98 protein-coding genes, 3 pseudogenes and 1 riboswitch (2 of these 102 running past the window's edge) are annotated in these 113,556 nt (G+C 72.2%); of the genes and pseudogenes, 45 read left to right on the plus strand and 56 right to left on the minus strand.

The genetic code is table 11. The features are described from left to right. The 9 genes from MQP27_RS45790 to MQP27_RS45830 all read right to left on the minus strand — a co-directional run. Nucleotides 1–1,003, minus strand: partial view of a right-handed parallel beta-helix repeat-containing protein gene (locus MQP27_RS45790; protein WP_242777011.1) — the 5' portion only. The gene continues 542 nt to the left of window position 1, outside the view; 1,003 of the gene's 1,545 nt are visible here — the first part of the coding sequence; its start codon is at nt 1,001–1,003; the stop codon falls past the left edge of the window. Continuing rightward, complete coding sequence (locus MQP27_RS45795; protein ID WP_242777013.1) at nt 1,000–2,943, minus strand: heparinase II/III family protein; 1,944 nt, start codon at nt 2,941–2,943, stop codon at nt 1,000–1,002. Before MQP27_RS45795 ends, MQP27_RS45790 begins: the two co-directional genes overlap by 4 nt. After that, on the minus strand, nt 2,940–5,114 hold the full coding sequence (locus MQP27_RS45800; protein ID WP_242777015.1) for a bi-domain-containing oxidoreductase: 2,175 nt from the start codon (nt 5,112–5,114) through the stop codon (nt 2,940–2,942). Before MQP27_RS45800 ends, MQP27_RS45795 begins: the two co-directional genes overlap by 4 nt. A 16-nt stretch (nt 5,115–5,130) precedes the next feature. Then, nucleotides 5,131–7,065: an asparagine synthase (glutamine-hydrolyzing) gene (asnB, locus tag MQP27_RS45805; protein ID WP_242777017.1), complete on the minus strand. Its 1,935-nt coding sequence runs from the start codon at nt 7,063–7,065 to the stop codon at nt 5,131–5,133. A gap of 3 nt (nt 7,066–7,068) precedes the next feature. Then, nucleotides 7,069–8,589, minus strand: a complete 1,521-nt coding sequence (locus MQP27_RS45810) for a Wzz/FepE/Etk N-terminal domain-containing protein (RefSeq protein ID WP_242777019.1) — start codon at nt 8,587–8,589, stop codon at nt 7,069–7,071. Continuing rightward, entirely contained in the window at nt 8,586–9,956 is a 1,371-nt protein-coding gene (locus MQP27_RS45815; protein ID WP_242777021.1) for a Wzz/FepE/Etk N-terminal domain-containing protein, read from the minus strand. The genes MQP27_RS45810 and MQP27_RS45815 overlap by 4 nt, the downstream gene beginning before the upstream one ends. Beyond that, on the minus strand, nt 9,953–11,221 hold the full coding sequence (locus tag MQP27_RS45820) for a glycosyltransferase family 4 protein (RefSeq protein WP_242777023.1): 1,269 nt from the start codon (nt 11,219–11,221) through the stop codon (nt 9,953–9,955). The genes MQP27_RS45815 and MQP27_RS45820 overlap by 4 nt, the downstream gene beginning before the upstream one ends. Beyond that, nucleotides 11,211–12,527, minus strand: coding sequence for a nucleotide sugar dehydrogenase (locus MQP27_RS45825; RefSeq protein WP_242777025.1), 1,317 nt, complete (start codon nt 12,525–12,527; stop codon nt 11,211–11,213). The genes MQP27_RS45820 and MQP27_RS45825 overlap by 11 nt, the downstream gene beginning before the upstream one ends. Nucleotides 12,528–12,607: 80 nt before the next feature. Beyond that, a complete protein-coding gene (locus tag MQP27_RS45830; RefSeq protein WP_242777027.1) occupies nt 12,608–14,080 on the minus strand; it encodes a sugar transferase in 1,473 nt (490 codons plus the stop codon). Between the two features lie 727 nt (nt 14,081–14,807). Here MQP27_RS45830 and efeU point away from each other — a divergent pair. Genes efeU through pqqB form a run of 3 tightly spaced genes read left to right on the plus strand, consistent with a single transcriptional unit; the run spans nt 14,808 to nt 19,106 of the window. Further along, nucleotides 14,808–16,841, plus strand: a complete 2,034-nt coding sequence (gene efeU, locus MQP27_RS45835; RefSeq protein WP_242777029.1) for an iron uptake transporter permease EfeU — start codon at nt 14,808–14,810, stop codon at nt 16,839–16,841. Nucleotides 16,842–16,882: 41 nt separating this feature from the next. Beyond that, nucleotides 16,883–18,166 carry an iron uptake transporter deferrochelatase/peroxidase subunit gene (gene efeB / locus MQP27_RS45840; RefSeq protein WP_242777288.1) on the plus strand — a complete coding sequence of 428 codons (1,284 nt, stop codon included), beginning with the start codon at nt 16,883–16,885 and terminating at the stop codon, nt 18,164–18,166. 34 nt (nt 18,167–18,200) lie between these two features. After that, nucleotides 18,201–19,106 (plus strand): pyrroloquinoline quinone biosynthesis protein PqqB, encoded by a 906-nt coding sequence (gene pqqB / locus MQP27_RS45845; protein ID WP_242777031.1) that lies wholly within the window; start codon nt 18,201–18,203, stop codon nt 19,104–19,106. Nucleotides 19,107–19,121: 15 nt separating this feature from the next. Here pqqB and MQP27_RS45850 read toward each other — a convergent pair whose 3' ends face one another. After that, entirely contained in the window at nt 19,122–21,263 is a 2,142-nt protein-coding gene (locus MQP27_RS45850; RefSeq protein WP_242777033.1) for a beta-galactosidase, read from the minus strand. Nucleotides 21,264–21,339: 76 nt separating this feature from the next. Further along, nucleotides 21,340–22,377, minus strand: coding sequence for a LacI family DNA-binding transcriptional regulator (locus MQP27_RS45855; protein WP_242777035.1), 1,038 nt, complete (start codon nt 22,375–22,377; stop codon nt 21,340–21,342). 170 nt (nt 22,378–22,547) lie between these two features. Between MQP27_RS45855 and MQP27_RS45860 the strand changes: the two genes are divergently transcribed. The 4 genes from MQP27_RS45860 to MQP27_RS45875 all read left to right on the plus strand — a co-directional run bounded on the left by MQP27_RS45860 (nt 22,548) and on the right by MQP27_RS45875 (nt 26,268). Further along, the gene (locus MQP27_RS45860; RefSeq protein ID WP_242777037.1) at nt 22,548–23,579 is read left to right on the plus strand and encodes a bifunctional class I SAM-dependent methyltransferase/NUDIX hydrolase; all 1,032 of its coding nucleotides are present in this window, start codon (nt 22,548–22,550) and stop codon (nt 23,577–23,579) included. Nucleotides 23,580–23,703: 124 nt separating this feature from the next. After that, the gene (locus MQP27_RS45865) at nt 23,704–25,080 is read left to right on the plus strand and encodes an MBL fold metallo-hydrolase (RefSeq protein ID WP_242777039.1); all 1,377 of its coding nucleotides are present in this window, start codon (nt 23,704–23,706) and stop codon (nt 25,078–25,080) included. Nucleotides 25,081–25,150: 70 nt separating this feature from the next. Next, the gene (locus MQP27_RS45870) at nt 25,151–25,528 is read left to right on the plus strand and encodes a rhodanese-like domain-containing protein (RefSeq protein WP_242777041.1); all 378 of its coding nucleotides are present in this window, start codon (nt 25,151–25,153) and stop codon (nt 25,526–25,528) included. Next, nucleotides 25,525–26,268: a sulfite exporter TauE/SafE family protein gene (locus tag MQP27_RS45875; protein WP_242777043.1), complete on the plus strand. Its 744-nt coding sequence runs from the start codon at nt 25,525–25,527 to the stop codon at nt 26,266–26,268. Before MQP27_RS45870 ends, MQP27_RS45875 begins: the two co-directional genes overlap by 4 nt. An 18-nt stretch (nt 26,269–26,286) precedes the next feature. Here the strand turns inward: MQP27_RS45875 and MQP27_RS45880 are convergent, their stop codons facing one another. Then, a complete protein-coding gene (locus MQP27_RS45880) occupies nt 26,287–26,565 on the minus strand; it encodes a metal-sensitive transcriptional regulator (RefSeq protein ID WP_242777045.1) in 279 nt (92 codons plus the stop codon). A gap of 72 nt (nt 26,566–26,637) precedes the next feature. Between MQP27_RS45880 and MQP27_RS45885 the strand changes: the two genes are divergently transcribed. Next, nucleotides 26,638–27,219: a rhodanese-like domain-containing protein gene (locus tag MQP27_RS45885; RefSeq protein WP_242777047.1), complete on the plus strand. Its 582-nt coding sequence runs from the start codon at nt 26,638–26,640 to the stop codon at nt 27,217–27,219. Between the two features lie 67 nt (nt 27,220–27,286). On the opposite strand, the gene MQP27_RS45890 is transcribed toward MQP27_RS45885, so the two are convergent. From MQP27_RS45890 to MQP27_RS45900, 3 genes are all read right to left on the minus strand, one after another. Next, entirely contained in the window at nt 27,287–30,661 is a 3,375-nt protein-coding gene (locus MQP27_RS45890; RefSeq protein ID WP_242777049.1) for a pyruvate carboxylase, read from the minus strand. 79 nt (nt 30,662–30,740) lie between these two features. Next, nucleotides 30,741–31,202 carry a (2Fe-2S)-binding protein gene (locus MQP27_RS45895; protein ID WP_242777051.1) on the minus strand — a complete coding sequence of 154 codons (462 nt, stop codon included), beginning with the start codon at nt 31,200–31,202 and terminating at the stop codon, nt 30,741–30,743. A gap of 21 nt (nt 31,203–31,223) precedes the next feature. Further along, the gene (locus MQP27_RS45900) at nt 31,224–33,323 is read right to left on the minus strand and encodes a xanthine dehydrogenase family protein molybdopterin-binding subunit (RefSeq protein ID WP_242777290.1); all 2,100 of its coding nucleotides are present in this window, start codon (nt 33,321–33,323) and stop codon (nt 31,224–31,226) included. 336 nt (nt 33,324–33,659) lie between these two features. Between MQP27_RS45900 and MQP27_RS45905 the strand changes: the two genes are divergently transcribed. Continuing rightward, nucleotides 33,660–34,925: a YhgE/Pip domain-containing protein gene (locus MQP27_RS45905; RefSeq protein ID WP_242777052.1), complete on the plus strand. Its 1,266-nt coding sequence runs from the start codon at nt 33,660–33,662 to the stop codon at nt 34,923–34,925. 3 nt (nt 34,926–34,928) lie between these two features. Here the strand turns inward: MQP27_RS45905 and MQP27_RS45910 are convergent, their stop codons facing one another. Genes MQP27_RS45910 through MQP27_RS45960 form a run of 11 tightly spaced genes read right to left on the minus strand, consistent with a single transcriptional unit; the run spans nt 34,929 to nt 47,312 of the window. Further along, on the minus strand, nt 34,929–35,891 hold the full coding sequence (locus tag MQP27_RS45910; RefSeq protein ID WP_308290090.1) for a sugar kinase: 963 nt from the start codon (nt 35,889–35,891) through the stop codon (nt 34,929–34,931). Then, nucleotides 35,888–36,517 carry a bifunctional 4-hydroxy-2-oxoglutarate aldolase/2-dehydro-3-deoxy-phosphogluconate aldolase gene (locus tag MQP27_RS45915; RefSeq protein ID WP_242777054.1) on the minus strand — a complete coding sequence of 210 codons (630 nt, stop codon included), beginning with the start codon at nt 36,515–36,517 and terminating at the stop codon, nt 35,888–35,890. The genes MQP27_RS45910 and MQP27_RS45915 overlap by 4 nt, the downstream gene beginning before the upstream one ends. Before the next feature lie 28 nt (nt 36,518–36,545). Then, a complete protein-coding gene (locus MQP27_RS45920) occupies nt 36,546–37,313 on the minus strand; it encodes a hypothetical protein (protein WP_372511456.1) in 768 nt (255 codons plus the stop codon). Between the two features lie 11 nt (nt 37,314–37,324). Further along, nucleotides 37,325–38,470, minus strand: coding sequence for a galactonate dehydratase (dgoD, locus tag MQP27_RS45925; protein WP_242777056.1), 1,146 nt, complete (start codon nt 38,468–38,470; stop codon nt 37,325–37,327). Continuing rightward, on the minus strand, nt 38,467–39,213 hold the full coding sequence (locus MQP27_RS45930) for a FadR/GntR family transcriptional regulator (protein WP_242777058.1): 747 nt from the start codon (nt 39,211–39,213) through the stop codon (nt 38,467–38,469). The genes dgoD and MQP27_RS45930 overlap by 4 nt, the downstream gene beginning before the upstream one ends. A 43-nt stretch (nt 39,214–39,256) precedes the next feature. Then, nucleotides 39,257–40,030 carry an SDR family NAD(P)-dependent oxidoreductase gene (locus MQP27_RS45935; RefSeq protein WP_242777060.1) on the minus strand — a complete coding sequence of 258 codons (774 nt, stop codon included), beginning with the start codon at nt 40,028–40,030 and terminating at the stop codon, nt 39,257–39,259. 51 nt (nt 40,031–40,081) lie between these two features. Then, entirely contained in the window at nt 40,082–42,139 is a 2,058-nt protein-coding gene (locus MQP27_RS45940; protein ID WP_242777062.1) for an alpha-galactosidase, read from the minus strand. Then, nucleotides 42,136–42,975: a carbohydrate ABC transporter permease gene (locus MQP27_RS45945; protein WP_242777064.1), complete on the minus strand. Its 840-nt coding sequence runs from the start codon at nt 42,973–42,975 to the stop codon at nt 42,136–42,138. Before MQP27_RS45945 ends, MQP27_RS45940 begins: the two co-directional genes overlap by 4 nt. Beyond that, on the minus strand, nt 42,975–43,910 hold the full coding sequence (locus MQP27_RS45950) for a carbohydrate ABC transporter permease (RefSeq protein WP_242777066.1): 936 nt from the start codon (nt 43,908–43,910) through the stop codon (nt 42,975–42,977). Before MQP27_RS45950 ends, MQP27_RS45945 begins: the two co-directional genes overlap by 1 nt. Nucleotide 43,911: 1 nt before the next feature. Then, nucleotides 43,912–45,201: an ABC transporter substrate-binding protein gene (locus MQP27_RS45955; RefSeq protein WP_372511461.1), complete on the minus strand. Its 1,290-nt coding sequence runs from the start codon at nt 45,199–45,201 to the stop codon at nt 43,912–43,914. A 14-nt stretch (nt 45,202–45,215) separates the two neighbouring features. Next, nucleotides 45,216–47,312, minus strand: a complete 2,097-nt coding sequence (locus MQP27_RS45960) for a DUF8189 domain-containing protein (protein ID WP_504979101.1) — start codon at nt 47,310–47,312, stop codon at nt 45,216–45,218. 161 nt (nt 47,313–47,473) lie between these two features. Here MQP27_RS45960 and MQP27_RS45965 point away from each other — a divergent pair, with 161 nt between their 5' ends. Beyond that, nucleotides 47,474–51,532: a discoidin domain-containing protein gene (locus MQP27_RS45965; protein WP_242777070.1), complete on the plus strand. Its 4,059-nt coding sequence runs from the start codon at nt 47,474–47,476 to the stop codon at nt 51,530–51,532. Here MQP27_RS45965 and MQP27_RS45970 read toward each other — a convergent pair. Beyond that, the gene (locus tag MQP27_RS45970) at nt 51,520–52,800 is read right to left on the minus strand and encodes a phosphodiester glycosidase family protein (protein WP_242777072.1); all 1,281 of its coding nucleotides are present in this window, start codon (nt 52,798–52,800) and stop codon (nt 51,520–51,522) included. The genes MQP27_RS45965 and MQP27_RS45970 overlap by 13 nt on opposite strands. 145 nt (nt 52,801–52,945) lie before the next feature. Between MQP27_RS45970 and MQP27_RS45975 the strand changes: the two genes are divergently transcribed. Together MQP27_RS45975 and MQP27_RS45980 are read left to right on the plus strand one after the other, a co-directional pair. Then, nucleotides 52,946–53,305, plus strand: a complete 360-nt coding sequence (locus MQP27_RS45975; RefSeq protein ID WP_242777074.1) for a DUF779 domain-containing protein — start codon at nt 52,946–52,948, stop codon at nt 53,303–53,305. 180 nt (nt 53,306–53,485) lie between these two features. Continuing rightward, on the plus strand, nt 53,486–54,637 hold the full coding sequence (locus MQP27_RS45980; RefSeq protein ID WP_242777076.1) for a phosphodiester glycosidase family protein: 1,152 nt from the start codon (nt 53,486–53,488) through the stop codon (nt 54,635–54,637). Between the two features lie 12 nt (nt 54,638–54,649). Here the strand turns inward: MQP27_RS45980 and MQP27_RS45985 are convergent, their stop codons facing one another. The 10 genes and pseudogenes from MQP27_RS45985 to MQP27_RS46030 all read right to left on the minus strand — a co-directional run bounded on the left by MQP27_RS45985 (nt 54,650) and on the right by MQP27_RS46030 (nt 62,378). Beyond that, nucleotides 54,650–54,844: a hypothetical protein gene (locus MQP27_RS45985; protein ID WP_242777078.1), complete on the minus strand. Its 195-nt coding sequence runs from the start codon at nt 54,842–54,844 to the stop codon at nt 54,650–54,652. Nucleotides 54,845–54,946: 102 nt separating this feature from the next. Beyond that, on the minus strand, nt 54,947–55,810 hold the full coding sequence (locus MQP27_RS45990) for a phosphatidylinositol-specific phospholipase C/glycerophosphodiester phosphodiesterase family protein (protein WP_242777080.1): 864 nt from the start codon (nt 55,808–55,810) through the stop codon (nt 54,947–54,949). 171 nt (nt 55,811–55,981) lie between these two features. Beyond that, entirely contained in the window at nt 55,982–57,064 is a 1,083-nt protein-coding gene (locus MQP27_RS45995; RefSeq protein WP_242777082.1) for an acyl-CoA dehydrogenase family protein, read from the minus strand. Next, nucleotides 57,061–58,242, minus strand: coding sequence for an acyl-CoA dehydrogenase family protein (locus MQP27_RS46000; RefSeq protein ID WP_242777084.1), 1,182 nt, complete (start codon nt 58,240–58,242; stop codon nt 57,061–57,063). Before MQP27_RS46000 ends, MQP27_RS45995 begins: the two co-directional genes overlap by 4 nt. Then, nucleotides 58,239–59,216 carry an NADPH:quinone oxidoreductase family protein gene (locus MQP27_RS46005; protein WP_242777086.1) on the minus strand — a complete coding sequence of 326 codons (978 nt, stop codon included), beginning with the start codon at nt 59,214–59,216 and terminating at the stop codon, nt 58,239–58,241. Before MQP27_RS46005 ends, MQP27_RS46000 begins: the two co-directional genes overlap by 4 nt. Before the next feature lie 160 nt (nt 59,217–59,376). Further along, nucleotides 59,377–60,375: a type I glyceraldehyde-3-phosphate dehydrogenase gene (gene gap / locus MQP27_RS46010; RefSeq protein ID WP_242777088.1), complete on the minus strand. Its 999-nt coding sequence runs from the start codon at nt 60,373–60,375 to the stop codon at nt 59,377–59,379. Nucleotides 60,376–60,538: 163 nt separating this feature from the next. Continuing rightward, nucleotides 60,539–60,631 (minus strand): annotated as a pseudogene (locus tag MQP27_RS51845) (hypothetical protein); the annotation flags it as partial. A gap of 13 nt (nt 60,632–60,644) precedes the next feature. Continuing rightward, nucleotides 60,645–60,794, minus strand: a pseudogene (locus MQP27_RS46020) (Cmx/CmrA family chloramphenicol efflux MFS transporter); the annotation flags it as partial. A 27-nt stretch (nt 60,795–60,821) separates the two neighbouring features. Continuing rightward, entirely contained in the window at nt 60,822–61,778 is a 957-nt protein-coding gene (locus MQP27_RS46025) for a GlxA family transcriptional regulator (RefSeq protein ID WP_242777090.1), read from the minus strand. Nucleotides 61,779–61,799: 21 nt separating this feature from the next. Further along, nucleotides 61,800–62,378, minus strand: a complete 579-nt coding sequence (locus MQP27_RS46030; protein ID WP_242777092.1) for a helix-turn-helix domain-containing protein — start codon at nt 62,376–62,378, stop codon at nt 61,800–61,802. A 66-nt stretch (nt 62,379–62,444) separates the two neighbouring features. Between MQP27_RS46030 and MQP27_RS46035 the strand changes: the two genes are divergently transcribed. The 5 genes from MQP27_RS46035 (at nt 62,445) to MQP27_RS46055 (ending at nt 67,171) form a co-directional block, all read left to right on the plus strand. Next, nucleotides 62,445–63,362 (plus strand): NAD(P)/FAD-dependent oxidoreductase, encoded by a 918-nt coding sequence (locus MQP27_RS46035; protein ID WP_242777094.1) that lies wholly within the window; start codon nt 62,445–62,447, stop codon nt 63,360–63,362. A 48-nt stretch (nt 63,363–63,410) separates the two neighbouring features. Then, entirely contained in the window at nt 63,411–64,949 is a 1,539-nt protein-coding gene (locus MQP27_RS46040) for an ATP-dependent DNA ligase (RefSeq protein ID WP_242777096.1), read from the plus strand. After that, nucleotides 64,946–65,413 (plus strand): NUDIX hydrolase, encoded by a 468-nt coding sequence (locus tag MQP27_RS46045; protein WP_242777098.1) that lies wholly within the window; start codon nt 64,946–64,948, stop codon nt 65,411–65,413. The genes MQP27_RS46040 and MQP27_RS46045 overlap by 4 nt, the downstream gene beginning before the upstream one ends. 101 nt (nt 65,414–65,514) lie before the next feature. Further along, nucleotides 65,515–66,909: an NADP-dependent succinic semialdehyde dehydrogenase gene (locus MQP27_RS46050; RefSeq protein WP_242777100.1), complete on the plus strand. Its 1,395-nt coding sequence runs from the start codon at nt 65,515–65,517 to the stop codon at nt 66,907–66,909. A gap of 25 nt (nt 66,910–66,934) precedes the next feature. Then, complete coding sequence (locus MQP27_RS46055) at nt 66,935–67,171, plus strand: DUF6213 family protein (RefSeq protein WP_133047630.1); 237 nt, start codon at nt 66,935–66,937, stop codon at nt 67,169–67,171. On the opposite strand, the gene MQP27_RS46060 is transcribed toward MQP27_RS46055, so the two are convergent. Further along, a complete protein-coding gene (locus MQP27_RS46060; RefSeq protein WP_242777102.1) occupies nt 67,168–67,842 on the minus strand; it encodes a thiaminase II/PqqC family protein in 675 nt (224 codons plus the stop codon). The two genes, MQP27_RS46055 and MQP27_RS46060, sit on opposite strands and share 4 nt — an antisense overlap. A gap of 177 nt (nt 67,843–68,019) precedes the next feature. Between MQP27_RS46060 and MQP27_RS46065 the strand changes: the two are divergent. The 3 genes and pseudogenes from MQP27_RS46065 to MQP27_RS46075 all read left to right on the plus strand — a co-directional run. Then, a pseudogene (locus MQP27_RS46065) lies at nt 68,020–69,093 on the plus strand (type III polyketide synthase); the annotation flags it as partial. Between the two features lie 7 nt (nt 69,094–69,100). Then, complete coding sequence (locus MQP27_RS46070; protein WP_242777106.1) at nt 69,101–70,315, plus strand: cytochrome P450; 1,215 nt, start codon at nt 69,101–69,103, stop codon at nt 70,313–70,315. Continuing rightward, nucleotides 70,309–70,827: a cupin domain-containing protein gene (locus MQP27_RS46075; RefSeq protein ID WP_242777108.1), complete on the plus strand. Its 519-nt coding sequence runs from the start codon at nt 70,309–70,311 to the stop codon at nt 70,825–70,827. Before MQP27_RS46070 ends, MQP27_RS46075 begins: the two co-directional genes overlap by 7 nt. Before the next feature lie 55 nt (nt 70,828–70,882). On the opposite strand, the gene MQP27_RS46080 is transcribed toward MQP27_RS46075, so the two are convergent. Further along, on the minus strand, nt 70,883–72,109 hold the full coding sequence (locus tag MQP27_RS46080) for an acyl-CoA dehydrogenase family protein (protein ID WP_242777110.1): 1,227 nt from the start codon (nt 72,107–72,109) through the stop codon (nt 70,883–70,885). A 171-nt stretch (nt 72,110–72,280) separates the two neighbouring features. Here MQP27_RS46080 and MQP27_RS46085 point away from each other — a divergent pair, with 171 nt between their 5' ends. Continuing rightward, entirely contained in the window at nt 72,281–72,925 is a 645-nt protein-coding gene (locus tag MQP27_RS46085; protein WP_242777112.1) for a TetR/AcrR family transcriptional regulator, read from the plus strand. Here the strand turns inward: MQP27_RS46085 and def are convergent. Next, a complete protein-coding gene (def, locus tag MQP27_RS46090) occupies nt 72,922–73,464 on the minus strand; it encodes a peptide deformylase (RefSeq protein ID WP_242777114.1) in 543 nt (180 codons plus the stop codon). The two genes, MQP27_RS46085 and def, sit on opposite strands and share 4 nt — an antisense overlap. 113 nt (nt 73,465–73,577) lie before the next feature. On the opposite strand from def, the gene MQP27_RS46095 reads away from it, so the two are divergent. From MQP27_RS46095 to MQP27_RS46125, 7 genes are all read left to right on the plus strand, one after another. After that, on the plus strand, nt 73,578–74,816 hold the full coding sequence (locus MQP27_RS46095; RefSeq protein ID WP_242777116.1) for a MurT ligase domain-containing protein: 1,239 nt from the start codon (nt 73,578–73,580) through the stop codon (nt 74,814–74,816). A gap of 14 nt (nt 74,817–74,830) precedes the next feature. After that, entirely contained in the window at nt 74,831–75,559 is a 729-nt protein-coding gene (locus MQP27_RS46100) for a type 1 glutamine amidotransferase (RefSeq protein WP_242777118.1), read from the plus strand. A gap of 205 nt (nt 75,560–75,764) precedes the next feature. Continuing rightward, on the plus strand, nt 75,765–76,790 hold the full coding sequence (locus MQP27_RS46105; protein ID WP_242777120.1) for a 6-phosphofructokinase: 1,026 nt from the start codon (nt 75,765–75,767) through the stop codon (nt 76,788–76,790). 105 nt (nt 76,791–76,895) lie between these two features. After that, nucleotides 76,896–77,846, plus strand: coding sequence for a cytochrome c oxidase assembly protein (locus MQP27_RS46110; RefSeq protein WP_242777122.1), 951 nt, complete (start codon nt 76,896–76,898; stop codon nt 77,844–77,846). Between the two features lie 184 nt (nt 77,847–78,030). Further along, nucleotides 78,031–79,371 (plus strand): DUF6777 domain-containing protein, encoded by a 1,341-nt coding sequence (locus MQP27_RS46115; RefSeq protein ID WP_308290091.1) that lies wholly within the window; start codon nt 78,031–78,033, stop codon nt 79,369–79,371. Between the two features lie 28 nt (nt 79,372–79,399). Then, the gene (locus tag MQP27_RS46120; protein WP_242777126.1) at nt 79,400–81,301 is read left to right on the plus strand and encodes a serine/threonine-protein kinase; all 1,902 of its coding nucleotides are present in this window, start codon (nt 79,400–79,402) and stop codon (nt 81,299–81,301) included. Between the two features lie 13 nt (nt 81,302–81,314). Continuing rightward, nucleotides 81,315–81,488 carry a hypothetical protein gene (locus MQP27_RS46125; RefSeq protein WP_242777128.1) on the plus strand — a complete coding sequence of 58 codons (174 nt, stop codon included), beginning with the start codon at nt 81,315–81,317 and terminating at the stop codon, nt 81,486–81,488. Nucleotides 81,489–81,516: 28 nt separating this feature from the next. On the opposite strand, the gene MQP27_RS46130 is transcribed toward MQP27_RS46125, so the two are convergent. The 4 genes from MQP27_RS46130 to MQP27_RS46145 are packed head-to-tail and all read right to left on the minus strand — an operon-like array spanning nt 81,517 to nt 85,554. Then, nucleotides 81,517–82,734 carry a sensor histidine kinase gene (locus MQP27_RS46130; protein ID WP_242777130.1) on the minus strand — a complete coding sequence of 406 codons (1,218 nt, stop codon included), beginning with the start codon at nt 82,732–82,734 and terminating at the stop codon, nt 81,517–81,519. Then, on the minus strand, nt 82,731–84,443 hold the full coding sequence (locus MQP27_RS46135; protein ID WP_242777132.1) for a sodium/solute symporter: 1,713 nt from the start codon (nt 84,441–84,443) through the stop codon (nt 82,731–82,733). The genes MQP27_RS46130 and MQP27_RS46135 overlap by 4 nt, the downstream gene beginning before the upstream one ends. Beyond that, nucleotides 84,440–84,802, minus strand: coding sequence for a hypothetical protein (locus MQP27_RS46140; RefSeq protein ID WP_242777134.1), 363 nt, complete (start codon nt 84,800–84,802; stop codon nt 84,440–84,442). Before MQP27_RS46140 ends, MQP27_RS46135 begins: the two co-directional genes overlap by 4 nt. A 2-nt stretch (nt 84,803–84,804) precedes the next feature. Next, nucleotides 84,805–85,554: a LytR/AlgR family response regulator transcription factor gene (locus MQP27_RS46145; protein ID WP_242777136.1), complete on the minus strand. Its 750-nt coding sequence runs from the start codon at nt 85,552–85,554 to the stop codon at nt 84,805–84,807. Between the two features lie 77 nt (nt 85,555–85,631). Here MQP27_RS46145 and MQP27_RS46150 point away from each other — a divergent pair, with 77 nt between their 5' ends. The 6 genes from MQP27_RS46150 (at nt 85,632) to MQP27_RS46175 (ending at nt 93,194) form a co-directional block, all read left to right on the plus strand. Continuing rightward, entirely contained in the window at nt 85,632–86,117 is a 486-nt protein-coding gene (locus MQP27_RS46150; RefSeq protein ID WP_242777138.1) for an Lrp/AsnC family transcriptional regulator, read from the plus strand. Between the two features lie 153 nt (nt 86,118–86,270). Next, nucleotides 86,271–87,095, plus strand: a complete 825-nt coding sequence (gene ddaH / locus MQP27_RS46155) for a dimethylargininase (protein ID WP_242777140.1) — start codon at nt 86,271–86,273, stop codon at nt 87,093–87,095. Then, complete coding sequence (gene rocD, locus MQP27_RS46160) at nt 87,092–88,324, plus strand: ornithine--oxo-acid transaminase (protein WP_242777142.1); 1,233 nt, start codon at nt 87,092–87,094, stop codon at nt 88,322–88,324. The genes ddaH and rocD overlap by 4 nt, the downstream gene beginning before the upstream one ends. 123 nt (nt 88,325–88,447) lie before the next feature. Next, nucleotides 88,448–90,901, plus strand: a complete 2,454-nt coding sequence (locus MQP27_RS46165; RefSeq protein WP_242777144.1) for a SpoIIE family protein phosphatase — start codon at nt 88,448–88,450, stop codon at nt 90,899–90,901. Between the two features lie 68 nt (nt 90,902–90,969). Further along, entirely contained in the window at nt 90,970–92,199 is a 1,230-nt protein-coding gene (locus tag MQP27_RS46170; RefSeq protein ID WP_242777146.1) for a PP2C family protein-serine/threonine phosphatase, read from the plus strand. A 263-nt stretch (nt 92,200–92,462) separates the two neighbouring features. Further along, the gene (locus MQP27_RS46175; RefSeq protein WP_242777147.1) at nt 92,463–93,194 is read left to right on the plus strand and encodes a lysophospholipid acyltransferase family protein; all 732 of its coding nucleotides are present in this window, start codon (nt 92,463–92,465) and stop codon (nt 93,192–93,194) included. A gap of 67 nt (nt 93,195–93,261) precedes the next feature. Here MQP27_RS46175 and MQP27_RS46180 read toward each other — a convergent pair whose 3' ends face one another. From MQP27_RS46180 to MQP27_RS46215, 8 genes are all read right to left on the minus strand, one after another. After that, nucleotides 93,262–94,872 carry an alpha/beta hydrolase gene (locus tag MQP27_RS46180; protein ID WP_242777149.1) on the minus strand — a complete coding sequence of 537 codons (1,611 nt, stop codon included), beginning with the start codon at nt 94,870–94,872 and terminating at the stop codon, nt 93,262–93,264. A 131-nt stretch (nt 94,873–95,003) separates the two neighbouring features. Next, nucleotides 95,004–95,771, minus strand: a complete 768-nt coding sequence (locus tag MQP27_RS46185; RefSeq protein WP_242777298.1) for an urease accessory protein UreD — start codon at nt 95,769–95,771, stop codon at nt 95,004–95,006. Next, nucleotides 95,759–96,436, minus strand: a complete 678-nt coding sequence (ureG, locus tag MQP27_RS46190; protein ID WP_242777151.1) for an urease accessory protein UreG — start codon at nt 96,434–96,436, stop codon at nt 95,759–95,761. The genes MQP27_RS46185 and ureG overlap by 13 nt, the downstream gene beginning before the upstream one ends. A 51-nt stretch (nt 96,437–96,487) precedes the next feature. Then, nucleotides 96,488–97,162, minus strand: coding sequence for an urease accessory protein UreF (locus tag MQP27_RS46195; protein ID WP_242777153.1), 675 nt, complete (start codon nt 97,160–97,162; stop codon nt 96,488–96,490). 31 nt (nt 97,163–97,193) lie between these two features. Further along, nucleotides 97,194–98,915, minus strand: a complete 1,722-nt coding sequence (locus MQP27_RS46200) for an urease subunit alpha (protein ID WP_242777155.1) — start codon at nt 98,913–98,915, stop codon at nt 97,194–97,196. After that, a complete protein-coding gene (locus MQP27_RS46205) occupies nt 98,908–99,219 on the minus strand; it encodes an urease subunit beta (RefSeq protein WP_242777157.1) in 312 nt (103 codons plus the stop codon). Before MQP27_RS46205 ends, MQP27_RS46200 begins: the two co-directional genes overlap by 8 nt. A 10-nt stretch (nt 99,220–99,229) precedes the next feature. Then, nucleotides 99,230–99,532: an urease subunit gamma gene (locus MQP27_RS46210; protein WP_010355509.1), complete on the minus strand. Its 303-nt coding sequence runs from the start codon at nt 99,530–99,532 to the stop codon at nt 99,230–99,232. 88 nt (nt 99,533–99,620) lie between these two features. Next, nucleotides 99,621–100,271 carry a TetR/AcrR family transcriptional regulator gene (locus tag MQP27_RS46215; protein WP_242777159.1) on the minus strand — a complete coding sequence of 217 codons (651 nt, stop codon included), beginning with the start codon at nt 100,269–100,271 and terminating at the stop codon, nt 99,621–99,623. A 116-nt stretch (nt 100,272–100,387) separates the two neighbouring features. Here MQP27_RS46215 and MQP27_RS46220 point away from each other — a divergent pair, with 116 nt between their 5' ends. Further along, nucleotides 100,388–101,401 carry an ABC transporter permease gene (locus tag MQP27_RS46220; protein ID WP_242777161.1) on the plus strand — a complete coding sequence of 338 codons (1,014 nt, stop codon included), beginning with the start codon at nt 100,388–100,390 and terminating at the stop codon, nt 101,399–101,401. Nucleotides 101,402–101,489: 88 nt separating this feature from the next. On the opposite strand, the gene MQP27_RS46225 is transcribed toward MQP27_RS46220, so the two are convergent. Further along, nucleotides 101,490–101,768 (minus strand): type II toxin-antitoxin system Phd/YefM family antitoxin, encoded by a 279-nt coding sequence (locus MQP27_RS46225; protein ID WP_242777163.1) that lies wholly within the window; start codon nt 101,766–101,768, stop codon nt 101,490–101,492. A gap of 63 nt (nt 101,769–101,831) precedes the next feature. Between MQP27_RS46225 and MQP27_RS46230 the strand changes: the two genes are divergently transcribed. The 3 genes from MQP27_RS46230 to MQP27_RS46240 all read left to right on the plus strand — a co-directional run bounded on the left by MQP27_RS46230 (nt 101,832) and on the right by MQP27_RS46240 (nt 103,811). Next, nucleotides 101,832–102,467 (plus strand): ATP-dependent Clp protease proteolytic subunit, encoded by a 636-nt coding sequence (locus MQP27_RS46230; protein ID WP_242777165.1) that lies wholly within the window; start codon nt 101,832–101,834, stop codon nt 102,465–102,467. Nucleotides 102,468–102,474: 7 nt separating this feature from the next. Then, on the plus strand, nt 102,475–102,783 hold the full coding sequence (locus MQP27_RS46235) for a hypothetical protein (protein WP_242777167.1): 309 nt from the start codon (nt 102,475–102,477) through the stop codon (nt 102,781–102,783). A gap of 363 nt (nt 102,784–103,146) precedes the next feature. Next, nucleotides 103,147–103,334: riboswitch (cyclic di-AMP (ydaO/yuaA leader) on the plus strand. A 3-nt stretch (nt 103,335–103,337) separates the two neighbouring features. Then, complete coding sequence (locus MQP27_RS46240) at nt 103,338–103,811, plus strand: C40 family peptidase (RefSeq protein WP_242777169.1); 474 nt, start codon at nt 103,338–103,340, stop codon at nt 103,809–103,811. 51 nt (nt 103,812–103,862) lie between these two features. On the opposite strand, the gene MQP27_RS46245 is transcribed toward MQP27_RS46240, so the two are convergent. Beyond that, nucleotides 103,863–104,321, minus strand: coding sequence for an ATP-binding protein (locus MQP27_RS46245; protein WP_242777171.1), 459 nt, complete (start codon nt 104,319–104,321; stop codon nt 103,863–103,865). Between the two features lie 212 nt (nt 104,322–104,533). Between MQP27_RS46245 and MQP27_RS46250 the strand changes: the two genes are divergently transcribed. Together MQP27_RS46250 and MQP27_RS46255 are read left to right on the plus strand one after the other, a co-directional pair. Then, complete coding sequence (locus MQP27_RS46250) at nt 104,534–105,394, plus strand: helix-turn-helix domain-containing protein (RefSeq protein WP_242777173.1); 861 nt, start codon at nt 104,534–104,536, stop codon at nt 105,392–105,394. Between the two features lie 9 nt (nt 105,395–105,403). After that, nucleotides 105,404–105,631, plus strand: coding sequence for a DUF397 domain-containing protein (locus MQP27_RS46255; protein ID WP_242777175.1), 228 nt, complete (start codon nt 105,404–105,406; stop codon nt 105,629–105,631). Between the two features lie 41 nt (nt 105,632–105,672). Here the strand turns inward: MQP27_RS46255 and MQP27_RS46260 are convergent, their stop codons facing one another. After that, on the minus strand, nt 105,673–106,800 hold the full coding sequence (locus MQP27_RS46260) for an 8-amino-7-oxononanoate synthase (protein ID WP_242777177.1): 1,128 nt from the start codon (nt 106,798–106,800) through the stop codon (nt 105,673–105,675). 147 nt (nt 106,801–106,947) lie between these two features. Between MQP27_RS46260 and bioB the strand changes: the two genes are divergently transcribed. The 3 genes from bioB to bioD are packed head-to-tail and all read left to right on the plus strand — an operon-like array spanning nt 106,948 to nt 110,138. Continuing rightward, nucleotides 106,948–108,147 carry a biotin synthase BioB gene (gene bioB / locus MQP27_RS46265; protein WP_242777179.1) on the plus strand — a complete coding sequence of 400 codons (1,200 nt, stop codon included), beginning with the start codon at nt 106,948–106,950 and terminating at the stop codon, nt 108,145–108,147. Next, a complete protein-coding gene (locus MQP27_RS46270; protein ID WP_242777181.1) occupies nt 108,140–109,420 on the plus strand; it encodes an adenosylmethionine--8-amino-7-oxononanoate transaminase in 1,281 nt (426 codons plus the stop codon). The genes bioB and MQP27_RS46270 overlap by 8 nt, the downstream gene beginning before the upstream one ends. Nucleotide 109,421: 1 nt before the next feature. Next, entirely contained in the window at nt 109,422–110,138 is a 717-nt protein-coding gene (gene bioD, locus MQP27_RS46275; protein WP_242777184.1) for a dethiobiotin synthase, read from the plus strand. A 10-nt stretch (nt 110,139–110,148) separates the two neighbouring features. Here bioD and MQP27_RS46280 read toward each other — a convergent pair whose 3' ends face one another. Then, nucleotides 110,149–112,452: a helix-turn-helix transcriptional regulator gene (locus MQP27_RS46280; protein ID WP_242777300.1), complete on the minus strand. Its 2,304-nt coding sequence runs from the start codon at nt 112,450–112,452 to the stop codon at nt 110,149–110,151. A gap of 118 nt (nt 112,453–112,570) precedes the next feature. Here MQP27_RS46280 and MQP27_RS46285 point away from each other — a divergent pair, with 118 nt between their 5' ends. Both MQP27_RS46285 and MQP27_RS46290 read left to right on the plus strand, forming a co-directional pair. Continuing rightward, the gene (locus tag MQP27_RS46285) at nt 112,571–113,257 is read left to right on the plus strand and encodes an esterase/lipase family protein (RefSeq protein ID WP_242777186.1); all 687 of its coding nucleotides are present in this window, start codon (nt 112,571–112,573) and stop codon (nt 113,255–113,257) included. Nucleotides 113,258–113,338: 81 nt separating this feature from the next. Beyond that, nucleotides 113,339–113,556: the 5' portion of a class I SAM-dependent methyltransferase gene (locus MQP27_RS46290; RefSeq protein ID WP_242777188.1), read on the plus strand. It continues 487 nt past the right edge of the window; the window shows 218 of its 705 coding nt (coding positions 1–218); the start codon lies at nt 113,339–113,341; its stop codon lies off the right edge, out of view.

Here is a 113,556-nt window from a genome sequence, read left to right on the forward strand (position 1 = left end):
CGGACAGGTAGACGGTCGCGAACGGGAAGCTGTCGCCGCTGTCGGCCGCCTTGCGGCCCTCGACCCAGTTGTTCCGCCGGAACGTGTTGTTCCGGATGATCGCGTTGTAGCTGATCTCGTAGATCAGCGCGGCGCCGTCGTTGGCCTCCAGGACGTTGTTCTCGATGAGGAAGTCGTTGTTGTTGGTGTCCGCCCACAACCCCGTTCCGCGGTTGTCGTGCACCCAGTTGCCGCGCACGTCGGCGCCGTCGACGGCCCAGAACTTGACGCCTCCGGTGCAGCCGCAGCCCGGCTTGCGCCGCTCCCAGTCACCGGTGTTGTTGCCGACGATCTCGTTGCCCTCGACCACCAGGCCGGTGATACGGCCCTTGCCCTTGTACGCGTTCATGCCGTACTGGCCGTTGTCGCGCAGGCAGTTGGCGCGGACCTGCTGGCGGGCGCCGGCCATCAGCGCGGCACCGGAGTTGTCCTGGATCGTCGAGTCCTCGATCACCCAGCCGTCGGCCGAGTCGTGGTTGACGACGCCCTCGTCCATCGGGGCCACGAAGTGCTGCACGGTCAGATTGCGGATGGTGACGTCGCGGGCGCCGCCGCTGAACGCGTACTGGTTCTTCTTCGCGCCGTCGAGCACCGCGCCCGGCGCACCGATGTAGCGGTCGCCCTTCTTGGGCACGACCTGGGCGTAGCGGTCCGGGTCGAGCCGGTGCTTGCCCGGCTTGAGCCAGAACGTGGTGTTCGCGGGGCTGTTCCTGGTCTTCGCCGCCAGGTCGCCGACCTTCGCGGGGTCGACCGTGACCGCGCCCGCCGGCGCCTTCGTCGGCCCGGCCACGGGGTTGGCGCACACCCGGGCGACGGACGTGGTCCGCGCCCCGGACGTGGTGGGCGCGGCACTGGCGGTCGGGTTCGTGCGGGCGTCCGACGTGCTCTCGCAGCCGGTCGCCGTCACCAGGGCCAGCGCCAGCGGTGCCGCCACCAGCGTCCAGTGCCACCTCTCGATCCTCACGTGCCCTCCTGGCCGCGGAACCTGAGCACGGTGGTGAAGCCCTCCGCGCCGTCGGTGGAGCCGGTGCCGACCAGGGTGGTGGCGGGTTCCTTGCGCCCGAAGCCCGCGGAGTACCAGCCCAGCGGCGGCTCGCTCTCGCCGCGATGCGCCTGCCAGGACAGCTGTCCGGGCAGGTCGAGCACGGCGGAGCGGTCCTCGCCGTCCCGGGTCCAGGTGAGCCGGGCCTGATTCCCGGCCAGTTCCGCGCTGATCGCCGGGCCGAGGTGGAACGCCAGGCGTGCCTCCCGGCGTGGGCCGCCCCGCACCTCGTCCACGATCGTCAGCTCCCGGCTCTCCGCCGTCAGTTCCACCCGGCGGCGGTGCACGGAGCCCTGGTAGCCGTCGTGCTCGGCGCTCCAGCTGGCCGCGTCCGCGGTCAGCACGCGGCTCCGCGCGTGCCGGGTCCACAGGAACGGGCCGCCGGAGACGGACTGGTCGCCGCCGTCCAGCTGCAGGGTGTTGTGGCCGAGGGTCGACCGGAAGTACTGCCGCCACTCGGGCTGGCCGTGGTAGCAGTACGTCCCCGGGTCGGCGAGCACGTCGACCCCGTCGTGCCGCACCTCCACGGACAGCGCGTCCGCGTGCGCGTGCGCGGCGATGGACAGGAAGCCGTGCGGGCCGCCGTCGCAGCGGCACCAGATCTCCTCCGGGCCGCGCAGGATCGTCATGCCCGCGTCCGCGAAGTGGCCGGGCCGGGCCGCCGGGCGGGTCACGGACGGTTCGCCGGGTTTGACGAGCGCGGCCAGCAGCGGGGTGCGCACATCGGTGCCGGTGACCTCCGGCCACCAGTCGAGCCGGCCGAACACCGCGTCGCCGGTGGCCAGCAGTGAGGCCCAGCGGTCGGTGCCCGCGCCGTCCAGGACCAGACCGTGTCCGTCGTCCGCGTCCCCCTGACGCGGCGGCCGGAGCCGGTTGTCCACGACGGCCGCGAGCGCGTCGGTCATGCGCAGCAGCACCAGCCGGAGGGTCGCGGGCACCGGCACTCCGGCGGCGTCCGCCTCGGCCAGCGCGGCCAGGCCGAGTTCCAGGACCAGGCCGTGGTACTCGGTGGCCAGCTCGCGGTTGAGGCCGGAGCCGTAGGTGTTGCCGCGCAGCTGCCGGTCCAGCGACCGCAGCGCGTCGGCACGCCAGCGCGCCGAGGCGGGGAACCAGTCGAACGCGCAGGCCGCGGCGAACTGACCGGCGGTCTCCGCGATGACGTGGTTGTTCGCCGAGGAGCCCCGGCTGGGGAAGGCGGCCAGCCAGCGCTGGTGGTGCCAGATCTGGTTCAGCGCCACCGGGTTGTCCTCGAACAGCTCGGCCGCGCCCGGCCAGCCGTCGAGGAGCCGGCGGACCCACACCCAGGACAGCAGCCGGATGCCCAGCTCGATGCCGCTGATCCAATGGACGCCCTGGAGCGGCGGGTTGGCCGCCCACCACGACCGCAGGTGCTCGGCGACGCGCTCGGCGTACCGCTCGTTCCCGGTGATCGCGTAGGCGGCGGCGAGCTGCGTGAGGTACTGGTGCCGGGACGGCTCCCAGATCTGCTTGATGTCCCCGACCGCGTCCTCGCTGCGGTACGGGACGTCGAAGGCGTAGCCCGAGGGGGCCCGGCGCCCGGTCTTCGGGTCGAACCACCAGTCCGGGGCGGCCAGGTCGTCGCGGACCACGCCGAAGAACTCGGCGTGCCCGTCCATGAGCCGGTCCGCCTCGGCGACGAGGCGCTTCGCGGCGTCCGGGGGTACGGCGGCCACGGTCCCGGCCGGCAGCACCGCGGTGAACCGGGCACCGGTCACACCCGGGCAGTCGGGCGGCGTCGACCGCCACCGCCGTGTGCGCAGCATGTCGCCCACCCGGCCCGCGACCTCCTGCGGCCCCATCCGGGACAGCCGCCGGAGGTACCAGCCCGCGCTCATGGTCATCGGGGCCTCGCCAACGTCACCGGCGCGCCGCCGGCCAGCCCGGCCTGCACGGCGAGGGTGGCCGCCGTGGTGGCGACCAGCGACTGGAGCGGCACCGGCATCGGCTCGCCGGTGCGGACCGCCTTGACGAACGCGGCCAGTTCGGCGTTCTGCCCCTTGTCCCGGGCCTTGGGCAGCCGCGAACTGACCCACTTCTTAGGGCCGTACACCGAGGCGCGCACGAAGTCGTCGAGCCGCAGCGCGCGGCCGTCCGCGACCAGGTCCAGCGTCTCCTTCGGGAAGCCAGAGGGGCCGCTGGTGACGTAGCTGATGGTGGCGGTGGAGCCGTCCGGGTAGCGCAGGACGACCTGGAGGTCCTCGTTGCCGGACGTGGCGGTCGCGTACACCGAGACCGGGTCGGCGTCGAGCAGCCAGCTCGCCGTGTCGATGAAGTGTCCGCCCTCGCCCACGAACCGCGAGCCCTCGGAGCCCTGCTGGAGGTACCAGCTGCCGTGGTCGAGGCGTCCGGCGTTGACCAGGTAGCGGAGGTGCGCCGGGCCGCTCCGGGCGCCGAACCGCGTCCTGGCCTCCTGCAGCAGCGGCGCGAAGCGGCGGTTGAAGCCCACCTGGAGCCGGTCGTTGCCGGACTCCTCCACCGCCGCGAGCACTCCGGCCAGCTCGTCTTCGGTGAGCGCGAGGGGCTTCTCGACGAACACGGTCTTGCCGGCGAGGAGGGCCTGGCGGGTCAGTTCGGCGTGCGAGCTGTGCCGGGTGACGACGAACACGGCGTCGACGGACTTGTCGCCGAGGACGGCGTCGAGGTCGGTGGTCGCCTCCTTGAAGCCGAACTTGCGCTGCGCGTTGGCCCCGGACAGTGCCGTCGTGGTGACGACGGTCGACAGCTCGACCCCCTCGCGCTGGGCGAGGTGCGGCAGCAGCATCGAGGTGGCGTAGTTGCCGGCGCCGACGAACGCGAGCCGCACCGGCGTCTTCGCGGCCCGGACCGGACTCGGCTTCGCCTTCACCTCGGGCACGGCCACCGACGGGGCTTGTGTCGCTTCTTCCGTCTGTTCGGGGTAGCGGAACAGCACCGCCACGGCCTTCAGGTCGCCGTCCTTCAGCCGCTGGTAGGTCTCGACGGCGTCGTCGAAGTCGGCGACGTGGGAGACCAGGGGCTCGACGTCGACCTTTCCGCGGGCCATGAGGTCGAGGAAGCAGGCCAGGTTGCGGCGCTCGGTCCAGCGGACGTAGCCGATCGGGTAGTCGCGGCCCTGGAGTTCGTACTCAGGGTCGTAGCGCCCGGGGCCGTAGCTGCGGGAGAAGCGGACGTCGAGTTCCTTCTCGTAGTACGCGTTCCACGGCAGGTCCAGACGGCACTTGCCGATGTCGACGACCCGGCCGCGGTCCCGGCACAGGCGGGCGGCGAGCACGACGGGCTGGTTGCTGCCGCCGCCGGCCGCCAGGTACACCTGGTCGACGCCGTGGCCGTCGGTGAGTTCGGCGACGGCGGTCTCCACGGCCGTGGACCCGGGGTCGCCGACGGCCGCGGCGCCCAGTCGCTCGGCGAGTTCGCAGCGCGCCGGGTCGGGGTCGGCGCCGACGACGCGGACCCCGGCGGCGGCCAGGAGCTGCACCACCAGCTGGCCGATCAGCCCGAGGCCGATGACCAGCGCGACCTCGCCGAGCTGCGGCTCGCCCTGGCGGACGCCCTGCATCGCGATCGACCCGACCGTGCCGAAGGCGGCGTGGCGCGGCGCGAGGCCGTCGGGCACCGGGGCGTAGAGGTTCTTCGGCACCCAGTTCAGCTCGGCGTGCAGGGCGTGCTCGTTGCCCGCGCAGGCCACGAGGTCGCCGACCTTCACGTCGTCGATCCCGGCGCCGACCTGCTCGACGATCCCGCACAGCGAGTAGCCGAGCGGGGTGTAGGAGTCGAGCTTGCCCATCACCTTGCGGTAGGTGGCGGGCACCCCGTTGGTGGCCACGCTCTGCATGACCTTGGCCACCTGGTCGGGGCGGGAACGGGCCTTGCCCAGCATCGACATGCCGGCCTCGGACACCTTCATCATCTCGGTGCCGGTGGAGATCAGCGAGAAGGCGCTGCGCACCAGCACCCCGCCCGGCTTGCACCCCGGCACCGGCACGTCGAGCACCGCCAGCTCGCCGCTCTTGTAGTTCTGTACGACCTGTTTCACCGAAGTCCCCTGATTTCTAAGCCGTTTGCCGAGTGCTCTGGCCGGACCCGGAGGTCGCGTCGCGATACCAGTACTCGAGGGTCAGCACATGCCACAGATGCTTGGAGAAGTCCTGCTGCCCGGCGGCGTCCGCGGCGACCATCCGCGCCAGCGCGTCGCGCCGCAGGAACCCGGAGCGGACGAGCTCGCCGTCGTTGACGACCTCGCGCACCAGTGGTGCCAGGTCCCGGCTCATCCAGGCCCGCAGCGGGGCGCTGAACAGGCCCTTGGGCCGGTACACGATCTCCCGGGGCAGGATCGAGGTGGCCGCCTCCTTGAGGACCGCCTTGCCCTGCCGTCCGGCTATCTTGAGGTCGCCGGGCACCGCGAACGCGGCCTTGACCACCTCGACGTCCACGTACGGCACCCGTACCTCGGTCGACGCGGCCATGCTGGAGCGGTCCGTGTAGGTGAGGTTGAGGCCCGGCAGGAACATCCGGGCGTCGGCCAGGCACATGCGGTTGACGAAGTCGTCGAGCTCGTTGTCCTGGTAGACGTCCGCGTGCTCGGTCAGCACGTCGTCGACCGTCCCGGCCAGGTCGGGATCGACCAGGGCGAGCAGTTCGTCCTGGTCGTACATGGTGTAGCTGCGCCGGAACGCGGTCTCCTCCGGCAGGTCGGCGAAGGAGAGGAACCGCTTGGCGAACCGCACCGACCTCAGGCCCCGGCGGGAGGTGGCCACCGGCAGCCGGTCCACCACCGCGGACGCCCCGCGCCGCAGGGGCCGCGGGACGCGCTGGTAGCGCAGGGCGAGCAGGTTGGCCAGGTGCTTGCGGTAGCCGGCGAACAGCTCGTCGGCGCCCATCCCGGAGAGCATCACCTTGACCCCGGCCTCCCGGGCGGCCGTGCAGATCAGGAAGGTGTTGATGGCGGCGGGGTCACCGATCGGCTCGTCCAGGGAGTACGTCATCTGCGGCAGCAGGTCGAGCACGTTCGGGGCGATCTCGATCTCGTGCAGGTCGACGCCGAACCGCTCGGCGACCTGCCGGGCGTAGCGCAGGTCGTCCGGCATCGCCTCGAACTTGGCGTCCTCGGCACGGAAACCGATCGTGTAGGCGGAGATCCCCGGCTGCTCGCGGGCCGCCAGCGCGGTCAGGTAGCTGGAGTCCAGGCCGCCGGAGAGGAAGGTCGCCACGGGTACGTCGGCGAGCAGGTGGCTGCGGGTCGACTCCTCGACGACGGCGGCGATGTCCGGCAGTTCGCCGCCGCGGGCCCGCTCCCGGCCCTCGGCGGCGACGTCCTTCAGGTTCCAGAACCGGCCGCGCTCCACCCGGCCGTCGGGCCGGCAGCGCAGCCAGCTGCCCGGCGGCAGCTTCTCCGCCTCGCGCAGCGCGCACCGCGAGTCCGGCACCCAGTAGTAGAGGAGCGAGGCCACCAGCGCCGCGTGGTCCACCTCCAGCCTGCCGCCGGTCGCGAGGGCGAGGGCCTTCAGCTCGGAGGCGAACACCAGGCCCTCGCCACGCCGCAGCAGGAACAGCGGCTTGATGCCCAACTGGTCGCGGACCAGCACCAGTTCACCGGTGCACTCGTCGAAGACGCCGAACGCGAACATGCCGCGCAGCCGGGGCAGGCAGTCCGTGCCCCAGCGCCGCCAGGCCTCCAGCAGCACCTCCGTGTCGGAGGTGCCGCGGAAGCGCACCCCGGCGGCCTCCAACTCGGCCCGCAGCTCGGGCGCGTTGTACAGCTCGCCGTTGTACGTCAGGGCGAGTCCGTCCTTGACCATCGGCTGGGCGCCGGTCTCGGACAGGTCGATGATGGACAGCCGGCGGTGCCCGAGCTGTACTTCACCGTCACCGACGGGGTGGCCGTAGCGGCCCGCCCCGTCGGGGCCGCGGTGGGCGAGGGATTCGGTGAGCCGGTCGGTGACGAGCTTGCCGTCCGGCCATCGGTACGTTCCCGCGATGCCACACATGTCCTACCGCACCTCCTGGTCGCTGTCCGGGATTCGTGCGGCCCACATCGGCATTCGCTCCGACTTCGCCTGGCCCGTCCCGTTCTGCCGGGCCGTCCGCTCGCTGTGTCCCCGCAGCGCGATGTGCAGCCCGTCCCACAGGGTGCCGTCGGTGCGGTCCCGCGGATCGGGGTCGATCAGTACCACGCCGACCACCGTGATGTGCTGGTCCGCGAGCTGCCGCGCCACGGTGTGCAGCCAGGCGGCGCTGCCGTGCCCGGCTCGCACGACGAGCACGGTCTGGGTGCCCAGGTACCGGAGGTCCGTCCACGCGGTGCCGGGGGCGACCGAGCCGACGCCGATCAGGCGCCCCTGGTCCGGCACGTTCGCGGCCTGTTCACCGCTGACGACGGTGGGGTCCCCGGGCTTCTGGCCGCGGCCGGAGAGCTGCCCGCCGGGCAGGCCGTCGACGACGGTCACCGGCCCGTCGGCCGCCAGTGCCCTGGCGACGTTCAGGGCGATCGCGCCGGTGCTGCGCGCACAGCCCAGTTCCAGCAGCGACAGCGGTTCCGCGGAGCCGCGGGCGGTGCGGGCCAGGGACGTGGTGAGCCGTTCGCGTGCCAGCCGGGTCCGGCGGCGCTGCCAGGACCGGCCCGAGCGGCGGGGCAGTTCCGCGATGACCGAGGCGCCGAGGTTCGCCGCGATGTCCCGGCGCAGTACGGGGCGGTCCGCGACGACCACGCCGACGGCGGCCAGCGCGAGCCCGAGGAAGAGGCCGAGGACCATCCCGATCGCGGCGTCGGTGGCGGCGGCCTTGGGCAGGGAGTGCCGTACCGCGCTCGGGGCGTCCACGATCTGCGTGCCGGCGATGACCTGGGGAGTGCCGGTGCGGGCGTCGGCGGCGCGCTGGTCGAAGTCGGAGATGCGCGAGTTGAGTTCGGCCCGGCGGGCGTAGAGCGACTCGAGGCTCGCCGCCCCCGTGGTGTCGCCGGCCGTGGACCGGTCGCTGATCTGCTTGTTGACCGCGGCGAGTTCGTCCCGGGTGCGGTTGCGCTGGTCGATCAGGGCCTTGGACTCGGCCTGCGCGATCGCCTTCATCCGCTGCACGTGGTCAGCGACGAACGCGTCGGCCAGCGCCTTGGCCCGGGCCACCGCCTGGGCGTCGGTGTCGCCGGTCACGTCGATCTGCAGCAGGTTGTTGGTCAGGCCGGTGCCGCGGTAGTCCTTCATGAAGTCCCCAGGCTTTTCCGGGGACTTGAGGGCCTTCAGGGCCGCGTCGGCGATCCGCGTGGTCTGCAGCAGCGCGACGTCGGTGCGGATCAGTGTTCCGGTGTCGTTCGGCTGGTCCTCCGCGTGGGTGACCAGCACCTTGGTCATCGCGCTCGGCGGCGGTGGCATCAGGACCGCCACGGCCGCGCCGGCCAGGAAGCCCAGCAGCGCCATGGTGCACCACAGGCGGCGGCGTCTGCGCACCGCCACGACCAGCGCCTGCAGGTCCAGGAGCGGAGTGGCCGTCGATTCCGGTGAAGTCGTGTTCGTGCTCACGCCGAGCCTCCCGTCGCGCGGCCGGGAACGGCGAACGTCAGAGTGGCGTCGTCCGGCAGCTCGGCGGCGGGACGCGTGGGACGGGCCTGGACGGTCCCGGCGACGACGACGCCGAGGACCTCGTGCCTGCCGTCCGCGCACGCCTCGGCGATGCCGGCGAGTTCCTCCGCGGTCCAGCTGCCCGCGCTGAGCACCACCAGGGCACCGGCCTCGGTCTCGCGGTCCGGCACCGTCGGCCGCTCCACCGACACCTCCACCACCCGCAGCAGCGGATCGGCCTTGGCCTCGGTGACGAGCAGCCCCGCGGCCCGGCGGGCGATCTCGTCGCCGTCCGGTACGACGACCAGCAGCCGCCGGGGAGCCGGCAGCTGTTCCCTCAGGCGGGCGCACACCCGCCGGTAGCGCAGCCGTCGGCCGGCCTCGTCGCCGGACTTCAGCGGGGCCGGTACGTCCCAGCGGACGTCCATGCCGAGCAGCCGGCGGACCCGGGCCGCCCGGCCCGCGCCCTGCGGCCGGAGCGCGGGCCATTCACCGGCCACGTCGACGGTGCCCAGCGACGCCGCGCCCAGGGCGGCCGCGATCTCGGGTTCGGTGCGCAGCCGGCGGTTCATCCGCGCGGCGACGAGATGCCCGATGACCGTGAGCAGGAAGAACAGCACCGCCCCGCCGGCGACGAGCTGAGTCCTCGTCGGCGGCGCCTCGCCGGTCGGCCGGGGAGCCGCGCCCATGACGACCATGCCCGCCTTGCTGGTCGACGGGTCGGCCTCTTCCAGCTTCTTCATGGCCGCCTCCAGCGAGGTGCGCAGGTTCTCGAGCGCCGTGCGGGACTGCACGCTCTCCACGGTCTGTCCCGGGTCGGCCGCCTTGGCCAGGTCGGAGATGCGGCGGTTGGTCTCCGCGACCTGCTTGCGCAGCGCCTCGGTCTGCGCGGCCACGCCGGCGTCGGCACTGCTGCCCGCGACCTCCCCGGCGAACTGCACGAACTCCTGCGCCACCCCGTCGGCGAGCCGCTGCGCGCGCTCCGGGGTGTCGGCCGTACCCGAGATCGTGATGATGTTCCCGTCGGCGGCCGAGGCGCTGACGTGGCTCCGCAGTTCGGTGCGGCTGACGTCGGTCCAGTGGATGGCGTCGGCCGCGCGGTCGACGACGGTCAGACTGGTGGCGATGTCGACCTGGGTGAGCAGCTCCCGCTCCTCCCACACCCCGGGCAGCAGTACCGGTGCCTGCGCGGTGTACCGCGGCGGGAACACCAGCACCGAGGCGCCGTATCCGACGAGTGCGCCCAAGACGGCGAGGGCGGCGAGGAGCCGCCACCGCCGACGGAGTATCCGCCCGATCGTGACCAGGCGGATGGTGTCTTCGTTCAACTGCGCTGCCTCTTCTTCCTTGTGCGCACCGCGCCGCCCGCGCGGACCGCGTCGCGGTCCCGGCAGGCGGCGGCGTAGGCGGCGAGCAGCGATGCCTGGGAGTTGCTCCAGGAAAGCTGCCCGCCGATTCGCTCCTGGCCGATCTTGCCCATGCGGGCCCGCTTGTCGGGGTCGTCCAGCAACGCCGTGATGAGCTCGGCGAAGTGGGCCTCGTCGTTGGCGGGAGCGTAGACGGCGGCGTCACCGGCGGAGACGCGCGCCTCCTTCAGGTCGAAGGAGACGATGGGCCGGCCCATCGCCATGTACTCCAGGACCTTGTTCATGGTCGACACGTCGTTGAGCGGGTTGCGCGGGTCCGGGGAGAGGCACACGTCCGCGGTGGACAGGTACCGCACCAGGTCGGCGTCCGGAATGCGCCCGGTGAACTGCACCTGGTCGTCGAGGCCGAGCTCGCGGGACAGCTCCACCATCGCGTCGAAGGCGTCGCCGGAGCCCACGAACACCGCGTGCCAGTCGGTCCGCCCGAACTCGTCGCGCAGCTTCGCCAGGGCGCGCAGGGCGTAGTCGACGCCGTCCTGCGGGCCCATGACGCCGAGGTAGCACAGCAGATGGGGCTTGCCGCGCTTCAACTCCGGCTCGGCCGGCACCGGTTGGAACCGCTCGACCTGGGGTGCGCTGCGCACCACGTAGACGTCCTCGGGCCGCTTGCCGCCGCGGCTCACCGCGACGTCCCGGTAGCTCTCGTTCGTGGCGAGCACGATGTCCGCGGCCCGGTAGGTGCGCCGTTCCAGCGCGCACACGGCGCGGTAGAGCAGGTCCTTGCCGCGGCCGAAGCGGGAGAGGTACAGCTCGGGCACCAGGTCGTGCTGGTCGAAGACGAACCGTGCGCCGCGCCGCCTGAGCCGACGGGCCGCCAGGAACAGCAGGTCGGGCGGGTTGCAGGCGTGGACCACGTGAACCGGGCCGACCTTGCGGGCCAGCCGGGCGGTGTGCCACAGGGCCGAGCCGTACTCCTGCAGGTAGCCGGCCGGTCCTCCGGTGGCCGCGCGCAGCGGATAGCGGTGGATGCGCACCCCGTCGATCAGCGCCTCCGGCTCGGTGTCCCGCTTCTCTCCGCGGGGGCAGATGACGTGCACCTCCCAGCCCGCGTCGCGCAGTGTCGTGCACTCCTGCCACACCCGCCGGTCGAACGGCACCGACAGGTTCTCCACCAGGATCAGCGCGCGCCGGCCCGAGCCGTCGCCGCTGACTTCGTTACCAAGCAAGGCCCATGTATCCCGGTTCGGTCCGGCGCGTCTCGGCGTCGGGAAGGCGGATGAGGTCGACGATCACCTGGCCGCCGCCGTGGGGCAGCGCCGAGAGGACGGCCGGATCTTTGGTCCCGACGAGGCACACCTCGGCGTGCTGGAGCACTTCGTCGACGGAGTCCGCGAGCAGCTGCGCGAGGTGCGGCAGCCGGGTCTCGATGTACTCGCGGTTCGCGCCGATCAGCCGGGACAGGCTCACGTTGGCGTCGTGGATCTTCAGGTCGTACCCCTTGCCGAACAGCCGCTCGGCCAGCTCGACGAGCGGGCTCTCGCGGAGGTCGTCGGTGCCGGGCTTGAAGGACAGCCCGAACATGCCCACCCGGCGCTTGCCGGTCCGCTCGACCAGCTCCACTGCGCGCTGCAGATGGTCGGCGTTGGAGGGCAGCACGTGGGAGAGGATGGGCACCGACACGTCGGCCCGCTGCGCCGCGTGGACCAGGCTGCGCAGGTCCTTGGGCAGGCAGGAGCCGCCGAAGGCGAAGCCGGGGCGCAGATAGGCGGGGCTGATGTTCAGCTTGCGGTCGGCCAGGAAGACGTCCATCACCTGGTGCGAGTCGACTCCCAACGCCTGGCACACCGCGCCCAGTTCGTTCGCGAAGCCGATCTTGAGGCCGTGGAACGCGTTGTCCGCGTACTTGATGGCCTCGGCCGTCGGGACCGGCACCCGGAACACCTCGCCGGGCAGGCCCTCGTACAGCGCCGCCACCGCGTCGCCGCTCGCCTGGTCGAGTTCGCCGATGACGGTCTTCGGCGGGTCGAAGAAGTCCCGGACGCTGGTGCCCTCGCGCAGGAACTCCGGGTTGACGGCGACTCCGACGTCCACGCCGACCGTGCCGCCGAGGGACTTCTCCAGGATCGGCACGAGCAGGTTCAGGCAGGTGCCGGGGAGCATGGTGCTGCGGAAGACGACGGTGTGCCGTCCGCCCCGTTCGGCGAGCGCGGCGCCGATCTCCTCGGTGACGCGCTCCAAGTACGTCGTGCACAGGCTGCCGTTGGGCTCGGACGGCGTGCCGACGCAGACCAGCGACACCTCGCTGTCCATGATCGCCTCACGGACGTCGGTGGTGGCGCGGAGCGCTCCGGTCCGTACCACGTCGGCCGTGAGCTCGCCGATCCGCTCCTCGACCACCGGGGCCTTGCCGTCGTTGACCAGGTCGACCTTCACCTGGTTGACGTCCACCCCGATGACCTCGTGGCCCATGCTGGCCAGGCACGCGGCCGACACGCAGCCCACGTAGCCGAGCCCGAAAACGCTGATCCTCATGACCCGTCCCTCCCCCCACGCAGGCCCCTGCGGCCTGTGGTCCCCCCTTGCAGGCCCTGCCGGCCTGCGGTCCGCGCGCATCAGTAGGCCCCCTGGCCGTAGAGCACCGCACGCAGCGTCTTCCACAAGATCACCGTGTCCAGGGCGAGCGACCAGTCCTCCACGTACCGCAGGTCGAGGCGGACGGCCTCCTCCCACGGCAGGTCGCTGCGTCCGCTGATCTGCCACAGGCCGGTGAGGCCGGGCTTGACCAGCAGCCGCCGCCGGATGTCCGGGCCGTACTCGGCGGACTCCTCCGGCAGCGGGGGCCGCGGACCGACGAGCGACATCGATCCGGTGAGTACGTTGAAGAGCTGCGGGAGTTCGTCGATCGAGTACCGGCGCAGCACTGTCCCCACCCGGGTCACCCGCGGGTCCCGGCGCATCTTGAACAGCAGCCCCGCGCCCTCGTTGCGGTCGGCCAGTTCGGCTCGTGCCCGGTCGGCGCCGGCGACCATGGTGCGGAACTTGAGGATGGTGAACTCGCGGCCGTCCTTGCCGACTCGGCGCTGGCGGTAGAACGCGCCGCCCCGGCTGTCCAGCACCACGAGGAGCCCGACGCACACCATCAGCGGTGCGAACAGCAGCAGGAGGATGGCGGAGCCCAGCCGGTCGACGACCGCCTTGATGGCCCGGCGGCCGCCGGTGAAGGTCGGCATGCTGACCCGCAGCAGCGGTATCCCGAGGACGGCGTCGACGTGCAGTCGCGGGCCGGCCACTTCCATCAGCACGGGGGCGACGACCATCTCGGCGTCGCTGCCTTCGAGGTTCCAGGCCAGCCGCTGCAATCGCTCCGGTGTCCAGTGCGGGTCCGGGGTGACCGCGACGACGCGGTATCCGTCGTGCTCGACGTACTTGGCGACATCCTCCAGCCGGCCGACGACCGGTACTCCGTCGAGTTCGTCGCCCTCGATCCCGTCGGTCGTGCACACCCCGTCCACCCGCCAGCCGAGGTGGGGGAATTTGCGGGTGCGGCTTATCAAGTCCCGTACGGTGTCCGGGCTTCCGGCGGCGAGCACCGGTCTCAGGCACCGCCCTTCGTTCCGCCGCTTGTGCAGCGAGAGGCGGAGCACGTACCGGGCGGTCATGGTGACGAGCGCGATCGCGGGGATCGCGACGAATATCCAGAGCTTGATGTTGCGCGAGGTGAGGGCGATCCCGCCGAGCGCGAGCACGACGGTCGCCGTGAACAGTGAGCGTCCGAGCCTGCGGAACTCCTCCGCGCCCTGACCGAGCACGGCGGGAGCCCACGACCGGCTCACCGCGAGCGACCCCAGCACCAGCAGCTCGGTGCCGAAGGCCAGAATGCCCCACTTCTCATGCCAGTTGGCCGCGTCCCGGGCCCCGAAGAACTCACCTATCGCCGCCACCACGATGGCGGTGACCACGGTGTCGGTGGTCATGACGGTACGTCTGTACCGCTGCTCCCAACCGCTCGCGGGCCGGCTGATCGCCTCGTCCGCCAGACGTCTGTGCGCCGACGAAAACGGGTCGACTAGTCCCCCCTGCGCCACAGAACCCCCCCGGTTCCCAGTGGTACGACGTGCTCGCCCAACACTGTCCCTCCCCCCGGGAGGCCCCCGCCTCCCGCATGCTTCCGCCCCTCGGGAGACCCCCCGCCCCCCGCGCCGCGCCGTTCCTCCCGGTGGGACACCCCCGCCCCACCCCGTGCACGACTTCCCGGCTGCTTCAGGGCAGCCTCAACACCCGCCCTGGCGCAGCGAGTTCACATGTCCTGACGGACTCTCGAGGTACTCGAGAATCCCTTGGAACCCCCCATGCTCCGCGCAACGCCGGAGCAATAGATCACCATTTGTCGCCTCGTGTCCCACCATGCGAAGCAAGGTCAATCTAGACCATCGAGCCCCTCCTGAAGAGGGGGATGTGTGGAATTTGTGCTCAACATTTGAAGCCGGATCCGCAACCCGACAATCGGCGACGGAAGCACCCCTGGCGGCGACATGCCTGGTGACCTGTGATAACGGAAGTTACTCGTCCGGTCAACACCGGCAAATCGCAAGCGCTCCGGCACCGGCAACCGGGCGGCGTCCGGGGAGAGTTCGGCGGAATCTTGTCGGTGGGCGCGGTGCGGCAATCACTCCGCCGATCGGGCTTTGCCCTGGAATTTGCTTCCGCATGACCTTTTGACTACAGATCCGTAGTCATGATGATCCGCGTCTTGTTAGGTATGCCTACGCTTACGAGCATGGTCGGCGGCGGAGGCGGGCCAGGGAGAACCACATGTGGGACGACGCGTTTCCGAGCTTTCTGATCGGGCTGCGGGAGGGCCTGGAAGCCGGGCTCGTCGTCTCCGTCCTCGTCGCCACCCTCGTGCGGGCCGGCGCCCGTTCGCGCCTGCCGCAGGTGTGGACGGGAGTCCTCGCGGCGATCGCGCTCGCCATGAGCTTCGGCGCGGTCCTGACCTTCACCGCCGCGTCCCTGAGCGCGACCGCGCAGGAGAGCTTCGGGGGCACGCTGAGCGTGATCGCGGTCGCGTTCGTCACCGGCATGGTGTTCTGGATGCGCCGCTCGGCCCGCAGCCTGTCCGGCGAGATCAAGGAGCGGGTGACGGGCGCGCTCGGCATGGGCGCCGGCGTGCTGATCCTCACCTCCTTCCTGGCCGTGGGCCGGGAGGGCCTGGAGACCGCCCTGTTCCTGTGGACCACCGCCCAGGCGGCCGGCGAGACCGCGGGCCCGCTCACCGGAGCCGCCATCGGCCTGGTGCTGGCCACGGGCCTGTGCTGGGCCCTGTACCGCCGGGTCCTGAGGATCAACCTGTCGAGGTTCTTCACCGCCACCGGTGCCGTCCTCATCGTCATCGCGGCGGGCGTCCTCGGCTACGGCCTGCGCGACCTCCAGGAGGGCGGCCTGCTCCCCGGCAGAGCCGCCTACGCCTTCGACCTGAGCGGCAGCGTCGACGCCGGTTCCTGGTACAGCGCCCTGGTCCAGGGCGTGTTCAACCTGACGCCGGCCATGACCTGGCTGCAGGTCGTCGGGTACGGCGGCTATCTCGCCGTGGTCATGGCCCTGTTCGTCCGCGGCGCGCGCGTCACGGAGCCCGAGCCCGCCGCCGAGAAGCCCGCCCCCGCGCAGAACGCCCCCGCGGCCCCGCCCCGCCGCCGCCCGGTGTGGGTGATCCCCGTCGCCGTCGTCACCGTCCCGGCCGTGATCGCGGGCCTCGCCGTCGCCTTCGGCCGCCCCAAGCCGGCCTCCGCGCAGACGATCGCCGTCTCGGAGAAGGAGTGCGGCAAGGGATTCACCGCGCCCAGCACGGGCCGGCAGACCTTCCAGATGCACAACACCGGGAGCAAGACCTCCGAGGTGTACCTGATCGACCCGTCGACCAGTGCCGTCTACGGCGAGGTCGAGGGACTCGCCCCGGGCACCACCCGCGCCCTGGTCGCCACCGTCGTCGGCGGCACCTACGCCTGGCGCTGCGTACCCACCGGCGGCACCGCCGTCACCTCCAAGGCCGTCCGCGTCACGGGCGGCGGCAGCGCCAGGGCCGTCGTCCCGGTCTCCGAGCGGGACCTCGCCGCCCCGCTGAAGCGGTACAAGGCGTACGTCGACCACGGGTTGGCCACCCTCGTCGCTCAAGTCCGCGCCCTCGACGACGACATCAAGGGCGACCACCTCGCCAAGGCCCGGGCCGACTGGCTCACCGCGCACCTCACCTACTCCTCCCTCGGCGCCGCCTACGGCACGTTCGAGGACTTCGACAAGAAGATCAACGGCAGGGCGGACGGCCTTCCGGGCGGCGTGCACGACAAGGACTTCACGGGCTTCCACCGCCTCGAGTACGGCCTGTGGCACGGCGAGTCGGCCGCGGGTCTCAAGGCACCTGCCGCACAGCTCGTCGCCGCGGCCGCCGGACTCCAAAAGGCGTTCCCCACCCAGGACTTCGACCCCTCCGACCTTCCGCTGCGCGCCCACGAGATCCTGGAGAACACTCTCCAGTTCGAGCTCACCGGCGACACCGACGAGGGCAGCGGCACCAATCTCGCCACCGCGAACGCCAACCTGGCCGGCACCCGCGAGCTGCTCACCGTGCTCCGGCCGCTGCTGACCAGCCGCGCGCCGAAGCTGCTGCCGGCCGTCGACGCGGACATCGCCCGTCTGCGGAAGCTTCTCGACGCCGCACACCACGGCGGCTCCTGGACACCCGTGGACCGGCTCGACGCCACCGCGCGGGCCCGGGTCGACGGAGCCACGGGGCAGTTGCTGGAGGACCTCTCCCCCGTCCCGGACCTGCTGGAGATCCGGAAGTCCGCCTGATGACCGCCGAGCACCCCGTACCGACCGAAGGGAACCACCCCATGCCGTCCGCCGACACGCCCGCCCCGCAGGGCGGTTGCCCCGCCGGTCACGGCCGCCGCTCCTTCGTGCGGACGGCCCTCGGCGCCGGGGCGGCCGGAGCGGCCCTGGCCGGCGGTGGTCTCGCCCTCGCCGAGAGCGGCGGGGGTACGGCGCGGGCGGCCACGGGGACGGTGAACGCCGCCGCGGTCCCCTTCCACGGCGCCCACCAGGCCGGCATCGTCACGCCTGCGCCCGCCGCCGCCACCTTCGTGTCCTTCGACGTCGTCGCGGACGACCGCGCGGGCCTTTCCGAACTGCTCCGGACCATCACCTCCCGGGCCCGCTTCCTCACCTCCGGCGGCACCCCGGCCGACCTCGGCGTCGGCGCCCCGCCCTCCGACAACGGCATCCTCGGCCCGACCGTCCCCGCCGACGGCCTGACCGTCACGGTCGGCGTCGGCGCCTCCCTCTTCGACGACCGCTACGGCCTCGCCAGGGCGAAGCCGGTCCGGCTGACGCCGATGCGGACCTTCCCCAACGACAACCTCAAGGCCGCCGAGTGCCACGGCGACCTCTCGCTGCAGATCTGCGCGAACCGCCAGGACACCGTGCTGCACGCGCTGCGCGACATCGCCAAGCACACCCGCGGCGCCATGCAGATCAAGTGGCGCGTCGACGGCTTCCAGAACACCCCGCGCCCCACCGGCGCCCAGCGCAACCTGCTCGGCTTCAAGGACGGCATCGCCAACCCGGACGTCACCTCGGCCCGCGAGACGAACCGGCTCATCTGGGTCGGCGACGGCGACGGCGAACCCGCCTGGGCCGAGGGCGGCAGCTACCAGGTCATCCGCATCATCCGCATGCTGGTGGAGTTCTGGGACCGCGTCTCGCTGAGCGAGCAGGAGCTGATGTTCGGCCGCCGCAAGGACACCGGCGCCCCGCTGGACGGCGCCAAGGAAACCGACACGCCCAACTACGCCAAGGACCCGAAGGGCAACGCGATCCCGCTGGACGCGCACATCCGGCTGGCCAACCCGCGCACCGCGAAGACCGGCAACTCCCGCATCCTGCGCCGCGGTTACAACTACGACCGCGGCATCGACGACGTCGGCAACCTCGACATGGGCCTGGTCTTCTGCTGCTACCAGCAGGACGTCAGGCGCCAGTTCGAGGCCACCCAGACCCGCCTGATCGACGAACCCCTCGTCGACTACATCTCCCCCACCGGCGGCGGCTACTTCTACGCGCTGCCGGGCGTACGCGACGAGAAGGACTGGCTGGGCCGCGCGCTGCTGGCAGGCTGATCCCACCACGCGTCACAGGGAACGGAGTTCGACCGTGCAGCTGCGGATCCTCGGTACGGCCGCCGGTGGTGGCCTTCCCCAGTGGAACTGTGCGTGTCCCGGATGCGCGGGAGCACGGCGCGACCCGGCCCGGCGCAGGCTGCACGACGGGCTGGCCTTTCACGGGCCGGATCCGGCCTCTTCCTGGTTCCTCGCCAACGCCACGCCGGACATCGCCGAGCAGCTGGAAAGCCACCCGGGTCTGCGCCCCGAGGCCGGCCAGGACCGTACGCCCGTGGTGCGTGTCGTCCTCACCGACGCCGAACTCGACCACGTCCTCGGCCTGTTCCGGCTGCGGGAGGCGTCCCGCATCGAGGTCTGGGCGACGGAACCGGTACGCCGGGCGCTGCTCACCCGGCTGCACCTCGCGGACGTACTGGATCCCTACACCCGACTGGCCTGGCACGACCTGCCGTCGACCGGTCAGGCCCCGCCCGCCGACATCGCCGGCCTCCGGGTCGAAGCGGTACCCCTGTCGGCCAAGCGCCCTCGCTATGCCGCCGACGAACCGGCCCACCCCGCGTGGAGCGTGGCGCTGCGCGTGCACGATCCGAGCACCGGAGGCACCGCGCTGTACGCGCCCGCCCTCGCCACCTGGAGCGACGCCTTCGACAAGGAGACAGCCCGCGCCGACTGCCTGCTCCTCGACGGGACCTTCCTCGACGAGGACGAACCGCGCCGCACCGGCATCTCCGAGCGCACGGCCTCCGGCATGGGCCATCTGCCCGTCGAGGGCCCGCAGGGCACCGCCCGCCGCCTGCACCGGGCGGCGGCGGAGCACCGCTACTACACCCACCTCAACAACACCAACCCGCTGACCGACCCCGCCGATCCGGCGCACGAGCGGCTCGCTGGGCTGGGGTTGCGTGTGGCCGCCGAACGGATGCTGATCACCCTGTGACGGCCGCCCCCGTGTTCAGGAGGCGACGAGCACCCGCACGTCCCAGGCGCCGAGCTCCAGTTCCGCGCCCGCGCGGACCGCGCTGTCGTCCAGGACGTCGGTCAGTTCCACGGGCGCGGTGACGCCGGCCGGTGCCCAGCTCCAGTTGTGGACGACGTGGACGCGGCGCCCGTCGGGCGAGGTGCCGGTGGTGGCGGTGACCGTGTCCGGGAGGTCGTGCCAGCCGTGCCGCGGCGAGGGCACGAGCCATTCCGTCAGTCCGCGGGCGAGGGCCCGGTCCGGGACCGTGCCGACACAGGTGACGCGGCCCTCCCCGTGGCGGCGGGTGGTGACGGCCGGCCAGCGGCCGAAGTGCGGGTGCCGGTAGGCGGCGAGCACCTCGGCGTCGGCGACGGTCAGGCCGTCGGCCCACTGGGTCGCCGTGGCTTCCCGCGGGAGGCGCAGGGTGCTGCCGGGCACGGCGTGGACCGGGATGCCGCCGGCGAGATTGCTGAATTCGTCGTACGACACTCCGGCGGCCTCGGTGAGGCGGCCGGGCGCCGGTTCGAGACGGGCCCGGGCCTCGGGGTCGGCGTAGCCGGTGCGCGGTCCGATGACCAGGTGGCCGCCGGCGTGGGCGTAGGCGGCGAGCCAGTCGAGGGTGGAGTCGGCGGCGATGTAGAGCGCGGGGACGACGAGGACGGGGTGGCGGCGGGCGGCCTCGGCCGGTGTCGTGCCCGGGCGTTCGCCGAGCGGGTCGTGCAGTTGGCGGGCGTGCACGATCCGCACCTGGCGGCCGGACTCGAAGGCGCCTCGGTAGAAGGGGTCGAAGATGCGGTCGTAGGCGGCGGGATCGGGTTCGCCGTCGGCGGTCGCGAGCGGCGGGTGCTTCTCCATCAGCCACTTGCTGGGCGTCGAGTGGACCATCGTGATGTCGGCGTCGGGTTCGAGCCCGGCGACGAGGGAGCCCGCCTTGTCGAACTCGGCGCCCAGACGGGAGAGTTCGGCGTGGACGCGGCCCGGGCGGCCGCTGTGCGGGAGGACTCCGCCCCAGTAGGTCTCGGCGCCGAAGCGCAGGGTCTGCCACTGCCAGTACTCGATCATCCGCGCACCGCGCGCCACGTGGGCCCAGGCCGCCTGGCGCCACTGGCCGTCGTAGGCGGGCCTGTTGTCCCAGGCGAAGCCGATGGCGCCCGCGTTGGTCTCCGTGACCAGGAACGGCTCCTGGCGTGAGGAGAACATCCAGTCGGCGGTCCGGAACATCGACCACAGGCCGGTGGTCTTCCAGGTCTGCCGGTGGTCGTCGGGCGTGGGGTCCGGGAGCAGGAGACTGTCCTGCATGTCGTAGTACGGGTTGCCGGCGGCGATGTCGAGGCGGGCGGAGAGTTCGTCGTCCTGAACTCCTTGGCGGGTGTAGGAGATACAGGTGGTGACGAACTGCTCGGGGCGGGCGTACTCGCGGACGAGGTCGGCCTGCCAGCCGATGAAGTCGGTGACCTGGCGGGCCTGGAACTCCCGCCAGGCGGCGTCGTACTGGGGCTGGGCGTTGCCGTCCGGGGTCCACAGGTCGGACCAGTCGGAGAGCCGGTGGGACCAGTAGACCAGGCCCCATTCGCGGTTGAGGGTGTCGACGTCGCCGTACTTGGCGCGCAGGTGCTCGACGAAGCGCTGGAAGACGCCGTGGTTGTGGAGGAGGTGCAGGCCGGGTTCGTTGTCGACCTGCCAGCCGATGACCGCGGGGTGGCCGGCGTACCGGGCGGCGATCTTGCGGATGATGCGTTCGGCGTGGAAGCGGAAGGCGGGGTGGGTGAAGTCCACCTCCTGGCGGGCGCCCCAGCCTAGGCGCCGGCCGGTGGCGTGCTCGGCGGTGATCTCCGGGTACTGGCGGGCCAGCCACGGCGGTACGGCGTACGTCGGTGTGCCGAGGACGACGGAGATGCCGCGCTCGTGGGCGCCGTCGAGGACGGGCCGGAGCCAGTCCAGGTCGAAGCGGCCGTTGCCGGGTTCCCAGGTCGACCAGACCGACTCGCCCACCCGGATCACGGTGAAGTTCGCCTCGGCCATCAGGTCGAGGTCGGTCTTCAGCCGTTCGTCGGGCCGCAGCCGGGGGTCGTACTCGGGGGTGTACTCGTAGTAGTACGCGGCGCCGAACAGGACGCGGTCGGGCAGGACGGCCATGAACCAACCTCCGGTGGCATAAGGGGAGTTGCTCGGCCTCGGCGAACAGCGGGTCAGGTGTCGGAGAGGGGCGTGGCTAGCGGGCCGGCGGCGGGGCCGTGGAGGCGCGTACGACGAGGTCGACCGGTGGGTCGCCGGCCGGCACCGGTTCCGCGTCCGGCTTCTCGATGGCCTGCACGAGCAGCCGCAGGCCCTCCCGCGCCATCGCGTCGAACTGCTGGCGCACCGTGGTCAGCGGGGGCGTGACATAGGCGGCGACGGGGATGTCGTCGAAGCCGACGACACTCACGTCCTCCGGCACCCGCAGCCCGGCGTCCGTCAGCGCGCGGATCAGGCCGATGGCCATGTCGTCGTTGGCGGCGAACACCGCGGTGGCCTCGCCGTCGGCGGCGAGTTCCCGGCCCGCCGCGTAACCGGACGCCGCGGACCAGTCGCCCTCGATGACGGGCGGCTGCCTCCGGTCGCGGTCCGCCAGTGCCGCACGCCAGCCGGTCAGCCGGTCCCGGGCCGCGAACCACCGTTGCGGACCGGCGAGATGATGGACCGTCACATGCCCCAGCTCCAGCAGGTGTTCGGTGGCGGCCCGGGCCTGCGCCTCGGCGGCGACACCGGCGGCCACCACCCGGGAGGCACCGAACTCCGCGGGCGCGCCGAGGACCAGGACCGGCACGTCCACGCCGAGCGCGACCGGGCCCTCGTCGATCGGTTCGGAGACCACGATGCCGTCGACGCCCTGGTCGAGGAGCGACTCGACGGCCCCCGCGATGCCTGCGGGTTCGCCCTCCAGGGTGTTGACCACGCGCAGCGCGTAGCCCGCGTCCCGGGTGGCCCGCTCGATGCCGACGAGCAGCGAGGCGGGTCCGTACAGGGCGGTGCCGAGGGTGACGACGCCGATGGCGCGGGTGCGTCCGGAGGCGAGGGCGCGGGCCGCGCTGTTCAGGCGGTAGCCGAGTTCCTCGGCGGCCCCGAGCACGCGCCGGCGGACGTCCTCCGACACGTACCGCTCGCCATTGAAGACCCGGGAGACGGTCTTCTGCGAGACGCCGGCCAGCCGGGCCACGTCCACGGCGCGCGGCGCGACCGCGCCACCACCCTGCACTCCGGCTCGCGTCATCTCCGGCCTCCCGGGGTGCCCGGCTCACTTGTGACTGCGCTGTCATGTCTGCGCAGTCACATGTCTACGCAGTCACACGAGGGGTGTCAAGGATTCGCGCCACGTTCCCGTGGCGCCTCGGCCCGCTGATCCGGCGAGGGTCCGACCACGTGACGGGGTATGCCCTTCGAATGGGATACACCGGGCGGGACGAGTGGGACGCGCACTACGCGAGCGACAGGAGCTTCAGCGGGCTCCGGGACAGCGAGCGGGGGCTGCTCGCCGCGCACCTCCCGGCGCCCGACGGCGGAGTCGCCCTTGACGTCGGCTGTGGGCTGGGCGAGCTCGCTCGCCATCTCGCAGCGAGCGGCTACCGCGTGGACGCCGTCGACTTCGCGCCGGCAGCCCTCGCGCACGCGGAGCCGGACCCGTCCGTGACGTACACGCTGTTCGACATCGAGCGGGACGATCTCGCCGAACTGCCCCATCCTGCCTACGACTTGGTCACGGTCCGGCTGGCCTGGGCCTTCGTCCGCGACCGTACCCGGGTGCTGAACCGGCTGCGCGAGCGGCTGCGGCCCGGCGGCGCCCTGTGTGTCATCACCCCCGTCGCCGAGGGCGTGCCGGAGGGCAAGCGGGACATCGCCCTCGACGAGACCGAGCTGGCTGTGCTGTGCGCGGGATGGGCGGAGGTCGAGCGGTACGACGCCGACGGGCTCGCCTTCGTCATCCTGCGCGAGCCCGTCCCGGCCGGGGTCGAGTGCGCCGGCAAGGGCCGGCCCTCGCCGCACGCGCTGACCGGTGCGGGCGTCGTCGTCTCCGATCCGGCCGGGCGGATCCTGCTGGGCTGGTCGGCGCACGGGGTCTGGGAGCTGCCGGGCGGCAAGAACGACGCGGGCGAGGACTTCGTCGACGCGGCCGTGCGCGAACTGGAGGAGGAGACGGGGCTGAAAGCCGGCCGCGGCGAGGCGCGGCTGCTGGCTCTGCTCCTGGATTCCGTGCGGGGCATGCCGCGGCTCACCGCCGCCGTCCACGTCACCTCGTACAGCGGGGAGCCGGTTGTCGCCGAGCCGCATCTGGTTCGCCGCTGGGAGTGGCACGAGGTCGCCGACCTGCCGCTTCTCGCCCAGCCGCTCTTCACTCCGAGCGCCCATGTCGTCGATGTCGTGCACCCCGGCGTGCTGAGCGGCCTGCCGCCGGTCCACCGGTATCCGATCGCCTGACCACCAAGCCGGGCCTCCCTGAGCCCTGAACGGTTGAATCACACTCCCGAAAATACCCCCCTGGGTATCTGTTACCGTGAAGGAGCAGACACCCCCGGGGGTAATTTTCCGAAGGAGATCAGCCGTGTTCTTTGTCGAGGTGCTGGAGACCCAGGGGCTGGGCAATCGCAGCTACCTGGCGGGCGGTGACCGGAGTGCCGTGGTGGTGGATCCGCCGCGGGACGTCGACCGGGTGCTCGCCGCGGCGGCCCGGCGCGGGGTGCGGATCGTGGCCGTCGCCGAGACGCATGTGCACAACGACTACGTCACCGGCGGCCTGGAGCTGGCCCGGCTGACCGGGGCGCGCTACCTGGTGCCGGCCGGCGCCGAGGTGGCGTACGCGCGGGTCGCGGTGGCCGACGGGGACGTGGAGCCGGTCGAGGAAGAACTGGCGCTGCGGGCGGTGGCAACGCCAGGGCACACCCCGCACCACACCTCGTACGTGCTGGAGGAGGCGGGGCGGGCGGTGGCCGCGTTCACGGGTGGTTCCCTGCTGATCGGCGGCGTGGGGCGGCCCGACCTCGTCGAGCCGCGGCTGACCGAGCGGCTGGCCCGCGCCCAGCACGCCTCCGCGCACCGGCTCGCGGCGGAGCTGGACGACGAGGTGACCGTGCTGCCGACGCACGGCTTCGGCAGCTTCTGCTCCTCGGCCCGGGCGGGCGGCGCGCAGAGCACGATGGGCGACGAGAAGACCTCGAACCCGGTGCTGTTGCAGGACGTCGACACGTTCGTCAAGGAGCTGCTGGCCGGGCTCGACGACGTGCCCGCCTACTACGCGCACATGGGGCCGGCCAACTCGGCCGGTCCGGCGCCGGTGGACCTGACCCCGCCGCGGCGCGCGGACGCCGGCGAACTCGCGCGGCGGCTCGCGGCCGGTGAGTGGGTGGTGGACCTGCGCGGCCGGGTGGCCTTCGCGGACGGGCATCTGGCCGGTGCGTTCAACTTCGAGCTCGACGGGCAGCTCGCGACCTACCTCGCCTGGATGATCCCGTGGGGCAGGCCGGTGACGCTGCTCGCGGAGAGCGCCGGGCAAGTCGCGCGGGCTCAGCGGGAGTTGGCGCGGGTGGGCATCGACCGGCCGGCCGCGGCGGCCGTGGGGTCGCCGGAGGAGTGGGTCGCCGGTGACGCTCGTCCCGTGGCTCTGCGGCGTGCCGTCTTCGCCGATCTGGCCGAGGCCCGGCGCCGGGGGCAGGGCCCGGTCGTGGTCGATGTGCGCCGGGACAGTGAGCGTGCGGACGGCTGTATCGAGGGCAGTGTGCACATTCCGGTGCACCAGATCCACCGGCGGCTGGACGAGGTGCCGCCGGGCCCGGTGTGGGTGCACTGCGCGGGCGGGATGCGGGCGGCCATCGCCGCGTCGGTGCTCGATGCCGCCGGGCGCGAGGTGGTCGCCGTCGACGACGGCTACGCCGCCGCGGCCGAGGCCGGCCTCGCCCTCGTCTCCCCCGCCCACGCCCACTGACCGCGCCACAGCGCCGGTTCGGACCCTACGACGGTCAGGGCGGCCGGCGCGGACCCGAGGAAGACCCCCCATGCACTTCTCCCGACGCGGCCCCGACCGCATCACCGTGACCCGGGCCCACCGCCTGCTCCGGGACGGCACGGCCGTACTGATCGACGTCCGAGAGGCGGACGAGTTCCGGGCGGGTCACGCGCCCGGCGCACTGCACGTGCCGCTGTCCCGGCTGGCGGACAGTACGGCGGCCGTCCCCGGCCTCCCCCGGGATCATGGTCCGGCCGCTCCCCGTCTCGTCCTCATCTGCCGTTCCGGCAACCGCTCGCGGCAGGCGGCCGAGTTGCCGGCGACGCGGGGGATCGCCGCCGTGGACGTGGTCGGCGGGATGCGGGGCTGGGTTGCCGAAGGACTTCCCGTCCAGGACGCGGACGGGGCCGACGGGGCCGTCATATGACCGTGTTCGTCCTGGCCCTCCTCGCGGGCGCCCTGGTCGGGGTGGCGCTGGGGGCCCTCGGGGCCGGTGGCAGCATCCTGACCGTCCCGGCGCTCGTGTACCTGCTGGGCTTCAGCGCGGCCGAGGCCACCACCGCGAGCCTGGTCATAGTGATCGTCACTTCGCTCACCGCACTGGTGGCGCATGCCCGGACGGGTGCGGTGCGCTGGCGGGCCGGGCTGCTGTTCGCGGCGGCCGGGCTGGTACCGGCGGCCGTGGCCGGTGCGCTCTCCGCGCACATCCCCGGGACGGTGCTGACCCTGGCCTTCGCGGCGCTCGCGGTGACGGCCGCCGGGAACATGCTGCGCCGCCGTGCGCCGTACCGCGGCGGGCGGGTGTCGGGGGTCCGGGCCGTCGGTGCGGGCGCCGGGCTGGGCGCGGTCACCGGGTTCCTCGGGGTCGGCGGTGGCTTTCTCGCCGTACCGGCGCTGGTGACGGTGCTGGCCGTGCCGATGGGCGCGGCGGTGGGCACGAGCCTGCTGGTCATCGTGGCCAACGCGCTCGTCGCGCTCGCGGCCCGCGCCCACACCGCCGTACAGCTGGACTGGGCGCCGGTCATGCCGTTCCTCGCCACCGCCGTCCTGGGGGCGTGGGACGGACGGCGGCTGGCCGCGAAGGTCTCGGCGGCCGTGTTGCAGCGCGTGTTCGGCTGCGTGCTGCTGGCCGTCGCGCTGGCGATGGCCGTGTCGGTAGCGCTGTGAACCGGGCGCCCTCGGTGCTCAGGCCAGCGACAGGAAGAGCTTCTCCAGGCGGGCCCGCATCTGCGCGGAGTCCCGCACCTCCGGGTCCTCGCTGGTCATGCACTGCTCCAGGCCGGTCGCGATGATCGAGAACCCGGCCCGGTCCAGGGCCCGGGACACTGCCGCGAGCTGAGTGATCACGTCCTCGCAGTCACGGCCCTCCTCGATCATCCGGATGACACCCGCGAGCTGGCCCTGGGCCCGCCGCAGCCGGTTGAGCGCCGACTTGAGCTCCTCGGCCGACATGTCGAGTTGCACGCTTCCTCCTCGTATATACCCCCACGGGTATCCTACCCGCTCGGGGAACACCCCAGAGAAAGGTTCTCTTCCGTGCCCACCCCCCTCTCCCCCGCCTCCCTCTCCCCCGGGCAGGCCGCCGCCCGGTACGACGAGTTCACCGTGGTCGACGTGCGCACTCCCGGCGAGTACGCCGGCGGCCATCTCCCCGGCGCCCACAACATCCCGCTGGACCGTCTCGCCGAGGCCGCGGACGCCCTCGCGGCGGTCGCCGCGCGCGGCAGTCTGCTGATCGTCTGCGCCTCCGGGGCACGCTCCGCCAAGGGCTGCGACCAGCTCGCGGCGCTCGGCACAGCGGCGACGACCCTGGAGGGCGGCACCGGCGCCTGGACGGCGGCCGGGCACCCGGTCGAGCGGTCCACCGGCGGGCGTACCCCCTGGCCCATGGACCGCCAAGTCCGGCTCGCCGCCGGGGCGTTGGTCGTCGCCGGCTTCGTGGCGGGCCTGGCCTGGGCGCCGGCCCACTGGCTGTCGGGGCTGGTCGGCGCGGGCCTGGTCTTCTCCGGCGTCACCAACACCTGTGGCATGGCCGCCCTGTTGGCCAGGCTGCCGTACAACCGGCCGCCCGAGGACGCGATTCCGTTCGAGGAGACGCTACTGCGACTGACGGCCTGACCGCCGAGCCGGTCCGTCAACCCCCGTACTCCTCGCTGCCCCGTTCCCCATGACCTGCTACGACCGCTCAGCCGATCTCGACGAGCAGGTCGCCGCCCTCCACCTGCTGGATGCGGTTGATGGCCAGCCGGCCGACGCGGCCCGCCTTGGGCGCGGTGATCGCGGCCTCCATCTTCATCGCCTCGATGGTCGCCACGGTCGCCCCGGTGTCCACCTCGTCGCCCTCGGCGACCGCGAGCGTCACCACTCCGGCGAACGGCGCCGCGACATGGCCCGGGTTGGACCGGTCGGCCTTCTCCGTCGCCGGGATGTCCGAGGCGGCGGCCGTGTCGCGGACCTGGATCGGCCGGAGCTGGCCGTTCAGGGTGGACATCACCGTGCGCATACCGCGCTCGTCGGCCTCGCCGACGGCCTCCAGGCCGATCAGCAGCCGGACGCCGGGCTCCAGGTCGATCGCGTACTCCTTCCCCGGGCGCAGCCCGTAGAAGAAGTCCTTGCTGTCGAGGACGCTGGTGTCGCCGTAGGCCTGGCGGTGCGTCTCGAACTCGCGTGTCGGGCCGGGGAACAGCAGGCGGTTGAGGGTCGCGCGGGGCTCCTTCGCCAGGCCCGCGCGGTCCTCCGGGGTCAGCTCCTGCACGGGGCGGGGTTCGGCGCGGCCCTCCAGTGCCTTGCTGCGGAAGGGCTCCGGCCAGCCGCCGGGCGGGGTGCCCAGCTCGCCGCGGAGGAAGCCGATGACGGAGTCGGGGATGTCGTACCGGTTCGGGGCCGCCTCGAAGTCCTCCGGTGCCACGCCCGCGCCCACCAGGTGCAGGGCGAGGTCGCCGACCACCTTGGAGGACGGGGTGACCTTGACCAGCCGGCCCAGCATCCGGTCGGCGGCGGCGTACAGGTCCTCGATCTCCTCGAAGCGGTCGCCGAGGCCGAGCGCGACGGCCTGGCTGCGCAGGTTGGAGAGCTGGCCGCCGGGGATCTCGTGGTGGTAGACGCGCCCGGTCGGGGAGGCGAGGCCCGCCTCGAAGGGGGCGTAGATGCGGCGGACGCTCTCCCAGTACGGCTCCAGGTCGCCGACCGCCTGAAGGTCGAGGCCGGTCGGCCGCTCCGAGTGGTCGGTCGCCGCGACGATGGCGGACAGGGACGGCTGGGACGTCGTACCGGCCATGGAGGCCACCGCGCCGTCCACCGCGTCCGCGCCCGCCTGGATCGCGGCGAGGTAGGTGGCGAGCTGGCCGCCCGCCGTGTCGTGCGTGTGCAGGTGCACCGGCAGGTCGAACTCGCGGCGCAGCGCGGACACGAGCTTGGCGGCGGCGGGCGCCCGCAGCAGGCCCGCCATGTCCTTGACGGCCAGGACGTGCGCGCCCGCCTCGACGATCTGCTCGGCCAGCCGCAGGTAGTAGTCGAGGGTGTACAGGCGCTCGTTCGGGTCGGACAGGTCCGAGGTGTAGCAGAGGGCGACCTCGGCGATCGCGGTGCCCGTCTCGCGTACGGCGTCGATGGCGGGGCGCATCTGGCCGACGTCGTTGAGGGCGTCGAAGATGCGGAAGATGTCGATGCCGGTGGCGGCGGCCTCCTGCACGAAGGCGTCGGTCACCTCGGTCGGGTACGGGGTGTAGCCGACGGTGTTGCGGCCGCGCAGCAGCATCTGGAGACAGATGTTGGGGACGGCCTCGCGCAGGGCGGCCAGCCGCTCCCAGGGGTCCTCGGCGAGGAAGCGGAGCGCCACGTCGTACGTCGCGCCGCCCCAGCACTCCAGGGAGAGCAGCTCGGGCAGGGTGCGGGCGACGACGGGCGCGACCGCGAGGAGGTCCTTCGTACGGACCCGGGTGGCGAGCAGGGACTGGTGGGCGTCGCGGAAGGTGGTGTCCGTGATGCCGAGGGTGGGCGACTCGCGCAGCGCGCGGGCGAAGCCCTCGGGGCCGAGCTCGACGAGCCGCTGGCGGGAACCGGCGGGCGGCTCGCCGGCCGGCAGCGGGGGCAGCTTGGTGGTCGACTCGATCAGGTGCGGGCGCTCGCCGTGCGGCTTGTTCACCGTCACGTCGGCGAGGTAGGTGAGCAGCTTGGTGCCGCGGTCGGCCGAGGAGCGGGCCGTCAGCAGGTGCGGGCGCTCCTCGATGAACGAGGTGGTGACACGGCCCGCCTGGAAGTCCGGGTCGTCCAACACCGCTTGCAGGAAGGGGATGTTGGTGGCCACACCGCGGATCCGGAACTCGGCGACGGCACGCCGGGCCCGCTTGACCGCGGTCGCGAAGTCCCGGCCCCGGCAGGTGAGTTTGACCAGCATCGAGTCGAAGTGCGCGCTGATCTCCGTACCGGCGTGGGTGGTTCCGCCGTCGAGCCGGATGCCGGAGCCGCCGGGCGAGCGATAGGCGCTGATGCGGCCGGTGTCGGGGCGGAAGCCGTTGGCGGGGTCCTCGGTGGTGATACGGCACTGGAGGGCCGCGCCGTGCAGCTGCACCGTCTCCTGCGAGAGCCCGAGGTCGGCGAGGGTCTCGCCGGAGGCGATGCGCAGCTGGGCCTGGACGAGGTCGACGTCGGTTACTTCCTCGGTGACGGTGTGCTCGACCTGGATGCGCGGGTTCATCTCGATGAAGACGTGGTTGCCGTCCCGGTCGAGGAGGAACTCGACGGTGCCGGCGTTGCGGTAGCCGATCTCGCGGGCGAAGCGGACGGCGTCGGCGCAGATGCGGTCCCGCAGCTCCGGGGCGAGATTGGGCGCGGGGGCCAGCTCGATGACCTTCTGGTGGCGGCGCTGGAGGGAACAGTCGCGCTCGAAGAGGTGGATGACGTTGCCGTCGCCGTCGGCGAGGATCTGCACCTCGATGTGGCGCGGGTCGACGACGGCCTTCTCCAGGAAAACGGTCGGGTCGCCGAACGCGGAGGCCGCCTCGCGGGACGCGGCCTCGATCGACTCGCGGAGCTGCGCCCGGTCCTCGACGCGGCGCATACCGCGCCCGCCGCCGCCCGCGACCGCCTTCACGAACACCGGGAAGCCGATCTCCTCGGCGGCGGCGACGAGTTCGTCGACGTCGTTGGAGGGCGCGGAGGAGCCCAGCACCGGCACGCCGGCCGCGCGGGCGGCGGCCACGGCGCGGGCCTTGTTGCCGGTCAGCTCCAGGGTGTGGGCGCTCGGCCCGACGAAGGTGATGCCGGCTTCCTCGCAGGCCTTGGCCAGCTCGGGGTTCTCCGACAGGAAGCCGTAGCCCGGGTAGACGGCGTCGGCGCCGGCCTGGCGGGCGGCACGGACGATCTCCTCGACGGAGAGGTAGGCCCGCACCGGATGGCCGGGCTGGCCGATCTCGTACGCCTCGTCCGCTTTGAGCCGGTGCAGCGAGTTGCGGTCCTCGTGCGGGAAGACGGCGACTGTCCTCGCGCCCAGCTCATAGCCGGCGCGAAACGCCCTGATCGCGATCTCACCACGGTTGGCGACCAGCACCTTGCGGAACATCGCCGCTCCCTTCAGCCTGCCGACGGACGTCCACCATGGTGTCGGTGACGTGCCGGTCTGGCCATGTGAGCCGGGCCACTCAAGGGGTGATTTCCTTGGCCGCTCTGTTGATCGCCTCCCTGATCCGGGCGTACGTGCCGCAGCGGCAGACGTTCTCGATGGCGTCGATGTCGTCGTCGGTGGGGTGCGGGGTCTTCTTGAGCAGGGCAGCGGCGGCCATGATCTGCCCCGGCTGGCAGAAGCCGCACTGGGAGACGTCGCAGTCGATCCAGGCCTGCTGGACGGGGTGCAGTCCGTCGCCGTCGGCGAGCCCCTCGATGGTGGTGACCTCGCGGTCCGCGCAGTCCTTGACCTTCACGACGCAGGGCTGGATCTCCGCCCCGTCGAGATGGCTGGTGCAGGCACGGCAGACGCCGACCCCGCAGCCGTACTTGGGGCCGGTGACGTGCAGCAGATCGCGCAGCACCCACAGCAGCGGCATGTCGGCCGGGGCCTCGACGGTGACGCTCTTGCCGTTGAGGGTGAAGGAGTAGCTGGGCATGGAGTCCTTCTGGGAGGTCGGTCAGAAGTTCAGCGGGAAGCGGCGCGGCTTGAGGCCGGTGGCGCGGGCGTAGGCGTTGGCGACCGCTCCGGACGCGGCGGGGACACCGAGTTCGCCGGCCCCGCCGGGGTCACCCTTGGACGGCATGATGTGCGCCTCGAAGTGCAGCGGTGCGTTGCGCTGCCGGGCCCACTGGAAGTCCTTGTAGCTGCCCTCGCGCACGGCACCCCGGTCGATGTGCAGCCCGGCCGTCAGCACCGTGGAGATCCCGTCGGTCGCCGCGCCCATCAGCTGGGCCTCCAGGCCGCGCGGGTTGACGACCGTGCCGACGTCGGCCGCCATCACCACCTTGGTCACCCGCGGCTTCTTCGGATCGGACCCGTCGATCTCGACCAGACAGGCCACGCAGGACCCGTACTCCTCGTGCACGGCGACACCCTGCCCGTGTCCCGCGGGCAGCGGCGCGCCCCAGCTCCCGGCCGCGGCGACCTTGTCGAGCACGGCCCTGACCGCCTTGCTCCGCAGGGTCGTACGGCGGAAGGCGACCGGATCGACGCCCAGGGCCCCGGCGATCTCGTCGACCATGATCTCCTCGGCGGTCCGCACGGTCCCGGAGTCCACCGACCGCCAGGCGCCGAGCGGCATCGCCAGGTCGACGCCGCCCGAATCGCCGGACAGCCGGCCGAAGTTGTAGAGGCCTGAGTCGCTCGGCAGCGGCGCGGCGAGGGGCCGGGCGGAGGCCGCGCGGGCCGGTCGTACATAGACCGCCTGGTTCGCGGCGCCCTGCTTCCCGTACGACTCGTTCACCGAGGCCGTCGCATGCGTGAAGGCAACCACGCGGCCGTCCGCGTGACTGGCGCGGATGCGGTGATGGCTGGCGGGGCGCATCCTGCCGTGCCGCATGTCGTCGTTGCGGCTCCACATCAGCTTGACCGGCTGTTTCGCCGCCTTGGAGATGAGGGCCGCCTCGATCGCCGCGTCGAAGTTGAGCCGGCGCCCGAACGAGCCGCCGCCGCGCATCACATGGACCTTGACCTGGGACGCCCGCAGTCCCACCGCCGAGGCGATGCCGTCCCGGGCGTCCATCGGGGTCTGCGAGGAGAACCAGAGCTCGGCCCGGTCGGCACGCACGTCCGCGACCGCGGTGAGCACCTCCATCGGGGCATGGCTGACGAAGGCGAACTCGAACTCGCCCTCCACCTGCTTCGATCCGTGCGGAGCGGGGCCCGGGCGCGGGACCGCGGCCCGCAGCCGGGAGCGGATGGCGGCGTCGGAGAGGGCGGCCAGCGGCCCTGGCGCCCACTTGACCTTCAGCGCGTCCCGGGCCTGGAAGGCGTGGTGGAAGGTGTCGGCGACCACGGCGACCCCGCCGGGCACCTTCACGACGGCGCGCACCCCGTCCATCGCGCGGGCCGCCCGGTCGTCGACCGAGACGAGCTTCCCGCCGAGCGTCGGCGGCCGTGCCACCACGGTCGGCCCGGCGCCGGCCACGTCGAGGTCCCCGGCGTACCGGGCCTTTCCGGTGACGATGTCGCGGGCGTCGATCCGCCCGGTCGGCCTGCCGATCACCTTGTGCCTGGCGGCCGGTTTCGGCTTGGCGGACACGGAGGTACGGCGGATCCCGGCGGCGCTCCTGGTGAGCGAGCCGTAGGTGGCCGTGCGGCCGTCGGGCGCGATCACCGTCGTCTCGCTGGTGCGTAGGCTCCATGCGGGCACGTGCCAGCGCCGGGCGGCCGCGGTCACCAGCCGGGCCCGGGCGGTGGCGGCGAGCTGCCGGGCCGGGCCGTACAGGGAGCTGACCGAGTTGGAGCCGCCGGTGGACTGGTTGCCCTTGGTACGGGCGTCCGCGAGGGGGATGTCGACGTCGGCGAGGCGGGCGTCCAGTTCCTCGGCGATCATCATGGCGACGGCGGTCGTGATGCCCTGGCCCAGTTCGACCCGCGGCAGCCGGACGACGATCCGGTTGGCCTCGGTGACCTCCAGGACGAGCATCTCGTCGTCGGTGCCGGTCACCAGTACGTCGGCGGCGGCACGGGCGGGCTCGGTGCCCTCGGCCGTGTCGCTGTCGCAGCCGAGCGGCGCGGCGACCGTGAGGGTGGCGGCGGCCAGGGAGTAGACCATGAAACGGCGCCGCGACACCCCGGACCCCAGGGCTCCGGATCCCGACACCCCGGACCCCGGCGCTCCGGTTTCCGCGGCCGGTCCCGCGCCGCCGGTGGTGTCGATGCCGACTGACTCGTTGCCGTCCAACAAACACTCCTCGGGTGGGTCGCCCAGTGCGTCAACCGATATGAGTGCGTGCGCGTCCTGTGGGTTCCCTGAGGACCGACGGAACCCGGACCGGTTCAGGCCGGTCCCGGACGGGTTGCACTCATCTGCCCCTTGTCGTCCGTAGGCTCTGGGTGCGCAGTGGAGCCGTGCGGTAGAACTCCCGTCCCCCCCAACCTACGGAGAACCATGGCCGACGCCAGCCCCGAGGCCCGTGCCGTCACCCTGTTGGGCCGCCCCAAGCTGTGGCTGATGCCCACCGTCCTGACCGGACTCCTCGCCCTGTTGCTGGCCCTGCTCTACATGGGCGGCATCGTCAACCCGCAGGGCGCCCTGCACCATCTGCCCATCGCCCTGGTCAACGCCGACACCGGCAAGCCGCCCGCGGGGCAGCAGCAGAACGCGGGCACGCAGATCGCCGCGGCCATCACCTCGGACAAGTCGAACGACAAGGCCCGGTGGCGCACCCTCACCCGGGCCGAGGCCCAGGACCAGCTCGACTCCGGCAAGGTCTACGGCGCCTTGGTCATCCCGCCCGACTTCACCGCGTCCCTCACCGCGCTCACCACGGCCGACGCCACCGCCCGGCCGACGATGACCGTGCTCACCAACCCCGGCAAGGGCAGCCTCGGTTCCTCCCTCGCCGGCCAGATCACCACGGCAGCGGCGCACCAGGCCTCGCAGACCATCGGCAAGCAGCTGACCGCCGCCGCGGGAGCAAAGGCCAACTCCACCACCAAGCTGCTGCTCGCCGATCCGGTGAACGTCGTCACCCAGGTGGGCCACCCGCTCGGCAGCCACAGCGGCCTCGGCCTGAGCGCCTTCTACTACACACTGCTGCTCGTGCTGGCCGGCTTCATGGGCGGGAACGTCATCAGCAACGGCGTCGACACCGCACTCGGTTACGCCGACAACGAGATCGGCCCCTGGCACACCCGCCGGCCCACCGTGCCGATCACCCGCACCCAGACCCTGCTGCTGAAGATGGCCATGACCGCGGGCATCACGCTCGTCAGCGTCTCCCTGATCATGCTGGCCACCATCACCTTCCTGGGCATGGACGCCACTCACATCCCGCTGCTGTGGATCTACTCCTACTGCGCGGCCCTCGCCGTCGGTCTGGGCGTGCAGGCCATCAACGCGGCCTTCGGCGGGATCGGCCAGCTGGTCTCCATGTTCGTGTTCATCGTCCTGGGCCTGCCGTCCTCCGGCGCCACGGTCCCCCTCCAGGCGGTCCCCGGCTTCTACCGCTTCCTCTCCCACTTCGAGCCCATGCGCCAGCTCAGCGACGGCGTGCGCGCCATCCTCTACTTCGACGCACGCGGCGACGCGGGCCTGTACCGCTCCTGGCTGATGATCGCGATCGGCGCGGCCCTGGGCCTCCTCTTCGGCTTCGCGATGACGCGCTACTACGACCGCAAGGGCCACAAGCGCCTGACCCCGCAGCCCGCCTGAGCGTCACGCCCTGCCGTCCGGCCCCAGCAGCCGCTCGATCTCTGCGGGGTCCGGCAGCGGGCCGTGATCGCCCGTCACCCGGAGCGCCGAGGCGGCGGTGACATGTCCGAGCCGCAGGGCGCGCGGCATGCTCTCGCCGCGCAGCAGCCCGGCCAGGAACCCGGCGGCGAAGGCGTCGCCCGCCCCGACGGGCTCCACGACCTCGACGGGCAGGGCGGGCACGGTGCGGACACTCCGGCCGACGAAGGCGTGCGCGGCCCGCCCGCCGTCCTTGACGACCAGCACCCGCGGACCCGCCAACAGCCGCCGCACATCGGCGGGTTGGAGCCCGGCACCCCAGAGCCCCTGCGCCTCGTCGAGCCCGACGAGAACGAGGTCGGCCCGGTCGGCCAGGTCGCGCAGCACGGTGGCGGCCGTGCCGTCCGGCCACAGCGCGGGACGGTGGTTGACGTCGAAGGCGATGGCGTACGGCCGCTCGTCCGCCGGCGTGGCGAGCGCCCGCTCCACCAGTTCCCGGCAGGTCGGGGAGAGCGCCGGGGTGATCCCGCTGAGGTGCACGAGCGCGGCCGACCGCACCCGCTTGTCGTCCAGCAGCTCGGGGCCCAGCGCCGAGGCGGCGGAACCGGAGCGGTAGTAGTGCACCCGGGTGCGCTCGCGGCCCGGGTCCTTCACCAGCAGCCCGGTGGGCCGTACGGGATCGGTCCGTACGCCGCCGACGTCGACGCCGGCCGCCGCCACGGCCGCGAGCACGTGTCGGCCGAGGGCGTCGTCGCCGAGGGCCGAGAGCCAGGAGACGGGGCGGCCGAGGTCGGCGAGGTACATGGCCACGTTCGACTCGGCGCCGGCCACGGCGAGGCGCAGGTCGGTGGCGGTTTCGAGGGGGCCGGGCGGGGTGGGGGCCAGGGCGGCCATGGTCTCCCCGATGCAGACGACGGGGCCGTCGGCGGGACGCCAGTCGTCGTTCACGCCGTCTCCCGGACGACGGCGAGAAACGCCCGAGCGCGCTCGCGCAGCGCGGCGACGCTCCCACCGTCCGCCGCGTCGCCGATCAGCGGCGAGCCCACACCGACCGCGACGGCCCCTGCCGCCAGGTACGCACGGGCCGCGGCCTCGTCCACGCCTCCCACCGGCACGAACGGCTCTCTCGGGAAGGGACCGCGCAGCGCCTTGAGATAGCCGGGCCCTCCCGCCTGCGCCGCCGGGAAGATCTTCAGCGCGTCGGCCCCCAGGGACCGAGCGGCGACGATCTCCGTGGGGGTCATCACCCCGGCCAGCACCGGCATCCCCAACTCCCGTGCCGCGCCCACGCCTTCGCCGAGGGCGGGCGTCACCGCGAAGTCCGCCCCGGCCCGGTGCGCCGCCCGCGCGTCCTGCGCGGTGAGGACCGTGCCGGCGCCGAGGGGCCGTTCGGGGCCGAGGGCCTGCCGGGCGCGTTCGATGACGGTGAGCGCGTCCTTGCCGGTGAGCGAGACCTCGATCAGCTCGACGCCCTCCGCCGCCAGGGTCAGCACGGTGCTCAGCGCGGCTTCGGGGTCGTCGCCGCGGACGATGGCGACGAGACGGTGGGCGGTCAGGGCCGCTCGCAGATCCATGAGAACAGGGGCTCCACTTCCGGGTGTTTCAGGGGCAGTTGCAGTCCTGGGTGACGATGAGCCGCCAGCGGACCTCGCCGGACCGCGGTACGCGGGCCGCGTCGCCGGGGCCCGCCTCGGCGAGGCCGAAGACGCGGCCGAGCATGGGCTCGACGCCCGTACTGCGGTAGGGATGTGTGTCGGGGAAGCCGCCGAGGTTGCGCCACAGCGCGATCGACAGCGGCTGTCCGTCTGCTTGCAGGGCGAACGCCAGCCGGTGGGAGCCGTCGTGCACACAGCAGCGGTCCGCGTCGACGACGGCTCCGACCGCGGTGCCGTCGTCCGGTCCGAAGCGGTCGAGGCGTGACCCGCGGGGTGCGGGCCAACTCCCCTCCACCCAGGGGCCGTTGTCCGGGTACAGGCGGGTGGCCGCCCCCTCGGGCAGATGGACGGTCGCCCGCTGCGAGAGGTCGAGCAGGGCATGCGCGGCCCAGACGAAGCGGAAACCCGGGTCGGCCGTCAGGACGTAGTCGACCTCGGCGCCGTAGCGAATGGTGCGGGTCAGCGAGAAGCGCTCGCACCGGACGCTCTCCCGCCCGTCGCCCTCCCGCACCCAGGGCCGGGACCACGCGTCCCCGTGGTCGGGCGTGCCGCGGACCGTCGGCACGCACTCCTCAAGGCCGCCCGCGTCGACGAAGGCGTCCCCCGGCGACACGCTCTCCCGCCCGACCCCGTCCCGCCGCCACAGCCACTCGCGCCCGCCGGTCCGCAGCGAGGTCCAACGCCCGCCGTGGGCAGGGTCGGTGACGATCTCCACCGAGCCCACCGTCACCACTCCGCGAAGGACCCGTCGGCGTGCCGCCACACCGGGTTGCGCCACGCGTGCCCGGTGCGGTCCGCCGCGCGGACGGCCGCCTCGTCCACCTCGACGCCGAGGCCGGGAGCCTCGCCGCGCGGCGCGTGGCCGTCCACGAAGCGGAAGGGCTCGGGGTCGACGACGTAGGAGAGCAGGTCGGCGTCCTTGTTGTAGTGGATGCCCCGGCTCTGTTCCTGGATGAGGAAGTTCGGGGTGGCGAAGGCGATCTGGAGGCTGGCGGCGAGGGCGATCGGGCCGAGCGGGCAGTGCGGGGCGAGCTGGGCGCCGTAGGTCTCGGCGAGCGAGGCGATGCGGTGGACCTCGGAGATGCCGCCGGCGTGGGAGAGGTCGGGCTGGGCGACGGCGATGCCCGCGGCGAGGACGGGGAGGAACTCGGCGCGTGAGTAGAGGCGTTCGCCGGTGGCGAGGGGGACGGAGGTCGAGGTGACCAGGCCCGGCAGCAGGTGGCCCTGCTCGGGGACGACCGGTTCCTCCACGAACAGCGGGTGCAGCGGGGCGAGTTCGGCCAGGACCCGGCGGGCGGCGGCCGCGGTGAGGCGGCCGTGGAAGTCGACGGCGACGTCGCGGTCCGGGCCGAGGATCTCGCGGGCCGCGGCGACACGGGCGAGGACCGCGGCGGTCTCGGCGGCGGTGGCGACCGGCGAGGTGGCTCCCGCCGCGTTCATCTTCACGGCGGTGAAGCCGGCCTCGACCTGCTCGGCGATCTGCTCGCCGAGCTGGGCGGGTTCGTCGCCGCCGACCCAGGCGTAGACCCGGACGCGGTCGCGCACGGGCCCGCCGAGCAGGGCGTGCACGGGGGCGCCGTACGTCTTGCCGGCGATGTCCCACAGGGCCTGGTCGAGGCCCGCGACGGCGCTGGAGAGGACCGGGCCGCCGCGGTAGAAGCCGCCCTTGGTGAGGACCTGCCAGTGGTCCTGGATGCGCAGCGGGTCCTGGCCGACGAGGTACTCGGCGAGGACGTCGACGGCGGCCCGGACGACCTCGGCGCGGCCCTCGACGACGGGTTCGCCCCAGCCGACCACGCCGTCGTCGGTCTCGACGCGGCAGAACAGCCAGCGCGGCGGGACCAGGAAGGTTTCGATACGGGTGATCTTCACTGGGCGCGGGCGCCTTCCGTGTCGTCGGTGGTGCGGATCCGGTCCATCCGGTCCAGGTCGCGGCCGGCCTGGTCGAGCAGGGCCCGCATGGCGGCCTCGGCGGCGAGCGGATCCCGGTCGCGGACGGCGTCCAGGACGGCGCGGTGGGCCGGGACCGGGTCCTCGCTGTGCGGGGAGGAGTGGACGATGCGGTCGCGGTGGGCGAGCCCGGACTCGATCACCATCTCCATGCGTTCGAGGAGTTCGTTGTGGGTGGCGGCGAGCAGGGCGCGGTGGAAGGCGAGGTCGGCCTCCACGGCGTGGGCGGGGCCCGCGTCCTCCTCGCCCATGGCCACCAGGGCGCCTTCGAGGGCGGCCAGGTCGTCGTCGGTGCGGCGTTCGGCGGCGAGGCGGACGGCGGCCGGTTCGATGATGGCGCGCACCTCGGCGAGGTTGTGCAGCAGCGCCCGGTCGGCGTCCGTCGTACGGCCGCCCTCGAACTGCCAGCGCAGCACGTCGGCGTCGAGCAGGTTCCAGTCGGCGCGGGCCCGCACGAACGTGCCGCGCTTCTGCCGGGCGTCGACCATCCCCTTGGCGGCGAGCACCTTCAGGGACTCGCGCAGGGCGGTCAGGCTCACGTCCAGCTCGCTCTGGAGCGCGACCAGGTCGAGGGTCGCCCCTTCCGGGATGTCACCGCCCAGGATGCGGCGCGCGAGGGCCTCCACGGTCTGACCGTGCACGCCGCGGCGGGCGTAGGGGCTCATGTCGTACAGCCTTTCTGCTTCGTGTGCTGCGGGGCGCGGCCGGTCATGCGGAGGCCTTGAGGACGCTCCAGCCGCCGTCCACGACCAGGCTCGTGCCGGTGATGTAGGAGGCCTCGTCGGCGGCGAGGAAGGCGATGGCCGCGGCCACCTCCTCGGGGGTGCCGAAGCGCCGGGCCGCGGTCCCGGCGACGCTGCGTTCACGGTCCTCCGCCGGCACCCGGTCCCAGGCGGCGGTCAGGATCGGCCCCGGCACGACGGCGTTGACCCGCACGTCGGGCCCGTACTCCACCGCGAGCTGTCCGCACAGCGACAGCAGGGCGCCCTTGGAGGCGGCGTAGGCGGGGTGTCCGGGGATGCCGATGCGGGCGTGCACGGACGAGGTCAGCACGACCGCGCCCCGCCGCTCGCGCAGATCGGGCAGCGCCGCCCGGACGCCGAGGAAGGTGCCGGTGAGGTTGACGTCGAGCTGCCGCTGCCAGGACGGGAGCGGCAGTTCGTGCGCGGGGGTGACGTCGACGGTGAAGGCGTTGCCGACCAGGACGTCCACGGGCCCGAAGGCGTGCGCTGCGGCGACCACGAGTTCCCAGTCCTGCTCGGAGGCGACGTCCGCGGCCACGAACCGGGCCCGCCCGCCGTCCTTGCCGATCCGCTCCGCCACGGCCTCGCCCCGCTCCTCGGCGACGTCCGCGAGGACGACGGCCGCTCCCTCCTCGGCGAGACGTACGGCCGTGGCGGCTCCGATGCCGGAGGCCGCTCCGGTGACCACGGCGGTGCGGCCGGCGAAGCGGTCGCCGTGCCGTCGTACGCGCTGTTGCATCGTGGGCTTCGACTCCTTGACGAGAAAGGGCTTGCTCGAAACATAAGGGGCTCACTCGCGGATCAGCACGACCAGGTCGGCATCGTGCCCGGCGCTCCACGGGAAGGGCAGCCCGTGGTGGAGCAGATGGGCTCCGCTGTACGACGTCCCGGTGGCGGTGTCGCGGTAGCGTGCGGCCGGGTCCAGTCCCCGCAGCCGCAGCCGGTCGGGCCGTCCCGGCAGGAGCGGGGCGCCGTCGAGGCGGCCGGTGCTCAGCGCGGCGACGACCGTGCGCCCGCCGAGGTCGTACTGGACGCCGCAGCTGGGGTCCTGCGGCGTGCCGAGGAGCCGGGCCTCGCCGTGGTGGATCACCTCCCGCACCTCCTTGTAGCGGGCGATCCATCCGGCGGCCTCGGCCCGCTGCTGCGCCGTCCAGGCGCGCAGGTCGGCGCCGACGCCGAGCACTCCGCACATGGCGTTGACGAACCGGAAGGCGAGGCTGCGCGGGCGCGGGTCGAAGACGCCGGGCGCGTCGGTGACCCAGGAGCTCATGATGTGCGGGGCGTGCGCGTGCAGGAAGCCGTGCTGGACGGACAGCCGGTCCAGCGGGGCGGTGTTGTCGCTGGGCCAGACGACGTCGGTGCGGGCGATGGTGGCGTGGTCGACACGTCCGCCGCCGCCCGCGCAGCCCTCGACGGTGACATGGGGGTGGGCGGCGCGCAGGTGGTCGAGGACGCGGAGGTATCCGGCGACGTGCTCGGCGTCCAGGTCGACCGGGCCGGCGCCGGGTCGGCCGCGCTCGGTGGGCGGCCGGTTCATGTCCCACTTCAGGTAGTCGATGTCGTACGCGCCGAGCAGCCGGTCGAGGGTGCCGATGACGAAGTCCTGGACGTCGGTGCGGCCGAGGTCGAGGAGGAGCTGGTTGCGGACCAGGCGGGAGGGGCGGCCGTCGACGCGGTAGACCCACTCGGGGTGTTCGGCGTACAGCCGGCTGCCGGGGCTGACCGCCTCGGGCTCGACCCACAGCCCGAAGTCGAGGCCCAACGCCTTTACCGCGTCGATGAATTGGCCGAAGCCGTCCGGGAACGCGGCCGGGTCCGGGTACCAGTCCCCCAGCCCGCCGGTGTCGTCGGCCCGCCCGGTGAACCAGCCGTCGTCCACGACGAACAGCTCTGCCCCGATGTCGGCGGCCGCCTTGGCCAGTTCCAGTTGCCCGGCCGCGTCGACGTCGAAGCCGGTGGCCTCCCAGGAGTTGTAGAGGACCTTGCGCGGGCGGTGCAGGCGCTCGCCGGAGAGCACGCGCTCGTAGCCGTGCCAGACGCGGGACAGTCCGTCGAGGCCGTCCGGGCTGAAGGCGCAGGCCAGGCGCGGGGTGGTGAGGGTTTCGCCGGGGGCGAGGCGGACGGCTCCCTCGTGCGGGACCCGTCCGGCCCGGACGCGCAGGCTGCCGCCGGGCTCGGCCTCCGCGGTGATGTGCCAGTTGCCGGGCCATTCGAGGGCGAGGCCGTACGCCGCTTCCCCGTCCTGCACCGCGAGCCAGGGCGCGTACGCGTGTCCGGGCGCGCCTTGCAGGCTGCCGATGGTGAACGTCCCTCTGGCCAGGTCGAGTTGGGTGCGCCCGAACTCCTGCGACCACTGGCCGGAGAGATACGTCAGCCGGGCCGCACCGGTGACGGGGATGTTCACGGCGGCCGAGTCGAGGCGTTCCAGGCGGAGTTCGCCGGTGGCGGTGAGCTCGGTCCAGCGGTGGATCACGTCGGTGCCGGGCACGGTCGCGTAGCAGAGCACGGTGCGCAGGCCGAGCAGCTCGTCGGTGAAGGCCAGCCGCAGGGCGCCCGGTTGTTCCTCCGCCCCGGTGAACTCCCACCACACGCCCCGGTCCTCGCCGCCGGGCCGGGAGGCCACGAGCTCCGCTCCGGTGAACGGCCGCAGCCCGTAAGGCAGGTACTCGGCGGGAGCCGCGTCCGCGGGCGTGATGAAGTGCGTGCGCCGGGACCGGTGCAGGGCGGACGGGCCGTGCTCGACGCCGAGCGGGCCCCAGGCGTCGAGTTCGGCCCAGGGTCCGTCCGGGCAGAGGCGGACCGTGTAGCTCGTGTGCTCGGTCCGCAGGGTCCAGCGCTGGTCGGTCACTTGACGGCTCCCAGGTTGAGGCCCGCCACGAAGTGCCGCTGGAAGCGGAGGAAGACGGCGACCGTGGGTGCGGCGGCGATGACCGAACCGGCCGCGATCACGTTCCACATCGACACGTACTGGCCCTGGAGTCCGATGAGGGCGGCGGTGATCGGCATCTTGGTGTCGCTGCGCAGGACGGTGATCGCCCAGAGCAGGTCGTTGAAGATCCAGGTGAAGGACAGGGCGCTGAGGGCGGCCAGGGCGGGGCGGGTCAGCGGGAGGATGATCCGCCAGAAGATCTGCCAGGGGCCGGCGCCGTCGACGACCGCCGCCTGCTGGATCTCCACCGGGATCGACCGCATGAAGCCGTGCAGCACGAAGACGTAGAAGCCGACGCCGAAGCCGATCTGCACGCCGATGAGCGCGGGCAGCGTGTCGTAGACGCCCATCAGCTCGCTGAGCTTGGAGACCGGGATGAGCAGGATCTGCGGCGGGAGCAGGTTGCCGCCGAGCATGAGCAGCAACAGGGAGCGCCGGAAGGGGAGTTCGTAGCGGCTGAGGGCGAAGGCGGCCATCGCGGCGAGCGCGAGGGTGATCAGGACGCAGGGCACGGTGACCAGCAGGCTGTTGATCAGGGCGCGTTGCTGGCCGCCGTCGGTCCAGGCCTGGCCGAAGTTGCCGAGGGTGAAGGAGTGCGGCCAGCTGCCCAGGCCGTTGGCGGCGATGTCGTCGAAGGAGCGCAGGCTGGTCACCACGACCAGGACGATGGGCAGCAGCCACAGCGCGGCCAGCGCCCCCGCGCCCAGGTGGAATCCGGCGGTGGCTGCCTGCTTGCGGCGAAGCGCGGTGGACATCAGTCGGCCTCCCGGAACGCGCGGACGAGGTAGGAGGCGATGACGCCGAAGGCCAGCACGAAGATGACGACGGCCAGTGCGGAGCCGTAACCGAGGCGCAGGGACTGGAAGGCGGTCGAGTACATGTATGTGCTCAGCAGTTCGGACGAGTGGTAGGGGCCGCCGCGGGTCAGGGACCACACGACGTCGAAGGAGCGCAGCGAGTCGATGACGATGACCGACAGGACGACCGCGTTGACGCTGCGGAGCTGGGGCAGGGTGACGTGCCGGAAGCGCTGCCAGGCCGTCGCGCCGTCGACCTTGGCGGCTTCGTACAGGGCCGGGTCGATGCCTTTGAGGCCGGCCAGGTAGAGGACCATGACGTACCCGATCTGCCGCCACAGCGCGGGCACGATCACCGCGTACAGGGCGGTGTCCTGGTCGGCGAGCCAGGCGTGCCGGAGGCTGTCGAGGCCGACTGCGCCGAGGAGCCGGTTGAGGACGCCGTCGGGCTGGTAGATCGCCTGCCAGACCAGGGCGGTGGCGACCAGGGAGAAGACGACGGGCAGGAACAGGGCGGCCCGGTAGAAGCCGACGCCGCGGCGCTCCTGCTGGAGCAGCAGCGCCGCGGCGAGACCGAGCACGGCGGACAGGCCGCCGAAGAGGACGAGCCACAGGACGGTGTGGCCGGCGGCGCTGCGGAAGACCTCGTCGTGGGCCATCTCCCGGAAGTTGCCGAGGCCGACGAACCGCGGCGCGGAGACGCCGTCCCACTTGGTGAGGGCCAGGTAGAAGCCCTGGAGGGCGGGCCAGAACACCCACAGGGCCTCGGCGAGCAGCGGGACCAGGACGAAGGCCAGGACCAGGGGCGGGGTGCGCCGAGGGCCCCGGGCCCGCCTGCCGTTCGTGGGCAGGCGGGCCGGGGACTTGCGTTCGGGTGCGGTCAGGACGGCCATGTCAGGCGTTCCAGATCTTCTCGGCGTCGCGCTGCCAGTCGGTGAGGATGCTCCCGATGGACTTGGGCTTGGCCAGGAACTTGGTGAGCGCGGTGTCGGCGGTGGGCTGGAGGGCGTCGCTGGAGTCCCGGTTGAAGAACTGGGTTATCTCGGCGGCCTGTTGGATGTGCTCACGGCCCTTCTTCACCAGGGCCGTGCCGGCGTCCTTGGCGTCGGGGTTGCACGGCAGGACGGTCCCGGACGAGCCCTTGATGTAGAGCTCCTGGGCCTGTGCGGTGGCCAGGTACTTCATCAGGTCGTAGACCTGGTCGCGGCGGCCGGTGCGGGCGCTGGCGAAGTAGCCGTCGGTGGGGGCCTCTTCCGCGAGGGGGACCTTGGGGTCGATGACGGGGAAGCGGAAGAAGTCGATGTCGTCGAGGGCGCTCTTGGGTGCGGCGTCGGCGAAGAAGGTGCCGATGAGCATCATGCCGGTGTGGCCGTTGAGCAGGGCGGTCGTGGCGTCCTGGAAGGGGATGGCGACGCCGTTCGGGTCGAAGTAGGGCAGCGCCTCCTGCCAGCGGTCGAAGACCTTGCGCACCTCGGGGTCGGTGAACCGGTGCTTCCCGGCGAGGAGTTGGCGGTGGTAGTCGGCGCCGTTGATGCGGATGTCGAGGTAGTCGAACCAGGCCGAGGCGACCCAGGGGGTGTTGCCGCCGGCGCCGAGCCCGATCGGGGCGACGCCCTTGGACTTGAGCTTGTCGCACAGGTCGAGGAAGTCGTCCCAGCTCTTGGGCTCGCTGACGCCCCACTTGGCGAAGTTGGACTTCCGGTAGAACATGCCCCACCAGTAGTAGGTGGTGGGCACGAAGACCTTCTTGCCGGCGCTGGAGGTGCACAGCGAGTTCAGGGCCTTGGAGTACTTCTTGAGGTCCGGCGAGGTGCTCCACACCTCGTCGAGATCGAGCAGCAGGTTCTTCTTGGCGTAGGCGTCGGCGACCGAGCCGGGGTACCAGGTGTAGACGTCCGGCGGGTTGGCCGAGGTGAGGTAGGTCGGCAGCTGGGTGCGGAAGGTCTCCGCGGCGACCGTGTTGAGGCTCGCGTGCCCGGAGCCCTTCTTGCCGTACGCCGCGACGATGTCCTCCATCGCGGCCTTGGCCTGCGGGGCGGAGAGGTTGGACTGGAGGGTCACATCGCCCTTGGAGGAGCTCTTGCCGGTGGAGGCCGAGGTGACGCAGCCGCCGAGCAGTGCGGCGGTCCCGGCGGCTCCGAGCCCGGCGAGGAACCGGCGTCGGCCGGTGTGGAGGTTGCCCATGATGGATTCCTGACTCATTCGAATTCGGTCCGGTGCAGGTGGCCGTCGACTCCGCGGAACACCGCGTCCACGGCTCCGTCCGGGCCGGCGACCGCGCCGAGGGCCCCGTCGAACGCGGCGCTCGGGAACTCCTGCCGCTTGCTCCACCCCTGCCAGGCGCCGTCGGCGTACCGCTGCTGCCAGAGCGTGTAGTCCGCGGCCCGGGCGTACAGCACGACCGCGTCGCCGACGGCGACCAGCGTCGGACTCCCGCTGACGGTCCCGCCGAGCGAGGACCACGCCGACCACTGCCCCGAGGTGTCCCGCGACCGCGTCCAGATGTCGTCGGCCGCGGTGCGCACGGCGACATGGACCCGCCCCTGGCTGTCGACGACGGCGGACGGCCTGCCGTACGTCTGCCGGTCGCCCGGCAGCCCGAGCGAGGACCAGCCGGTGCCCGGCCCGCGCTGGACGACCGTGCCGTCGGCGCCGCGCGCGAAGAGCGTCCAGCGCCCGGGGTCGGTGAAGGCGACGGCGGGCGCGTCGGTCAACTCCCCGCCGAGGGACTGCCATTGACCCCAGCGTCCGTCGCTGAAGACCCGCCGGTGGGCACGGTTGTCGGTGCCGCGTACGAAGACGTCGATACGGCCGCCGGTGGAGGCGTAGGCGGCGGGCTGGCCGAGGATCCTCCCCCGCACGGGGCCGCCGAGGTCCTTCGCCTTCCCGGCGGCGTCCTTCTCGACGAGTGAACCGTGCGGCCCACGGAAGAAGACGGAGCCGTCGCTCACCACGGCCGGGCTCGCCGTCGGCCTCTCGCCCAGGCTCGTACCGGGCAGGGCGTCGGCACCGGTCAGCTTCAGGAACGCCGTGCCGTGGGCGGGGACCTCGACGGTGTACGACCCCGTGTGCGTGCCCCGGTCGGCACGAGCGCGCAGGTCGCGCACCCGCACCGGCCCGCCGAGCCCCGCGTCGGCGAACCGCACGGTCCGCAGGGCGGGTCGGTCCGACCGGTTGAGCAGCACGACCGCGCGCCGCCCCTGTCCCTGGAGGACCTTGCTGTAGACGTCGCCCACGGAGTCCGTGGCCACCCGTACGCCCTGGACCGCGAGGGGGTCCTGGTCGACGGCGATGATCTCGGGGTTGCGGAGGGTCGCGAGCATCGAGTCGGTGAGCGTGCGCGGGTCGGAGCCGAGCACCAGCGGCGAGCCCATCTCGGCCCACATCACGAACTGGCTGGTGGACTCCTCCTGGGTCAGTTCGTACGACCCGTCGGTCATCTTCCGCATGGGGATGAGGTAGTCGGGGTCGTTGTAGTGGCCGGGCCCCTGGGCCTCGGGGTGCCAGGCGTTGGCGTCCATGTTGCGCAGGACGTTGGGCCACTGGCCGGGGCTGGGGGTGCCCCAGGCGATGTCGGTGCCGGTGCGCCACGAGTCGGCGATCGTGGGGGCGTAGACGTAGGTGTTGTGGGCGTCCTGCTCGGGGGTGTGCGGCAGGCCCCAGTCGTCGGTGAGCGGGTTGCAGAGGTTGAGCAGCATTCTGCGGCCGGACTTGGCGACCGCGTCGCTGAACTCCTTGAAGGCCGGGCCCGGATCGAGCTTGGCGCCGATCCCGCACAGGAAGTCGACCTTGACGGCGTCGAACTTCCAGTTCGCGAACTGCCGCGCGTCCTGCTCGTAGTGGCCGCGGCTGCCGAGGCCACAGGTCTTCCCACCGTCGTAGGTGCCGGCGTCGGTGTAGATGCCGGCCCGCAGTCCACGCTTGTGCAGGTAGGAGACGAGGGCCGGGATCCCGGACGGGAAGCGGTCCGGGTTGGCCACCAGGTCGCCTTGTGCGTCACGGGGGTTGTCGGCCTGCCAGCCGCCGTCGAGCCAGACGATGTCGTAGCCGCTGTCGCGCAGACCGCTGTCGACGAGACGGTCGGCGACGGCGCGCACCTCCTTCTCGGTGGGGGCGCCGAGTCCGTAGTAGGTGTTCCAGCCCATGTAGGGCGTGGGTGCGAGGCCGCTGTCGTAGTACGCGGGCGCGCCCTGGTCGTCAGCGCCCTGTGCTGCGACGGCGGGGGTGGCGGTGACGGCGAGAACGGTCGCGATCGCGACGGTCATGGCCAGTCCATGCGGGTGTGAAGTCGTCACGGCGACGACTGTGGACCGTGGCCGAAACCCTGTCAACATTAATTCCTAATTTATTTAAACAGGGAGGCAGGATCCGTCGGGACCCTTGACACGGCCGGGACCCGCATGCAGTGTTTGGCAACGTTGTCAGAGGTGAACGTCCGTGATCGGAGCCGCAGTTCATGTCAGACGAGCCCTACAGACCGTCCCGCCGCGCCGTACTCTCCACCGGGGCCACGCTCCTGGCGAGCTTCGGCCTCGAAGCGGCCCTTCCCACCGAGGCCCTGGCGTCGGATTCCGGCCACCCCGCCGATCTCGCCGCATACCGTCCCGTCACCGTCTCCTCCACGGACTACGCGCCGACGCCCGCCGAGTTCGCGGTGGACGGGGTCGACTCCGTCGGAGTGCGCGGCACGGGCTGGCGGGCCGCCCCCGGCGACCCGCAGTGGATCTCCGTCGACCTCCAGGCGCTGTGCGAGATCGAGTCGCTTCGCCTCACCTTCGAGGCCACGGCCGACGACCCGCCCTACGTCGACGCCCCCGGCGGCAATCCCCGCAACGACACGACGGGCCAGGAGATCCTCTCCAGCTGCGCCGTCGACTTCGTCGTCGAGACCTCACGGGACCAGCGGACATGGACGGCCGTGTACCGCACCGACTCCGGCAAGGGCGGGATCGTCGAGATCAGCCTCCCCAAGCCGGTCACGGCCCGCTGGGTCCGGATGACGGTCCACAAGCGCTCGAACGCCAACCCCCTCGGCCTCAACGGCCTACAGGTGTACGGCACGTGTCGCACCGCCCGCCCGCACGTCACCGGCTGGACCGACTGGGGCACCCACCACCGCACGCCTCCGGCGCTGAAGCTCGCCGCGGACGGCACGGTCCCGCTGGAGTCGGGCTGGGACCTCACCATGGACGACTGGGCGGACGGGGACGGCGCGGCGCTGTCCAAGTCCGCGGTGGACACGAGCCGTTGGCTGCCCGCCACGGTGCCGGGAACCGTGCTGACCTCACTGGTGGACCAGGGGAAGCTGCCCGACCCGGTGTCCGGCTTCAACAACCTCCATGTCCCGGAGGCGCTGTCCCGGCACTCCTGGTGGTACCGGCGGGCCTTCACGCTTCCCAAGGGGATGCGCACCGGTTCCGGTCGCCGGGTCTGGCTGGAGTTCGACGGGGTCAACCACAAGGCGGAGGTGTGGTTCAACGGCTCCCGGGTCGGCGATGTCACCTTCCCCTTCGCGCGTGCCGCCTTCGACGTGACGGATCTGCTCGGCGCCGACGCGCAGGCACTGGCCGTCCGGATCACGCCCATGCCGTTCCCGGGCAGCCCGGGCGACAAGGGCCCGGCGGGCCTGGCCTTCGTGGACGCCGGCGCGAACATGATGAACCGCAACTCCCCGACGTATCTGGCCTCTTCCGGCTGGGACTGGATGCCCGCCGTGCGCGACCGGGCGGCTGGCATCTGGAACCACGTCCGGCTGCGCTCGACGGGCGCCGCGGTCCTCGGCGACCCGCGCGTCGACACCCGCCTGCCCGACCTGCCCGACACCGGTACGGCCGAGCTGACGATCGTCGTCCCGGTACGCAACGCGGACTCTGCCACCAGGAGCGTCACGGTCACGGCGGCCTTCGACGGCGTGCGCCTGAGCCGGACCGTGTCCGTCCCCGGCGGCGGGACGGCGGACGTCACCTTCACCCCGGCCGACCACCCCGAACTCCGCCTCCGTGACCCGGAGTTGTGGTGGCCCAACGGCTACGGCTCCCCCGCCCTGCACGACCTCACCCTCACCGCGTCGGTCGGCGGCGAGCCCAGCGACCGGCGCACGACCCGGTTCGGGATACGCCAGTTCGGCTACGAGTACGAGGTCCCGCTGGTCTTCCAGTCGGGCGGCGACGCCTACGCCCAGACGGTGACCTTCGCCCGCAGCAGGGCACGGTACGTCCGGGTCATGTGCCGTACCCGGGCGACGAGTTGGGGCTCGTCGATGTGGGCGCTGACGGTCGCCGACGATTCGGCGCCCGACAACGACCTCGCCCTCCACAAGAAGGCCACGGCCTCCTCGGTCGACGACCCGGCGAACCAGCCGGGCAACGCGACCGACGGCGACCCGGGCACCCGCTGGTCGTCGGCCTTCGAGGACGACCAGTGGATCGAGGTCGACCTGGAGTCGTCGGTGTCCTTCGACCGGGTGGTGATCACCTGGGAGCGGGCGTACGCGAGGACCTTCACGGTCCAGGTCTCCGAGGACGGGGACAGCTGGACGGACGCGGCCCAGGTCGACAACACGGCGGTCCCGCTGCCGTTCCGGACGAGTGGTTCCGCGAGCCTGCAGAACGTGGACTTCCCGGCGCGCACGGCCCGGCACCTCCGGGTCTTCTGCCGTACGAGGGCGACCAGTTGGGGCTCCTCCCTGTGGAGCCTGTCGGTGCTGGACAGCGCCTCGCCGGACACCGACCTCGCCCTGCACAAGCAGGCCTCGGCGTCCTCGGTCGACGACCCGGGCAACCCGGCCTCGAACGCGACCGACGGCGATCCCGGCACCCGCTGGTCCTCCGCCTTCGAGGACGACCAGTGGATCCGGGTCGACCTCGGCTCCCCGGTGACCTTCGACCGGGTGGCGCTGCTCTGGGAGACGGCGTACCCGAAGACGTACACGATCCAGGTCTCGGACGACGGCGAGAGCTGGACGGACGTGAAGTCCGTCGACAACTCGACCGTGCCGCTGAAGATCAGCGTCAACGGTGTGCGGGTGTTCTGCCGGGGCGGCAACTGGGGCTGGGACGAACTGCTGCGCCGTATGCCGGCCGCACGGATCGACGCGGCGGTGCGGATGCACCGGGACATGAACTTCACGATGATCCGCAACTGGGTGGGCAGCAGCAACCGCGAGGAGTTCTACGCCAGTTGCGACGAACACGGCCTGCTCGTGTGGAACGACTTCCCGAACGCCTGGGCGATGGACCCGCCGGACCACAAGGCCTTCCTCGACCTCGCGCAGGACACCGTGCGCAGGTACCGGATCCATCCCAGCGTGGTCGTGTGGTGCGGTGCCAACGAGGGGAATCCGCCCGGGCCGGTCGACGACGGGATGCGGGCGGCCGTGCGCGCCGAGGCGCCGGACCTGCTGTACCAGAACAACTCGGCGGGCGGGATCGTCTCCGGTGGCGGGCCCTACGGCTGGGTCGAGCCGGAGCGCTACTCCTCCCCCACCACCTACGGCAGCGGCAGCTTCGGCTTCCACACCGAGATCGGGATGCCGGTCGTGCCGACGGCCGAGACGATGCGCGCGCTGGTCGGCGACGAACCGGAATGGCCGGTCGGCGGTGCCTGGTACTACCACGACTGGAGCACGAGGGGGAACCAGGCGCCGCAGAACTACCGCGCGGCCATAGAGTCTCGGCTCGGCCCTGCCACGGACCTCGCGGACTTCTGCCGCAAGGCCCAGTTCGTCAACTACGAGAACCACCGCGCCATGTTCGAGGCCTGGAACGCCAACCTGTGGGAGGACGCGAGCGGGCTGATGCTGTGGATGTCCCACCCCGCCTGGTACAGCACGGTGTGGCAGACGTACGACTACGACTTCGACGTCAACGGCGCGTACTACGGCGCCCGCAAGGCGAGTGAGCCGGTGCATGTCCAGGCCGGGGCGACGGACGGGCGGGTGATCGCCGTCAACCACACCCCGAGGGCGATCGAGGGCGCCACGGTCTCGGCGCGCTGCTACGACCTGACCGGCCGTCAACTCGCTCCCGAGGAGCGCAAGAAGGTCGACATCGCGCCGTCGGCGACCACGAGTGCCTTCACCGTGGACCGGGCGGGGCTGCCGGACTTCCATCTGCTGCGGGTCGGTCTGACCGACGCGGGCGGCGAGCCGCTGTCGGAGAACACGTACTGGCGCTACCAAGAGCCGGACGACATGCGGGCGTTGAACGACATGGCACGGACCCGGGTGTCCGTGGAGGTGACCGGGACGAACCGCTCGGGCCCGCGGCACGGTCTCACCGCCCGTCTCCGCAACCGCGGTTCCTCGGTCGCGGCGATGGTGCGTGTCTCGCTGCGGGACGCGAGGACCGGCCGCCGGGTGCTGCCCGCGCTGTACAGCGACAACTATCTGTGGCTGCTGCCCGGCGAGTCCGGTCCGCTCAGCGTCTCCTGGCCCGCCGACGTCCCCGGTGCCGCACGGCCGAGGCTCCAGGTGGAGGGCTACAACGTGCCCGTGGCCGGCGCTCAGCCGCGATAGGGGCGGTCGATGTAGACGAGAGCGTCGCCGACGGCCCGTTCGGTCGTCCCGCTCGGCCGGTTGACCAGGTCGCCCCGTACCGACATGGTCGTGGATCCGCCGCCGTCGAGGTTCACCGCGTCGCGCAGGCCCAGCGCGGCGGCGACGGCGGCGGTCTCGTCCATCGTGGTGCCGACGCTGGTGGTCATCCGGCCGTCGATCGTCGCGAGGACGATCCTGCCGGTCGCGGTGGTGCCGGCGATGGTGCGCGGGTTGCGGTCGAAGAAGCTGCCGGTGCCGGCCGGTACGACGATCCGGCCGTCCCTGGTGAGCCGGTAGCGGCCGTTGACCCCGAACAGGCCCGTGCGCGCCGGGAGTTGCCTGCCGTGCTCGTCGGTAAGGACGGACCGGGTGCTGACACACCCCTGGCCGGCCACCTTCAGCAGGGTCGCCGCCTGCTGTCCGGTGGCCTGGAGCGAGGTCTGCCCGGCCGTGAGCGCGGTCCCGCGTTCCGTCGCCGTGCGCACCACGCAGCCGCGCCGGTCGAGGACGACCTCGACGCCGGCGCCCGAGGGCGTGGCGGCGGCGAACTCGGGCGTGAACTCGACGACATCGCCGGGCACGGTGCACTGCGTCGGGTCGGACAGCGCGGCGCAGGCGTCCGGGACGACGGGCGGATGGTCGACGTACTGCAGCGGGAGCGTGGCACCGGTGTGCCGGTTGCGGATGCTGCCGGTCCAGCTCAGGGGGCCCATCAGGGTCCTGCCGCTGCGGGCGTCCACGACGAGGTCGGTCTCGGCCGGGTCCTGGGTGGGCTCGCTGAGGAGCCGGCCGCCGTACAGGCCGAGGCCCACCGGGTCGCCGGGGTACTGGGCGCTGGCCGTGAAGGTGAAGAAGGAGGCGTTGACTCCGGCGAGGGCTCCGGAGGAGCGCACGAGGTCGGTGGTCTTCTCGACCCCGGCCAGGTCCGGGCCGTACGTCGCCTCCAGGTGGCCGTGGGCCTTCCTCGGGTCGACCGTGAGGACGTTGACCACCCAGGGGCCGCGGGTGGTGGTGTTGATCTGGTCGGCGGGGGCCGGTTCGGTTCCGCGGACGATCCGGGTCAATGTGACGCCGTCGGTGAGGACTTGGCTGCTGCGGGTCTCCGTGAGGTCCGGGTCGCCCAGCGGCAGGGCCGGGCCGGAGGCGGCCGACGCGTGGCCGGTCGGGGCGAGTACGAGGGTGAGCGCGGCGACCGTCGTGGCGGCTGCGCGTACGATCCGGGTTCTGTGGCGGGTCTTGGACGTCATGCCCGAGAGCCTCTCGGCCGCCCAAGAACCGCCGCCACCGTGGCAGTTGAGCCACCGGCGACGGCCGCATTAACAGTCCGGCCGCGCCGACGTCCGGGTGAGCCGTGCAACCTCCTCGCAACCCTGGTCGTGCTGCCCTGGAGGCATGTATGAGGAGACTCCGCGCGTCGAACTCACCCCCGCCGCCGCCGACCTGCTGCGCGCCCTCCGGGCGACGCACGGCCCGCTGATGTTCCACCAGTCCGGCGGCTGCTGCGACGGCAGCGCGCCCATGTGCTATCCGGAGGGCGAGTTCCGTACCGGCGGCTCGGACGTGCTGCTCGCGGAGCTGCAGGTCGAGGGGGTGCCGGAGCCGGTGACCTTCTGGATGTCGCGCAGCCAGTACGAGGTGTGGAGCCACACGCGGCTGATCGTGGACGTCGTACCAGGTCGTGGGAGCGGCTTCTCCCTGGAGGCACCCGAGGGGGTGCGTTTTCTCACTCGTTCTCGCGTAGTCGACGTGTAGGCACTGCGGCGGTCATCGCCGTCTGGTGCACTTCCCCTGAGATTTGGGACAGTTGACGAGACCTCAGGGGGGACTGTGACGCGGCGTCAGAAGCGTTTCGCACCCGGCAGATCCGGTAGATCCGGCAGAACCGTACTCTCGTTCGTCACGGCATTCGGCGCGCTGGCCGGTGCGGCCCTGGTGGGGGCGGCACCGGCCGGCGGCGTACCCATGGCCACCACGGTCGCGGCGGGCGTGACCTACCAGCAGTTCGACATACAGGGCGCGAAGGGTCCGACCCACGCCCATCTGCTCACCGTCGACCTGCGCAATACGCACGTACGCCTCGACCTGCTGTATCCGGGCGCGGTGGCCGCCCGGGCCGCGGTCTCCAAGCTGGCGACCGCGCAGGGCGCCGTCGCGGGCATCAACGGTGACTTCTTCAACATCACCGAGACCCAGCACCCGGGCGTCGAGGCCACCGGCTCCACGGACGGGCCGGCGATCGCGAGCGGGCGCGCGCTGAAGGGGGCCGTGCCCGACGGGCAGCGCTTCGGTCCGTCGCTGCCGCCCGGCACGACCACCAAGGACGTGCTCGGCGTCGGCACCGACCGCAGGGCCCGGCTCGACAGCCTGGCCCTGACCGGCTCGGTGCGCACGCCGGTCGGGCGGCTGCCGCTGGGCGGGTTCAACCAGTACGCGCTGCCGGTGGGCTCGGTCGGCGCGTTCACCTCGGACTGGGGCAGCGTCTCCCGGGTCCGCGCCACCTGCGGCACGGACACCGACCGGGCCGCGCCGTGCAGTACGGACACGTACGAGGTGACGGTCCGCGGCGGCCGGGTGGTGTCGACGTCCGCCACTCCGGGCAAGGGCGCGATCGCGGCCGGGACCACCGTCCTCGTCGGCCGGGAGGCGGGCGCACAGAAGCTGCGGAAGTTCGTCAAGGGCGAGCCGGTGAAGGTGTCGCAGCGGCTCGTGGCGGCCAGGTCCGGGATCCCGTACCGCTTCGCGCTCGGCGGCTACCCGGTATTGAGGGGCGGTCAGCCGCTGGCCGGGCTGGACAACAACACCGCGGCCGTGCGGACGGCCGTCGGCATCGCGGACGGCGGGAAGCGGCTGCTGCTGTTCGCGCTGGACGGTGCGCCCGCCTACCGCACCGGGCTGACGATCGCCGAAGTCGCCGCCGAGATGAAGGCGTTGGGCTCGACGGACGCCTTCAGCCTGGACGGCGGCGGCTCCACCACGCTGGTCGCCCGAGCGCCCGGCACGAGCACCGTGACCGTGCGCAACCACCCGTCGGGCGACGCGGAACGCCCCGTGCCGAACGGCATCGGGGTGTTCGTCACGTCCTGACCGCGGCCGGCCTCATGGATGCAGACTGCTGACGATGTCGGCGGTCGCCGTGAGGCCGCTGTGGATGGTGGGCGCCATGCTCGTGCCGGCCATGAAGAAGCCGAGCAGGGCGCACACCAGGGCGTGCGAGACCTTGAGCCCGCCGTTGCGCATGAAGATCACCGCCAGGATCAGGAGCAGCAGCACCACAGAGATGGAAATCGCCATCGTCAACCTCCTCCGCCACGCCCGTTTCGCGGCGTTCGGCCGCAAGTGTGGCGTAGCGGAGGGGTGCTTCGGGTCGCTGACCTGTCCCCCGAACGTGTGGTTCTACGCCGCCTTGTGGGCGTCCAGGAACGCCTCCAGGCCTGCCAGGTCGTCGGTGTTGAAGTAGTCCACGTCCGCGGCGAGCAGCTCGGTCCACAGCGCGTCGCGGGCCGGTCCTGCCAGGTCGGGGGTGTTCCAGAAGCGCACCTGCTGCCCCCGCTTGTGCGCCTCGCCGATGATGGCGCGCAGCTTCTGCCGCTCGGCGTCGGGGAAGGCGCCCTCGCCCAGCCAGGTGAAGTTCAGCTGCCAGTTGTCGCTGATCAGCGGGATGAAGGAGGCGGGCGCCGAGGAGCCGAGGTCGGTGAGCCGGCCGTCGTAGAAGGCGCGCCGCACGGTCTGCGCCTCCATCGGGACACGGGCGGCACGGTCGCCGGAGATCACGTTGGTGACGGCGCCCGGGTGCACCCGGCCGTGGACGTAGGTCGTGAACAGGTGCTTGTAGCGCTGGAGATGGCGGTCCAGCTCCAGGTAGGTGGACGAGCCCTCGGTCTTGATGTCGATCAGCAGCTGCAACGGACGCCGGTAACCCCGGTACACGGAGCCGTGGTTGGCCTTGACAATCCGGGACAGCGGGTCGAGGTAGAGGGACTCCAGGGTGCGGGTCGGGTCGAGGTCGTCGACCGTGTGGCCGATGAGGAGCTGGTCGCCGACGAGGAAGATGTCGGCCTCGACGCTGCCGAAGCGGTGGTCGAGGGCGTCGAAGAGCGGGCGGGGATGCTCGTAGTCGTTGTGGGCGTGGGCGCGCCACAACGGGCGGGGCCGGTGCTTCTGTTCGCTCGCGAAGGCGCTGCCCGCGGGCGGGGCGAGCACGACCGCGGCGGCTGCGCCGAGGGTGGTGAGGGCTCTGCGGCGGGTGACGATCGACATGCGCTGCCTCCCTGTGGGGCGGGTCGGAACCACAGGGAGTATGAGGCCGGACAAGCACCGATGAACCTGTACATGCCAGGAGTTGGCCGGACTGCCGTCGCTCGTTCACTCCTTCGGCGCGGGCGCACGAAAAAGCCCGCCCCAGGTGGGGCGGGCTTCATCGGGTGAACGTCAGGGGGCTTGCAGGTCGACGAGTTCGGCCACCGCGGCGCGGTGGGCGCCCGCGGTGCCGTAGGCGATCGAGTCGGCCTTGGCCCGCTTGAGGTAGAGGTGGATCGGGTGCTCCCAGGTCATGCCGATACCGGCGTGCAACTGGAGGGCTTCTTCGGCCGCGTGGACGGCGACGGGCGCCGCGTAGGCCTGCGCGACGGCCACCGACAGCTCCACATCCTCACCGGTGGCGAGCGCGTCGGCCGCGTTGCGGGCGGCGGCCCGGAGGTTGACGACCTCCAGCCACAGCTGGGCCAGCCGGTGCTTGAGCGCCTGGAAGCCGCCGACGGGCCGGTTGAACTGCTTGCGCTCCTTGAGGTAGCGCACGGTCTCGGTCAACGCCCAGTCGGCGAGCCCGAGTTGCTCCGAGGCGAGCAGCCCGGCCGCGGACCGCAGAGCCCGTCGTACGGCGGGTTCGGCGTCGCCGAGCAGCCGGCCGGGGGCGCCGTCCAGCCGTACGGTCGCCAGCGGCCGGGTCAGGTCCAGGGACACCTGCGGGACGAGAGTCGCGTCGGCCGCGTCCACGGCGTAGAGCCCGCCGTCGTCCGCGGGGACGAGCAGCACATCGGCGACGGCCGCGTCCGCGACGGCGGTCAACTCCCCGTGCAGGGCGCCGTCTTCATGGCGTACGACCTTGTAGGCGCCGCCCGGGGCGATGTTCAGGGCGACGGCGAGGGCGCCGATCCTCCGCCCGGAGGCCAGCTCGGCGAGCAGGTCGTCGGCGTCGGTGGCGAGCAGTGCCTCGGTGGCGACGACGGCGCTCGTGAGGTAGGGCACGGGGGCGACCGCACGGCCCAACTCCTCCAGGACCACGGCGACTTCGCGGTGGGTGGCACCCTGGCCGCCCTTGTCCTCGGGCACCAGCAGACCGGCCAGGCCCATGCCGTCGGCGAGGGCCTTCCAGGCCGCGAGGTCGTGCGGGGCGTCGGACTCGGTGCGGGCGATGACGCCGGGCGCGTCGCAGTGGTCGGCGAGGAGGTCCCGTACGGCGGACCGCAGCGCCTCTTCCTCCTCCGAGTACAGCAGGTCGGGCTGTGTGCTCATCGGGCGAGGTCCTTCCATGCGACGTCCTTGTCGGTGCGCGGCTCTGCGGGCAGGCCCAGGACGCGCTCGGCGACGATGTTCAGCAGGATCTCCGTGGTCCCGCCCTCGATGCTGTTGCCCTTGGAGCGGAGGTAGCGGTAGCCGGCGTCGCGGCCGGTGAAGTCCACCAGTTCCGGGCGGCGCATGGTCCAGTCGTCGTACAACAGGCCCTCCTCGCCGCGGAGTTCCACCTCCAGGCCGCTGATCTCCTGGTTGAGGCGGGCGAAGGCGAGCTTCATGCCGGCGCCCTCGGGGCCGGGCTGGCCGGCGACCAGCTGCTGGCGCAGGCGCTCGGCGGTGAGGCGGGAGACCTCGGAGTCGACCCACAGCTTGAGCAGCCGCTGGTGCAGGTCGTGGGTGCGCAGTTCGGGGCGTTCGCGCCAGGTCTTCGCGGCCGGGGCGATCATGCCGCCCTCGCGGGGCAGCCGCATGCCGCCGATGGCGACGCGCTCGTTGTTGAGCGTGGTCTGGGCGACCCGCCAGCCGTCGCCGATCTCGCCGAGGCGGCGGGAGTCGGGGATGCGGACGTCGGTGATGAAGACCTCGTTGAACTCGGCCTCGCCGGTGATCTGCCGCAGCGGGCGGACCTCGATACCGGGGTCGGTCATGTCGCACAGGAAGTAGGTGATGCCCGCGTGCTTGGGCACGTCCGGGTCGGTGCGGGCGATGAGGATGGCCCAGCGGGCGAGATGGGCGCTGGAGGTCCACACCTTCTGCCCGTTGACCACCCAGTCCTCGCCCTCACGGACCGCCCGGGTGCCGAGCGCGGCCAGGTCGGAGCCGGCGCCGGGCTCGCTGAAGAGCTGGCACCAGACCTCCTCGCCGGTCCACAGCGGCCGCAGGAAGCGCTGCTTCTGCTCGTCCGTGCCGTACTTGAGGATCGTCGGCGCGGCCATGCCGAGGCCGATGCCGATGCGCCGCGGGTCGTTGTCGGGCGCGCCCGCCGCCTCCAGCTCGGCGTCCACGACGGCCTGGAGGGAGCGGGGCGCACCCAGTCCGCCGAGGCCCTCGGGGTAGTGCACCCAGGCGAGCCCCGCGTCGAAGCGGGCCCGCAGGAAGTCGAGCCGGTCGGTGGTGGCGGGCGGATACGCGGCCAGCAACTCGGCGGTGCGGCGCTTGAGTTCGGCTGCGTCGGTCATGCGGCGGCTCCGTTCGCGAGGGACGGCAGGACGACGACCCGGCCGGTGGTGACGCCGTCGGCCACCCGTTGCACGGCGGCAGCGGCACCGTCCAGCGGGACGCGCTCGCTGACCAGCGGCCTGATGGCGCCGCGCGCGGCCAGCTCGGTGAGCTGCTCGTGGCAGTGCGCGATCAGCTTGGGGTTCTTGGTGGCGTACAGGCCCCAGTGCAGGCCCTGGATCGAGTAGTTCTTGACCAGGGCGTGGTTGAGGCCCGGGCTGGGGATGACGCCGCTAGCGAAGCCGACGACCACGATCCGGCCCTCGAAGGCGACGACCTTGGTGGACTGGGTGTAGGCCTCGCCGCCCACCGGGTCGTAGATCACGTCGGCGCCCCGGCCGCCGGTGGCCTCCTTGACCGCGCCGACGACGTCCTCGCTCTTGCGGTCGACGACGACGTCGCAGCCCAGCTCCCGGGCCACGGCGGCCTTGTCGGCGCCGCCGACGACACCGATGACCCTGGCCCCGGCCGCCTTGCCGAGCTGCACGGCCGCGCTGCCGACCCCTCCCGCGGCAGCGTGGACGAGCAGCGTCTCCCCGGCCTCCAGGCGGGCCCGGCGGTGCAGGCCGAACCAGCCCGTCTGGTAGCCGATGTGGAGGGCGGCGGTCTCGGCGTCGTCCAGCGAGTCCGGCGCGGGCAGCAGAGCGGCGGCGTCCGCGACGGCGTACTCCGCGAAGCCGCCGTACGGCAGCGCGGGGTTCGCGATGACCCGGCGCCCGTCCTCGGTCTCGCCGCAGATCTCCACGCCGGGCGTGAACGGCAGCGGCGGGCGCACCTGGTACTGGCCCCGGGCCATCAGCACGTCCGGGAAGTTGATGTTCGCGGCACGCACCTTCAGCAGCACCTGGCCCTCGCCGGGCGTGGGCGTCTCCACCTCCTGGAGCCGCATCACCTCGCTCGGCTCGCCGTTCTCGTGCACTTGCCATGCCTGCATGCGGTGCCTCCACGGGACTGCGTTGTCGTACCGGAGTCATGACCGGGGTCGTACCAGGGGTCGTACCGGGGTCCAACGCATACTAAGCGGTCGCTTGCCCATCGGGAAACACCTGGGCGGGCGCCGGACCGGATCCGACGCCCGCCCTTCGCCACCTGGATCAGCCGGCGGCGAGAAGCTCCAGCGTGTCGATCACACGGTTGGAGAAGCCCCACTCGTTGTCGTACCAGGCGACCACCTTGACGTGGCGGCCGTCGACGCGGGTGAGGGCCGAGTCGAAGATCGACGAGGCGGGGTTGCCGGTGATGTCGGACGACACCAGCGGGTCCTCGGAGTACTCCAGGACGCCGGCCAGCTTCCCCTCGGCGGCGGTGCGGTAGGCGGCCAGCACGTCCTCGCGGGTCACGTCACGGGCGACCGTGGTGTTCAGCTCGACGATCGAGCCGACCGGGACCGGCACCCGGATCGAGTCGCCGGACAACTTGCCGTCCAGGCCCGGCAGTACGAGCCCGATGGCCTTCGCGGCACCCGTCGTCGTCGGCACGATGTTGACGCCGGCGGCACGGGCGCGGCGGGCGTCGCGGTGCGGGCCGTCCTGGAGGTTCTGCTCCTGCGTGTAGGCGTGCACGGTGGTCATGAACCCGTGCTCGATGCCCGCGAGTTCGTCGAGTACGGCGGCGAGCGGGGCGAGCGCGTTGGTCGTGCAGGACGCGTTCGAGACGATCGTGTGCAGCTCGGGGTCGAACGCCTCGGTGTTGACGCCGTACGCGAGGGTGACGTCGGCGCCGTCCGAGGGCGCGCTGACGAGCACCTTGCGCGCGCCCGCGTCGAGGTGGGCGCGGGCCGCCTTGGCGGAGGTGAAGCGGCCGGTCGACTCCAGCACGATGTCGACGCCCAGCTCGGCCCACGGCAGCTGCGCCGGCTCACGCTCGGCGAGCACCTTGATGCGCCGCCCGTCGACGACCAGGGTGTCGCCGTCGACGGTCACCGGGCGGCCCAGCCGGCCGGCCGTGGAGTCGAAGGCGAGGAGGCGGGCGAGGGTGGCGGGCTCGGTGAGGTCGTTCACGGCGACGACCTCGATCTCGCTGTCGCGTTCGAGCAGGGCGCGCAGCACGTTGCGGCCGATGCGGCCGAATCCGTTGACGGCGATGCGAGTCATGAATGGTGTCCCTTCGGTTCGTCACCACCAGGCTCGCGTGTGGAGGGCGGGGGTGGCCGTGGCGTGGGCGCCATGGTTCGCAAGGATCGCGCCAGATACCGGACCGCCCGACGACATCGGGTGGGGTCTGGGTCGGTGAGGATCGCCGGACGCTCGGGCGGTCCTGCAGTCCGGCTTCGCCGTGCGTGTCGTACCGGTTCTTCCGCTCGGACAGGCAGGCGCGGGAGACGCCGGCCTCGGCGGCGACGTGCGCGATCGGACGGGTGCGGCAGCGCGACCGCGACGAGGAGTCCGCTTGCCCAGAGCGGCCCGAGGTCCCCGGCGTCGGTGCTGAGGGTGGCCGCAGCGATGACGGGGCCGACGGCGGCGCCCACGTTGAGCGCCGCCGTCGCATACGAGCCGGCCATGGTGGGAGCTCCCTTGCACAGGGCAGGCCTCGCCGGGGCTCACTCACCCCGAGTGAAGGTCCGCCGATACTCGCTCGGCGTCGTCCCGAGAATCCGCTGGAAGTGCGCGCGCAGATTCGACCCCGTGCCCAGCCCCACGTCGACCGCGATCTGCTCGATGCTCAGCTCCGAACGCTCCAGCAGTTCACGCGCCCGGTCGATGCGGGCCCGCATGACCCACTGCATCGGCGTGTACCCGGTGTCCTCGACGAACCGCCGCGAGAACGTCCGCGGGGACACCGCCGCGTGCCGGGCGAGGACGTCGAGGCCCAGGGGCTCGCCGAGCCGGCGCAGGGCCCACTCGCGGGTCGCGGCGAACCGTTCCCCGAGCGGCTCGGGCACGCTGCGCGGCACGTACTGCGCCTGGCCCCCGCTGCGATAGGGCGCCGCGACCAGCCGCCGGGCCGCGTGGTTGGAGGCGGCGACCCCGAGGTCTCCGCGCAGGATGTGCAGGCACAGGTCGATGCCGGACGCGGCGCCGGCCGAGGTCAGCACGCTGCCCGCGTCGACAAACAGGACGTTCTCGTCGACCTGGACGAGCGGATGCTTCTCCGCGAGCGCCCGTGTGTAGTGCCAGTGTGTCGTGGCCCGCCGGCCGTCCAGCAGCCCCGTGGCGGCGAGAGCGAAGGCCCCGGTCGAGATCGCGGCGAGCCGCGCGCCCCGCGCGTGGGCGGCGATCAGCGCGTCCACGACGGCCCGCGGCGGATCCTCCCGGTCCGGAAAGCGGTAGCCGGGCACGAACACCACGTCCGCCCATTCCAGCGCGTCGAGCCCGTGGGCGACGTGGTACGCCAGCCCGTCACCGCCGGTCACCAGCCCGGCCGCGGCGCCGCACACCCGTACCTCGTACGGCATGCTCGCGCGGGTCGTGAACACCTGGGCCGGGATGCCGACATCGAGCGGCTTGGCGCCTTCGAGGACGAGGACGGCGACACGGCGCAGACGGGCGGGCGACACGAGGACCAGCGTACGAGGGGCTCAGGCCTTCTTCGGCCGGGCCCGTACGTGCATCCGCTCCCCCTGCGGCCCGAACAGGCTCAGGAACTCCGCCGGACCCTCCCCCGTCGACCCGAACCAGTGCGGCACCCGCGTGTCGAACTCGGCCGCCTCCCCCGCGGTCATCACCACGTCGTGCTCCGCGAGCACCACCCGCAGCCGCCCCGAGAGCACGTACAGCCACTCGTACCCCTCGTGCGTGCGCAGTTCGGGCTCCTCGGCGCGCTGCGGCACCAGCACCTTGAACGCCTGCAACCCACCGGGCTGCCGGGTCAGCGGCCAGAAGGTCCGCCCGTGCCGGACCAGCGGCTCGGCCCGCACCCGGGGGTCGGTCACCGGCGGCGCCCCGACCAGTTCGTCCAGCGGCACCTGGTGCGCCCGCGCGATCGGCAGCAGCAGCTCCAGGCTCGGTCTGCGCAGGCCCGACTCCAGCCGGGACAGCGTGCTGACCGAGATACCGGTCGCCGCCGACAGCCCTGCGAGGGTTGCACCGCGTTCCTTGCGGATGCGGCGCAGCCGCGGGCCGACCTCGGCCAGCACCTCGTCCGTGTCGTCAGTCATGGAGCCCATTGCAGTTTCGGCAAACGGGTTTGTCAATGCGGCCAAGGGTGCGCCACCGTCTCACCCATGACCGAGAACTACGAAGTGATCGTCATCGGCGGCGGAGCGGCGGGCCTCTCCGCGGCCCTGGTCCTGGGCCGGGCCCGGCGTCGCACCCTGGTCGTCGACGCCGGCGAGCCCCGCAACGCGCCCGCCGCCCACATGCAGGGCTATCTCTCCCGCGACGGCATGCCACCGGCCGAGTTCCTGGCGATCGGCCGCGAGGAGATCGCACGGTACGGCGTCGACCTGGTCGAGGACCGGGTGGTGGACGTGACGGAGGGCTTTGCCGTCACCCTTGCCAGCGGCCGGACCGTACACGCGCGCCGCCTGGTGATCGCCACCGGCCTGCGCGACGAACTGCCGGCGGTCCCCGGCGTCGCCGAGCGCTTCGGCAGGGATGTGCTGCACTGCCCGTACTGCCACGGCTGGGAGGTTCGCGACCGGGCCTTCGGCGTCCTCGCGACGACTCCGATGAGCGTGCACCAGGCGCTGATGGTCTCCCAGTGGTCGAAGGACGTGACGCTCTTCCTGCACACGGTCGGCGAGGAGCAGCTGTCGGCCGATGACACGCGCAGGCTCGCGGCGGCGGGAGTGAAGGTGGTCCCCGGCGAGGTCGCGGAGCTGGTGGTGGAGGAGGACCGGCTCAGCGCCGTACGCCTGCTGGACGGTTCGATGCACGCACGCGAGGTCGTGTTCACCGCACCCCGGGCGATCCCGCAGACGGACCTCCTGGAGCGCCTGGGCGCGGAAATGCAGGAGACACCGTTCGGCTCGTATCCCGTGGTCGACCCGACCGGCCTGACGACGGTCCCCGGCGTCTGGGCCGTGGGCAACGTCATGGGCTTCGCCGAACAGGTCGTCAACGCGGCGGCAGGCGGCTACCGAGCAGGAGCCTTCATCAACGGAGAGCTCCTGATGACCGACCTGGACGCAACGCCCTGAAAGCATCGTCCGGGTGAAACCCGGCGAACCGCGTCGCACTATGGCTACATGCTGCTTGCCCGGCTAACCCACGTGTCCCAAGAGGTCGCCGCCACCTCCGCACGCTCCCGGAAGATCGCCCTGCTCGCGGAACTGTTCCGCGACGCCGAGCCGGACGACGTCCCGATCGTGATCCCCTATCTCGCGGGACGCCTCCCGCAGGGCCGGCTCGGCGTCGGCTGGAAGGTGCTCAGCCGACGGGTCGCCCCCGCCGCCGAGCCGGCCCTCACCGTGCGCGAGGTGGACGCCCTGTTCACCGACCTGGCCAAGGTCTCCGGCGCCGGCTCGCAGGCCGAACGGGCGCGGCTCGTCGGTGAGTTGATGGGCGCGGCCACGGAGGACGAGCAGCGCTTCCTGTTCGGGCTGATCACCGGCGAGGTGCGGCAGGGCGCCCTGGACGCCGTGGCGGTCGAGGGGCTGGCGCAGGCCACCGAGGCGCCGCCCGCGGACGTACGGCGGGCGGTGATGCTCGCCGGCTCGCTCCAGACCGTCGCGCAGGCCCTGCTGGCGGACGGACCGGCCGCCCTCGACCGGTTCCGGCTCACCGTCGGCCGCCCGGTGCTGCCGATGCTCGCACACACCGCCTCCTCGGTCTCCGAGGCGGTCGGGAAGCTCGGCGCGTGCGCGGTCGAGGAGAAGCTGGACGGCATCCGCGTCCAGGTGCACCGGGACGGCGACACGGTACGGCTCTACACCCGCACCCTCGACGACATCACCGACCGCCTGCCCGAACTGACCGGCGCCGCGCTGCGGTTGAGGGGCGAGCGGTTCATCCTGGACGGCGAGGTCATCGCGTTCGACGCGGACGGCCGCCCTCGCTCGTTCCAGGAGATCGCGGGCCGTGTCGGCTCCCGCACGGACGTGGCGACGGCCGCCAAGGAGGTGCCCGTCTCCCCGGTGTTCTTCGACGCCCTGGCCGTCGACGGCCGCGACCTGCTGGACCTGCCGTTCACGGAACGGCACGCCGAGCTGTCCCGGCTGGTCCCCGAGCCGATGCGGGTGCGGCGCGCCCTCGTGTCGGGGCCCGAGGACATCGCCGCGGCCGAGGAGTTCCTCGCCGCGACCCTCGCCCGCGGCCACGAGGGCGTCGTGGTCAAGGGCCTCGACGCCGCCTACAGCGCGGGCCGGCGCGGCGCGTCCTGGCTGAAGGTCAAGCCGGTCCACACGCTCGACCTCGTCGTGCTGGCCGCCGAGTGGGGTCACGGCCGCCGCACCGGCAGGCTCTCCAACCTCCACCTGGGCGCCCGTACCGCCGACGGCGGTTTCGCGATGCTCGGCAAGACCTTCAAGGGCATGACCGACGCGATGCTGGCCTGGCAGACCGAGCGTTTGCAGGAGCTGGCCGTGGACACCGACGGCTATGTGGTGACCGTACGTCCCGAGCTCGTCGTCGAGATCGCCTACGACGGCCTCCAGCGCTCCACCCGCTACCCGGCCGGCGTCACCCTGCGCTTCGCGCGCGTGGTCCGCTACCGCGAGGACAAGCGCCCCGAGGAGGCGGACACCGTGGAGACCCTGCTCGCCGCCCATCCGGAGGTGCGGCCGTGACCGCGAAGCGCAGCGCGGGCCTGCTGTTGTACCGGCACACCGACGGCGGCCTGGAGGTGTTGCTCGGCCATATGGGCGGCCCGTTCTTCGCGAAGAAGGACGCCGGGGCGTGGGGCGTGCCCAAGGGCGAGTACGAGCCGGAGGAGGAGACCGCCTGGGACGCGGCCCGGCGCGAGTTCCAGGAGGAGCTCGGGCTGCCGGCGCCGGACGGCGAGGCGGTGGAGCTGGGCGAGGTCCGGCAGACCAACGGCAAGGTGGTCACGGCGTGGGCGATCGAGGCCGACCTCGACCCCGCGACGATCGACCCGGGCACCTTCCGGATGGAGTGGCCGCCGAAGTCGGGGAACGTCCAGGAGTTCCCCGAGCTGGACCGGGTGGAGTGGTTCGGTCTCGACCGTGCCAGGGCCGTGATCGTGAAGGCGCAGGCCGCGTTTCTCGACCGGCTCGCGGAGCACTCGGGCTGACGGGCTCCGCGGAGCTCCCGGCAGACAGACGTACATGCGTTGCGGTCGCCCGCGGTGCGCGGGAAGGTCGTAACACGACAGCCGCCCCCAGGAGGTCAGCCATGCCCATCGCGACGGTGAACCCGGCGAACGGCGAGACGCTCAAGACGTACGAGGCCATGGGCGAGGAGGAGCTGGAGCGCCGGCTCCAGCTCGCGGAGGCGACGTTCCGCACGTACCGGACGACGTCGTTCGCCGAGCGCGCCCGTCTGATGCACCGGGCCGCCGAGCTCCTCGACGGGATGCAGCAGGACATCGGCCGCGTGATGACGACCGAGATGGGCAAGCCGGTCAAGCAGGCCCGCGCGGAGGTCGCCAAGTGCGCCAAGGCGATGCGCTGGTACGCCGACCACGCCGAGGAGCTCCTCGCCGACGAGGAGCCCTCCGACTTCGACGTCAAGGACTCCGGCGGGTCCCGGGTGCGGGTGCGCTACCGGCCGCTGGGCCCGGTGCTCGCCGTGATGCCGTGGAACTTCCCGCTGTGGCAGGTGATCCGCTTCGCCGCGCCGGCGCTGATGGCCGGGAACGTGGGCCTGCTCAAGCACGCGTCGAACGTCCCGCAGACCGCCCTGTTCCTGGAGGACCTCTTCCACCAGGCGGGCTACCCGGAGGGCTGCTTCCAGACCCTGCTCATCGGGTCCGGCGCGGTCGACGACATCCTGCGCGACGAGCGGGTAAAGGCGGCCACGCTCACCGGCAGCGAGCCCGCCGGGCGGGCCGTGGCCTCCACGTCCGGGGAGATGATCAAGAAGACGGTGCTGGAGCTCGGCGGCAGCGACCCGTACGTGGTGATGCCCTCCGCCGACATCGACCGGGCGGCGCAGGTCGCGGTCACCGCGCGCGTGCAGAACAACGGGCAGTCCTGCATCGCCGCGAAGCGGTTCATCGTGCACAAGGACGTGTACGACCGCTTCGCCGAGCGGTTCGTCGAGGGCATGAAGGCGCTGAAGGTCGGCGACCCGATGGAGGAGGACACGGAGGTCGGGCCGCTCGCCAGCGAGCAGGGGCGGGACGACCTGGAGGAGCTGGTGGAGGACGCGAAGCGCGGCGGGGCGACCGTGCTGTGCGGCGGCCACCGGCTGCGGCGGCCGGAGCTGCCGGGCTGGTACTACCCGCCGACGGTCCTCGCCGGGATCACCCGCGAGATGCGCATCCACCGCGAGGAGGCCTTCGGGCCCGTGGCCACCCTCTACCGGGCCTCCGGGCTCGACGAGGCGGTGCTCATCGCCAACGACTCGCCGTTCGGACTGAGTTCGAACGTGTGGACGCGGGACGAGGCGGAGGTGGACCGGTTCGTACGGGACCTGGAGGCCGGCGGGGTGTTCTTCAACGGCATGACCGCCTCGCATCCGGCGTTCCCGTTCGGCGGGGTCAAGCGGTCCGGGTACGGGCGTGAGCTGTCCGGGCACGGAATCCGGGAGTTCTGCAACATCACGACGGTTTGGCACGGGGCGTGAGTGTTGCGCGGCTAACATCCCGGTTGTGAACCGCGAAGTGACTCTGCCTCTGATCGTCGACGACCGCGGGACCTTGCAGGTGGCTGCCGCCGATGTGAGCAAGCTTTTGCGGACCGTGGGCGGGCGGTGGCTGCATCTTGTCGAGGCCGGGGAGGGCGGGCTCGACGAGGACACGGTGGCCGCGCTGACGATCGAGCTCGCGAAGCTCGCCGACCGTATCGACGTGGCGTGCATCGCGCACAGCAGTGGGGGTGCGCCCTAGGGACGTCCGGTTCCCGTCAGGAAGATCGACTCCCAGAACAGGGCCTCGTAGCTCTGGAGCAGTCGGCCGTACCCGTGTGCCGCTTCCTCGTCGAGAGTGCCCGTGTCCAGTCCCGCCTGTACCGCCGCCGTCGCCCGTTCGTCCAGTTCGGGGGCGGGCTGTGCGAAGAAGTCGAAGAACGCGCAGGACTCGTCCTTGAAGCCGTAGTCCGTGCGCAGGGCCCGGGCGATGGTCTCGCAGTAGCCGCCCCACGCCGAGAAGTTGGCCGTGATCGCCAGGACCGTGTCCGTCGGGGACGCGTTGAGGGCGAGCCAGGCGACGTACGCGGGGTAGGCCTGGCAGCCGGGGAGGGGTTCGTAGGCGTGGAAGCGGGCCTCGTCGACGCCGCACGCCGCCGCGAACGGCTCCAGCCGCTCCCCCGCCAGCGTCTCGCCCTCGGCGAGCATCGTGAAGAAGGCCGCAGCCTCCGGCTCCCCTGCCGCGCGTTGCGCCAGATGCAGGAACGCGGTGCGGTCCGCCGGGATCACCCGGCGCTGCTCCAGCGCCAGCGTGGCGAGGGTGTCGAGCGGTGCCTCGCCCCGGGCGATCAGCGGGACCAGGGGGTTGGCGTGGGGGTCCGGGGCCAGCTGTGAGGTGGTCGTTCGCAGCAGTTCCGTAGCCGTGCGCGCCATCGCGTCCTCCGTCGGTTCGGATGCGGTGCTCCTGATCCGACCTTTACACGGGGGTCCCCGATACGGAGTAGTCCGGCGCGAGATCGTCGCCCCGTCGGGTGATCGTGGGTGAACCACCCCCAGAGGTGAACCACCTTCTGACCGGGGGGCCGAAAGCCTTCCGGACGGCGAAAGCAGGCACGGTTCATGGCGACTTTGTGCAGACCCTCGGTGTCCGTCCCAGAGCACGTGATCACGATGGAGGAGACGCTGGAGCTGGCGCGCTCCCGCCACGCCGACCATCCCCAACTGCCCCTCGCTCTCCGGCTGATCGAGAACACCGGTGTGCGCACCCGGCACATCGTGCAGCCGATCGAGGAGACCCTGAAGCACCCCGGCTTCGAAGAGCGCAACAAGGTCTACGTGGCCGAGGCGAAGGCCCGGGTGCCCGCGGTGATCCAGCGGGCGCTGGACGACGCCGAGCTGCTCACCAGGGACATCGACGTGATCGTCTACGTGTCGTGCACGGGCTTCATGATGCCCTCGCTCACGGCCTGGCTGATCAACGAGATGGACTTCGACTCCACCACCCGGCAGATCCCCATCGCCCAGCTGGGCTGCGCGGCCGGCGGCGCGGCCATCAACCGGGCGCACGACTTCTGTTCGGCCTACCCCGAGGCCAACGCCCTCATCGTGGCCTGCGAGTTCTGCTCGCTGTGCTACCAGCCCACCGACCTCGGCGTCGGCTCCCTGCTGTGCAACGGCCTGTTCGGCGACGGCATCGCGGCCGCCGTGGTGCGCGGGCGCGGCGGCGAGGGCATCGAGCTGGAGCGCAACGGCTCGTACCTGATCCCCAAGACGGAAGACTGGATCATGTACGACGTCCGGGCCACCGGATTCCACTTCCTGCTGGACAAGCGGGTGCCGGCCACCATGGAGCCCCTCGCCCCGGCGCTGCAGGACCTCGCGGGACTGCACGGCTGGGACGCGGCCGACCTGGACTTCTACATAGTCCACGCGGGCGGGCCCCGAATACTCGACGACCTCAGCAAGTTCCTGCAGGTCGACCCGCACGCCTTCCGGTTCAGCCGGGCCACGCTCACCGAGTACGGCAACATCGCCAGCGCCGTCGTCCTGGACGCGCTGCGCCGGCTGTTCGACGAGGGCGGCGCCCAGCACCGGGCGCGCGGGCTGCTCGCCGGGTTCGGTCCCGGCATCACGGCGGAGATGTCCCTGGGCCGCTGGCGCCGGGACGACGTAGAGGCGGCATGAGTACGGCATGAGCGAAGAGACCCTGACCGAGACCCTTCCCCCGGTCCGGCACTGGCCGGCCCTCGACCTCACCGGCGTCGACTTCGACCCGGTGCTGACCGAGCTGATGCGCGAGGGTCCCGTGACCCGCATCCGGCTGCCCAACGGCGAGGGCTGGGCCTGGCTGGTCACCCGCTACGAGGACGTGCGGACGGTGACCAACGACCCCCGCTTCAGCCGCGAGGCGGTCATGGACCAGCCGGTCACCCGGCTCGCCCCGCACTTCATCCCGCAGCGCGGCGCGGTCGGCTTCCTCGACCCGCCGGACCACACCCGGCTGCGCCGCTCGGTCGCCGCCGCCTTCACGGCCAGGGGCGTGGAGCGGGTGCGTGAGCGGTCGCGCCGGATGCTGGACGAACTCGTCGACGAGATGCTCCAGGAGGGCCCGCCGGCCGACCTGAGCGCGGCTGTCCTGAGCCCGTTCCCCATCGCCGTGATCTGCGAGCTGATGGGCGTCCCGGCGGCCGACCGGCACGGCATGCACACCTGGACCCAGCTGATCCTGTCCTCCTCGCACGGCGCCAGGGTCAGCGAGAAGGCCAAGAACGAGATGGGCGCGTACTTCTCCGACCTGATCGCCCTGCGCGAGGGCAGCTCCGGCGAGGACGTGACGTCCCTGCTCGGCGCCGCCGTGGGCCGCGGGGAGATCACGCTGGAGGAGGCGGTCGGGCTCGCCGTGCTCCTCCAGATCGGCGGCGAGGCGGTCACCAACAACAGCGGGCAGATGTTCTACCTGCTGCTGACCCGCCCCGACCTGGCCGAACGCCTGCGCGCTGAGCCGGAGATCCGGCCCCGCGCCATCGACGAGCTCCTGCGCTACATCCCGCACCGCAACGCGGTCGGCCTCTCGCGGATCGCGACGGAGGACGTGGAGATCAGCGGCGTGCTGATCCGCAGGAACGATCCGGTGTACGTCTCCTACCTGGCCGCCAACCGCGACCCGGAGGTCTTCCCGGACCCGGAGACCATCGACGTCACCCGCTCCCCCAACCCGCACGTCTCCTTCGGCTTCGGCCCGCACTACTGCCCGGGCGGCATGCTGGCGAGACTGGAGTCCGAGCTCCTGGTGGACGCGCTGCTGGACGGCGTACCGACCCTGAGACTCGCGGTCCCACCGGACCAGGTCCCCTTCAAGAAGGGCGCGTTGATCCGCGGCCCCGAAGCCCTGCCGGTCGCATGGTGAGCGACGGGCTGCTGGTCCCGCCGGGTCACGGCCGGGTCGTGCAGACCCCCGCCCAGCGGGTGACCTTCAAGGTGACCGGCACCCACTCCCGCATGGCCTCCACCTTCGAGGTGGAGGTCCCGCCGGGCTTCGACGTGGGCGCCCATGTCCACACCCGCAGCGAGGAGCTGTTCTACGTCCTGGAAGGCGAGCTGGACGTCCTGGCCTTCGAGCCGAGGGTGCGGACGCCGGACAACTGGCAGCGCTGGGAGTCGAGTTCGGGCAACAGGGTGGTACGGGCGACACCGGGCACGGTGATCGTCGTACCGCCGGGCTGCCCGCACGCGTTCGCGAACCCGACGGACACCCCGGCGAGGATGTTCTTCCAGGCGTCCCCGCCCCCGGACCACGAGCGCTACTTCGAGGAGCTGCTCGCGATCCTGGGGAACGGGGGCCCACCGGACCACGCGGCGATCGAGGAGCTGCGGGCGAGATACGACATCGAGCAATTGACGCCGCTCAAGCACAGTTGACCTCAGGGGCGCGGGGAACTGCGCGACCAGCCCCCACGCACCCGCAGCCGCCGAACTACCGAATCGGCATCCCCGAAAGCGTCCGAGCGATCACCAGGCGCTGGATCTCGCTCGTCCCCTCGAAGATCGTGTAGATGGCCGCGTCACGGTGCATCCGCTCCACCGGGTACTCCCGGGTGTAGCCGTTGCCGCCCAGTATCTGGACCGCCTGCGCCGTGACCTTCTTCGCCGTCTCGCTCGCGAACAGCTTGGACATGGAGCCCTCGGCGGCGGTGAACTGCTTGCCGTTGATCGCCATCCAGGAGGCGCGCCACACCAGCAGCCGGGCCGCGTCGATGGACGTACGCATGTCCGCGAGCTGGAAGGCCACGCCCTGGTTGTCGATGATCGGGCGGCCGAACTGCGAGCGGGTCTTGGCGTAGTCGAGGGCGACCTCGTACGCGGCCCGCGCGGTGCCCACCGCCATCGCGCCGACGGCCGGGCGGGACGCCTCGAACGTGGCCATCGCGGCGTTCTTGACGCGCTCGCCGCCCTGCTTGGCCCGCTCGCGGGCGCGCGCGAGCCGCTCGTCCAGCTTCTCCTTGCCGCCGAGCAGGCAGGAGCCGGGGATCCGGACGTCCTCCAGGACCACCTCGGCGGTGTGCGAGGCGCGGATGCCGTGCTTCTTGAACTTCTGCCCCTGCGACAGACCCGGCGTGTTCGGCGGGACGATGAAGGACGCGTGGCCCTTGGAGCCGAGCTCCGGGTCGACCACGGCCACGACCACGTGGACGTTGGCGATGCCGCCGTTGGTCGCCCAGGTCTTGGTGCCGTTGAGCACCCACTCGTCCTTGGCCTCGTCGTACACGGCCTTCGTGCGCATGGAGGCCACGTCGGAGCCGGCGTCGGGCTCGGAGGAGCAGAACGCGGCGACCTTCACGTCGTTCGCGTCGCCGTACATCTGCGGGATCCAGGTGCCGATCTGTTCCTCGGTTCCGTTGGCGAGAACGCCCACGGCGGCCAGACCCGTGCCTACGATCGACAGGGCGATGCCCGCGTCGCCCCAGAACAGCTCCTCCATGGCCATCGGGATGCCGAGCCCGGTGGGGTCGAAGTACTGCTGGGCGTAGAAGTCGAGGGAGTAGATGCCTACCTTCGCGGCCTCCTGGATGACCGGCCAGGGAGTCTCCTCACGCTCGTCCCATTCGGCGGCCGCGGGGCGGATGACGTCGGCGGCGAAGCCGTGCAACCAGTCGCGGACCTCCTTCTGTTCGTCGTTGAGCTCCATGGTGAACTCGGCCATGTCCCCTCCAGCGGCGGCGCACTTGCATGTTACTAGCGGTAACCTCAGTCTGTTACTGACCGGTAGGAAAGTCAACTCCCGATGACGCCTCGGCAGCCAGTTCGATGGTGAGGGCATGTTGAGTGTTAGTTTGCGCAGGCGTCACCGAATTAGCACGGGTGGGGAGAGCTCATGGACACCACACAGCGGACCGAACAGCAACGGTCCGCCGACCGACGTCGGCGCGAGTTGCTGGAGGCCGCGGACAGAGTGGTGCTGCGCGACGGCCCGCAGGCCTCGATGAACGCGATCGCGGCGGAGGCCGGCATCACCAAGCCGATCCTGTACCGGCACTTCGGGGACAAGAGCGGACTCTACGCCGCCCTGGCCAAGCGGCACACCGACGCGCTGCTGAACTCGCTGCGGGCGGCCCTCGACGCGCCCGCGGACCGGCGGGAGCGGGTCGAGGCGACGCTGGACACCTACCTCGCGGCGATCGAGGCCCGGCCCCAGGTGTACCGCTTCCTGATGCACCCGGCGGACGGCGGACCCTCCGCCGACCAGGGCTTCGACGTCGGCAAGCACTCGGCTCCCCTGCTGCGCAGGATGGGCGAGGAACTCGCCCAGGTCATCGAGGACCGCCTGGACCTCGGCCCGGAGAGCCAGCAGCTGGCCCGCGTCTGGGGCCACGGCATCGTCGGCATGATGCACGCGGCGGGCGACTGGTGGCTCGGCGAACGCCCCTGCTCCCGGGCGGAGTTGGTGCGCAGCCTGGCCGACCTGCTGTGGGGGCGGCTGGCGGCGGCGGGCGACAAGATCGGCGGCCCCGGGTTCTAACCCCGGTGCCAGGAGGATCGCGCCACCTGTCTCATCAGGCGTCGGTGGCGCAGTCCTTTCAGGTGGTCGGCGTAGACCCTGCCCTCCAGGTGGTCGCACTCGTGCTGCAAACACCTCGCAAAGAAACCCGTCCCGTGCACCGTCACCGGCTCCCCGGCCGCCGTGAAGCCCTCGACCACCGCATGGTCGTAACGCTCCGTCCCCGCCTCCAGACCCGGCAGGGACAGACAGCCCTCCGGGCCCCGGAGAACCACTCCGTCGGCCTCCACGAGTCGCGGGTTCACCATGTGACCCAGGTGGCGGACGTCCTCGTCGTCGGGGCAGTCGTAGACGAACACCCGCAGCGACTCGCCGATCTGGTTCGCCGCCAGCCCCACGCCCTGCGCCGCGTACATGGTCGCGAACAAGTCCTCCACGAGCGACACCAGTTCGGGTCCGAAGTCGGCGACCTCCGCGCAGGGCGCGTGCAGTGCCGGGTCGCCGAGCAGGGTGAGGGGCCGGACGCGCCCGCGGGTGCCCGGAATGGAGCCGTTTCGCATGGCCGCAAGGGTACGGCGGTTCGGGAGCGTGAACAGATCTCGATAGGCTGAGGTCCACACCACGTTGCCGTCAGGCAGAGGCGCGGCGCGTACGCAAGGAGGATCGAGAACTGATGTCAGGCAACTCGGACCCGCTCACGCCGCGGGCCAAGCTGGCCGTGACCGCGGGCAAGGCGGTCGCAGCGGCGTCGCGAGCCGCGGGGCGCGGCAGCGGTTCGGTGATCGGCGGCCGGGTGGCGCTCAAGCTGGACCCCGACCTCCTGGCGCGGCTCGCCCAGCACCTGGACGTCGTCCTGGTCTCGGCGACCAACGGCAAGACCACGACCACCCGCCTGATCGCGGAGGCCCTGCGCGCCGCGGGCCCGGTCGTCTCCAACGCGCTCGGCGCCAACATGCCGGCCGGCATCACCTCGGCCCTCGCGGGCGGTTCGGACGCCAGGTACGGCGTCATCGAGGTCGACGAGAAGTACCTCGCGGGCGTGGCCCGGGACACCGACCCGAAGTGCATCGCGCTGCTCAACCTCTCCCGCGACCAGCTCGACCGCGCCGCCGAGACCCGCATGCTCGCGGAGAACTGGCGCGAGGGGCTCGCCGGTTCCAAGGCCGTGATCATCGCCAACGCCGACGACCCGCTGGTCGTGTGGGCCGCCTCCTCCTCGCCGAACGTGATCTGGGTCGCCGCCGGCCAGATGTGGAAGGACGACGCCTGGTCCTGCCCGTCCTGCGGCGGTGTGATGCAGCGGCCCGGCGACGACTGGTTCTGCGGCGAGTGCGGCTTCCGCCGTCCGACGCCCAGCTGGGCCCTGTCCGGCGACCACGTCCTCGACCCGCACGGCTCGGCCTGGCCGATCCACCTCCAGCTGCCCGGCCGCGCCAACAAGGCCAACGCCGCCTCCTCGGCCGCCGTCGCCGCCGTCTTCGGCGTGCCGCCGCAGGTCGCCCTCGAACGTATGTGGCAGGTGCAGGCCGTGGCCGGCCGGTACGACGTGGTGCGCTTCCAGGAGCGCGACCTGCGCCTGCTGCTCGCGAAGAACCCGGCGGGCTGGCTCGAAACGTTCAGCCTGATCGATCCGCCGCCCACCCCGGTGATCCTCTCGGTGAACGCGCGCGGCGCCGACGGCACCGACACCTCCTGGCTGTGGGACGTCGACTACACCCGCCTGTCCGGTCACCCGATCTGCGTCATCGGCGACCGCAGACTGGACCTCGCGGTGCGCCTCGAGGTCGCCAACCAGAACTTCCAGGTGTGCGAGACCCTCGACCAGGCGGTGCAGCTGAGCCCGCCCGGCCGGATCGAGGTCATCGCCAACTACACCGCGTTCCAGGACCTGCGCCGCCGCGTCGGCAACTGACACAGGGGACATTCGTGAGCGACAACCAACTGCGGGTCGTCTGGGTCTACCCCGACCTGCTCAGCACCTACGGCGACCAGGGCAACGTCCTGGTCGTGGAGCGCCGGGCACGGCAGCGCCGCCTCGACGTGGCCCGCCTCGACGTGCGCAGCGACCAGCCGATCCCCACCTCCGGGGACATCTACCTGATCGGCGGCGGCGAGGACCGGCCGCAGCGGCTCGCGGCCGAGCGGCTGCGCCGGGACGGGGGGCTGCACCGGGCCGTGGAGAACGGCGCGATCGTCTTCTCCGTCTGCGCCGGCTACCAGATCCTCGGCCACGAGTTCATCAACGACCTCGGCCAGCGCGAGCCGGGTCTGGGCCTGCTGGACGTGGTCTCCGTGCGCGGCGAGGGCGAGCGGTGCGTCGGTGACGTGCTCGCCGACATCGACCCGCGCCTGGGCCTGCCTCCGCTGACCGGCTTCGAGAACCACCAGGGCGTCACCCACCTCGGCCCGACCGCCCGCCCCTTCGCCCAGGTCAAGCTCGGCAACGGCAACGGCACGGGGGACGGCACGGAGGGCGCGTACAACGACACGGTCTTCGGTACGTACATGCACGGCCCGGTGCTGGCGCGCAACCCGCTCATCGCCGACCTGCTGCTGAAGCTCGCGCTCGACGTGAACGCGCTGCCGCCGACCGACGACCGCTGGTACGAGGCACTCCGCAACGAGCGCATCGCGGCTGCGCAGCAGCCTGCGTGAACACAGCTGCGCAGCAGCCCGCCTGACACCTGGAGTCCAGCACTCCGCAACCAGCCCGTCTGACGGGGCGTCCGCACAGGTGAGCGGGGTCGTCCAGCAGTCGGACGGACGGTGCGGCCCCGCCCCCCGCTGCCGCTAGGGTGGCGGGGTTCGAGCCGGACAGCGTGGTCCGGTGCCGACCACGCGAAGAAGGTTTTCTCGGGCTATGCGCATTGGTGTCCTCACGTCCGGCGGCGACTGCCCCGGCCTGAACGCCGTCATCCGGTCCGTCGTGCACCGCGCCGTCGCCGACCACGGCGACGAGGTCATCGGCTTCCGGGACGGCTGGAAGGGCCTCCTGGAGTGCGACTACCTCAAGCTCGACCTCGACGCGGTGGGCGGCATCCTGGCCCGCGGCGGCACCATCCTCGGCTCCTCCCGGGTCCAGCCCTCCCATCTGCGTGACGGCGTGGAGCGGGCCAGGGGCCATGTCGAGGAGCTCGGTCTCGACGCGATCATCCCGATCGGCGGCGAGGGCACGCTGAAGGCGGCCCGGCTGATGTACGACGCCGGCCTGCCGATCGTCGGCGTGCCGAAGACCATCGACAACGACATCGCCGTCACGGACGTCACCTTCGGCTTCGACACCGCGGTGGGCGTCGCGACGGAGGCGCTCGACCGCCTCAAGACCACCGCCGAGTCCCACCAGCGCGTCCTGGTCGTGGAGGTCATGGGCCGGCACACCGGCTGGATCGCGCTGCACTCCGGCATGGCGGCCGGCGCGCACGCCATCGTCGTACCGGAACGGCCCTTCGACATCGAGGAGTTGGCCAAGCGGGTCGGCGAGCGCTTCGAGGCCGGCAAGCGGTTCGCGATCGTCGTCGCGGCGGAGGGCGCCAAGCCGGCGGTGGGCACCATGGAGTTCGACGAGGGCGGCAAGGACGTCTACGGCCACGAGCGCTTCGCCGGCATCGCCCGCCAGCTGTCGATCGAGCTGGAGGAGCGGCTCGGCAAGGAGGCGCGGCCGGTGATCCTGGGCCACGTCCAGCGGGGCGGCACGCCGACCGCGTACGACCGGGTCCTGGCGACGCGTTTCGGCTGGCACGCGGTGGAGGCGGTGCACCGGGGCGAGTTCGGCAAGATGACGGCTCTGCGGGGCACGGACATCGTGATGGTGTCGCTGGCGGAGGCCGTGGAGACCCTGAAGACGGTTCCGGCCGAGCGCTACGACGAGGCGGAGTGCGTGCTGTAGGGCGTGCGTGAGCGAAACCGCCCCCGGTCATCACCGTGACCGGGGGCGGTTCTAGTCTGGGTCCGGACAGACAGCTCACAACCCCCACGAATCAGGAGCCGTTGGATGGATCACAGCGGGCACGGCATGACCATGGATCTGCCGCCGTTCACGCTGGGGCGGGGGCTTCAGTGGTCGGCGGACCCGTTCTTCCTCACGGCGTGTCTGCTGGGGCTCGCGCTGTACGCGTACGGCGTGGTGCGGCTGCGGCGGCGCGGGGACGCGTGGCCGGTGGGGCGGACGATCTCCTTCGTCGTCGGGGTGCTGACCATCGGCCTCGTCATGTGCACCAGGCTGAACGACTACGGCATGGTCATGTTCAGCGTGCACATGGTGCAGCACATGATCATCAGCATGCTGTCGCCGATCCTGATCCTGCTCGGCGCCCCCGTCACCCTCGCCCTGCGCGCGCTGCCCGCCGCGGGCAAGGGCCGCAAGGGCCCGCGCGAACTGCTGCTGATGCTGCTGCACAGCCGGTACATGCGGATCATCACGCACCCCGCCTTCACCATCCCGCTGTTCATCGCGAGCCTGTACGCGCTGTACTTCACGCCCCTCTTCGACTTCCTGATGGGTTCGAAGACCGGGCACATCGCGATGATGGTGCACTTCCTCGCCGTGGGTGTCGTGTTCTTCTGGCCGATCATCGGCGTGGACCCGGGCCCGCACCGGCCGGGCTATCTGATGCGGATGCTGGAGCTGTTCGCCGGCATGCCCTTCCACGCGTTCTTCGGCATCGCGCTGATGATGGCGTCGACGCCGATGGTCGAGACGTTCAAGAACCCGCCCGCCTCCCTCGGCATCGACGCGCTGTCCGACCAGACGGCGGCCGGCGGCATCGCCTGGGCGTTCAGCGAGGTCCCGTCCGTACTGGTGCTGCTCGCGCTGCTGTTCCAGTGGTACGGCTCCGAGCAGCGGCAGGCCAAACGCAAGGACCGGGCCGCCGACCGCGACGGCGACAAGGAACTCGAGGCGTACAACGCCTATTTGGCCTCATTGAACGCACGGGGGCGTTAAGGGCTTCGCCATTCCGCGGCATTCAGTAGCATGAAGCGCATCGGGGGTACCGCCGGGGGGAGCGGTGATGACACTTCGCGCTTTTGTGCCAAGGGCCGGAATATCGGTGATTCGACGGATCGCCGTCCTGCTCGTATTCGTACTGATGCTCAGTGGCTGCGATCGAAGTACGCCATTGACGCTGGTGAAGGCAGTCGCGGCGGGAGTTCCGTCGCTCGCACCATTCTTCGACGAGGGCAGCGGGCTGGGCCACGACTCGCCGGTCCGTTCGCAGGTCGTGCAGGGCAGCCTCCAGCAAGGGGACACACCCGGGCTGTACGGCGGCACGCGCAAGCCGAACATCTGTGACGTCAAGAAACTCAAGGCGTTTCTCACGGATCCCAGGAATCACCAGAAGGCGCAGGCGTGGGCGGACGCCCTGAGTATTACCACCGCCGAGATTCCCGGATATCTGGACCGGCTCACTCCTGTTCTCCTGCGTCACGACACGCTCGTGCAGAACCACGACTACAAGAAGGGAAAGGCCGTCCCCTTCAACTCCCTGCTCCAGGCGGGAATCGCGATTCTCGTCGATGAACAGGGACTTCCGGCTGTGAAGTGCTCGTGCGGAAATCCGCTGCGTCCCTTCACCGGTGACACGAACCGGATTTCGGTCAAGTTCGACGACGGCAACAAGAAGTGGCAGGGATACCGGAGTTCCTCGGTGGTGGCCGTTCGGCCGGCCGTCCGGCCGATGCGGCAGCTCGCCCTCGTCGACGTGGACGATTCCGCGCGCGGTATCGACCGTCCGGTCGGCACCACGGGCTCGGCCGACAAGCCCTTCAACGCGGCCAAGCCGCGGCCCGTGCCCGTCCTCGCCGGGACGACGTTCGGGGACGCGAGCCGGCAGCTGGCCGCCAAGGGGCTGGCGGTCGGATACACCGGGAGGTCCCTGCCGCCCGACGACGCCACGGTCACCGCCTCGGACCCGCCGGCCGGGACCCCGCTGCGATTCGGGCAGTACGTGACGCTGAGCGTGACCGGCGGGACCTCGCCGGGGAGCGGCTCGGGAGGGACGTCGGAGGGTTCGTCCGGGGCCACGTCCACTCCTCCGGGGACCTCGTCCTCCGGGCCGTCCACGAAGCCGCCGTCATCGGGCTCGTCAGGACCGTCGTCGCCGTCCTCGGGATCCTCGGGACCGTCGTCCGGGTCGTCCGGACCGTCCTCGCCCTCGTCGCCGTCCAGCGGCGGCCCGAGTACGTCCTCGGCCCCGCCGTCCTCGTCGAGCGCGCCGCCGCCGAGCTCGCAGAAGCCGCCGTCGAGCGACCCGCCGACGACCGTCAGCGCGCCCCCGCCGCCCAGCGACCCGGTCACCAGCAGCGCACCGCCCCCGCCGAGCGACCCGGTGACCTCCAGCGCCCCGGTCACCACCGGCGCGCCGCCGCCCGAGACCAGCAGCGCCCCGGCCACCAGCGAGCCGGCGAGCAGCGCACCCGCCGCGAGTGAGCCCGGGAGTTCCGGGGCCGCCGTCGGCGCGATCATGTAGCGCCCCCGCAGAACCCGGGAGTCACCGGATGCATTCAGGATCACCGACGTCGGGAGTGGGCCGGGTCATCGCCGGCCGTTATCTGCTGCTGAACCGGCTCGGCAGCGGCGGCATGGGCCATGTCTGGCTCGCCCACGACCAGAGACTCGCCTGCGAGGTGGCGCTCAAGGAGATCGTCTTCCGGGATCCCGAACCCACCGGTGACGAACGCGAGGCGCGGGTCGCCCGGGCCCGCGCCGAGGCCCGGCACGCGGCCGGGCTGCGCGGCCATCCGCACGTGGTGACCGTGCACGACGTGCTGGAGCACGAGGGCCTGCCGTGGATCGTCATGGAGTACGTGAGCGGTGCGGTCGACCTGCGCGACCTGGTCGAGCGGCGCGGCCCGCTGGCGCCCGCGGAATGCGCCCGCATCGGCCTCGCCGTCCTCGACGCGCTGACCGCGGGGCACGAGCGGGGCGTGATGCACCGGGACGTAAAACCGGCGAACATCCTGCTGGCGCCGGACCGCTCGGGGGCCCCGTACGGGCGGATCCTGCTCACCGACTACGGCATCTCGGTGCAGCCGGACGGCGGCGAGACCCGGTACACGCTGGCGTCCGTGCTGGTGGGCACGTCGGGCTATCTGGCGCCCGAGCGGGCCACGGGCGGGCCGCCGACGCCCGCCGCCGACCTGTTCTCGCTGGGCTGCACGCTCTACTACGGCGTGGAGGGCCGGGGCCCCTTCGAGCGCGAGTCGCACCTGGCCGAGGTCACCGCCGTGGTGATGGAGGAGCCGCGTCCGGCCCAGCGTGCCGGCGCGCTGGGCCCCGTACTGCAGAAGCTGCTGGAGAAGGATCCGGTACGGCGGCCGTCCGCGCCGGAGGCGGAGGCGGCGCTGTCGCGGATCGTGACGCCGGAGCCGGATTCCTTCGCCCGCACCCAGACCGACCTCGGCTCACAGCCGCCGTGGGCGGGGGTGTCCCCTCCCCCGCCGCCTCCACCGCCGGGTCCAGGACCCGCGGCCGAGGGCCTCCGCTCGGACAGCCTCGGCGCGGGCAGCTTCGGATCCAGTGGATTCGGGCCCGTCGTGGTGCCCGGGCCGCCCCCGGCCACCCATCGCCGCAGTGGGCTGCCGCGCGTGCTGCGGGCCGTCGCCGCCGCCTCGCTGGGGCTCGTGCTGGCGCTGGGCGGGGTCTGGTACGCCGTGGCCCACCGGGCTTCCGGCGACGGCGACGGCGGGTCGAAGTCGCCCTACGGCTCGGCCGTCGGGCTCACCGTGCCGCTCAAGGACGGTGACTGCGTGCTGGCCGACTGGCCCGGCGCGCGGCTCCAGGGCACGCCCCGGCTGAAGCTGGACCCGACCTGCACGAGCGGGCCGCCGGACGGGCAGGTCATGGCCTTCGCGCCGGCCGCCTCGGCGGACGAGGCACGCAAGCTGGGGGCGGCGCGGTGCGAGGAGCGCACGCAGGAGATCCGGGAGCGGCTGGCCGACGTCCACAGTGTCGCCGTCGTGCCGACCGACGCCGGTTTCGAGGCGGCGAACCGGCGCACCGCCTGTCTGGTGGTGGGCGCGCACGGGCCGGTCTACGGGCCGCTCGGCGACAACCGCAAGCTCGGCACGTCCTTCACCCACACGGAGAACATGCAGCGCCGGGACTGTCTGCGGACCCAGTCCGTGCGCAGCGCCTCCCTGGTCGCCTGCTCCGGCCCGCACGACGAGCAGGTGCTCGGTTTCACCCGGCTGGGCAAGGACGTCACCTTCGCCGAGGCCCGTACGGAGTCGGACGCGGCCTGCGCCAGGGACGTGCCGCCGCGCGACTACGGCTTCGACCCGTCGGCCTACGCGTCCGGCTCCTGGACCAGCCAGGGACCCTGGAAATCGGGCACCCATTTCGTCGTGTGCACCGTCCGGAAGCAGAACGGGGGCACCATGGAGGGGGACGAATCCTGAGGAGGGTGCCTCGATGCCCGGTTCTACGGACGGTTCTACGAAGGCGATGGGCGTGCTGACCGTCGGCGGTCTCGTCGTGGTCACGGCCTACACGGTGGCGCTCGGCAGCAACGGCTGGCTGTGGTTCGGCTGGGTCGTGCTGGGGCTGCTCACCCTCGGCATGATCGCCACCCGCAGCAGCGCCTGACGCGCCCCGCGCACGGCGGCGGCACGGCTCACTCCTCGCCGATCCGCCCGGCGGAGTGGACGCCCGGCTGGTACTTGGGCAGCCGGGCGGTGACCTTCATGCCCGCGCCGACGGCGGTCTCGATGACGAGCCCGTAGTCGTCGCCGTAGACCTGCCGGAGCCGGTCGTCGACGTTGGACAGCCCGATCCCGCCGGACGGGCTGACCTCGCCGGCGAGGATACGGCGCAGCAGCACCGGGTCCATGCCGACGCCGTCGTCCTCGATGACGACCAGGGCCTCGGCGCCCGCGTCCTGCGCGGTGATGCTGATGTGGCACTTGCCCCCGACGGTCGCCGCCTTGCCTTCGAGGCCGTGCTTGACGGCGTTCTCGACGAGCGGCTGGAGGCAGAGGAAGGGCAGGGCGACCGGCAGCACCTCGGGCGCGATCTGCAGGGTGACCGACAGGCGCTCGCCGAAGCGTGCCCGCACGAGCGCCAAGTAGTGGTCGATGGCGTGGAGTTCGTCGGCCAGGGTGGTGAAGTCGCCGTGCCTGCGGAACGAGTAGCGGGTGAAATCGGCGAATTCCAGGAGGAGTTCGCGGGCGCGCTCGGGGTCGGTGCGGACGAAGCTGGCGATCACCGCGAGCGAGTTGAAGATGAAGTGCGGGGAGATCTGGGCCCGAAGTGCCTTGATCTCGGCCTCGATCAGACGGGTGCGGGACTGGTCGAGATCGGCCAGCTCCAGCTGGACGCTCACCCAGCGGGCGACCTCCCCGGCGGCCCGGACCAGGACGGCGGACTCGCGGGGCGCGCAGGCGACGAGGGCGCCGTGGACGCGGTCGTCGACGGTGAGGGGGGCGACGACGGCCCAGCGGACCGGACAGTCCGGGGTCTCGCACTTGAGGCGGAAGGCCTCGCCGCGGCCGGTGTCCAGGGCTCCGGCGAGGCGTTCCATGATCTCGGTGCGGTGGTGGGCGCCGACGCCGTCCCAGACCAGGACCTCCTTCTGGTCCGTGAGGCACAGCGCGTCCGTGCCGAGCAGGGTGCGCAGTCTGCGGGCCGACTTGCGGGCGGTCTCCTCGGTCAACCCGGCCCGCAGCGGGGGCGCGGCGAGCGAGGCGGTGTGCAGGGTCTGGAAGGTGGCGTGCTCGACGGGCGTGCCGAGCCCGGCCAGGTTCTCGGGCCGGGCGGTGCGCCGCCCCAGCCAGAAACCGGCGGCGAGCAGCGGGAGGACGGCGACGCACAGGCCGGCGAGGAAGCCGCTCACGCCTTCACCTCCGCCCTCAGCGCCTCCGGCAGGTGGAACCGCGCCAGGATGCCCTCCGTGCCGGCCGGCACCCGGCCCGGTGTGGCCAGGGACACCAGCACCATGGTGAGGAAGCCCAGCGGCACCGACCAGAGTGCGGGCCAGGCCAGTAAGGCGTGCAGGGGGCCCGAGCCGGGGAATCCCGCCATGGTCGCGGCCACCGCCGCGAACGCCGAGCCGCCGCCGATCAGCATCCCGGCCGCCGCACCCGGCGGGGTCAGCCGCCGCCACCAGATGCCGAGGACCAGCAGCGGGCAGAACGAGGACGCCGACACCGCGAAGGCCAGCCCCACCGCGTCGGCCACCGGCAGCCCGCCCACCAGCACGCTCGCGGCCAGCGGCACGGCCATCGCCAGCACCGTGCCGAGCCTGAAGTGCCGTACCCCGCGCGACGGGAGGACGTCCTGGGTGAGCACGCCGGCGACGGCCATGGTCAGCCCGGACGCCGTGGACAGGAACGCGGCGAAGGCCCCGCCCGCCACCAGCGCCCCGAGCAGGTCGCCGCCGACTCCGCCGATCACGCGGTCCGGCAGCAGCAGTACGGCGGCGTCCGCGTCGCCGCTGAGGGCGAGTTCGGGGGTGTAGAGGCGGCCGAGGGCGCCGTACAGCGGCGGCAGCAGGTAGAAGGCGCCGATCAGGCCGAGGACGGCGACCGTGGTGCGGCGGGCGGCGACGCCGTGCGGGCTGGTGTAGAAGCGGACGACGACGTGCGGCAGGCCCATGGTGCCCAGGAAGGTCGCGAGGATCAGCCCGTACGTGGCGTACAGCGGGCGTTCCTGGCGCCCGGAGGCGAGCGAGGTGGACATGCCGCCGTTGGTGCCGCGGTCGGCGGCCGGGACGGCGGCGCCCTTGGCGAAGGTCAGCCGGGCGCCCTGCTGGATGCGGTGGGTGCCGGCGCGGAGCCGTACCCGCTGGTCTTCGTGGGTGCGGCCGTCGACGGTGCCCGTGACCGTGACCGTCAGCGGCCGCTCCAGCTTCAGGTCGAGGGTGTCGTCGACCTGCACGACGCGCTGTTCGCGGAAGGTGGCCGGCTCCTCGAAGGCGTGGTCGGGGGAGCCGTCGCCCTGCCAGGCGAGCACGAGGAAGAGGGCGGGGACGAGGAGGGCGGTGAGCTTGAGCCAGTACTGGAAGGCCTGCACGAAGGTGATGCTGCGCATGCCGCCCGCGGCGACGGTGGCGACCACGACGACGGCCACGATCAGGCCGCCGAGCAGGTCGGGGGCGCCGGTGAGGACGGTCAACGTCAGTCCGGCGCCCTGGAGTTGGGGCAGCAGGTAGAGCCAGCCGACGCCCACGACGAAGGCCCCGGCCAGGCGCCGTACGCCGTGCGAGGCGAGCCGGGCCTCGGCGAAGTCGGGGAGCGTGTAGGCGCCGGAGCGGCGCAGCGGGGCGGCGACGAACAGGAGCAGGACCAGATAGCCGGCGGTGTAGCCGACCGGGTACCAGAGCATGTCCGGGCCCTGGACCAGGACGAGTCCGGCGATGCCCAGGAAGGAGGCGGCGGAGAGGTACTCGCCGCTGATGGCGGCCGCGTTGAGGCGGGGGCCGACTGTGCGGGAGGCGACGTAGAAGTCGGAGGTGGTGCGGGAGATGCGCAGGCCGAAGGCGCCGACGAGGACGGTCGCCACCACGACCAGCGCGACCGCCGGGACCGCGTAGCCGGAGTTCATCGGTCTTCGACGAGCCGTACGAAGTCCCGCTCGTTGCGCTCGGCGCGCCGGATGTACCAGAGGGCGAGCAGGACGAGGGGGGCGTAGAGGCAGAAGCCGAGGATGCCCCATTCGAGGCGGTGGGCGTCCGGCATGGCGGCGAAGACCAGGGGCAGCGGGCCGATCAGCAGGCCGAGGACCGCGAACACGGCGAGGGCGGCGCGCAGTTGGGTGCGCATGAGGGAGCGGACGTATGTGTGGCCGAGGGTGGTCTGCTCGTCGATCTCGGTGCGCGGGCGGTAGTAGCCGGAGGCGGGGCGGGTGCGGCGGGGTGGCCCGGTGACGACGACGCGCCGCTCGGCTGGGTCCTGGTTGGGCACGGCTACGGCCTCCTCATCAGCAGGTCCCGCAGCTCGCGCGCGTGCCGGCGGCTGACCTGGAGCTCCTCGCCGCCGACCACGACGCTCACGGTCCCGGCGTCCAGCCGGAGTTCGCCGACATGGCGCAGGGCGACCAGATGACGCCGGTGGATGCGGACGAAGCCGCGGGAGCGCCAGCGCTCCTCCAGGGTGGACAGCGGGATCCGTACGAGGTGGCTGCCCTTGTCGGTGTGCAGGCGGGCGTAGTCGCCCTGGGCCTCGACGTGGGTGATGTCGTCGACGGCGACGAAGCGGGTCACGCCGCCGAGTTCGACGGGTATGTGGTCCGGGTCGGGTTCGTGGACGGGGATGCGCGGGGTGTTGTCGGTGAGTTCGGCGGCCCGGCGTACCGCCTCCGCGAGGCGTTCCTTGCGGACCGGCTTGAGGACGTAGTCGACGGCCTTGAGGTCGAAGGCCTGGACGGCGAAGTCCTCGTGGGCGGTGACGAACACGACCAGCGGCGGCTTGGCGAAGCCGGTCAGCAGCCGGGCCAGGTCGAGGCCGTCGAGGCCGGGCATCTGGATGTCGAGGAAGACGACGTCGATCGCCTCGGGGCCGCCGGGCCCGGACTCCAGCGCCCGGTTGATGCGGCGCAGCGCCTCGGTCGCGTCGCCCGCGCCCTCCGCGGTGCCGACGCGGGGGTCGGCGTTCAGCAGATAGAGCAGTTCCTCCAGCGAGGGGCGTTCGTCGTCGACGGCGAGGGCGCGCAGCATGACCCCGGAGTCTAGGTGTAATCAGGACGGCTGGACATGTGCCGGGCGTGGACGTATCCGCTGGATACAGTGCCGACATGAACAGCAGGCCCGCGCCGTTCGACGAGACCGACCGGAAGATCATCAACGCGCTGATGGCCAACGCCAGGACGAGCTTCGCCGAGATCGGCGCCGCCGTCGGGCTGTCGTCCACGGCGGTGAAGCGGAGGGTGGACCGGCTGCGCGAGACCGGGGTGATCACCGGGTTCACGGCCACGGTGGAGCCGTCGGCGCTCGGCTGGCGCACGGAGGCGTACGTCGAGGTGTACTGCGAGGGCGCGGCCCCGCCGCGGCGGCTGGCGGAGGTGGTCCGCAACCATCCGGAGATCACCGCGGCGATGACGGTGACCGGCGGCGCCGACGCGCTGCTGCATGTGCGGGCGCGGGACGTGGAGCACTTCGAGGAGGTGCTGGAGCGCATCCGCACCGAGCCGTTCATCCGGAAGACGATCAGTGTGATGGTGCTGTCCCATCTGCTCCCGGAGAGTCCGGAGGCGGGCGCCACACAGCCGGCTCCCGAATAAACATCCGAGTGCGCAGCCAAGCTGCGTTCCATGGCCGAAAGACGCAGCATTCCTGCGCGGACACGCAATTCTCGTTGCTTGTCCGGCTTCCGGGTCACTTCCTACCTTGGTGTCAACCCACCCGAGACACCCAGGAAGCGGAGGAACCCCTCTGTGTCCGATTCCCGTGTGCCGCGCCGGCGGCGGTATCTCGTCTGCGAACCCAGACACTTCGCCGTGCAGTACGCGATCAATCCCTGGATGCAGCCCGACGTCCGCGTCGACGTCGACCTGGCACAGGAGCAGTGGCAGGCGCTGATCAGCGCCTATCGCACCCACGGCCACGCCGTGGACACCGTGGAGCCCGCGCCCGGTCTGCCGGACATGGTCTTCGCCGCGAACTCCGCGGTCGTCGTGGACGGCCGTGTCTTCGGCTCGCTCTTCCACGCGCCCGAGCGGCGTCCGGAGTCCACGCACTACGACATGTGGTTCAAGACGGCCGGCTTCGACGTGCACCGGCCCGAGGCCGTCTGCGAGGGCGAGGGCGACCTGGTCTGGACGGGCCGGTACATGCTCGCCGGCACCGGCTTCCGTACCACCCGTGAGGCCCACCGCGAGGTGCAGGAGTTCTTCGGCCACCCGGTGATCAGCCTGACGCTGGTGGACCCGCGCTTCTACCACCTGGACACGGCGCTGTTCGTCCTGGACGACTCCGCCGACGGCAACAACGTCTCGTACTACCCGGAGGCGTTCTCGCCGGGCAGCCGCGAGGTGCTGGCGCGGCTCTACCCGGACGCCGTGCTCGCGACCCTCGACGACGCGCTGGCCTTCGGCCTCAACTCCGTCTCGGACGGCCGGCACGTCTTCATCGCGCCCCAGGCCGAGTCCCTCGCCGCCTCCCTCGCCGACCGCGGCTATGTCCCCGTGCCCGTCGACCTGTCCGAGTTCCGCAAGGCAGGCGGCGGCATCAAGTGCTGCACCCAGGAGATCCGTTCATGACAGCGCCCACCCGAGTACCCGTGACCACACGTTCGTCCGCCGAGCTGATCCGCGCCGAGGAACCGGTCCTGGCGCACAACTACCACCCGCTGCCCGTGGTCGTCGCCCGCGCCGAGGGCACCTGGGTGGAGGACGTCGAGGGCCGCCGCTACCTCGACATGCTGGCCGGCTACTCGGCCCTCAACTTCGGCCACCGCCACCCGGCGCTGATCGAGGCGGCCCACCGCCAGCTGGACCGCCTCACCCTCACCTCCCGCGCCTTCCACAACGACAAGCTGGCCGAATTCGCCGAGCGGCTGGCCGAGTTGACCGGCCTGGACATGGTGCTGCCGATGAACACGGGTGCCGAGGCCGTCGAGTCCGGCATCAAGGTGGCCCGCAAGTGGGCGTACGAGGTGAAGGGCGTCCCGGACGGCGAGGCGACGATCGTGGTCGCCGCGGAGAACTTCCACGGCCGTACGACGACGATCGTCAGCTTCTCCACGGACGAGACGGCCAGGCAGGGCTTCGGCCCGTTCACGCCGGGCTTCCGGATCGTGCCGTACAACGACCTGGCGGCGCTGGAGGCGGCGGTCGACGAGACGACGGCGGCCGTGCTCATCGAGCCCATCCAGGGCGAGGCGGGCGTGGTGATCCCGGACGAGGGCTACCTCACGGGCGTGCGCGAGCTGAGCCGCCGCAAGGGCTGCCTCTTCATCGCGGACGAAATCCAGTCGGGTCTCGGCCGCACGGGCCGTACGCTCGCCGTCGAGCACGAGTCGGTCGTGCCGGACGTGCTGCTGCTGGGCAAGGCGCTGGGCGGCGGGATCGTGCCGGTGTCGGCCGTGGTGGCCCGCCGGGACGTGCTCGGGGTGCTGCGCCCCGGCGAGCACGGATCGACGTTCGGCGGCAACCCCCTCGCGGCCGCGGTCGGCACGGCGGTGGTCGAGCTGCTGGAGACGGGCGAGTTCCAGCGCCGGGCGACCGAGCTCGGCGTGGTCCTGCGCGACGGCCTCGCCGCCCTCGTCGGCAAGGGTGTCGCCGGCTTCCGCGCGCGGGGTCTGTGGGCGGGCGTCGACATCGACCCGGCCATCGGCACGGGACGCGAGATCGGCGAGCGCCTGATGCGGGAGGGCGTCCTGGTCAAGGACACCCACGGCTCGACGATCCGCCTGGCGCCGCCGCTGACGATCACGGCGGAGGAGCTGGGATCGGCGCTGGGGACGCTGGAGAAGGTACTGGGCAGGTAGTTCCGGTGACAGTGGGGGGCCGTACCCCACCCCCCACTGTTCTCTCCGAGCCCACCGGATGCCCGAAGGGTGAAGATGGGGACAAGAGGTGGTAGACCACTCTCAGCGACAGAGAGGTCGGCCGTGGGCACTCACGAGGAGCAGGACGTGGGCCGGCAGCGGTTCGACGTGGCCGATGCCGCGCCCCTGCTGCTCGACGCGCGGGGCGTCGTGACGAGCTGGACGCGCGACGCCCAGCGGCTGCTGGCGTACACCGCCGCCGAGGTGGTGGGCACCGATGTGGCCGGCCTGCTGTCCGCGGAGGACGCCGCGCGGATGCCCGAGCTGGCCGGGCGGTGCCGCCGCGACGGCGGCTGGGCGGGGCTGCTGACCGCGCGCCACAGGAGCGGGCGGCCGGTCCGGCTGATGGTGCGGATCACTCCGGCGGTGGAACCCGACGGCGCGGCCCACTGGCTGGTACTGCTGTCCGACGTGGCGGGCGCCCGCGGCTGGGACATGAGCCGCACGGTGCTGGAGCAGATGGTCACGGACTCCCCCGTCGGCATAGCGATCGTGGACACCGATCTGCGCTGCGTCTGGTCGAACGCCGCCCTGGAGCAGTTCGGCGGCGGCTCCGCGGCCCAGCGGCTGGGCCGGCGGCTCGTGGAGATCCAGCCCGGCATCGACACCGAGGGCATCGAGGCGCAGATCCGGCACGTGCTGGAGACCGGCCGGCCGGTGGTGGGGTACGAGCACGTGGGCCAGGTCCGCTCGGCACCGCACCGGGAGACCGCGCACATGCTGTCGTTCACCCGGCTGGAGGACGACCAGGGCCACCCCATGGGCGTCTACTACACCGTCGTCGACATCACCGAGCGGCACCGCGCCCGTCAGCGGCTCGCGCTGCTCGACCGGGCGGGCGAGCTGATCGGCCGCACCCTGGACATCACGCGGACCGCGCAGGAGCTGGCCGACGTGGCCGTGCAGGGCTTCGCCGACTTCGTCTGCGTCGACCTGCTGGACTCCGTGCTGCGCGGCGCCGAGCCCGAGCCGGTCCCGCGGGGCGACACCGACCAGGTGCCGCTGCGGCGGGCCGGGCACCAGTCCGTAAACGCCGGGGTCCCGGAGGCCGTCGTGGAGATCGGCGAGGTGGCCACCTACCTCGCCGGATCCCCGCCGATCCGCAGCCTCGTCACGGGCCGCTCCTGGCGCGAGGAGCGGCTGGACCCGCTGGCCAAGGAGTGGGCCACCGACATACCGGGCGACCGGGCGGCGACCTTCCTGGAGCTCGGCCTGCACAGCGTGCTGATCGTGCCGATCCGCGCCCGGGGCGTCACGCTGGGGGTCACCACGTTCTTCCGCCGCCACCGGCAGGACCCCTTCGACGAGGACGACCTCGCCCTCGCCGAGGACCTGGTCTCGCGCGCCGCGGTCTGCGTGGACAACGCCCGCCGCTACAGCCGGGAACGGGATGCGGCCCTCGTGCTCCAGCGCAGCCTGCTGCCGCGCCGGCTGCCCGAGCAGGACGCGGTGGAGGTGGCCGCCTGCTACCGGCCGGCCGACGAACTGACCGGCCTCGGCGGCGACTGGTACGACCTGATCACCCTCTCCGGCGCGCGTGTCGCCCTGGTCGTCGGCGAGGTGCCCGGGCACGGCATCGACGCCGCCGCGGCCATGGGCCGGCTGCGCACCGCCGTACGCACTCTCGCGGCGCTCGACCTGCCGCCGGACGAGGTCCTCGCGCACCTCGACGACCTGGTCGGGCGGACGGCCCACGAGGAGGGCTTCGGGCCGGAGGAAGCAGGCGTCCAGCAGGTGGGGTCGGGGTGTGTGTACGTGATCTACGACCCCGTCGACGGGCAGTGCACCATGGCCGCCGCGGGCCATCCGGCGCCCGCCGTCGTGCTGCCCGACGGCTCGGTCAGCTTCGTCGACCTTCCGCAGGGGCCGCCGCTGGGCGCCGGGGGTCCGCCCTTCGAGTCGGTCGAGCTGGCCCTGGCCGAGGGCAGCACGCTCGCGCTGCACACCGACGGGCTGCTGGCCCGCGGTGACCGGGACTGGACGCTCGACGCCGACCGGGACCGGCTGCGGCGCGCCCTGGAGCGGCTCGCGCCCACGCTCGACCTGCGCTGCCGGGCCGTGGTCGACGCGCTGGTCCCGGACCGCCCGTACGACGACGTGGCGCTGCTGATGGCGCGCACCCGGCTGCTCGGCGCCGACCAGGTGGCCGACTGGGACCTGCCCGCCGACCCGGCGGTGGTCGCCGACGCCCGCAAGGAGGCCACCCGGCAGCTGACCGAGTGGGGCCTGGAGGACCTGGCGTTCACCACGGAGCTGGTCGTCAGCGAGCTGGTCACCAACGCCATCCGGTACGCGGACGGCCCGATCCGGCTGCGGCTGATCAGGGACCGCGCGCTGATCTGCGAGGTGTCCGACGGCGGTGCCACCGCACCCCACCTGCGCCATCCGCGCACCACCGACGAGGGCGGCCGCGGACTGCTGCTGGTCTCCCAGTTCACCCAGCGATGGGGCACCCGCTTCGTACCGGAAGGGAAGGTCATCTGGGCCGAGCAGTCCCTGACGGATCCGCCGGCCTGACACACGGGGACGTACATACGTCGTACGACGTGGAAAAATGGTGTGATTCCGGCGGATGGGCGGTAGCCATGAACGACGCGGCCATCGACTACGCGGGGGTGTTCCAGGCGCTGCCCGGCATGGTGGCGCTGCTGACGCCCGACCTGATCTACGCGGACGCCAACGAGGAGTTCCTGCGCGTGGCGGGGCGCACCCGTGAGCAGGTGGTCGGCCGGTACCTCTTCGACGTCTTCCCGGACAACCCCAACGACGACGGCGCGTCCGGCATGCGCAACCTGGCCGCCTCGCTGGAGCGCGTGGTGGCCACCGGCGAGCGCGACGCCATGGCCCTTCAGCGGTACGACGTCGAGGATCCCGAGCGGCCCGGGCAGTGGACGGAGCGGTACTGGAGCCCGGTCAACGCCCCGGTGTTCGACGCCGAGGGCAAGGTCGTGCTGCTGGTGCACCGGGTCGAGGAGGTCACCGAGCTGATCCGGGCCCGCGGCGGGCCGACCGGCACCGGCTCCCGGGTCCTGGAGGCCGAGTTGTACACGCGGGCCCGTGAACTCCAGGAGCTCAACGAACGGCTGCGCCAGGCGCACGCCCGGGAGCGCGAGGTCGCCCTCGCCCTCCAGGAGGCGATGCTCCCGGCCCGCAGGCAGGTCCGCCACCACCAGGCCGCGGTGCGCTACCGGCCCGCGGTCGGCGCGCTCAACGTCTGCGGCGACTGGTACGACCTCGTCGACCTGGTGGGCGGCAACCGCATCGGCGTGGCCGTGGGCGACGTGGTGGGGCACGGCCTGGAGGCGTCCTGCGTCATGGGCCAGCTGCGCAGCGCGCTGAGCGCCGCGTCCCGTGTCGCGGCGGGCCCGGCGGAGGCCCTCAACGTCCTCGGCCGGTACGCGGGCGTGGTCGACGGCGCCGAGTCGGCCACCGCCGTGACGACATTCGTCGACTTCGACGAGCACACCATCACATACAGCAGCGCGGGCCACCCGCCGCCGGCCCTCGTCCACACCGACGGGCGCGTCGAGTTCCTGGACCAGGCCACCGACCCGCCCCTGGATGCCCGCCCCGACCCGATCCCCAGACCCCAGGCCCGCACGACGTACTCCGAGGGCGCCACGCTCGTCCTCTACACCGACGGCCTGGTCGAGCGCCGCGGCGAGGACATCGACACGGGCCTGACCCGCCTGGCCGCCTCCCTGGCCCGTCACCGCACCCTGTCCCCGGAGCCCCTCGCCGACGCGGTCCTCCTGGAGCTCCTCCCGCCGGGCGGCGCGACGGACGACACGGCGCTGGTCATCGTGCGGCTGTGAGCGATACCGCACCCGGCGCCGGGCGTTCAAGACGCGGAGGCCCGCCAGTCGGCATGCGGAATCCGCCATGATGGGCCGTCAAGTTGCCTTCTACCGACGGGTAACAGGAGGCTGGTCCCGCAGTTGCTCCCCAGGTGTACGACGCGGCGTCCGCCGTGTTCCGGCGGACTGCGGCTGCACCTACACTGGCAACCCCACGACACGCCGGTTGACCTGCTGGAACGCGGCGGCCCAGGCGATCCGCCGGAGTGAGGAGCGACCCCTTGTTCTACTACGTGCTCAAATACGTGTTGTTGGGCCCCCTGCTGAGACTGGTCTTCCGGCCCCGCATCGAGGGCCTCGAACACGTGCCGGCCGAGGGTCCGGCCATCGTCGCCGGCAACCACCTCTCCTTCTCGGACCACTTCCTGATGCCGGCGATCCTCAAGCGCCGCATCACCTTCCTCGCGAAGAAGGAGTACTTCACCGGTCCCGGCATCAGGGGCCGGCTGACCGCGGCCTTCTTCCGCAGCGCGGGCCAGATCCCGGTCGACCGCACCGGCAAGGAGGCGGGCCAGGCGGCGATCCGCGAGGGCCTGGGCGTGCTGCGCAAGAACGAGCTGCTCGGGATCTACCCTGAGGGCACCCGCTCGCACGACGGCCGGCTGTACAAGGGCAAGGTCGGGGTCGCCGTGATGGCGCTGAAGGCCCAGGTCCCGGTCATTCCCTGCGCGATGATCGGCACCTTCGAGGCGCAGCCGCCCGGCAAGGTCATCCCGAACATCCACCCCGTCGTCATCCGCTTCGGCAAGCCGCTGGACTTCTCCCGCTACGCCGGCATGGAGAACGAGAAGGCGATCCTGCGGGCCGTCACCGACGAGATCATGTACGCCATCCTGACGCTGTCCGAGCAGGAGTACGTCGACGAGTACGCGGCCGTCGTCAAGGCGCAGCAGACGGAGGCGGCCGGGGCCGTGGAGAAGGAGCGCCGGTTCCCCCGGATGCCGCTGGGGTAGGGCGGGTCGGGCAGGGGTGAGGGGCGGCCGGAGACTCCGGCCGCCCCTCACTTCGTACGACCGCTGGTTACGGCTTGGGCGTGGCGTGCGGGGTGCAGGTCACGTCCGCGGCGTCCAGCTTGCCGCTCAGGAGGTAGTCGTCCACCTTCTGGTTGATGCACGGGTTGACCAGGCCGGTCACACCGTGCGAGCCCGCGTCCTTCTCGGTGATCAGACGGGAGCCCTTGAAGCGCTTGTGCAGTTCGACGGCGCCGTCGTACGGGGTGGCGGCGTCACGGGTGGACTGCACGATCATGACCTGCGGCAGGCCCTTGTGGGTCGCCACGTCCACCGGGGTCTGCTGCTTGACCGGCCAGGTCGCGCAGGGCAGGTTCAGCCAGGCGTTGGCCCAGGTCATGAACGGGTAGTCCTTGTTGAGCTCGGTGTTGTCCTTGTCCCACTTCTTCCAGCTGGTGGGCCACTTGGCGTCGGTGCACTCGACGGCCGTGTAGACGGCGTTGCCGTTCTCCGCGGTGATGTTGCCCGCGGTGTCCGACAGGTCGGGGGCGGCGGCGTCGACCAGCGCCTGGGTGTCGCCGGCGAAGTACTTGCTGAAGACCGTCGCGACCGGCACCCACGAGGAGTCGTAGTACGGGGCGCTCTGGAAGAAGCCGATCAGCTCGGCCGGGCCGACGACCCCGCCGATGGGGTCCTTCTTGGCGGTGGCGCGCAGTTCGAGCCACTTGGCCTGGACGGCGGCGCGGGTGGTGCCGAGGTGGAAGGCGGCGTCGTTGGCGGCGACCCAGTCCTCCCAGTCCTTCCAGCGGCCCTCGAAGGCGACGTCCTGGTCCAGGTTGGCCTGGTACCAGATCTTCGACTTCGACGGGTTGACCACGCTGTCCACGATCATGCGGCGCAGATGGCCGGGGAACATCGTGCCGTAGACCGCGCCGATGTAGGTGCCGTAGGAGACGCCCAGGTAGTTGAGCTTCTTCTCGCCGAGCGCGGCGCGGATGACGTCCAGGTCGCGCACGGTGTTGGGCGTGGTCATCTGCTGGAGCATCGCCTTGCCGGTGCGCTCGGCGCAGCCCTGCGCGTACTCGTAGGCCAGCTTGCGCTGCGCGAGCTTGTCGGCCTCGCTGTCCGGCACCGGGTCCATCTTGGGCGCCTTCACGAACTCCTGCGGGTCCTGGCAGGAGATCGGCGCGGAGTGGCCGACGCCGCGCGGGTCGAAGCCCACGAAGTCGTAGGCCTTGGCCACGTTGGCCCAGATCGGGTTCTTGTTGGTGACCCGGGTTGGGAAGCGCATGCCGGAGCCGCCGGGGCCGCCCGGGTTGTAGACGAGGGCGCCCTGGCGCTCCGCCGCGGTCCCGGTGTTGCCGATGCGGTCGACGGCGAGCTTGATCTGCTTGCCGTACGGCTTGGCGTAGTCGAGCGGGACGCTGACCCAGCCGCACTGGATGGGCTTGGCGAAGCCCCAGTCGGCGGGGCAGTCCTGCCAGTCGATGCCGGCCTTCGCGGCGCGCGCGGCGGCGATGGCGGCGCCGCGGGCCTCGCGGTCCTGGCCGTGCCGGGCGCCGGACGCGGCGCTCGCGTTGGCCGAGGGCGCCGCGACGGCGCCGGCTATCAGCGTGGCGGTGACGAGCGCTCCGGCCGAGCCGAGCACCGTCGTCCGCCTGTTCTGTCTCGTTCCCCTCAAGTGGGGCCTCCCCCTTCGTCTTTTCCAATGGACAGGGGGATCCTCGCGGCTGTGAGCAGTCTGAGAACAGGGGTTGTTGACCTTCTTTGCCAATCCGATAAACGGAAAACCGTGTCCCGCTCAGCGGATACTCACCCGAGCGCGGCGAGCGCCTCGTCCAGCAGGCGCCGCAGCCGCAGCGCGTCGGCGGCCACGGCACTCACCAGCACGGCGGGCCCGGCCAGCGGCATGAGGGCGGCTTCCTCCCCCAGCATCCGGGCCGCCACCGGCTCGGCCGCGAACTCCGGTCGTACGACGACGAGTTGACCGACGGCCCGGCGCCCGCCCAGCACGGCGGAACCGTCCCACCCACCCGGTGCCCCGGGTCCGCAGGCCAGCTCCTGGTCCAGCACCGCGCGTCCCTCGACGCGCACGGTAAGACGGCTGGTCAGCCGTCCGGGTTCCTCTCCCGCCCGGCCGAGCACCTGCTCCTCGCGCAGCACCAGCCGCGCCCGGGCGCCGAGTTCGACGCGTGTGGTGACGTACAGGTCGCTGCCCCGGGCGGAGATCAACTGCTCGGGCAGCCAGGCGAGTTCCCCTCCGTCGGCGACGTCGAGCCGTATGTCGTAGTGCGCCTCGCCCTTCGTCTGACCGGGCAGCGCGATGGTGGCGGCGGCCGAACCGACGCTCAGCCTGGCCCCTTCCGCCACCTTCGCCTCGACCGCGAACCGGTCCCCGCCGAGCGGTCCGCTCATCGCCCCGACGAGCATGACCCGTGCCTCGGCGCCGCTTGCCCGCGTCCGCCGCAGCGCGAGCGGCCCGTCGCCCTCCAGGACGGGCAGCGAGGTGCCGCCTCTCCCGTCGTCCCGGGCGAGGATCCGGGCGGTGGCCCGCACCCCGGTCACGGTCACGCCGTCCAGGCGGCGAGCTGCGCCCGCGCCCACGCGGCGACGTCCCTGACGCCGGTCTCGCTCCTCAACGACTGGAAGACGACGGGCAGTTCGGCCCGCTGGGCCTTGGCGTCGGCGGCCATGCGGGCCAGGTCGGAGCCCACGTACGGCGCGAGGTCGGTCTTGTTGACGACGAGCAGGTCGGCGGTGGTCACGCCGGGGCCGCCCTTGCGCGGGATGTCGTCGCCGCCCGCGACGTCGATCACGAAGATCTGCGCGTCCACGAGCCCCTTGGAGAAGGTGGCGGTGAGGTTGTCCCCGCCGGACTCGACGAGGATCAGGTCCAGCGGCCCGACCTCGTCCTCCAGGTCCTCGACCGCTTCGAGGTTGGCGGAGATGTCGTCCCGGATCGCGGTGTGCGGGCAGGCACCCGTCTCGACGGCGGTGATGCGCTCGGGCGGCAGCACGGCCTCCCGGAGCAGGAACTCGGCGTCCTCGCGGGTGTAGATGTCGTTGGTGACGACGGCGAGGGAGAGTTCGTCGCGCAGGGCCCGGCACAGGGCGGCGACGGTGGCGGTCTTGCCCGAGCCGACGGGCCCGCCGAGCCCGATCCGCAGCGCGCGCCGGGAGCCGTCGGGGCGGCGGGCGTCGGCGCTGACGGCGGAGGGGCCGTCGTGGGAGTGGTCCAGATGCATGGGTACGGCTCCAAAAGGCTGGCTCGGAATGACTGGCTCGGAATGACGGGCTCAGGACGCGAAGAGGCGTACCGCCCAGGCGGCGTGCGCCTCCGCGCCGATCTCCAACAGGGGGCCGGAGGCGGCCGGGAGGGCGTCGACCCCGTCGTCGACGGCCCGGCGCGCGGCCTCCACGGCCCGGTCCACGACACGGTCCAGCTCCGGCGCGAGCCGCGCCAGCGCCCCCGTCGCGTCGAAGGGGTCGAGGCTCAGCAACCGCACCGTCGCGCTCGCCGGTCCGCTCACACTCTCGTAGGCCGCGCAGTAGGCCGCGTCCACGGCCTCCAGGCCTGCGGCGCGGGCCGCCAGGCCCAGCACCACGGGCTGGTGCGCCCCCTTGGGGAACTCCCGTGCCACGGCGTCGAGTTCATCGCCCGGCCAGGTCGCCCGGGCGGCCCGCAGCAGCTGGCGGCCCAGTTTCCGCGCGGCGGCCCGCAGCGCGGGCGAGGGTGTCCGCGCATCGGCCGCCGCGTCCAACTCCCGGACGTCCAGGCCGAGTACGGCGGCCGCGGCGAGGGAGGCGGAGACCAGCCCCGCCGTGTGCAGCCGCCCGCGGCAGAAGTCCTCCAGGCTCGCGCCCCCGGTGATCCGCCCCGCCTTGACGGCCGCCTCGGCCCCGCCGGAGTGCGCGTGCCCTCCGGCGGGGAAGCGGCCGTCGGCCAGTACGAGAAGTGCGGCTCTCGACATCACGGCACCACCGGAAACATCTCGGCCCTCATCAGAAGAGGAAGTACCGCTGGGCCATGGGCAGTTCGGCGGCCGGAGTCGCCTCGACCAGCTCGCCGTCGATGTGCACGGCGAAGCTGTCGGGGTCGACCCGCACCTGCGGCCGCGCGTCGTTCTCGCGCATGTCGGCCTTGGTGACCCCGCGCGTCGACTCGATGGCCACGAACCGCTTGCCGAGCTGGAGCCGCTCCGGCAGTCCGTCCTCGATGGCCAGCGGCGCGACGAAGTTGAAGGAGTTCGCGGCGGGTGCCCGCCCGATCGCGCCGTACATCGGCCGCGGCAGGATCGGCTGCGGTGTCGGGATCGACGCGTTGGCGTCGCCCATCTGCGCGTAGGCGATCTGGCCGCCCTTGAGGACGAGTTGCGGCTTGACGCCGAAGAACGCCGGCTCCCACAGCACGAGGTCGGCGAGCTTTCCGCGCTCCACGGAACCGATCTCGCGGGCCAGTCCCTGGGCGAGCGCCGGGTTGATCGTGTACTTGGCGACGTAACGCCGTACCCGGTGGTTGTCCGCCCGTCCGTCGCCGGGCAGGGCTCCCCGCCTGCCCTTCATGACGTGGGCGGTCTGCCAGGTGCGCAGGATCACCTCGCCGACGCGGCCCATGGCCTGGGCGTCGGAGGAGATGATCGAGATGGCGCCCAGGTCGTGCAGGATGTCCTCGGCGCCGATGGTCGAGGGCCGGATGCGGGACTCGGCGAAGGCGAGGTCCTCGGGGACGGCCGGGTTGAGGTGGTGGCAGACCATCAGCATGTCGAGGTGTTCCTCGGCGGTGTTGACGGTGTACGGCCGCGTCGGGTTGGTCGAGCTGGGCAGGACGTGCGGCTCGGAGACCACGGTCATGATGTCCGGCGCGTGTCCGCCGCCCGCACCCTCGGTGTGGTACGCGTGGATTCCGCGCCCGGCGATCGCGGCGAGGGTGTCGCCGACGAATCCGGCCTCGTTCAGGGTGTCGGTGTGGATGGCGACCTGGATGCCGGTCTGCTCGGCGACCGTCAGCGAGGCGTCGATGACGGCCGGGGTGGATCCCCAGTCCTCGTGCAGCTTCAGGCCGAGGGCGCCGCCGCGGATCTGGGAGAGCATCGCCTCGTGCGAGACGGTGTTGCCCTTGCCGAGGAAGCCGATGTTGAGCGGGTACTGCTCCATCGCCTCCAGCATGCGTGCCAGGTGCCAGGGGCCGGGCGTGACGGTGGTCGCCTTCGAGCCCTCGGCCGGGCCGGTCCCGCCGCCCACGAGTGTGGTGACGCCGGCGGACAGCGCCTCGTCGGCGATCTGCGGGCAGATGAAGTGGACGTGCGCGTCGATCGCGCCGGCCGTGAGGATCCGCCCGTTGCCCGCGATCACCTCGGTCTCCGGGCCGATCACCAGCTCCGGGTGCACCCCGTTCATGGTGTCGGGGTTGCCCGCCTTGCCGATGCCGGTGATCCGGCCGTCGCGGATGCCGACGTCGGCCTTGACGATTCCCCAGTGGTCGATGATCACCGCGCCCGTGATGACGGTGTCGGGGGTGCCGTCTGCGCGCGTAGCACGCGACTGCCCCATGGACTCGCGGATGACCTTGCCGCCGCCGAACACGGCCTCGTCGCCGGCGAGTCCGGGCCCGCCGGAACGATCCTCCTCGATCTCGACGAGCAGGTCGGTGTCGGCGAGCCGGATGCGGTCGCCGGTCGTGGGGCCGAACAGGTCGGCGTACGCTGCGCGCGAGATCTCAGGCATCGAGGGCACCTCCGGTCTCCCCGCGCAGCCCGGGCACCACACGGGCGCCGGCGAGCGGGACGAGTTCGACGTCGACGGGGATGCCGGGCTCGAAGCGCACGGCCGTACCGGCGGCGATGTTGAGCCGCTTGCCGCGCGCCGCGGCGCGGTCGAAGTCCAGGCCGGGGTTGGCCTCGGCGAAGTGGTAGTGCGAGCCGACCTGGACGGGGCGGTCGGCGGCGTTGAGGACGGTCAGACTCGTCACGTCACGGCCCTGGTTGTAGGCAATCGGACCGTCGGCGAAGAGGAACTCTCCGGGGATCATCGGGCCCTCCTCAGACGATCGGGTCGTGGACGGTGACGAGCTTGGTGCCGTCCGGGAAGGTCGCCTCGACCTGTACGTCGTGGATCATCTCGGGGATGCCCTCCATGACGTCGTCGCGGGTGAGTAGCTTGCGCCCGGAGGCCATGAGCTCGGCGACGGTACGGCCGTCGCGCGCGCCCTCCAGGATGTGCGACGTGATGAGCGCGACCGCCTCGGGGTGGTTGAGCTTCAGCCCGCGGGCCCGGCGCTTCTCGGCCACGTCGGCCGCCACGTGGATGAGCAGCCTCTCTTGCTCGTGCGGGGTCAGTTGCACGTCCCACCTCACAGTCCTCGCTCCGGACCGTGCGGGGTCCGGTTGCCGCGGCCGCCGGGCAAAGTGCCTGGTGGCGTGGATCGGCAGGCTAGTTGGACCGAGTTTCAAGCAAGTTAACCGAGCTGTGATCCTGCACGCTCATCAACGCCCGTAGACCGTCGCGCAGCACGTCCGCCGGCATCGGCCCGAACAGGGCCTGCTGCGCGAGGAACCCCATGGCGGCGGACATCATGGTGCGGGCCACGTGCTCCGGGGACACGTCCGACCGCATCATCCCGGCGTCCTGATATGCCTCGACGATGCGTGTCCACGCGTCCTGCACGGCGCCGTAGCCGTCGCGCAGCAGGGCCGCGAGTTCGTCGTTGCGGAGTGTCTCCGTCCACACCTGGACGACCAGCCGCGGGAACGCGGGCCGGCCGTCCACGGTCAGGGACTCCCTGCTCGCCAGGACGCGGCCCAGGACCGTCGTCACGAGAAGGTCGGGAGACGTGGGCGGGACGCTGTGGGCCGCTTCCTCGAAGCCCTCGTGGACCTGGCCGAGCACTTCGCCGACGATCGCGGCGATCAGCTCGTCCTTGCCGCTGAAGTAGCGGTAGACCGCCCCGGCCGACAGGTCGACCTCCTTCAGCACGTCCTGCATGGACGTGGCGTGGAAGCCGTTGCGGGCGAAGCAGCGGGCGGCACCGTCGAGGATCTGCCGGCGGCGGGCGTCGAGGTGTTCCTGGGATACGCGGGCCATGCCGCCCAAAGTAAAACGAACATTCCTTCTTGACAAGCGGCCAGGGCAGCGGGACGGTGGTGGCACGGCAAAAACGAACGATCCTTCTTTTTAGTGCTCCGAGAGGAACCGTCCCCATGTCCACCGCCTCCGCCACTCCCCCGCGGACGCACACCCGCCGCATTCTCGCGGTCCTGGTCCTCGTCCCCCTGCTCGCCGCCGTGGCCCTGTGGGCCTTCGCCTGGCCGGCGGCCCGCACCGCTCCCCGCGACCTGCCGCTCGGCGTGGCCGGCCCCACCGCCGCCACGGCCCAGGTCGAGAAGCAACTGGCGCGGCACGAGGGCGCGTTCGAGATCCACCGCTACGCCGACGAGGCCGCCGCCCGGAACGCCGTCGAGGACCGGACCGTATACGGCGCCGTCGTGGTCACCGCCCAGGGTCCCGAGCTGCTGACCGCGTCGGCGGCGAGCCCGGTCGTCGCCCAGCTGCTCCAGCAGGCGGTGGCGCAGCAGGCCGCCTCGACCGGCACCCAGGTAAGGACGGTGGACGTCGTCGCCGCTCCCGCCGAGGACCCCCGGGGCGCCGCCCTGACCGCGAGCGTGCTGCCCCTCGCGCTGGCCGGCATCATCGCGGGCAGCGTGGTCACGCTCATCGGCCTGCGCGGGATCCGGGCCGCACTCGCCCTGGTCGGCGCCGCCGCTCTGGTGGGTCTCGTCGCCGTCACGATCGCCCACAGCTGGCTCGGGGTGCTGACCGGCGACTGGTGGGCGGAGGCCGGGACGCTCGGGCTGTCGACGCTGGCGGTCGGCGCGGCCGTGGCGGGGCTCGCCGCGCTGATCGGCCCGCCGGGCATCGCGGTCGTGGCGTTCGTGGTGATGTTCCTGGGCAACCCGTTCTCGGGCGCGTCCTCGGCGCCGAGCATGCTCCCGGAGCCGGTCGGCACGATCGGCCAGTGGCTGCCGCCGGGGGCGGGGACGACGCTGCTGCGCTCGGTGTCGTTCTTCGACGGCGCGGCGGCGACCGGCCCGGCCCTCACCCTGGCCTGGTGGGCCGCGCTGGGCCTGGGCGCCGTACTCCTGGGCAGTGCGCTCAAGGCCCGCGCGAGGGCCGCGGACCCGGCCGCCGAGCGGGAGCTCGCCCCCGTCGGCTGACGGCGCCGCACTCCACGGAACCGACCGTGCACCCCCGCTGTAGCGGACGGGGGTGCGCGGTCTTCTCGCGCCCGGGAAGGCGTTCCTCTTACGAGGGGGTCGGACCCCGGTGCTCCGCCGCGATGCCGAACCGCTGCCGTTCGCGGGGAGCGGACGCGACCTCGCGCACGGTCGAGACCGCGCTGATCACCTGGTCCTCGACGGGCTGGTCGAGCGCGTCGAGTCGTTCCAGGTCAGCGGCGGAGACGAGGGCGACGAGGGGCTTGCCGTGGCGGGTCACGACGACGCGCTCCCCGCCGTACACCACCCGGTTGATCAGGTCGGCGAGTTCAGCCCTGGCTTGCGTCACCGGAATCTCGTAGGCCATACCCCCATCATAACGTCACGTACATCCTGTACATTTTTTACAGACGCCGAAGGAGGGGTACCGATGACCCGACCGTCCGCCCGCTACGTGCTGCCCGAGTTCACCGAACGCACGAGCTTCGGGAACAAGACGATGGATCCGTACTCGAAGCTGCTGGAGGAGCGGATCGTCTTCCTCGGCACGCCGATCGACGACACGTCGGCGAACGACGTGATGGCGCAGTTCATGCACCTCGAGTACCAGGACCCGGACCGGGACATCTCGCTGTACATCAACTCCCCCGGCGGCTCGTTCACCGCCATGTCGGCGATCTACGACACGATGCAGTTCGTCAACTGCGACGTGGAGACGATCTGCCTGGGGCAGGCGGGTTCGTCGGCCGCGGTGCTGCTGGCCGCCGGCACCCCGGGCAAGCGACTCGCGCTGCCCGGCGTGCGGGTGGTGATCCATCAGCCCGCACTGGCCGACCCGGTGCAGGGGCAGGCCAGCGATCTCGCCATCCAGGCCGACGAGTTGCTCCGGCTGCGGGGCCGGCTGGAGGACATGCTGGTACGGCACACCGGGCGCAGCCATGAGCAGGTGAGCGCCGACATCGAGCGCGACCACATCCTGGACGCGCAGGGAGCGGTGGACTACGGACTGGTCGACCGGATCATCCCGAACCGCAAGTCCACCCTCGCGCCGCCCACCGGGCGGTGAGCGGCCGGTGCTCCCACCCGAACTGCCGCCGCTGCCCGCTCTCACGCGCGCCGAGGGCGAGTTGATCGACCGTTACCTCGACGTGGTCGACCTGCTCGGCCGCATCAACCCCGCGCACCCCGGCGACACCTATCGCGGACTGCGCGCCGCCCAGGCGCTGGTGGCCAGGGCGGCCGAGCTGCGGGACGCGCTGGCACTGATGCACCAGCGCGGCGAGACCGAGTTGCACGCGACCACGCTGAGGCAGGCGCTGAGAGTCCTGGACGGGGAGCGGCGCACGGCCCGGGTCACCGTGCCGCCGCACTCCGACAGTTGACGCGGACGCGGTGGGTCCGGACGGTCCGTCACCGAGTCGGAGCGTCCGGACCGGAGTCGAAACGGACCAAACGACGTACCCCCGTTCGGCGTAGTCGCGGCTCCTTTTTCGCGACCGTCAAGCTTGCGCAACGCGTGTAGCCAGCGGGCGGAATGGGACATTCCATCGCTGGTCCGGGGCTCCTTCACCCCCTCGACGCCCCTTCGAACACGGGGGTGTCCACCCGAACGGGTGAGTGGTGAGTAACAACACAAATCCCCGATTCCATTGGGATTTTCGGACATCCGTGAGTCAAGATCCCTGTCTGACGACAAGCCCCCGCCGAAGCGGCGGGGCGGTCCGGGCGGACGCCGAGTCCTGCCGCCGCCCGGATGACCGAGTCGACAGGAGTGGATCGGCAGGAGTGGAGGACCCAGGCAGTACGGGTCGCCGGGACGGTCACGCCATGACCGGGCCGAGCAGCCCTTGGGGTGAAGCCGCGTCAGCGGCCGGGCAACTTCGCCAGCCCGAATCCGACAGGTCATCCTTCACAGGCGGCTGACGAAGGGTTGCGCATGACTGCGCTCAATCGTGTCCCGTCGCTCATGGTCCGGGCCGGTACGGCCTCGGTGTTCACCATCGCCGCAGTGGGCGGCTCCGTCGTGGTCCCGGGTGTCGCCTCCGACGCCGCGGCAGCCACGCCGGCGACGAAGGCACTTCAGGTCGCGGCCTCCAAGAAGGGATCGCCCTACAAGTGGGGCGCCTCGGGGCCCAGGCGATTCGACTGCTCCGGGCTCACGCTGTACTCGTTCAAGAAGGCGGGCAAGAAGCTGCCCCGTACGGCGGCCCAGCAGTACAACAAGACGCACCACATCTCCGCGAAGAGCCGCAAGGCCGGAGACCTCGTGTTCTTCCACTCGGGGTCGAACGTCTACCACGTCGGCATCTACGCCGGGAAGGGGAAGATCTGGCACGCCCCCAAGACCGGGGACGTGGTCAGGCTCCAGAAGATCTGGACGAAGAGCGTCTGGTACGGACGGGTCAGCTGACTCTCCCGCGGGGACGGCGGCCACCTGACAGGCCGTCGTCCCCGCGGGCCCTCACGGCTCCTGCTGTCCGGCTGCCGACAGCGGCTGGGCCGGTACGGTCCACGGCAGCTCGATGGAGACCGTCTTGCCGCCCTCCCTGGTGGGCCGCACCCGGAGTCTGCCGCCGCACTCGGCGGCCAGCCAACGGATGATCACCATGCCACGGCCGTTGTCCTGCTGGACGGCGGCCGGCAGTCGTTTCGGGAAGCGCGGATGGCTGTCGGTGACGCCGATGTGCAGGTGTTCGTCACGGTCCAGGGCGATGTCCACCGTGAAGGTGGGTGACTGCCCGAAGGTGTGCTGTACGGCGTTGGTGGCGAGTTCGGAGACGATCAGGCGGATGGTCTCGGCCGCCTCGGTGTCGGCCGGCAGCCCCCATTCCGCCAGGGTGCTGACGACATATCCGCGGGCCGCGGAGACCGAGGCGGGCTCGCTCGGCAGAGTGACGGATGCTTCCAGATGATCTGCCATGGCGCAGTCGTCCCTTTCCCGCGGGACCGGGGTCCGACACAGAGCGGATGGTTCGAGTACGGTCCCGGACTGGTGCTTCTCCGCCAGACTGCCATTACCGCGCCGGTCACGGTGGCGATCCACCAAGATATGCATATATCTGTCGCTCGAAGCGGTGAACTCTGCGACGCGAGACCGTATTTGGGCGGCCCGGAAGGAGTAAGGAGTAGCGCATGCAGAACGGTCCCGCGGTGCGCCGTCGGAAGCTGGGCGCCGAACTGCGTGCGCTGCGCGCGGTTGCGGGTCTCACCAGTGGTGAGGCGGCCCGGATGGTGGGCTGGCACCAGTCGAAGGTGAGCCGGATCGAGACCGGCGCCAGCGGCGTGAAACCGGCCGATGTGCGGTTACTCCTGGACGCCTACGGCGTCACCGACTCCCAACTGCGGGAGTTGCTCATGGTGTTGGCGGGCTCGGACGAGGGCGGTGGACGGCACCACTGGTGGCACGCGTACCGCGGGATCCTCCCGCCGACCTACCGCGACTTCATCAGCCTGGAGTCCCAGGCGAGCGCAATGCGCACGCTGGAGACGTCCGTGGTGCCCGGACTGCTCCAGACGCCGGAGTACGCGCGTGCGGTGACCCGGGCGGCGGTCGACGGGCTGGACGACGAACGGCTGGACGCCCTGGTCGAGGTGCGGCTGGCCCGGCAGGACGTACTGCGGGCGGATCCGCCGTTGGAACTGGCAGCGGTCCTGGACGAGGCGGTGCTGCACCGGGAGATCGGCGGTCCGGACGTGATGGCCCGCCAGCTGGAGCGGCTCATGGAGGCCGCCCGGCTGCCCCAAGTGCGGCTCCAGGTACTGCCGTTCACTGCCGGGGCACATGTCGGTGTCACGGGCCCTTTCGTAATCTTCTCATTTTCGCGCACTTCTGATCTGGACGTGGTTGTTCTCGACCACTTGACGAGTAGCCTCTACCTCGAACGGAAAGAAGACCTCCAGGCCTATACGGAGGCCTTCAACGCCCTTCAGGTCCACGCCCTTTCGCCCGAGGAATCGCTGGATTACATCGCCGGGAAAGTCGACGGCGCGTAAGGAGGCACCATGTCTGCACTGCCTCGGAACGTACCTTCCAGTACCGAACCGACCGACGTGCGGTGGCTGCGCAGCAGCTACAGCACCGGAGCGAACAACTGCGTCGAGACGGCACTGCCGCACTCCGGCCCCTGGGCCGGGCTGCTCGCGGTGCGCGACTCCAAAGACCCGGCCGGACCCGCGCTGCTCTTCTCCCCCGAGAGCTGGGCGGGTTTCACGGCCGCGTTCAAGTCCTGATCAGTTCCGCATCGCGCGACACACGGCCGTGTCACGCCGACTCATGGTCGCGTTTCGCCGATCACCCGTACAGCGCGTTCGATCTGCGCCCCGGAGAGGTCCGCGCGGGCGGTGAGCCTCAGCCGTGAGATGCCGTCGGGCACGGAAGGAGGACGGAAACAGCCCACGGCGAGGCCTGCCGTACGGCAGTCGGCCGCCCACCGCACGGCCCCCTCCGGGGACGGCGCACGAACCGAGACCACCGCGGCGTCCGGGCGTACCGCCTCATGGCCCGCGGCGGTCAGGCGTGCGTGCAGTTCCGCCGCCACGGCACGCGCGCGTGCCGCACGCTCCGGCTCGCCGCGCAGCAGCCTGAGCGCCGCCAGGGCCGCGCCCGCCGCCGCGGGGGCGAGGCCCGTGTCGAAGATGAACGTCCGGGCCGCGTTGACCAGATGGTCGACGACCCGGGCCGGGCCGAGGACCACGCCGCCCTGGCTGCCGAGCGACTTCGACAGGGTGGCCGTCACGACCACGTCCTCGGCGCCCGCGAGCCCCGCCGCAAACGGCGCTCCCCTACCGCCGTCGCCCAGCACGCCGAGCCCGTGCGCATCGTCGACGACCAGCCCCGCCCCGCGCTCCCGGCAGGCCTCGGCGTACGCGGCCAGCGGGGCGGCGTCGCCGTCCACCGAGAAGACCGTGTCGGAGACGAGCACCGCCGGGCCCTCGTGCGTGCGCAGCGCCTTGCGCACGGCCTCCGGGTCGGAGTGCGGCACGACCTGGGTGGTGCCGCGGGCCAGCCGGCAGCCGTCGATCAGCGAGGCGTGGTTGCCCGCGTCGGAGACGATCAGCGAGCCGTGCGGGGCCAGCGTGGTGACCGCGGCGAGGTTCGCCGCGTAGCCGGAGGAGAAGACCAGCGCCGCCTCGAAGCCGCAGAAGCCGGCCAGCTCCCGCTCCAGCTCGGTGTGCAGCTCCGTCGTGCCGGTGACGAGCCGGGAGCCGGTGGAGCCGCCGCCCCAGGTCCGGGCGGCCTCGGCGGCACCCTCGGCGATCGCCGGGTGGTGGGCCAGGCCCAGGTAGTCGTTGCTCGCGAGGTCGAGCAGCGGGGACTCGGCCGGGCGCGGCCGAAGGGTCCGTACGAGCCCGGCGCGGCGGCGCAGCCGCGCCTGTTCGTCGATCCAGCCGAACGCCATGGCTCCTCCGGGGCTTTTGTAGGCAGTGGACAGACATTAGCCGGACGGCCGGCACCCCAGGATGTGGCAATACACACACGACGAAGTGCACGTCTTGTTCATTCTCTCCTTGGCCCGGGGCGGGTCCGTAGGACAGGATCGGCTCTCATGGACCTGCTGAACACGCTGGTGGACAAGGGGCTTCGGCGCGAACTGCCGACCCGCGAGGAAGCTCTTGCCGTCCTCGCCACCTCAGACGACGACCTGCTCGACGTGGTGGCCGCGGCCGGCAAGGTGCGCCGGCACTGGTTCGGCCGACGGGTGAAACTCAACTACCTCGTCAACTTGAAGTCCGGACTGTGTCCGGAGGACTGCTCCTACTGCTCCCAGCGGCTCGGCTCCGACACCGGGATCCTGAAGTACACCTGGCTCAAGCCCGAGCAGGCCTCCCAGGCGGCCGCCGCGGGTCTGGCGGGCGGCGCCAAGCGGGTCTGCCTGGTGGCGTCCGGGCGCGGCCCGACCGACCGGGACGTGGACCGGGTCGCCGGCACCATCAAGGCGATCAAGGAGCAGAACGAGGGCGTCGAGGTGTGCGCCTGCCTCGGTCTGCTCTCCGACGGCCAGGCCGAGCGGCTGCGCGAGGCGGGCGCCGACGCCTACAACCACAACCTCAACACGTCCGAGTCGACGTACGGGGAGATCACCACCACCCACACGTACGCCGACCGCGTCGACACCGTCACCAAGGCGCACGCGGCCGGTCTGTCCGCCTGCTCGGGCCTCATCGCGGGCATGGGCGAGACGGACGAGGACCTCGTGGACGTCGTCTTCTCGCTGCGCGAGCTGGACCCCGACTCGGTGCCGGTCAACTTCCTGATCCCGGTCGAGGGCACCCCGCTGGCCAAGGAGTGGAACCTCACCCCGCAGCGCTGTCTGCGCATCCTGGCGATGGTCCGCTTCGTCTGCCCGGACGTCGAGGTCCGTATCGCGGGCGGCCGTGAGGTCCACCTGCGGACCATGCAGCCCCTGGCGCTGAACCTGGCCAACTCGATCTTCCTCGGCGACTACCTGACCACCGAGGGCCAGGCCGGCAAGGCCGACCTGGAGATGATCGCGGACGCCGGCTTCGAGGTGGAGGGCGCGGACCAGGTCACGCTGCCCGAGCACCGGGCGACGGCGGGCGGCGGCTGCGGCTCCCACGCGGAGAGCGGCTGCGGCTCCCACGAGGACGCCGGGTGCGGGTCGCACGCGGGCGGCGGAGTCTGCGGTACGGCGGCCGCGGCGACGGCAACGGCGACCGAGGCCCGCACGGACCTGGTGGCCGTACGCCGCCGCGGTGCCGGAACGGACCTCGCGCCCAATGCCTGACCTGCCCGTCCCCGACCTCCTGGAGCTCGACCGACGGCATGTGTGGCACCCGTACGGGCCCATGCCCGGCCGGGTCGACCCGCTCGTCGTGGAGTCGGCGAGCGGGGTGCGGTTGAGGCTGGCGGACGGCTCGGGCGAGCTGGTCGACGGGATGTCGTCCTGGTGGTCGGCGATCCACGGCTACAACCACCCGGTGCTCAACGAGGCGGCGCGCGAGCAGCTCGGCCGGATGAGCCATGTGATGTTCGGCGGGCTCACCCACGAGCCCGCCGTACGCCTGGCGAAGCTCCTTGTCGACATGTCACCCGACGGGCTGGAGCACGTCTTCCTCGCCGACTCCGGGTCGGTGTCGGTCGAGGTCGCGGTCAAGATGTGCCTGCAGTACTGGCGCTCCCTGGGCCGCCCCGGCAAGCAGCGCCTGCTGACCTGGCGCGGCGGCTACCACGGCGACACCTGGCAGCCGATGTCGGTGTGCGACCCCGAGGGCGGGATGCACGAGCTGTGGTCCGGGGTGCTGCCCCGGCAGGTCTTCGTGGACGCGCCGCCGGCCGAGTACGAGGAGTCGTACGCCGAACGGCTGCGCGCGGCGATCGCCGGGCACGCCGACGAGCTGGCCGCGGTGATCGTGGAGCCGGTGGTGCAGGGCGCGGGCGGGATGCGGTTCCACTCCCCCGCGTATCTGCGGGTGCTGCGCGAGGCGTGCGACGCGCACGACGTGCTGCTGGTGTTCGACGAGATCGCGACCGGGTTCGGGCGCACGGGCGCGCTGTTCGCGGCCGACCACGCGGCGGTGACGCCGGACGTGATGTGCGTGGGCAAGGCGCTGACCGGCGGATACCTGACGATGGCGGCGACGCTGTGCACTGCGCGGGTGGCGGACGGCATCTCGCGCGGTGAGGTCCCGGTGCTCGCGCACGGGCCGACGTTCATGGGCAACCCGCTCGCCGCGTCCGTGGCTTGCGCCTCGCTCGGCCTGCTGCTGGGGCAGGACTGGCTGGGCGAGGTCAAGCGGATCGAGGCGGGCCTGCGGGAAGGCCTGGCCGAAGCCGCCTCGCTCCCGGGCGTGCAGGACGTACGGGTGCTCGGCGCGATCGGGGTCGTGCAGCTGGACCACGAGGTCGACATGAGGGCGGCCACGGCCGCCGCCGTACGGGAGGGCGTGTGGCTGCGGCCGTTCCGCGACCTCGTCTACACGATGCCGCCGTACGTCACCGGCGACGCGGACCTGGCGCGGATCGCGCGCGCGGTGTGCGCGGCGGCGCGGGAGGGATGACATGCCGGTACTGGTGATCACGGGGACCGGAACCGAGGTCGGCAAGACGGTCACGACGGCCGCGGTCGCCGCGTCGGCGGTGGCGGCGGGCCGCTCGGTGGCCGTGCTCAAGGCCGCGCAGACGGGCGTACGGCCGGACGAGGCCGGGGACGCGCAGGAGGTGGCGCGGCTCGCGGGTGCCGTGACGGCGGCCGAACTGGCCCGCTATCCCGAGCCGTTGGCGCCGGCGACGGCCGCGCGGCGGGCCGGGATGACGCCGGTGCGGCCGCAGGACGTCGCCGAGGCGGCTGCCAAGCTGGCCACCGAGCACGACCTCGTACTGGTCGAGGGCGCGGGCGGGCTGCTGGTCCGCTTCGACCAGGCGGGCGGCACGCTGGCGGACGCGGCGCAGCTGCTGCGGGCGCCGGTGCTGGTGGTGGCGTCGGCGGGCCTCGGCACCCTCAACACGACGGAGCTGACCTCCCGCGAACTGCGCTCACGCGGCCTGGAGTTGCTGGGCGTGGTCATCGGCGGCTGGCCCGACTCCCCGGACCTCGCGATGCGTTGCAACATCACCGACCTCTCGGAGGTCGCCGGGGCCCCCTTGCTGGGCGCCCTCCCGATGGGCGCGGGCTCCCTCGCCCCCACCGACTTCCGCGCCAAGGCGCCGGGTTGGCTGGCACCGCGGCTGGACGGGACGTGGGACCCGGAGGCGTTCCGGGAGCGGGAAGCACCGTAACCGGGCCTCGTCACGCGGGATCCTCGCCTGCCCCGAGCAGCCGGACCAGCTCGATCCGGGAACGGATCCCCAACCTGCTGAACACGCCCCGCAGATGGTGGTCGATCGTGCGGGGGCTCAGGGCGAGGCGGGCGGCTATCTCGCGGTTGGTGGCGCCGTCGGCGGCCATGCGGGCGATGACGTGCTGCTGGGCCGTGAGACGGCCGGTGGGGTCGTCGGTGCGGGTCGGGGTTGCCGGGGTGCCCAGGGCACGGAGTTCCGCTCGGGCCTGGGCGGCGCAATGCGGGGCGCCGAAGCAGTCGAAGGCCTCCAGCGCGCTGTGCAGGCGGTCGCGGGCCTCCGTACGGCGGCGCAGCCGGCGCAGCGCGCCGCCGAACAGCAGTTCCGTGCGGGCGCGTTCGAAGTCGCGGGTGCCGCCGGCGTGCAGGTCGAGGGCCTCGCGGTAGTGGTCGACCGCTTCGGCGCCGGGCGCGAGCAGGGCGCGGCAACGGGCGCTGAGGGCAAGGTCGTCGGGGCTGCGGACGGCGGTGGCCCAGCGGTGGTAGTCGGCGTGCGCGGCCCGGGCGACCCGGGTGTCGCCGGTGCGGACCGCGGCCTCGACGTAGTGCGGGGTGGCCAGGTGGCGGATGGCCCGGTGCCCGTGTCCGGGGCCGAACCCGGCGAGGGCGCGCAGGCGGGCCGAAGCGGCGGCGAAACGGCCGTCCGCGAGGTCGAGGAAGGCGAGCGCCCACTGGGCGAGCGCGGCGGGCAGACCGAGGCCGCGGGCGAGGGCGTACGACCGTGCGGTCGCCGCGCGGTCGCGGCAGCCGGCCTCGTCGCCGGTGACCGCGGCGAACATGGCGAGGGCGGCCTGCAGATGGCAGGCGCCGTTGTCCTGCCCGGTGGCGTGCGCCTGTCTCAGCGCGTCCGTGGCGGTGGCCGCGCCGGCGTGCGGGCGTCCGGTCCAGAAGTCGGCGTAGGCGCGGAACTCCAGGGCCTGTACGACGGTGGCGGTCGCGCCGCGGGCCCGGGCCGAGGCGGCCGCCCGGACCGTGGCTGTACTGGCGCGGGTGTGGTCGCCGAGCATCAGCGCGGCGATCCCGGCGTGCACCAGCAGCGTGGGGTCGTCCCCGGGACCGCACCGTCCGGCAGTCTCCACCAGGAGCCTGCGGGCGTCCTCGTAACGCCCGTCGACGGCGGCCGCAAGCCCTCCCAGCAGCCCGGGCGGCGCAACGCCGAGCCGTCCGGAGATCCGGACGGCGTCCCGGCATCGACGCAGGTCACCGGTGTAGATGGCGGCTTCGGTGGCGCGGGCGAGGAGGTGGGCGGCTTCGGGGTTCGGGATGCGGTGAGCCGGTGCGGGGCCGACGGGAGGATCGGCGTCGGCACCGAGAGCACCGCGCACCGAGTCCGCCGTAACCGCAGAACCGTTCCGCCAGCTCCCGGCTCCCACCCCTGGCCCCACGCCCGACCCCAACGCCTCGACCCGCCGCACCGCCCCCGCCACCAGCCCGTCGAACGCCTCCATCGCGTTCCCCGCGCGTAGAGCGAACAGTCCGGCCAGGGCGTCGTCCGAGGTTCCCGTGGCCGCGAGTCGGCGTGCCCGGTCCGCGTCGCCCGCGTGCCACGCGTCCGTGGCGGCGCGGGTGCGCAGATGGGACTGGGTGAGGGGGTCCGGGCAGAGGGTGGCGGCACGTTCCAGGAGGGTTCGGGACAGGGCGAGTTGGCCGGATGCCCGGGCCCGGTCCGCCGCCGTGCGGAGTTCCGCCGCGAGTCGGGCGCTGGGCCCGAGCGCACCCGCTCCGCGGTGCCAGGAGCGGCGCGGTGTCTCGCCCTCGCCGCTCAGTACGCGTGCCAGCAGGCGGTGGACGTCGCGCCGGTCGGCCGGTGAGCCGCTCTCGTACGCGGCGATCCGCGTCCACGCGTCGCGGAAGACGACCCCGCCGGGCCCGGCGTGCGCGAGCCCCGCGGACTCGGCGGCCTCCAGCGGACGCGTGTCCAGCCGGGCGGCCGTGACCGCGCGCAGGAAGGCGTGCGTGGCGACCGGGTACTGGTCGGCGGCGGCGAGCAGCAGCAGGAGGCGGGTGTCGTCCGGGAGCGCCCGGATCTCGGCGCGGTGGGCGCGCAGCAACGCCGGTGCCAGCTCGGCGGGTTCGGTCGGCAGCGGGTCCAGGCCGGCCGACTGGCGCTCGGTGAGCAGCGGTACGAGCTCGGCGGCGGCGCGCGGATCCCCGTACACGGCGTGCAGGACCCGTACGCGGACGCCCTCGGGAAGCGGCGTCGTGCGCTGCGGTGGCGAAGTGCGGTCGAGAGGTGGGGGGTTCACCGGAGTCACCACACAACTGATGTTACTGGCGAGTTAATTGAACCGTAAAGACCGGCGATTTCGCCGATGCGGCGCGCGTAGACCCGAGTTGACACTCCTGGCGACCCCATCCGTGTCAGGAGGCACCATGCAGCGCTACCGGCGTCGTATCGCCACGGCTTTCTCGGCCGTGGTCGCATCGCTCCTTCTGTCCCTCTCACTGTCGGCCGCCCCCGCCCGGGCGGCGACCCACGACCCGATCGTCTTCGTGCACGGTCTCAGCAGCGACTCCAGCAGCTGGGACGACTGGATCTCCGACTTCGAGGCGGACGGCTACTCGTCCTCCGAGCTGTACGCGTGGTCGTACGACTGGGGCCAGTCGAACGTCACCACGGCCTCGCAGCTGGCCACCGAGATCAAGAGCGTGCTGGCCAAGACCGGCGCTTCCAAGGTCGACATCGTCGCCCACTCGATGGGTGCGCTCAACTCCCGCTACTACCTGAAGAACCTCGGCGGAACCTCGTACGTCGACGACTTCGTCTCGGTCGCCGGCGTCAACCACGGCACCTCCGTCGCCACGTGGTGCGCGTGGCTGTACACGTCCTGCAAGGAGATGCAGACCGGCAGCACGTTCCTCACCTCCCTCAACTCCGGTGACGAGACACCGGGCAGCGTCTCCTACGCCAGCTACTGGTCGGACTGCGACAGCGCGGTCGTACCGAACAGCTCGGCGCTGCTGAGCGGCGCGACCAATGTCGACGCGGGCTGCATCTCGCACACCGACATGAACAACGACCACGGCGTCTACGAGCAGGTCCGGGACTTCATCTCCTGAGCCCGGAACCCGGCAGCGGGGGTGCGCGGGATCCGTACGGGGGACAATCGCGGTAAGGCCCGTCCTGTGGAGGAGGTCCTCATGCCGCTACGGTCCCCCGGCGCCGCGAGAGTGGCGCGGGATCCCGTGCACCATCCGCTGTTCGCCCGCTTCTACGCACGTATCAGCGTGTCCGCCGAGACCCGCATGGGCATGGGCGGGATCCGTGACCGGCTGCTGGCCGGACTGTCCGGCCGGGTGATCGAGGTCGGCGCGGGCAACGGACTGAACTTCGCGCACTATCCGAGCACCGTCTCGGA

Source organism: Streptomyces cylindrosporus (genome assembly GCF_022698165.1).
Lineage (GTDB): Bacteria > Actinomycetota > Actinomycetes > Streptomycetales > Streptomycetaceae > Streptomyces > Streptomyces cylindrosporus.

What these genes read in the sequence shown, in the direction of transcription:
- MQP27_RS45945 (WP_242777064.1), bottom strand. Translation starts at nt 42,975, where the DNA reads ATGTCCACCGCGCTTCGCCGCAAGCAGGCAGCCACCGCCGGATTCCAC.
- def (WP_242777114.1), bottom strand. Translation starts at nt 73,464, where the DNA reads ATGCGAAACGGCTCCATTCCGGGCACCCGCGGGCGCGTCCGGCCCCTC.
- MQP27_RS45795 (WP_242777013.1), bottom strand. Translation starts at nt 2,943, where the DNA reads ATGACCATGAGCGCGGGCTGGTACCTCCGGCGGCTGTCCCGGATGGGG.
- MQP27_RS46150 (WP_242777138.1), top strand. Translation starts at nt 85,632, where the DNA reads ATGAACAGCAGGCCCGCGCCGTTCGACGAGACCGACCGGAAGATCATC.
- MQP27_RS46105 (WP_242777120.1), top strand. Translation starts at nt 75,765, where the DNA reads ATGCGCATTGGTGTCCTCACGTCCGGCGGCGACTGCCCCGGCCTGAAC.
- MQP27_RS45955 (WP_372511461.1), bottom strand. Translation starts at nt 45,201, where the DNA reads ATGGGCAACCTCCACACCGGCCGACGCCGGTTCCTCGCCGGGCTCGGA.
- MQP27_RS46200 (WP_242777155.1), bottom strand. Translation starts at nt 98,915, where the DNA reads ATGCCTGAGATCTCGCGCGCAGCGTACGCCGACCTGTTCGGCCCCACG.
- MQP27_RS45975 (WP_242777074.1), top strand. Translation starts at nt 52,946, where the DNA reads ATGTATGAGGAGACTCCGCGCGTCGAACTCACCCCCGCCGCCGCCGAC.
- MQP27_RS46245 (WP_242777171.1), bottom strand. Translation starts at nt 104,321, where the DNA reads ATGGCAGATCATCTGGAAGCATCCGTCACTCTGCCGAGCGAGCCCGCC.
- MQP27_RS45995 (WP_242777082.1), bottom strand. Translation starts at nt 57,064, where the DNA reads ATGAGCACACAGCCCGACCTGCTGTACTCGGAGGAGGAAGAGGCGCTG.
- MQP27_RS46040 (WP_242777096.1), top strand. Translation starts at nt 63,411, where the DNA reads ATGCTGCTTGCCCGGCTAACCCACGTGTCCCAAGAGGTCGCCGCCACC.
- MQP27_RS45935 (WP_242777060.1), bottom strand. Translation starts at nt 40,030, where the DNA reads ATGCAACAGCGCGTACGACGGCACGGCGACCGCTTCGCCGGCCGCACC.
- MQP27_RS46240 (WP_242777169.1), top strand. Translation starts at nt 103,338, where the DNA reads ATGACTGCGCTCAATCGTGTCCCGTCGCTCATGGTCCGGGCCGGTACG.
- MQP27_RS46170 (WP_242777146.1), top strand. Translation starts at nt 90,970, where the DNA reads ATGAACGACGCGGCCATCGACTACGCGGGGGTGTTCCAGGCGCTGCCC.
- MQP27_RS46000 (WP_242777084.1), bottom strand. Translation starts at nt 58,242, where the DNA reads ATGACCGACGCAGCCGAACTCAAGCGCCGCACCGCCGAGTTGCTGGCC.
- MQP27_RS45860 (WP_242777037.1), top strand. Translation starts at nt 22,548, where the DNA reads ATGGGATACACCGGGCGGGACGAGTGGGACGCGCACTACGCGAGCGAC.
- MQP27_RS45950 (WP_242777066.1), bottom strand. Translation starts at nt 43,910, where the DNA reads ATGGCCGTCCTGACCGCACCCGAACGCAAGTCCCCGGCCCGCCTGCCC.
- MQP27_RS46220 (WP_242777161.1), top strand. Translation starts at nt 100,388, where the DNA reads ATGTCCACCGCCTCCGCCACTCCCCCGCGGACGCACACCCGCCGCATT.
- MQP27_RS46085 (WP_242777112.1), top strand. Translation starts at nt 72,281, where the DNA reads ATGGACACCACACAGCGGACCGAACAGCAACGGTCCGCCGACCGACGT.
- MQP27_RS45930 (WP_242777058.1), bottom strand. Translation starts at nt 39,213, where the DNA reads ATGAGCCCCTACGCCCGCCGCGGCGTGCACGGTCAGACCGTGGAGGCC.
- MQP27_RS45905 (WP_242777052.1), top strand. Translation starts at nt 33,660, where the DNA reads ATGGCCGACGCCAGCCCCGAGGCCCGTGCCGTCACCCTGTTGGGCCGC.
- efeB (WP_242777288.1), top strand. Translation starts at nt 16,883, where the DNA reads ATGCCGTCCGCCGACACGCCCGCCCCGCAGGGCGGTTGCCCCGCCGGT.
- MQP27_RS45915 (WP_242777054.1), bottom strand. Translation starts at nt 36,517, where the DNA reads ATGGATCTGCGAGCGGCCCTGACCGCCCACCGTCTCGTCGCCATCGTC.
- MQP27_RS46125 (WP_242777128.1), top strand. Translation starts at nt 81,315, where the DNA reads ATGCCCGGTTCTACGGACGGTTCTACGAAGGCGATGGGCGTGCTGACC.
- MQP27_RS45965 (WP_242777070.1), top strand. Translation starts at nt 47,474, where the DNA reads ATGTCAGACGAGCCCTACAGACCGTCCCGCCGCGCCGTACTCTCCACC.
- ureG (WP_242777151.1), bottom strand. Translation starts at nt 96,436, where the DNA reads ATGCATCTGGACCACTCCCACGACGGCCCCTCCGCCGTCAGCGCCGAC.
- MQP27_RS46030 (WP_242777092.1), bottom strand. Translation starts at nt 62,378, where the DNA reads ATGACTGACGACACGGACGAGGTGCTGGCCGAGGTCGGCCCGCGGCTG.
- efeU (WP_242777029.1), top strand. Translation starts at nt 14,808, where the DNA reads ATGTGGGACGACGCGTTTCCGAGCTTTCTGATCGGGCTGCGGGAGGGC.
- bioD (WP_242777184.1), top strand. Translation starts at nt 109,422, where the DNA reads ATGCCGGTACTGGTGATCACGGGGACCGGAACCGAGGTCGGCAAGACG.
- MQP27_RS45875 (WP_242777043.1), top strand. Translation starts at nt 25,525, where the DNA reads ATGACCGTGTTCGTCCTGGCCCTCCTCGCGGGCGCCCTGGTCGGGGTG.
- MQP27_RS46095 (WP_242777116.1), top strand. Translation starts at nt 73,578, where the DNA reads ATGTCAGGCAACTCGGACCCGCTCACGCCGCGGGCCAAGCTGGCCGTG.
- MQP27_RS46005 (WP_242777086.1), bottom strand. Translation starts at nt 59,216, where the DNA reads ATGCAGGCATGGCAAGTGCACGAGAACGGCGAGCCGAGCGAGGTGATG.
- MQP27_RS46060 (WP_242777102.1), bottom strand. Translation starts at nt 67,842, where the DNA reads ATGGCGCGCACGGCTACGGAACTGCTGCGAACGACCACCTCACAGCTG.
- MQP27_RS46255 (WP_242777175.1), top strand. Translation starts at nt 105,404, where the DNA reads ATGTCTGCACTGCCTCGGAACGTACCTTCCAGTACCGAACCGACCGAC.
- MQP27_RS46225 (WP_242777163.1), bottom strand. Translation starts at nt 101,768, where the DNA reads ATGGCCTACGAGATTCCGGTGACGCAAGCCAGGGCTGAACTCGCCGAC.
- MQP27_RS46260 (WP_242777177.1), bottom strand. Translation starts at nt 106,800, where the DNA reads ATGGCGTTCGGCTGGATCGACGAACAGGCGCGGCTGCGCCGCCGCGCC.
- MQP27_RS46120 (WP_242777126.1), top strand. Translation starts at nt 79,400, where the DNA reads ATGCATTCAGGATCACCGACGTCGGGAGTGGGCCGGGTCATCGCCGGC.
- MQP27_RS46205 (WP_242777157.1), bottom strand. Translation starts at nt 99,219, where the DNA reads ATGATCCCCGGAGAGTTCCTCTTCGCCGACGGTCCGATTGCCTACAAC.
- bioB (WP_242777179.1), top strand. Translation starts at nt 106,948, where the DNA reads ATGGACCTGCTGAACACGCTGGTGGACAAGGGGCTTCGGCGCGAACTG.
- rocD (WP_242777142.1), top strand. Translation starts at nt 87,092, where the DNA reads ATGACAGCGCCCACCCGAGTACCCGTGACCACACGTTCGTCCGCCGAG.
- MQP27_RS46035 (WP_242777094.1), top strand. Translation starts at nt 62,445, where the DNA reads ATGACCGAGAACTACGAAGTGATCGTCATCGGCGGCGGAGCGGCGGGC.
- MQP27_RS46285 (WP_242777186.1), top strand. Translation starts at nt 112,571, where the DNA reads ATGCAGCGCTACCGGCGTCGTATCGCCACGGCTTTCTCGGCCGTGGTC.
- MQP27_RS46050 (WP_242777100.1), top strand. Translation starts at nt 65,515, where the DNA reads ATGCCCATCGCGACGGTGAACCCGGCGAACGGCGAGACGCTCAAGACG.
- MQP27_RS45970 (WP_242777072.1), bottom strand. Translation starts at nt 52,800, where the DNA reads ATGACGTCCAAGACCCGCCACAGAACCCGGATCGTACGCGCAGCCGCC.
- MQP27_RS46075 (WP_242777108.1), top strand. Translation starts at nt 70,309, where the DNA reads ATGGTGAGCGACGGGCTGCTGGTCCCGCCGGGTCACGGCCGGGTCGTG.
- MQP27_RS45825 (WP_242777025.1), bottom strand. Translation starts at nt 12,527, where the DNA reads ATGAGGATCAGCGTTTTCGGGCTCGGCTACGTGGGCTGCGTGTCGGCC.
- MQP27_RS46270 (WP_242777181.1), top strand. Translation starts at nt 108,140, where the DNA reads ATGCCTGACCTGCCCGTCCCCGACCTCCTGGAGCTCGACCGACGGCAT.
- MQP27_RS45985 (WP_242777078.1), bottom strand. Translation starts at nt 54,844, where the DNA reads ATGGCGATTTCCATCTCTGTGGTGCTGCTGCTCCTGATCCTGGCGGTG.
- MQP27_RS46070 (WP_242777106.1), top strand. Translation starts at nt 69,101, where the DNA reads ATGAGCGAAGAGACCCTGACCGAGACCCTTCCCCCGGTCCGGCACTGG.
- MQP27_RS46110 (WP_242777122.1), top strand. Translation starts at nt 76,896, where the DNA reads ATGGATCACAGCGGGCACGGCATGACCATGGATCTGCCGCCGTTCACG.
- MQP27_RS46215 (WP_242777159.1), bottom strand. Translation starts at nt 100,271, where the DNA reads ATGGCCCGCGTATCCCAGGAACACCTCGACGCCCGCCGCCGGCAGATC.
- gap (WP_242777088.1), bottom strand. Translation starts at nt 60,375, where the DNA reads ATGACTCGCATCGCCGTCAACGGATTCGGCCGCATCGGCCGCAACGTG.
- MQP27_RS46195 (WP_242777153.1), bottom strand. Translation starts at nt 97,162, where the DNA reads ATGTCGAGAGCCGCACTTCTCGTACTGGCCGACGGCCGCTTCCCCGCC.
- MQP27_RS46080 (WP_242777110.1), bottom strand. Translation starts at nt 72,109, where the DNA reads ATGGCCGAGTTCACCATGGAGCTCAACGACGAACAGAAGGAGGTCCGC.
- MQP27_RS46250 (WP_242777173.1), top strand. Translation starts at nt 104,534, where the DNA reads ATGCAGAACGGTCCCGCGGTGCGCCGTCGGAAGCTGGGCGCCGAACTG.
- MQP27_RS45895 (WP_242777051.1), bottom strand. Translation starts at nt 31,202, where the DNA reads ATGCCCAGCTACTCCTTCACCCTCAACGGCAAGAGCGTCACCGTCGAG.
- MQP27_RS45855 (WP_242777035.1), bottom strand. Translation starts at nt 22,377, where the DNA reads ATGACGCGAGCCGGAGTGCAGGGTGGTGGCGCGGTCGCGCCGCGCGCC.
- MQP27_RS45990 (WP_242777080.1), bottom strand. Translation starts at nt 55,810, where the DNA reads ATGTCGATCGTCACCCGCCGCAGAGCCCTCACCACCCTCGGCGCAGCC.
- MQP27_RS45870 (WP_242777041.1), top strand. Translation starts at nt 25,151, where the DNA reads ATGCACTTCTCCCGACGCGGCCCCGACCGCATCACCGTGACCCGGGCC.
- MQP27_RS46145 (WP_242777136.1), bottom strand. Translation starts at nt 85,554, where the DNA reads ATGCTGCGCGCCCTCGCCGTCGACGACGAACGCCCCTCGCTGGAGGAA.
- MQP27_RS46230 (WP_242777165.1), top strand. Translation starts at nt 101,832, where the DNA reads ATGACCCGACCGTCCGCCCGCTACGTGCTGCCCGAGTTCACCGAACGC.
- MQP27_RS45900 (WP_242777290.1), bottom strand. Translation starts at nt 33,323, where the DNA reads ATGGTCTACTCCCTGGCCGCCGCCACCCTCACGGTCGCCGCGCCGCTC.
- MQP27_RS46135 (WP_242777132.1), bottom strand. Translation starts at nt 84,443, where the DNA reads ATGAACTCCGGCTACGCGGTCCCGGCGGTCGCGCTGGTCGTGGTGGCG.
- MQP27_RS45890 (WP_242777049.1), bottom strand. Translation starts at nt 30,661, where the DNA reads ATGTTCCGCAAGGTGCTGGTCGCCAACCGTGGTGAGATCGCGATCAGG.
- MQP27_RS45850 (WP_242777033.1), bottom strand. Translation starts at nt 21,263, where the DNA reads ATGGCCGTCCTGCCCGACCGCGTCCTGTTCGGCGCCGCGTACTACTAC.
- asnB (WP_242777017.1), bottom strand. Translation starts at nt 7,065, where the DNA reads ATGTGTGGCATCGCGGGAACGTACCGATGGCCGGACGGCAAGCTCGTC.